Below are 113,562 nucleotides of genomic sequence, written 5' to 3'. Positions count from 1 at the left end.
GCAGGTTAAGTTGGTGCCGCGACGCCACTTTGCAGACATGGCCCAGCAGGTAGCTGATTTCAGTTCGGCGCTGGCTGGCGACGTCCTGGTGCATCGAGGAGTAATTGGCCGCCGTGGCATGAATCACCCGTTCGACTTCCTGTTGCAGGTCCCTGGCGGCTGCCGGCTGACCGCAACGTTCCAGCAAGTCGGTCAATTCGCCGCAGAGGGTGGCGACTTCGCAATGGTGTTCCTGCAAGCCGCCGTTGCGGCAATCGTGCAGCACGGTCAGTGGATTGATCGCACAGTTGAGCGCCAGTTTTCGCCACAGTCGGGTCAGGATGTCAGTACTCCACTCGTGAGGAATACCGGCGGCAGTGAGGTCATCCAGCCAGATCGGCGCCACCGGATGGCCGACATCCCCCAGCCAGGTGTAGCCGTGACCGGCGAACACCACGCGCCAGTCGCCATCGCGAAATGCGCCTTCGGTGCTCGAGGCGCACACGCAACGCGCCTGCGGAACCTGCGCGGCGACGGCGTCCTGACTGCCGAGGCCGTTTTGCAACAGGATCAGCTCGGCATCAGGCGTCAGGCGCGGGGCCAGTTGGGCGACGGCCTGCTCGGCATCGTAGGCTTTGCAGGCCACCAGCAGACGGTGGATCGGTTCGCGGCTGTGCGGTGTTTCACCGGGGATCTCATAAGTATTGGCTTCGCCATGCTCCACCAGCGTCAGCCCGCCCGCCGCCTGATACGCCTTTAAACGCTGCTCATCGCGCACGATCAACCGGACCGGCACTCCGGCTCGCGCCAGGCGGGTGGCCCACAGGGTGCCGAGGCTGCCGGCGCCCAATACATGCCAAGTGGTGGACATCAGCTTTTTGCTCGGTTTGGCGCAGGCATGTGAGGCTCGCAGTATCGGTTGGAAAAGACCCGTTATAATGAGCCCGATTTTAACCGCAAGCCAAGCGCGCGCCATCGCTATCGAGCGCGCCTTTTATTGGAGAGATTACATGCCGTCGTTCGACGTGGTATCCGAACTGGACAAACACGAAGTCACCAACGCGGTCGAGAACGCCGTCAAGGAACTCGATCGCCGTTATGACCTGAAAGGCAAGGGCACCTTTGAATTCAAGGAAAAGGACCTGACCGTCAACCTGACCGCCGAGGCTGATTTCCAGCTTGAAGCGATGATCGAGATCCTCAAGCTGGCCCTGGTCAAACGCAAAATCGACGTGCAGTGCCTTGAAGTCAAAGATGCCTACGCGTCGGGCAAGCTGATGAAGCAGGAAGCGGTCCTCAAGGAAGGCATCGACAAAGAGCTGGCGAAGAAAATCGTCGCTCACGTCAAGGACGCCAAGCTCAAGGTCCAGGCTGCCATTCAGGGCGAGCAAGTGCGCATTACCGGCAAGAAGCGTGATGATTTGCAGGAAGCCATTGCGGCTCTGCGCGCCAAGACCTTCGACATGCCGCTGCAGTTCAACAACTTCCGCGACTAAGCTTCGAAACGGGAACCTCTTGGCGTTTTCGGCGTCCGAGGGCCAAGCAACGGCAGAAACGATTGATCCCCAACAGGTTCGATCTTTTCTGCCGCTTATTTTTTCGTGTGCCGGATGGCCGGAAATCAGGAGCAAGTAGATGGATTTGAATACCGAAGTGGACAACCTGGTCAAGGCCTCCCAAGCCTGGGTTCCAATGATCATGGAGTACGGCAGCCGCGTATTGCTGGCGGTCGTGACGCTGGCCATCGGTTGGTGGCTGATCAACAAGGTGACGCAGAAGTTGGGCAAACTGCTGTCATTGCGTAATGCCGATCAGGCTTTGCAGGGTTTTATCAGCAGTCTGGCAAACATCGTTCTGAAGATTTTGCTGGTGGTCAGCGTGGCCTCGATGATCGGCATCGAAACCAGTTCGTTCGTTGCTGCTATTGCGGCGGGCAGTTTGGCTATCGGTCTTGCCTTGCAGGGCAGCCTGGCGAATTTTGCTGGCGGGATTCTGATTCTACTGTTTCGTCCGTTCCGCATCGGCGACTGGATTGAAGCCCAAGGCGTCGCTGGTACCGTTGACAATATCCAGATCTTCCACACTGTGCTGCGTACCGGCGATAACAAAACCATCATCGTCCCTAACGGCAACCTGTCGAACGGCATTATCACCAACACTAACCGTCAGCCAACCCGCAAAGTAGTGTTTGATGTGGGTGTGGACTACGAAGCGGACTTGCAAAAGGCCCGTGAAGTATTGCTGGAGCTGGCCAATGACGAACGTATTCTGACTGAGCCGGCTCCGCAGGCCGTCATTTCTACGCTGGGTGACAGTTCGATCACTGTTTCGCTGCGTGTTTGGGTGAAGACCGCTGATTACTGGGATGTGATGTTCATGTTTAATGAACAGTCCCGGGATCGTTTGAAAACGGCCGGTATCGATATTCCGTTTCCACAGCGGGTTATTCGTGTTGTTCAGGAAGCTGCAGTGCAGTAACAACGTTTTTTACTTGGCTGTTCGGTCAAGTTAAACGCAAAAACCCAAGAGTCGATAAGACGCTTGGGTTTTTTGTGGTCGCCACTAAAGAAATGTTAGCTGCCTACTGTTATTCATGTGAACGTTATTAGCCTGCTTACGAATTTAACACCGGGCAGGCATAAAAAAACCGCCCACCTGGAAGGTGAGCGGTTTTTGATTAGAGCAAAGCTCTACATTACTACCGGTGTGACACCCCGATTACAGGATGCTCAGCGGGTACTCGATGATCAGGCGGGTGTCAACTTTGTCGCTATCGTATGCGGAGTTTGCACGATAGACCGCGTTACGTACGCGGAAAGACAGGTCCTTGGCTGGACCGCTTTGCAGAACATATTTGGTCTCGAAGTCCCATTCGTGTTCTTTGGACTCAGTGTCACCGGTGGTGATGTTGTCGCCACGGATGTAACGAGTCATGAAGCTCAAGCCAGGAACGCCGTAGCTCTTCATGTTCAGGTCATAGCGAGCCTGCCAGGAGCGTTCGTCTTGACCGTTGAAGTCGGAGTATTGAACGGAGTTGGCGAGGAAGATGGTACCGCCGCCGTCAACGCCATAAACGTAGCCGGAATCACCAGTGGAACGTTGGTGCGCCACGGTGAACTTGTGGGCGCCGAGGCTATAGGCAGCGGAGAGAGACCAGATGCGGTTGTCAATATCACCGCTCAGCTCTTGACCCTGGCTTTTGGAGCGATAGCCGTTGAAGTCGAAGTTCAGGGACTGATCTTCGTTGATCGGCAGGGTGTAGTTGGCGTTGATGTATTGCTTCTTGAAGTAGTCATCTACATCGGAAGCAGCCACGCCGGCTACAAAATTGTCGGTGAACTGGTAGGTCGCACCGGCAATGTTGGCACTGGTCAGGCCTGGGTTGTGCGGTCCGTTGATGCTGTCACGGCCCATGCCAGTCTGCGAGCTCAAGGCGCTGAAACGACCTGCGGTCAGCTCCAGCCCTTTGATCTCTTTACTGGTGAGGAGGGTGCCGGTAGCAACTTCTGGCAGCAGACGGCTGTCGTCTGTGGAGAAGACAGGGCTGGCAACGTATTGGTTACCATATTTCAGGACCGTGTCGGACAGACGGAACTTGACTGCACCGCCAGCCTTGGATTGGGTGTCTTCCGGGCGGCCTTCGCTATCACGACCGAACATGCCATTACCGGTGCGGCCACGGCCACTGTCCAGTTTGACCATGGCATTGACCAAGGCATCCACACCGAAACCTACGGTGCCCTGAGTGAAGCCCGACTCGTACGTAGTACGCACGCCGAGGCCAGTCTCTTCGCGATAACTTTGCGTAGTGCTAGGGTTGTTTTTGAAATCACGGTTCATGTACAGAATACGGCTATGAACATTCAGACTCTGATCTTCAAAAAAGCCCTTGGATTCCTCTTGAGAGGACGCCATTGCTAACTGCGAAGTACTGGCCGAAACAGCCAGTGCGATCATGCTCCACTTCATCACGCGCATCGTGATTTGCTCCTTTGGTTTTAGAAGAGTACTGCCGTCCCACCTGTTTTTTTATCTGGGCGGCTCTTTCTTTATTGTGTCGGCGCAAACTTATATCACGCCGATCATGTTGGCGATACTTGCGCATCTAACCTTGCAGCTTCTTTACGACCCTGTCGCAAACAGCTTGGTAGATGTCGCAAATTTAGAGCCTCGACGCAATAGGACTGGCAACTTTAGTGTTGTTTTCCAAGGCGTGTGCGTCGGTAAAAAGAGTCCCTGGTGAAACGTTTGAATCTCCATCGGGCAACCCTGCCGCTGTTTTTATTTGCCTTGAGGCTTCCACTTCCAGCGGAGGCTTTCAAGGCGATGTGGGTGTGAATGCAACAAGCGTGCACAAACTGCAATTGTGCAGCTGTTTTTTTTCTGAAGCCTGCCTGCTGCCGTAAAAACCTCATAAAACCGGGGGCTTCAAGCGCGTTTTTTGTGCGCTTGACGCCATGCGTTGCATGGTGTTGTCACCCGAAGGTGGACAGCGTGACAACAAAAAATGTTACCGGTTCACCCCTCCAGTGAGTACTTGGCGGATGCTGACGAACTCAGCGTAGACGCACTGTGCGGTTTTGGTGCAAAAAATCTTGATCGCTGTGCTGAAATCACACAGTGCGGTAACGGACTCGCCCGGAACTATTCATTGGTAATCAGTCATTTCGGCGTTTTCGGTGTGATCTTCGGTTCTGTGATGGTGCGTCGTGAGCAAAAATGGCACATATCGGGGCATTCGTACGGCGTGAAGGCAGTGGCTTTCACGGGTATGCTGCCGTCCTGTCGCTTGGTTCGCCGCCGCTAGGGAGGCGCGCTAAGCTGAAAAATGATGAATGCGGGAGTGCGCGCGGTGTTCGCTTTAGATCCACGACTTCAACAAGACACGCTACCGATGGGCGATTTTCCGCTGTGCCGGTTGCTGTTATCCAATGATTCGAACTACCCCTGGTTCATCCTGGTGCCACGCCGTGACGATATCAGCGAGATATTTCAGTTGGGTGTCGCAGATCAACAGTTGTTGTGGCAGGAAACGACCGCGCTGGCGCAGTTGCTCAAGGACTCGTTCGGTGCCGACAAGATGAATGTCGGGGCCCTGGGCAATGTCGTCAGTCAGTTGCACATGCATGTCATCGTGCGCAAGCGTGAGGATGCCGCCTGGCCAGCCCCGGTCTGGGGCAAACATCCTGCCGTGCCTTACAGCGCAGCGCAGATCGCATCGATTCGCGAGCGGCTGCGTTTGGTGTTAACCGAAGACTTCACGTTTCTGGAGGGTTGAATCATGAGTCTGGAAGATCGCGTCACTGATCTGGAGAGCCAATTGGCGTTTCAGGATGACACCATCCAGTCATTGAGCGATGTGCTGGCGACGCAGCAGCGCGCTGTTGAGCGCCTGCAATTGCAAATGGCCGCATTGCTCAAGCGCCAGGAAGAAATGGCCGGCCAGTTCGAAACCTTCGAAGAAGAAGCGCCACCGCCTCACTATTGAAACCGCAGGCAATAAAAAACCGCGAACAGCTCAGCTGTTCGCGGTTTTTTTAAGCCTTGAATCAGCGACGCGGCAATGCGGCGATGACGTCTTCGGCTTGCAGCCCTTTGTCACGATTCATGACAGAGAACTCCACGCGCTGGCCTTCGACCAGAACACGGTGACCTTCGCCACGAATGGCCCGGAAATGCACGAAAATATCATCGCCCGAATCACGGGAAATAAAGCCGAAGCCTTTGGAGGTGTTGAACCACTTGACGGTGCCGGTATCGCGGTTGCTCATATCGTAGCTTGGCGAAGCGGCGGCCGGTGAAGATTTGTAGAAGCTGATAGCCAGGTGCAGGAGCACGGCGATCAGTGCAGCCACCAGGCTGAACAGGACGGCAGGTTGACCGGCGATGACAGGCATCGGCGCGAGCAACGTCAGGGTTTGCAGGACGACAGCCAGGACCAGCAGGGCGCTGACCAGGTTTTGCAGTTGATGACGTGGGCCTTTGTTCCAGTAAGGGATAACGGGAGCAAGGGTGAGGTTGAGCAGGCCGAAAAAGGCCAGGTACAGCGCGTCGGGTTGTTGCAGGTAAGGTAGTGCTTCGGATCGCAGGCTAGGGATGAAGGACAACAGCAAAGCTGCTGCGCCCATTAGCAGGTGGACGATTTTCAACATTTTGATTAACTCACGTTAAGACGGATCACAAGGAAGAGCTGATGGAGCACGGTTCGCTTCAGAACAATAAGAGGCGTTGGACACGTACCCGATATCAGCCTATGCGCAACCCCCGGAAAATAGGCGGTCGCGACACCCTGTCTATTTAACAGCAAAGCCTGCAGCTACTCAAATCAGGCAGTCCGGCGGTGCTTCGCGGGGCGATTTGTCGCAGGTCATTGTGCAATCCCGGGCTGCGAGGGGGTGGCAGGCTTGCTAGAGTGGTCCTGCACCTGTTGGATGAACTCATCACCTTTAGGGGATAAACATGGCAATCGATATCGGTATCAGTGAAGAGGACCGCAAGTCCATCGTCGATGGGCTTTCGCGTCTGCTGTCGGACACTTATGTGCTGTATTTGAAAACCCATAACTTTCATTGGAATGTCACCGGTCCCATGTTTCGGACCCTGCACCTGATGTTCGAGGAGCAATACAACGAGTTGGCCCTGGCCGTCGATTCGATTGCCGAACGCATTCGCGCCCTCGGGTTTCCTGCGCCAGGCGCCTATTCGATTTATGCGCGGCTGTCCTCTATTAAGGAAGAAGCCGGCGTGCCGAACGCCGAAGACATGATCAAACAGCTTGTCGAGGGTCAGGAAGCGGTCACCCGTACGGCGCGCGGGATCTTTCCGCTGCTGGAAAAAGTCAGCGACGAGCCGACGGCAGACCTGTTGACCCAGCGCATGCAAGTCCATGAAAAAACCGCGTGGATGCTGCGGTCTCTGCTGGATCAGTAATACCGCCAGTACGCGAATAATGCCCCTCGGGTGTTATTCGCGGTCTTTGTCTTCCTCAAATCGCTTTTGCCCTCGTTAAAAATCGTCTGGTTGCGTAGGAAAATGGCCGGCCTAGGACGGTCTCCATGATCGCCATTCAGTTGTTGGCTTATCCTACGTCGATGGTCATAAAGTCATCTGGATATACCTTTGCGCCTGCGCTTTTATAAGGCCACGGAGAGTGCTCTTACAGAAGCCAGGGATGACAAAGGAGTGTCAGCGATATGGATTATGGAGACAGGCGGAGCGAGGGGAGGGGTGGTCCGGTCAAGGACATCAGGATCGATCCTTTTGTCAGCGAATTTGATATGGGGCTGGCCCAGCCTCTATCCCGGTCGGTGCGGTTGAATGGCTTCGCCACCTGCTTGCGGCTTGAGCAGGTGTACTGGGATATTCTGGGCGATATGGCCAAGGTCAATTGCTGTACGGTCAGTGCGCTGCTGTCCCATGTGGACCGCGAAGTGCACTTGCGTCATGGCGGAGTCAAGAACTTTACCGGGCTGGTGCGGGTTGTCTGCGTCGTGCACAGCCTGAAAGAAGGCGGCTGCGTCGCGATGCCCTAGCCACAGCGGTGGATCGGGCAGAGTGTCGGCCTGTGCAGTCTTACGGCTGCACAGGCCGCATTTAATGGATATAATCCCGCTCTTTGCCGAAAAACCCAGCGTTTACGGTAGCAATCTGATCGCCGAGACAACCCCCATGCCGATGTACGACTATCAATGTGCTTCCTGTGGTCATCAGTTGGAAGCCATTCAAAAGATCAGCGCAGCACCGCTGGTCGACTGCCCTGCCTGCCAGGCGCCAGAGCTTAAGAAGATGCTGTCCATGCCGGGCTTTCGCCTGAGCGGCACCGGCTGGTACGAAACCGATTTCAAGACCGGTTCCAAGAAGAATCTGGCCGGCGGCGACAAAGCTGACTAAGGTCTGGAACCTGAGTTGAACGACACGCGCGAGCCCTTGCAACCTCTGCAGGGGCTCCAAACGAATTTCGATTACGAGAAGTGAAACCACTACCATGATGCGCAGCCATTATTGCGGCCAACTGAACGAAGCCCTGGAAGGCCAGGAAATTACCCTTTGCGGATGGGTTCACCGTCGCCGTGACCACGGTGGGGTGATTTTCCTCGATATCCGTGATCGTGATGGTCTGGCCCAGGTGGTGTTCGACCCGGACCGCGCCGAGAGCTTCGCCGCCGCGGATCGCGTGCGCAGCGAATACGTCGTGAAGATCACCGGCAAGGTTCGCCTGCGTCCGGCGGGTGCCACCAACGCCAACATGGCGTCGGGCATGATCGAAGTCCTGGGCTACGAGCTGGAAGTGCTGAACGAGTCGGAAACCCCGCCGTTCCCGTTGAACGAGTACTCCGACGTCGGCGAAGAAACCCGCCTGCGTTATCGCTTCCTTGATCTGCGTCGCCCGGAAATGGCCGAGAAGCTGCGTCTGCGTTCGCGCATGACCACCAGCATCCGCCGCTACCTGGACGAGAATGGCTTCCTCGACGTCGAGACGCCGATCCTGACCCGTGCTACTCCGGAAGGCGCACGTGATTATCTGGTACCGAGCCGTACTCACGCCGGTTCGTTCTTCGCCTTGCCGCAATCGCCGCAGCTGTTCAAGCAATTGCTGATGGTGGCCGGCTTCGACCGTTACTACCAGATCGCCAAGTGCTTCCGCGACGAAGACCTGCGTGCCGACCGCCAGCCTGAATTCACCCAGATCGACATCGAAACCAGCTTCCTCGATGAAAAAGACATCATGGGCCTCACCGAAGGCATGATCCGCAACCTGTTCAAGGAAGTGCTGGACCTGGAATTCGGCGAATTCCCGCACATGACCTTCGAAGAAGCCATGCGTCGTTACGGTTCCGACAAGCCGGACCTGCGTAACCCGCTGGAACTGGTGGACGTGGCCGACCAGCTTAAAGAAGTCGACTTCAAAGTTTTCAGTGGCCCTGCCAACGATCCGAAATGCCGTGTTGCCGCCTTGCGCGTACCAGGCGCTGCGAGCATGCCGCGCAAGCAGATCGACGACTACACCAAGTTCGTCGGCATCTACGGTGCCAAGGGCCTGGCGTACATCAAGGTCAACGAGCGCGCCAAAGGCGTTGAAGGCCTGCAGTCGCCGATCGTCAAGAACATCCCTGAAGCCAACCTCAACGTGATCCTCGATCGTGTTGGCGCGGTCGATGGCGACATCGTGTTCTTCGGTGCCGACAAAGCCAAGATCGTCAGCGAAGCGCTGGGTGCATTGCGGATCAAGGTCGGCAACGACCTGGACCTGCTGACCTGTAAGTGGGCGCCAATGTGGGTCGTCGACTTCCCGATGTTCGAAGAGAACGATGACGGCAGCTTCAGCGCCTTGCACCACCCGTTCACCGCGCCGAAGTGCACACCGGAAGAACTGGAAGCCAACCCGGCGACCGCTTTGTCCCGTGCCTACGACATGGTCCTGAACGGCACCGAGCTGGGTGGCGGTTCGATCCGTATCCACCGCAAGGAAATGCAGCAGACCGTATTCCGCCTGTTGGGTATCAATGAAGCAGAACAGGAAGAGAAATTCGGCTTCCTGCTCGACGCCCTGAAATACGGCGCACCGCCGCACGGTGGTCTGGCCTTCGGTCTGGACCGTCTGGTGATGCTGATGACCGGCGCCCAGTCGATCCGTGAAGTGATCGCCTTCCCGAAAACCCAGAGCGCGGCTGACGTCATGACTCAGGCTCCGGGTGTGGTAGATGCCAAGGCATTGCGCGAGCTGCACATTCGTCTGCGCGAAACGCCAAAAGCTGAGTAAGGCTGTCCGGAAGGGCGCATCTTCGGATGCGCCTTTTCTTTATATGGACAGGTCGAGATTTTGTTTGCTGGCTGGCGCATCTGCGCAGCGGGCAATGTTTCAAAGAGAATTCGGAGCGAGATATGGCGGGTCATTCCAAGTGGGCGAACATCAAGCACCGCAAAGAACGTCAGGATGCCAAGAAGGGCAAGATTTTCACCAAGTGGATTCGTGAGCTGACCGTTGCTGCCCGTCAGGGTGGCGGTGATCCGGGCTCCAACCCGCGCCTGCGTCTGGCGCTGGACAAGGCCCTTGGCGCGAACATGAGTCGCGACATCATTGATCGCGCGGTGGCCCGCGGTGCTGGTGCTGCCGACACCGATGACATGGTCGAACTGACTTACGAAGGCTACGGCCCAGGTGGCGTGGCCGTGATGGTCGAGTGCATGACCGACAACCGTAACCGCACCGCAGCCGCTGTTCGCCATGCGTTCAGCAAGTGTGGCGGTAACCTCGGTACCGACGGTTCGGTGGCGTATCTGTTCGAGCGCAAGGGGCAGATTTCCTTCGCTCCGGGCATTGATGAAGACGCACTGATGGAGGCGGCCATGGAAGCCGACGCCGATGACGTGGTCACCCATGAAGACGGCTCGATTGACGTGTTCACCTCGTTCGCCGGCTTCTACTCCGTGCGTAACGCGCTGGAAGCGGCGGGTTTCAAAGGCGATGATGCGGAAATCGTGATGCTGCCGACCACCAGTGCCGAACTGGACCTGGAAGGCGCCGAGAAGGTGCTCAAGCTGATCGACATGCTTGAGGACCTGGATGACGTACAGAACGTTTATTCCAATGCGGATATTCCAGAGTCGGTGGCCGCACAGCTGGGTTAAGGGCTCACGAAAATCTGTAGGAGCCGGCTTGCTGGCGATGAGGCCCTCAAATCTTACGCTGCCTTAAGGCCGCCATCGCCAGCAAGCCGGCTCCTACAGGTCGGGTCGCTTTCGCGTAATGTGTCATCAGCAGGCCTCACCCTTTTAAGCTGCAGGCGTTATGACTTTAATTCTTGGTATCGACCCCGGTTCGCGAATCACCGGATATGGCGTAGTACGTGATACCGGGCGCGGCTGCGTGTATGTGGCATCGGGTTGCATTCGCACCGGGTCCGGCGAATTGCATGAGCGTCTGCAAATCGTCTATCGCGGTGTGCGTGAAGTCATCCAGACCTACGGCCCTGTAACCATGGGCATTGAAAAAGTCTTCATGGCGCGCAATGCCGACTCTGCCCTCAAGCTCGGTCAGGCCCGGGGCGCTGCGATTGTAGCGGGTGCCGAAGAGAGCCTGGAGATCGCCGAGTACACCGCGACTCAGGTCAAGCAAGCGGTGACCGGCACCGGCGCCGCCAATAAAGAGCAGGTGCAGATGATGGTCATGCACATGCTGAAATTGACCAGCAAGCCGCAAATCGATGCGTCAGACGCCCTGGCCATTGCGATTTGTCACGCGCATACCCGTTCCAGCTTGTTGCCCCATGGCCTGGGAACCGCACGCAGTCGTGGCGGGCGCCTGCGTCTCTGATAGCATCAGCAGTCATTTTTAGGGAACAAGGGTTTTGCGCCTGTGTTGTCGGCGCAAAACCCTTGTTCTGTCAGTCGCCAGTCGTTGATCTGGCCAACGCTCAAGGATCTGAAACGTGATTGGACGCTTGCGCGGCACACTGGCTGAGAAACAGCCGCCGCACCTGATTCTGGATGTAAACGGTCTGGGGTATGAGCTGGAAGTGCCCATGACCACGCTGTATCGCTTGCCGTCGGTCGGTGAACCGCTGACCTTGCACACCCATTTGGTCGTACGCGAAGACGCGCAGTTACTCTATGGCTTCTTCGGCAAGCGTGAGCGAGACTTTTTTCGCGAGTTGATCCGTCTCAATGGTGTAGGGCCGAAATTGGCCCTGGCCTTGATGTCGAGCCTGGAAGTGGATGAGCTGGTACGTTGCGTGCAATCCCAGGACACGTCGGCGCTGACCAAGGTGCCGGGCGTGGGTAAAAAGACGGCCGAGCGTTTGCTGGTGGAACTCAAGGACCGCTTCAAGGCGTGGGAAACCGTGCCGGCGATGTTCGCCCTGGTGCCGAACCAGCCGGGTGGGCCGGATGCAGCGCCGGTCGCCACCGCCGAAAATGACGCGGTCAGCGCGCTGATTTCCCTGGGCTACAAGCCGCAGGAAGCCAGCAAGGCGATTTCCGCGATCAAGGAGAAAGGTTTGAGCAGTGAAGACATGATTCGTCGTGCCCTGAAGGGAATGATCTAAGTGATTGAAGCTGATCGTTTGATTGCCGCCACGCCTGGCCCTCGCGACCGCGAGGAAGTCCAGGACCGGGCGATTCGTCCTGTCAGCCTGGCCGAATACATTGGTCAGCCGACCGTTCGCGAGCAAATGGAACTGTTCATCCAGGCGGCTCGCGGGCGTAACGAGTCCCTGGACCACACGCTGATTTTCGGCCCGCCGGGTCTGGGCAAGACCACCCTGGCCAACATCATTGCCCAGGAAATGGGCGTGTCGATCAAAAGCACCTCGGGCCCGGTGCTTGAGCGTCCGGGCGATCTGGCTGCTCTGTTGACCAACCTTGAACCTCATGACGTGCTGTTCATCGACGAGATCCATCGGCTGTCGCCGATCGTCGAAGAAGTCCTGTACCCGGCCATGGAAGATTTCCAGCTCGACATCATGATCGGTGAAGGCCCGGCCGCGCGCTCGATCAAGCTGGACCTGCCGCCGTTCACCCTGGTGGGCGCAACGACGCGCGCCGGCATGCTGACCAACCCATTGCGCGACCGGTTCGGCATCGTCCAGCGCCTGGAGTTCTACAACACCGCCGACCTGGCAACGATTGTCAGCCGTTCGGCGAACATTCTCGGCTTGCCGCTGGATCCGGAAGGCGCCTTTGAGATTGCCCGTCGTGCCCGCGGCACCCCGCGGATCGCCAATCGCTTGCTGCGCCGGGTTCGGGATTTCGCCGAAGTTCGTGCCAAGGGCCACATCACCAAACCGATCGCCGACCTGGCCTTGAACCTGCTGGATGTCGACGAACGTGGCTTTGATCACCAGGACCGGCGTCTGCTGTTGACCATGATCGAGAAGTTCGACGGTGGGCCGGTCGGCGTGGACAGTCTGGCGGCGGCGATCAGCGAAGAACGTCACACTATTGAAGACGTGCTGGAGCCGTACCTGATCCAGCAGGGCTACATCATGCGCACGCCGCGGGGGCGGGTGGTCACTCGGCATGCGTATCTGCACTTTGGTTTAAACATTCCGTCACGATTGGGCGAGATGCCCGTGGTAGACGAGTTCCTTGATGCCGTAGACGATTAATCACCTTTGCGGGCTGATTTATTCGGAGTTTGTGCGGTCTGAGGACCGTACTTTCACCAGAAAGCCGCGAATCAATGAAAAACAGTTGCCTGTCCGGATTGGCAACCTGAGGAGTAAGCACTAGAGTATGCGCGCGCAAAACGGGCTTGAGCCTTTCGCACTTCGTTGTCGCGTTTATTACGAGGACACCGATGCGGGCGGCATCGTGTATTACGTCAATTACCTCAAGTTTATGGAACGGGCTCGAACCGAGCGGCTCCGGAATCTGGGTTTTGCCCAGTCGGCGCTGGCAGGAGAGGACCTGTTGTTTGTCGTGCATTCCAGCGAAGCGCGTTATCACGCGCCGGCGCGACTGGACGACGAGCTTCTGGTAAGTGCTGAAGTAATCGAATTGAACCGTGTCAGCCTGCGCTTTAAACAGCAGGTCAGGCGAGCCACGGATAATGTGCTGCTCTGCGAAGGGCAGTTTCTGGTGGCCTGTGTGCGCACTGAAAGTTTAAAACCCCGGGCCATTCCCGAAGCTCTACGAGCGGCCTTCGCCGACGTGAGCGGCGCGGGTACACACTCAAAGCAGGAGATAAAGCGTGGAAGCTAACGTCGTCGACCATTCCTCCATGTGGAGCCTGGTCAGCAATGCCAGTATCGTGGTGCAACTGGTAATGCTGATCCTGGTAGCCGCATCGGTGACCTCATGGATCATGATCTTTCAGCGCAGCAACCTGCTGCGTGCCGGTCGACGTGCCCTGGAGAGCTTTGAAGAGCGCTTCTGGTCCGGCATCGACCTGTCCAAACTCTACCGTCAGGCCGGCAGCAATCCTGATCCGGATTCGGGCGTCGAGCAGATCTTCCGTGCCGGTTTCAAGGAATTCTCCCGTCTGCGTCAGCAGCCAGGTGTTGACCCGGAAGCCGTGATGGAAGGCGTGGCCCGTGCCATGCGCGTCGCGATTTCCCGCGAAGAAGAAAAGCTCGAACAGAGCCTGCCGTTCCTCGCCACCGTCGGTTCCGTCAGCCCGTACATCGGTCTGTTCGGTACCGTCTGGGGGATCATGAACTCCTTCCGTGGCCTGGCCACTGCCCAGCAAGCGACCCTGGCCACTGTGGCTCCGGGTATCGCCGAGGCACTGATCGCCACCGCGATCGGCCTGTTCGCGGCCATCCCGGCCGTTATCGCTTACAACCGTTTTGCTGCTCGCAGTGAAACCCTGCTGGGCCGTTACTACACCTTCGCCGATGAATTCCAGGCGATCCTGCACCGCAAAGTGCACACCAGCGAAGAATAAGCAGGTAATTTCCAATGGCTTTAATCGCTCGAGCTCGCAAAAAGCGCAAGCCGGTTGCCGAGATGAACGTGGTGCCTTACATCGACGTGATGCTGGTGCTGCTGGTCATCTTCATGGTGACCGCTCCGATGCTCAATCAGGGCGTGAAAGTTGATCTGCCCAAGGTTTCCAGTGAAGCCTTGCCGCAGGACAACAACACCCAGGTCCTGACCATTTCGATCAAGTCTGACAAGACCTACTACTGGAACCTTGGCAGCGAAGTCGACACTGAAAAGCAACAGGACAAGGCCATGACCTTGCCGCAGATGACTGACGCGGTGACCAAGATCATCCGCGCCGGGACTGAAGGCGGCAAGCGTACCCAGGTGTTCATTCGCGGCGACAAGACCGTCGATTACGGTTCCGTGATGGGCGCCATGGGCGGGTTGCAGAAAGCCGGGGTCGGTAATGTTGGCTTGATTACCGAGGCACCCTGATGCAGCAAATGCGAGAGCCGTCCGCCTCGGAAAGCTACTTCTGGCCTAGTGTCCTGGCGATTGTCTTGCACGTGCTGGTGTTCGGCATGCTGTTCGTCAGTTTCGCCTTCACACCGGAGCTGCCGCCAGCCAAGCCGATTGTCCAGGCGACCTTGTACCAGCTGAAATCGAAAAGTCAGGCGACCACCCAGACCAATCAGAAGATTGCGGGTGAGGCGAAGAAATCTGCCGCACGTCAGACCGAAGTCGAACAGATGGAACAGAAAAAGATCGAACAGGAAGCGATCAAGGCCGCGGAACAAAAGAAGGAAGATGCGGCTCAAAAAGCCGAAGAATCCAAGAAGGCCGACGAGACTAAAAAAGCGGATGAGGCAAAAAAGGCTGATGAAGCCAAGAAAGCCGATGAAGCGAAGAAGACCGCCGAAGCCAAAAAGGTCGAAGAGAAACAATTGGCTGATATAGCCAAGAAGAAATCTGAAGAAGAAGCCAAGAAAGCGGCTGAAGAAGAGGCCAAGAAAGCGGCTGCTGAAGAAGCCAGGAAAAAGATTGTCGAAGACGCGAAGAAGAAAGCCGCGGAAGACGCCAAGAAGAAATCCGAAGCTGAAGAGGCGAAGAAGAAAGTCGCCGAAGACGCGAAGAAGAAAGCTGCTGCCGATGCTGCGAAGAAGAAATCGCAGGAAGCGGCGCGTAAATCGGTCGATGAGAAAAAGGCTCAGGCCCTGGCAGATTTGCTTTCCGACACGACAGAGCGTCAGCAGGCCTTGGCGGATGAACAGGGTGATGAAGTCGCGGGTAACTTCGACGATCTGATTCGCTCGCGTGCTTCTGAAGGTTGGGCGCAGCCACCGTCGGCCCGAAAGGGTATGAAGGTGATCCTGCAAATCAACATGCTGCCTGATGGAACCATCTCCGGCGTATCGGTTGCCAAGTCCAGCGGTGATGTACCGTTCGACAGTTCAGCGGTAGCGGCGGTAAAAAATATTGGTCGATTGACCGAAATGCAGGGTCTGAAGCCAGCTGATTTCGCACCCTATCGTTCATTCAAGATGACATTCACACCTGAGGATCTAGCCTTGTGAGAAACCTTCTTCGAGGACTGCTTGTAGTCATGTTCTGCTTTGCAGGACTGGCCACCGCAGATGAAAAAAATATCCTGGTCAGCAGTGGTAGCTCCCAGGCAACTCCAATTGCCGTAGTGCCATTCGGTTTCCAGGGCGGCACCGTGCTGCCGGATGACATGGCCGAGATCATCGGCAACGACCTGCGCAACTCGGGTTACTACGCGCCGATTCCAAAGCAGAACATGATCAGCCAGCCGAGCCAGGCCAGCGAAATCATTTTCCGTGACTGGAAGGCGATCAACGCTCAGTACATTATGGTCGGCAGCATCGTGCCATCGGGCGGTCGCCTGCAGGTTCAATATGCTTTGTTCAACGTCGCTACCGAGCAGCAAGTGCTGACCGGCAGCGTGTCGGGCAGCGTCGATCAACTGCGCGACATGTCGCACTACATCGCCGACCAGTCGTTCGAAAAACTCACTGGTATCAAAGGTGCGTTCTCGACACGTCTGCTGTACGTGACGGCCGAACGCTTCTCCGAGAAGAACACGCGCTACACGCTGCAACGTTCGGACTATGACGGTGCCCGCGCCGTGACCCTGCTGCAATCGCGCGAGCCGATCCTGTCGCCGCGTTTCGCACCGGATGGCAAGCGCATCGCTTACGTCTCGTTCGAGCAGAAGCGTCCGCGTATTTTCATGCAGAACATCGACACCGGTCGCCGTGAGCAGATCACCAACTTCGAAGGCCTGAATGGCGCGCCAGCCTGGTCACCGGATGGTCAGCGTCTGGCGTTCGTGTTGTCGAAAGATGGCAACCCGGACATCTACGTGATGAACCTGGGTTCGCGTCAGATCACGCGCGTCACCAACGGTCCCGGCATCAACACCGAACCGTTCTGGGGTAAGGATGGTTCGACCATCTACTTCACCTCCGACCGTGGCGGCAAGCCACAGATCTACAAAACCAGCGTCGGTGGCGGCGGTGCGGAACGTGTGACCTTTATTGGTAACTACAACGCCAACCCTAAACTTTCGGCTGATGAAAAGACCCTGGTGATGATTCACCGCCAGGATGGCTTCACTAATTTCAAGGTGGCGGCCCAGGATTTGCAGCGCGGTAGTGTAAAGATCCTCACTGATAGCACTCTGGACGAGTCGCCTACTGTTGCGCCCAACGGCACCATGGTAATCTACGCCACCCGCCAGCAGGGCCGGGGAGTCTTGATGCTCGTGTCCATTAATGGACGCGTAAGGCTCCCGCTTCCTACCGCACAAGGCGAAGTCAGAGAACCTTCCTGGTCCCCTTACCTGAACTGACGCGGCGCTACACGTTTTACTTAACACACTGGGGTTCATTAGGAGTTTCACGATGGAAATGCTGAAGTTTGGTAAATTTGCTGCGCTGGCTCTGGCCATGGCTGTAGCTGTAGGTTGCTCGTCCAAAGGCGGCGACAACGCCGGTGAAGGCGCTGTTGATCCAAACGCTGGTTACGGCGCTAACACTGGTGCCGTTGATGGCTCCCTGAGCGAAGAAGCTGCTCTGCGCGCAATCACCACCTTCTACTTCGAATACGACAGCTCGGACCTGAAGCCAGAAGCCATGCGCGCTCTGGACGTTCACGCCAAAGACCTGAAAGCAAACGGCGCTCGCGTTGTTCTGGAAGGCAACACCGACGAACGTGGTACTCGTGAGTACAACATGGCACTGGGCGAGCGTCGTGCGAAAGCCGTTCAGCGCTACCTGGTACTGCAAGGTGTTTCCCCAGCTCAGCTGGAACTGGTTTCCTACGGCGAAGAGCGTCCAGTTGCTACCGGCAACGACGAGCAGTCCTGGGCTCAAAACCGTCGCGTCGAACTGCGTAAGTAATTCGTCATGCGAACGTGCCGTCGTGCTGTAACTGTTTTGGCTCTCAGCCTCGCACCGCTTGCGGTGTGGGCTGCGGTTCCTGTGGTCGATAACGATTCCGGCTATAACAATAGCGGGAGTAGTAATCCGCCTGCGGGTTACGGTACGAACGGCGCCTATGCCGGGGGAGGGGTTTCGGCCCCTGTCTCGGCACAGGGCGAGCTGTTCAACCAATTGCAATCCATGCAGGAGCAGATCTCACGCCAACAGGGTGTGATTGAAGTTCTGCAAAATGATGTAGCGCGCATGAAGCAAGAGAGCCTGGAGCGATATCAGGATCTTGATCGGCGCATAGGAACCGGCGTTGCACCAGCCGCGACTCCTGATAATTCTTCCACCGGTGGCAGTTTGAATGCCCCCGGTGCAGCAGCAGGCGCAGGAGCGGCAGCCGTTCAAGCACCTGCCGCAGGTAGCGAACCAGCTGATCCGGCGAAGGAAAAACTGTATTACGATGCAGCCTTCGACTTGATCAAAGCCAAGGATTTCGACAAGGCCAGCCGGGCTTTTGCCGCTTTCCTGCGCAAGTACCCGAACAGCCAGTACGCGGGCAATGCCCAGTACTGGTTGGGCGAAGTGAATCTGGCCAAAGGCGATCTGCAAGGTGCAGGTCAGGCGTTTGCCAAGGTTTCGCAGCTGTACCCCAAGCACCCTAAAGTGCCTGATTCGCTGTACAAGCTGGCTGATGTAGAACGCCGCCTCGGTCACCCCGACAAGGTCAAAGGCATTCTGCAGCAGGTCGTGTCCCAATACCCGGGTACCTCCGCTGCTCAGCTGGCTCAGCGTGATCTGCAGAAAATGTAAGGTTGCTTGACCTGTTTCGAAGAAACCCGCGCCTGTCGCGGGTTTTTTCGTTAGAATTCACGCCCTTTTTATGAAACACGCTTTTTGGGATCTGCGCGTTGGCGGGGTTCCTTGAAGTGCCTGACGGAGGCGGACAGCCTGTTTAGCTGTTATGCCCGTGGCGACTATGCAAGACACATTGAGAATCACCGAAGTTTTCTACTCGTTGCAGGGTGAAACGCGGACTGCCGGGCTGCCCACTGTTTTTGTGCGCCTGACCGGTTGCCCATTGCGTTGCCAATACTGCGACAGCGCCTACGCATTCACCGGCGGCACCGTTCGCCCGCTCGACGATATCCTCGAGCAAGTGGCCGGTTTCCGTCCGCGTTACGTGTGTGTCACCGGTGGCGAGCCGCTGGCGCAACCCAACGCCATCCCATTGCTCAAGCAGTTGTGTGACGCCGGTTACGAAGTGTCGCTGGAAACCAGCGGCGCGCTCGACATCTCGGCGGTCGATCCGCGGGTCAGTCGCGTCGTCGACCTGAAAACCCCGGGTTCGAAAGAAGCCCATCGCAACCGCTACGAGAACATTGAACTGCTCACGCCGAACGATCAGGTGAAGTTTGTCATCTGCTCGCGGGAAGACTACGACTGGGCCGTGTCCAAGCTGATTCAGTACGGCCTCGACCAACGTGCCGGCGAAGTGCTGTTCTCGCCAAGCCACCATGACCTGAATGCGCGGGACCTGGCTGACTGGGTGGTGGCGGACAACCTGCCAGTGCGCCTGCAATTGCAGCTGCATAAATATCTTTGGAATGACGAGCCGGGGCGCTGAGATGACTGAACAACTGAACACTGCTGAAAAACGTGCGGTCATCCTGCTGTCCGGCGGCCTCGATTCCGCGACGGTCGTGGCCATGGCCCGCGCTGAAGGCTACAGCTGCTACACCATGAGCTTCGATTACGGCCAGCGCTCTCACGCCGAGTTGCATGCCGCCGAACGTGTCGCCCGTGACCTGGGTGTGGTGGAACACAAGGTGATTGGCCTGAATCTGAACGGTATCGGCGGTTCTGCACTGACCGACAGCAGCATCGACGTTCCGGAAGAAGCGGGTGAAGGTATTCCGGTGACTTACGTGCCGGCGCGCAACACGGTGTTTCTGTCCCTGGCGCTGGGTTGGGCTGAAGTACTCGGCGCGCGTGACATCTTTATCGGGGTGAATGCGGTGGATTATTCCGGTTACCCGGACTGCCGTCCCGAGTTCATCGAGTCCTTCGAGCGCACGGCGAATCTGGCGACGAAGGCCGGTGTAGAGGGCAATGGCTTCCGTATTCAGGCGCCACTGCAGAACCTGAGCAAGGCGCAGATCGTCCAGGCCGGCGTGAAGCTTGGGGTCGATTATGGACTGACCGTTTCCTGCTATCAGGCTGACGATCAGGGCCGTGCGTGCGGCAAATGCGACAGTTGCCGACTGCGTGCAGAAGGCTTTGCCGCGGCCGGAGTGAGCGACCCAACACCTTATTTTTGATTTATTTCAAATTAGGTGTTGAATAGTCCTTAAAAATCAGTATTATACGCGCCACCACACAGCGGGTCGTTAGCTCAGTTGGTAGAGCAGTTGGCTTTTAACCAATTGGTCGTAGGTTCGAATCCCACACGACCCACCATTTTTGTAGCAGTTTTAAAAGTCTGGAAGGCCCACGCAAGTGAGGATTTCCGGATTTTTTTTTGCCCGCGATTTGAGTTCGGCTCAACGCGAGGCTGCACCACGTGACGCAGGTCAGAATCATCTTTTGCATCCCTCGGATATTCTGTAGCCTTGCGCATCTTCACCGCTGTCCGTGCCTGATGATACTCACTCTCCCGGCGGTACCCTGAAGGGTCCGGAGCCGGGTGTATACTCGACTTTCGCGCGAAAGCGCCTGCAGGTCTTGCGAACATGACGCAGATTTCCGAACGCCTTCTGGTTCAAGCCCACCTCGATGCCAAGCAGCCCAAGCCGCTCACCGTCGAGGAGGAAGCTTTTTACCGTGCCGCCATCGCTGCCGAGCTCAAGGCTCAGGACGCGGTGCTGGTTGCTCACTTCTATTGCGATCCGGTCATTCAGGCCCTGGCCGAAGAAACCGGTGGTTGCGTCTCCGACTCGCTGGAGATGGCCCGCTTCGGCAGTGCTCACCCGGCCAAGACCGTGCTGGTCGCCGGTGTGAAATTCATGGGCGAAACCGCCAAAATCCTCAATCCTGAAAAACGCATTCTGATGCCGACCCTGGAAGCGACCTGTTCGCTGGACCTGGGTTGCCCGGTGGATGAGTTCTCGGCGTTCTGCGATCAGCATCCGGAGCGTACGGTGGTGGTGTATGCCAACACCTCGGCGGCGGTCAAAGCCCGTGCGGATTGGGTGGTGACGTCCAGCTGCGCGCTGGAAATCGTCGAAAGCCTGATGGATAACGGCGAGACCATCATCTGGGGCCCGGACAAACACCTGGGCACCTACATCCAGCGCCAGACCGGCGCGGACATGCTGCTGTGGGACGGTGCCTGCATCGTTCACGAGGAGTTCAAGTCCAAGCAGCTCGAAGACATGAAGGCGCTGTACCCGGACGCCGCGATTCTGGTGCACCCGGAGTCGCCGACCTCGGTGATCGAGCTGGCGGATGCCGTCGGTTCCACCAGTCAGTTAATTGCGGCGGCACAGAGCCTGCCGAACAAGACCCTGATCGTCGCCACCGATCGCGGCATCTTCTACAAGATGCAGCAGTTGTGCCCGGACAAGGTCTTCATCGAAGCCCCAACGGCCGGTAACGGCGCAGCCTGCCGCAGCTGCGCACATTGCCCTTGGATGGCCATGAACACCCTTGAGCGCACGCTGAAGTGCTTGAAGGAAGGGACGAACGAGATCTTTGTGGATCCGGCGTTGATTCCGCAAGCGATTCGGCCGTTGAAGCGCATGCTCGATTTCACCCAGGCTGCGCGGATGAAACTGGCTGGCAACGCTTAAGAACTCGCAAAAAACTGTGGGAGCGGGCTTGCTCGCGAAAGCGGTGTGTCAGACAACGTTTATGTCGTCTGACACACCGCTTTCGCGAGCAAGCCCGCTCCCACAGTGATTTTTGTTTGCCGAAAATTATTTGGTTTTCTTCGGGATCCGCACCAGCTGGGTGTTGGAATACATGTCATGCCAGCTGCGCTTCTGCTTATCGAACAGCGGCCAGAGAAACCCCAGTCCCACGCACAACCACGACCCGATCGACACCACAAAGCGCAACAACGCCTGCCACAGGCTGATGGACGACCCATCGGCATTCTGCACGCGGATACCCCACACCTGCATGCCCAGGGTCTGACCGGACCAGGTCCAGAACTTGGCGAAGAAACCAAACAGCACAAACAACAGCACCGTCGACAGCAGAGGATCACCATCCAGCGCACCGGCTTCGGTCAGGGTGCGCATTTTGTCTTCGCCGATGATCGTCATCTGGATCATCTTGTAAACGCCGCTGGTGACGATCAGCAGGGCGGTACACAACAGGAAGTCATAGAACATCGCTGCCAGACGACGACCCAGGGTGGCGGCGGGGAAGTCGCCCTGGGGTTTGAGCAGGTGTTTCGACATGGCAGCCTCTGGACGGAAAAAAGAAGCCATTTTACGGATTTACGCGCACAAAAAAGCCCCTGATGTCAGCATCAGGGGCTTTTTCGTTACAGAAGATTAGGCTTCTGCTTGTACTTCGTCAGCCTGCATGCCTTTCTGGCCTTGCACAGCGACGAAAGTCACTTTCTGGCCTTCTTTCAGGCTCTTGAAGCCGTTGCCCTGAATGGCGCGGAAATGCACGAACAGATCCGGACCGCTTTCTGGAGTGATAAAACCAAAACCTTTCTCGTCGTTAAACCACTTGACGGTACCGCTCTGACGTGTGGACATTTCTTATTCCTTTGACGCAAAAAATTAATGACAGTCTCCTTCTCATGAAAGAGTACTGGGGCTGGTTGCAGGAGAGTAAGAAGACGTCGAACGGGATGTAGCTAACTTGTAGGCTACTGCCCAGGTCACGATTCCAAGCGACCCATGCAAACACAGTGAACAAACTCTACGCCAACTACGTGAGAAAAAACAAGCCCTGTGAGAGGCCCGGTTTTGCTCAGGTTGATGGCAGTAGCGTGTCCACTAGTGCGGGCTTATTCGATAGGGTTGTTCAATTGTTTTCGAACGTTATAAGCAACGTTCATAATCGAAGCTTGCCGATAAGGCATGCACTGTTTTATGGCGGTTGCGTTACACATTAGTGCACTGTTAACGCCACCGCGTTACTTATAGAAACAGTCAATCAACCGCGATAGTAGCGTTGTGGAACAAATGGCATTTTGCTTACAAGCAGAGGCACCTTTTTCCCACGAACAATCGCCCAGACGGGTGTCTCGATAGCGATATAAGCACTGTCGAGGTAACCCATGGCCAATGGAGCGCCCAGGGTCGGACCAAAGCCGCCGCTGCAAACAGCGCCAATGATATCGCCCGCTTCGTTGACGATTTCCGCGCCTTCACGCACCGGTGTGCGTTCCTGAGGCAGCAGGCCAACACGCTTGCGGCTGACACCGGCTTGTTGCTGGCCGAACACGGTTTCTGCGCCAGGGAAGCCGCCGGCCCGTGCGCCATCGGCGCGACGTGGCTTGGAGATGGCCCACAGCAGGCTGGCTTCGATCGGGGTGGTCTCGGTGTTCATGTCGTGGCCGTAGAGGCACAGGCCGGCTTCCAGGCGCAGGGAGTCGCGAGCACCCAGGCCGATGGCCGCCACTTCAGGTTCTGCGAGCAGGGCGCGCGCCAGGGCTTCGGCGTTGGCAGCCGGTACGGAGATTTCGAAACCGTCTTCACCGGTGTAGCCCGAACGGCTGACAAAGCACTCGACACCCAGCAGTTTCACGCGGGTGAACTGCATGAAGGTCATCTTCGCCACTTCAGGTGCCAGGCGCGCAAGTACGGTGACCGCGGCCGGACCTTGCAGGGCCAGTAGCGCGCGTTCTTCGAACAACGGCTCGATGGTGCACTGATCGCCGATGTGCTTTTGCAGATGCGCGAGGTCTTGATCCTTGCAGGCGGCGTTAACCACCAGGAACAGTTCGTCGTTACCCAGGTTGGCGACCATCAGGTCGTCGAGGATGCCACCGGTTTCGTTGGTGAACATCGCGTAGCGCTGCATGCCCACCGGCAGGTCGATGATGTCTACCGGCACCAGTGTTTCCAGGGCCTTGGCGGCATTGGCGCCGGTCAGGCGGATCTGGCCCATGTGCGAGACATCGAACAGCCCGGCCTGATCACGGGTGTGCTGGTGTTCCTTCATCACGCCCAGCGGGTATTGCACCGGCATGTCGTAGCCGGCGAACGGCACCATGCGGGCGCCGAGTTCGATGTGCAGTGCGTGCAGCGGGGTTTTCAGCAATTGTTCGGTGGACATATTCAGCTCCTGAAAAAGTGTGCGGATGCGCGTAAGCATCAGCACTCGATAATGTTGACCGCCAAACCGCCACGGGCGGTTTCCTTGTATTTGCTTTTCATGTCGGCGCCGGTCTGGCGCATGGTGCGGATGACCTTGTCGAGGGAGACAAAGTGCTGACCGTCGCCGCGCAGGGCCATGCGCACCGCATTGATGGCCTTGACCGAACCCATGGCGTTGCGCTCGATGCAAGGCACTTGCACCAGCCCGCCAATCGGGTCGCAGGTCAGGCCGAGGTTGTGTTCCATGCCGATTTCGGCGGCGTTTTCCACTTGCTGCACGGTGCCGCCAAGGACTTCGCACAAGGCACCGGCCGCCATGGAACAGGCCACGCCGACTTCACCTTGGCAGCCGACTTCGGCGCCCGAGATCGAGGCGTTTTCCTTGTAGAGAATGCCGATCGCGGCGGCGGTCAGCAGAAAACGTACGACGCCGTCTTCGTTGGCGCCGGGGATGAAGCGCATGTAGTAATGCAGCACCGCCGGGACGATGCCTGCCGCTCCGTTAGTGGGCGCAGTGACCACGCGTCCGCCGTTGGCGTTTTCTTCATTGACCGCCAAGGCGTAGAGGTTGACCCAGTCCAGCACCGACAGCGGGTCGCGCAATGACGATTCCGGGTTCTTGCACAGTTGCCGATGCAACGCAGCGGCCCGACGTTTGACCTTCAGACCACCCGGCAGGACGCCTTCATTGCGGCACCCGGCGGCGACGCAGTCCTGCATCACTTGCCAGATATTCAGCAGGCCGGCGCGGGTTTCCGCTTCCGGGCGCCAGGCGCTTTCGTTGGTCAGCATCACCTGACTGATGGACAAGCCGTAAGTGGCGCAATGACCCAGCAGGTCCTTGGCACTTTTGAACGGGAAGGTCAGCGGCGTGGCATCTTCGACAATGCGGTCCGCGCCGGCGGCGTCTTCATCGACCACGAATCCGCCACCAACCGAGTAGTACTCGCGGCTGCGGATCTGCAGACCGGCGGCGTCGAACGCGCGAAAGATCATGCCGTTGGGGTGATAGGGCAATGGTTTGCGGATCATCGCCAAGTGTTCTTTCTCGTTGAACGCAATGCTGTGTTCGCCGAGCAGGTTCAAGCGACCATTACCGCGAATGTCTTGCAGACGGGCGGCGACGGTTTCGGTGTTCACGGTGTCCGGGTGTTCGCCTTCCAGGCCGAGCAACACGGCTTTGTCGCTGCCGTGGCCTTTGCCGGTGGCGCCGAGTGAGCCGTAGAGCTCGACTTTGACGCAGGTGGTTGTCGCCAGCAGCCCTTCACGGCGCAGGCCTTCGGCGAAACGTGCGGCTGCACGCATCGGGCCGACGGTGTGGGAGCTGGAGGGGCCGATGCCAATCTTGAACAGGTCGAACACGCTTAACGACATGGTTGTTCTCCGGTTTCTTGTTATAGGAATTGGCGGAAATTTGAGGCGTTACACGGACCCCTGTGGGAGCGGGCTTGCTCGCGAAAGCGGAGTGTCAGGCAACATTGATGGTGACTGCTCCACCGCTTTCGCGAGCAAGCCCGCTCCCACAGGAGTGATGCGGTGTTCTTGAAAGGGCGAGCTAACCCGCCCCCTCATTGGTTTAAGCGTAGCTTTCGATCGACGGGCAAGCGCAAACCAGGTTGCGATCACCAAACACGTTGTCGACACGACCGACCGGTGGCCAGTACTTGCCTTCGATCAGCGACGCTACCGGGTAAACCGCTTGCTCACGGCTATACGGATGCGTCCACTCGCCAACGATTTCCGCGGCGGTGTGCGGGGCGTTTTTCAACGGGTTGTCTTCCTTGTCCAGCGTGCCGTTTTCCACCGCGCGGATTTCTTCGCGGATGCGGATCATGGCGTCGCAGAAGCGGTCCAGTTCTTCCTTGGACTCACTTTCGGTCGGCTCGATCATCAGTGTGCCGGCCACCGGGAACGACATGGTTGGCGCGTGGAAACCAAAGTCGATCAGGCGCTTGGCGACGTCATCGACGCTGATACCGCTGCTGTCTTTCAACGGACGCAGGTCGAGGATGCATTCGTGCGCTACCAGGCCGTTGCTGCCGGTGTAGAGCACTGGGTAATGTTCTTCGAGGCGACGGGAAATGTAGTTGGCATTGAGGATCGCCAGTTGCGAAGCGCGCTTGAGACCCGCGCCGCCCATCATCCGAATGTACATCCAGGTGATCGGCAAGATGCTCGCGCTGCCGAACGGTGCCGCGCAGACCGCGCCTTCCTTGCGTTCCATCTGCGCGTGGCCCGGCAGGAACGGCGTCAGGTGCGATTTCACGCCAATCGGGCCAACGCCCGGGCCGCCACCGCCGTGTGGGATGCAGAAGGTTTTGTGCAGGTTCAGGTGGGACACGTCGCCGCCGAACTTGCCCGGGGCGCAGAGGCCGACCATCGCATTCATGTTGGCGCCATCGATGTACACCTGGCCGCCGTGGTCATGAATGATGCCGCAGATTTCGCGGATACCTTCTTCGAACACGCCGTGGGTCGACGGGTAAGTGATCATCAATGCCGCGAGATGCTCGCGGTGCTCGATGGCCTTGGCGCGCAGGTCTTCGATGTCGACGTTGCCGCGGGCATCGCAAGCGGTCACAACCACGCGCATGCCGGCCATGTTGGCGGTGGCCGGGTTGGTGCCGTGGGCGGACGACGGGATCAGGCAGATGTCGCGACGGTCTTCGCCACGGCTCTGGTGATAGGCACGAATCGCCAGCAGACCGGCGTATTCACCCTGGGAACCGGCGTTCGGTTGCAGGGAAATCGCGTCGTAACCGGTGGCGGCGCAGAGCATCGCTTCCAGTTCATCGGTCAGCTGCTGATAACCGGCGCTTTGCTCGGCTGGGGCGAACGGGTGCAGGGCACCGAATTCAGCCCAGGTCACCGGGATCATTTCGCTGGCGGCGTTGAGTTTCATGGTGCACGAACCCAGCGGGATCATGGTGCGATCCAGCGCCAGGTCCTTGTCCGCCAGTTTGCGCAGGTAACGCATCAGCTCGGTTTCCGAGTGATAGCGGTTGAACACCGGGTGACTGAGGATTGGCGACTGGCGAACCAGTGCCGCTGGAATGGTCGCTTGAACCGAAGCAGCGAGGGCGGCGAAGTCCGGCAGGGTTTTGCCGTCGGCCAGCAGTGCCCACAGGGTTTCCACGTCAGCTTGCGAAGTGGTTTCGTCGAGGGACAGGCCCAGACGTTCAGCATCGACGACGCGCAGGTTGATCTGTTGTGCGCGAGCCTTGTCGTGCAGGTCGGCAGTTTGCGCGCCGGTCTTGATCGTCAGGGTGTCGAAGAAGCTTGCTTGCTCGACGTTCAGACCGATTGCTTTCAGGCCTTGGGCCAGAATCGCGGTCAGGTGATGCACGCGGTTGGCAATCTGCGTCAGGCCTTTCGGGCCGTGGTACACGGCGTACATGCTGGCGATGTTGGCCAGCAATACTTGCGCGGTGCAGATGTTGCTGGTGGCCTTCTCACGACGGATGTGTTGCTCGCGAGTCTGCATCGCCAGGCGCAGGGCCGGCTTGCCGAAACGGTCCACGGAGACACCGACCAGACGGCCCGGCATGTCGCGCTTGAACGCGTCTTTTGTCGAAAAGTAAGCGGCGTGCGGGCCACCGAAGCCCAGCGGCACGCCGAAGCGTTGTGCGCTGCCGATGGCCACGTCGGCGCCGAATTCGCCCGGCGGGGTCAGCACGGTCAGGGCCAGCAGGTCGGCGGCCACCGCGACCAGCGCGTTGGCGGCGTGGAAGCGTTCGGTCAGTTCGCGGTAATCAAAGACGTCACCGTTGCTCGCCGGGTACTGCAGCAGGGCGCCGAAGAACGGCGTCACGTCAGTCAGTTCGAGCTCGTCGCCGACGACAACGTCGATGCCCAGCGGCTCGGCACGGGTGCGCAGCACGTCGAGGGTTTGAGGGTGGCAATGCACGGAAGCGAAGAAGGCGTGGCTGCCTTTGTTCTTGCTCAGGCGTTTGCAGAAGGTCATCGCTTCGGCAGCGGCGGTGGCTTCGTCGAGCAGCGACGCGTTGGCAATCGGCAGGCCGGTGAGGTCGCTGATCAGGGTCTGGAAGTTCAGCAGCGCTTCGAGACGGCCCTGGGAGATTTCTGGCTGGTACGGGGTGTAGGCGGTGTACCAGGCCGGGTTTTCCAGCAGGTTGCGCAGGATCGGCGACGGCGTGTGGGTGCCGTAGTAGCCCTGGCCGATGTAAGTCTTGAACAGCTGGTTTTTGCCGGCGATGGATTTGATCAACGCCAGGGCATCAGCTTCGCTCAGGCCGTCTTCGAGGCCGAGGACGCTGGTGCCTTTGATGCTGTCGGGAATGACGCTGGCGCTCAGGGCTTCCAGCGAGTCAAAACCGAGGCTGTTGAGCATGGCTTGCTCGTCGCCGGAACGCGGGCCGATGTGGCGGGCGATGAATTCGTTGGCGGTGGTCAGATTAACTTGAGTCATGTCAGTGCTCCTCAGGCTTCAGCGTTGGCTTTGATCAGGCGGTCGTAGGCGTCCTGATCCAGCAGTTTGGCGACAGCCGAGGCGTCGGTTGGCTGGAAGCGGAAGAACCAGCCTTCGCCCATCGGGTCTTCGTTGACCAGTTCAGGGCTGCTGTCGAGTGCCGGGTTCACTTCCAGTACTTCACCGTCGAGTGGCATGTACACGCCGCTGGCGGCTTTTACCGATTCCACGGTGGCGGCTTCGGCGCCTTTGTCATAGGACTGCAGCTCAGGCAGTTGTACGAAAACCACGTCGCCCAAGGCGTTCTGTGCGAAAGCGGTGATGCCGACAGTGACGCTGCCGTCGGCTTCGGTGCGCAGCCATTCGTGATCTTCAGTAAAACGCAATTCGCTCATGGAAACTCCTAAGGGGGGCCAGACTCGTCTGGTGGACGCGATGGAATGCTTGGGCTAAAGCCCTGCTTTATGGCGGGTTACTAAGCAAAATCGCGGCCAATGTTTTTTTATTCTTATAAATCAGATAGTTAGGTGATATTGCGGAAGACGAGGAGTTGATGGCTGTAGCGAATTCGCTACAGCGGGAGGCGAAGAAAAAAGCCTAGGTGGATCAAAGCCTTGCGCAGCGGTGATCCGGGGAGGGTGTATTGATATCGTTCCACTGTAGCGCTTTCAGTACAGATGGAGGTCGTTTTTAAACAGGTTTTCTGGCAGGTCACGAAACCTGTGGGAGCGGGCCTGCTCGCGAAGGCGGCCTGACAGTCGACATTGATGGTGACTGAAACTCCGCATTCGCGAGCAAGCCCGCTCCCACATTTTGACCGAGTAGGCCTCACGGCTTATTGGGAATGCCGTACTTGCGCAGCCGGTGGGCGATAGCGGTATGAGAGGTTTGCAGCCGGCTCGCCAGTTGCCGGGTCGACGGATAGCTGACGTAGAGTTTTTCCAGCAGAGTCTTTTCAAACTCTTCCATCGCCTGCTCGAGGCTGTCGACGTCGCTGTCACTCTGGCGTGCCACGGAGGTGCCGGCGATGTCGAGGTCGCCGATGTCCACCAGGCTGCTTTCGCAAATCGCTGCGGCGCGGAAGATCACGTTCTGCAATTGCCGCACGTTGCCCGGCCAGCGATTACCCAACAGCGCGGGGTAAGTGCCGGGGGCCAATCGGCACACCGGGCGCTGGATCTGCGCGCAGGCCTGCTGCATGAAATAGCGGGCCAACAGCAGGATGTCCTGGCCGCGTTCGCGCAGGGGCGGGACTTCGACATTCAGGACATTGAGGCGATAGAACAAGTCTTCACGGAACGACCCTTCGCTGACCATTTTTTCCAGGTTGCGGTGAGTCGCGCTGAGGATCCGTACGTTGACCTTTACTTCGCGATCACCACCGACACGACGGAAGCTGCCGTCGTTGAGAAAACGCAGCAACTTCGCCTGCAAGTACGGCGACATCTCGCCGATCTCGTCAAGAAACACCGTGCCCTGGTTCGCCAGTTCCATCAGCCCCGGTTTGCCGCCCCGTTGCGCACCGGTGAAGGCGCCGGGGGCGTAGCCGAACAGTTCGCTTTCGGCGAGGTTCTCCGGCAATGCCGCGCAGTTCAGCGCGAGGAACGGTGAACTGTGCCGGGCGCTGATGGCGTGGCAGGCACGAGCCACCAGTTCCTTACCGGTGCCGGTTTCGCCCTGGATCAACAACGGTGCATCCAGTGCCGCCACACGCTGGGCGCGCGCCTTGAGTGTACGAATCGCCGGGGACTCGCCGAGCAGCGCGTCGAACCCTTCGGCATGGTCATGGTGCAGCGCCGAGAGGCGTTCGCCGATGCGGTTCGGTTGATACAGGGTCAGCAGGGCGCCAGCATCGGTGATCGGCGTGGCGTCCAGCAGCAGGGTCTGGCCGTTGACGGTGATCTCGCGCAGCGGCAGGCGGAAGCCATTTTCGAGCAATACACCGAGCAGCGCCGGGTCGGCAAACAGGTCGGCAACGCTTTCACCGGCCGGTTCACGACCGTACAAAGCGATCAAAGCCGGGTTGGCCAGCAACACTTTGCCGTCGCTGTCCAGGGCCAGCACCGGGTCGGTCATGGCGGCGAGCAGCGCATCGAGCTGCAAGTGCCGACGTTGGCCAGGCAGGATGTCGACCACCGTCATCGCTTGCACGCCACGCACGCTGAGCAACGCATCGCGCAGTTCTTCGAGCACGTCAGGGCTCAGGGTCGGGGCGTCGATGTAAACGTTGGGCGGGACCATTTCCACCGCATCCAGATTGAGATTGCGCCCACCGAGCAGGGCCAGGACTTCCTGGGTAATGCCGACGCGGTCGATGAAGCTGACGTGGATACGCATGGGGCGGTTTTCAATCTGACGTGCGGAGGGTGGCAAGTATGCCTTGGGGCGGGCGAATGGTGAAATCCTGCGCAGGACTTCAGGACGACACAAATCCAATGTGGGAGCGGGCTTGCTCGCGAAAGCGGAGTGTCAGTCGCTATCAATGTCGACTGTCAGGCCGCTTTCGCGAGCAAGCCCGCTCCCACAGGTACAGCGTTCATTCAGGGGAATGGGTTACTCGAAGTTCTCGAGGTTTACCGGGTCGCCGGATTTCATATCCAACTGCTTCCGGATGTCTTCAAACATTAAATCGTAATGCTTGTGAATCGAGCCGATCTGGCTATGTGTCTTCGGGATTCCGTATTTCTCGGCGATTTTTGTCACGTTGTTGGCGAAGTTGTAAGCCTCCGCCTTGGGCAGAAAGAAGGGCTCTGACATGTCCTTGCCCTGAATGCTGCCATGCATGGTGAACTGGATGCCTTGTTCCCCTTTGTCGTTCTTGCTGACCTCATAGTCGAGGTGAACGTTGTAGTTGACGTCATCCGGGGTCAGCGCGTGGCGCTCGATGTGCAAGTGACCGGGCTCGAACGTTGCCATTGACGTTTCTCCTTACAAGTAAGTTATGCCAGGTGTCGCCGTACTGATACGCGTGCCGGCCGTGCCCTGGACGATCGCTTCGATGTCCGAGAGTGAACCGATCACCGCGGTTTTTCCAGTATGGCGGGCAAACTCGCAGGCGGCCTGGACCTTCGGTCCCATGGAGCCGGCGGCAAAGCCGAGTTTTTCCATGTCGTCGGGGTGGGCCTGGGCGATGGCTTTCTGGGTTGGTTTGCCGTAATCGATGAACGCTGCGCTGACGTCGGTGGCGATCACCAGCAGATCGCTTTCCAGCTGTTCGGCCAGCAGCGCCGAGCACAAGTCCTTGTCGATCACTGCTTCCACACCTTGCAGCTTGCCGTGGGCGCCATACATCGTCGGAATGCCACCGCCGCCCGCACAAATCACGATGCTGCCTTTTTCCAGCAGCCACTTGATCGGGCGGATTTCGAAGATACGTTTCGGTCTCGGGCTGGCCACCACACGACGGTATTTGTCGCCGTCCGGGGCAATCGCCCAACCTTTTTCGGCGGCGAGTTTTTCCGCTTCGGCCTTGGCGTAGACCGGGCCGATGGGTTTGGTCGGGTTTTGGAAGGCCGGGTCGTTGGCGTCGACTTCGACCTGGGTCAGCAGAGTGGCGAAGGGCACTTCGAAGTCCAGCAGGTTGCCCAGTTCCTGTTCGATGATGTAGCCGATCATGCCTTCGGTTTCGGCACCGAGCACGTCCAGCGGATAAGGCGAAACCGAGGTGTAGGCCGCGGCTTGCAGCGACAGCAGGCCAACCTGTGGACCATTGCCGTGGGCGATCACCAGTTCATTGCCGGCATAAATCTTGGCGATCTGTTCGGTGGCGATCCGGATGTTGGCGCGTTGATTGTCCGCGGTCATGGGTTCACCCCGGCGGAGCAGGGCGTTACCGCCCAGAGCAACGACGATACGCATAATGCATGTCCTTCTAAAAGAGCAGTAAGCGGGCAACTCGGTCTGTCGATGGAACCCTGACCCTGTGGGAGCGAGCCTGCTCGCGATGGGATCGGCGCGGTCTGTCAGATGCACCGCGGCGCTGCCATCGCTGGCAGGCCAGCTCCCACATTGACCCTGTTCCGTCAGTGAGAGCCGAGTGGGCCGTTAGATATCCGCCAACGCCGACACCAGGATCGCCTTGATGGTGTGCATGCGGTTTTCCGCTTGCTCGAAGGCGATGTTGGCCGGCGATTCGAAGACTTCTTCAGTCACCTCGACGCCGTTGGCCAGGTGCGGATAGCGCGCGGCAATGTCTTTGCCGACCTTGGTTTCGCTGTTGTGGAACGCCGGCAGGCAGTGCATGAACTTCACGCGCGGATTGCCGGAGGCCTTCATCATGGCGGCGTTGACCTGGTACGGCAGCAGTTGCTCGATGCGCTCGTCCCACGCCTCCACCGGCTCACCCATCGACACCCAGATGTCGGTGTGGATGAAGTCGACGCCCTTGACCGCTTCTTTCGGGTCTTCGGTGATGGTGATACGTGCGCCGCTTTCTTCAGCGAATGCCTTGCACTGGTCGATGAAATCCTGATGCGGCCACAAGGCCTTTGGTGCGGCGATGCGCACGTCCATGCCGAGTTTGGCGCCGATCATCAGCAGCGAGTTGCCCATGTTGTAGCGCGCGTCACCGAGGTAGGCGTAGCTGATGTCATGCAATGGCTTGTCGCTGTGCTCACGCATGGTCAGGGTGTCGGCGATCATTTGCGTCGGGTGGAATTCAGCGGTCAGGCCGTTGAACACCGGCACACCGGCGAACTTGGCCAGCTCCTCGACGATTTCCTGTTCGAAGCCGCGGTACTCGATGGCGTCAAACATCCGCCCCAGTACGCGGGCGGTGTCTTTCATGCTTTCCTTGTGGCCGATCTGCGACGACACCGGGTCGATGTAAGTGACGTGGGCGCCCTGGTCATGGGCTGCGACTTCGAAGGCGCAACGGGTGCGGGTCGAGGTTTTTTCGAAGATCAGCGCGATGTTCTTGCCTTTCAGGTGCGGACGCTCGGTGCCGGTGTACTTGGCGCGCTTGAGGTCGCGGGACAGGTCCAGCAAGTAATTGAGCTCGCGAGTCGTGTGGTGCATCAGCGAGAGTAGGCTGCGGTTGCGCATGTTGAAAGCCATGATGGGATCTCCTTGGGTTTCGGTTATCCGCCTGCTTCACGCTTTATAAGCGCGAAGCAGGGCACAGGAATTAATAGTCGATAGGGTCGCGAATGATCGGGCAGGTCATGCAGTGGCCGCCGCCACGACCGCGTCCGAGTTCGCCGGCGCTGATGGTGATGACTTCGATACCGGCCTTGCGCAGCAGGGTGTTGGTGTAAGTGTTGCGGTCATAACCGATCACCACGCCAGGCTCCACGGCCACCACGTTGTTGCCGTCGTCCCATTGCTCGCGTTCGGCGGCAAAGCTGTTGCCGCCGGTTTCCACCACGCGCAACGCTTTGAGGTTGAGGGCCTTGGCCACGGTGTCGAGGAAGTTGGTTTCTTCGCGGCGAATGTCGATGCCGCCCGGTTTGCCTTCATCAGGGCGCAGGGTGAAGGCGACGATCTGGTTCACCACTTCCGGGAAGATCGTCACCAGGTCGCGGTCGCAGAAGCTGAACACGGTGTCCAGGTGCATCGCCGCGCGGGACTTCGGCAAGCCGGCGACGATGACTTTCTCCACGGCTTTGTTCTTGAACAGGTTAACCGCCAGTTGGCCGATGGCCTGGCGGGACGAGCGCTCGCCCATGCCGATCAACACCACACCGTTGCCGATCGGCATCACATCGCCGCCTTCAAGGGTGGAACTGCCGTGTTCCTGGTCCGGGTCGCCGTACCAGATTTCGAAGTCGGCGTTGGTGAACTGTGGGTGGAATTTATAAATGGCGGTGGCCAGCAGGGTTTCCTGGCGACGCGCCGGCCAGTACATCGGGTTCAGCGTCACGCCACCGTAGATCCAGCAGGTGGTGTCGCGGGTGAACTGGGTGTTGGGCAGCGGCGGCAGAATGAAGCTGGAATGGCCGAGGAAGTCGCGGAACATCTGGATGGTCTTGCCGCCGAAACTGTCCGGCAAGTCGTCAGCGGAAACACCGCCGATCAGGAACTCGGCGATCTTGCGCGGCTCCAGGCTGCGCAACCACGAACCCACTTCGTTGATCAGGCCGAGGCCGACCGAGTTGGCGGTGACTTTGCGTTCCAGGATCCAGTCGAGGGCTTCGGGGATGGCGACAATGTCGGTCAGCAGGTTGTGCATTTCCAGCACATCGATATTGCGTTCGCGCATTTTGGTGACGAAGTCGAAATGGTCACGCTTGGCCTGGGCGACCCACAACACATCATCGAAAAGCAGTTCGTCGCAGTTGTTCGGGGTCAGCCGCTGATGGGCCAGGCCTGGGGAGCAAACCATGACTTTGCGCAGTTTGCCGGCTTCGGAATGTACGCCGTACTTAACTTTTTCCGTGGTCATTACAGTGATCCTCCAGATGACAGAACAAGTCGTGTGTTACAGGGTCAGGAAGCCGTCATACAGTCCGTAAGCCGCCACCAGGGCGCCCGCGACGACTGCGGCGAAAATCAGCTTCTCGACGTTGGTGAAAACCGGTTTGTTGACTTCAAGCTTGGCCTTGGCGAACAGGATCGCGCCGGGGGCATAGAGCAGGGCGGAGAGCAGCAGGTATTTGACGCCGCCGGCATAGATCAGCCAGACCGCGTAGATCAACGCGACGGCGCCGATGAACAGGTCTTTGCTGCGTTCGGACGCGGCGTTTTCATAGCTCTCGCCGCGCACCGCCAGCAGCAGCGCGTAAGCCGCCGACCACAGGTACGGCACCAGAATCATCGAGGTGGCGAGGTAGATCAGCGACAGGTAAGTGCTGGCCGAAAACAGGGTGATGATCAGAAACAACTGCACCATCGCGTTGGTCAGCCACAAGGCGTTGACCGGCACATGGTTGGCGTTTTCCTTGCGCAGGAACGCCGGCATGGTGTGGTCCTTGGCGGCGGCGAACATGATCTCCGCACACAGCAGCACCCACGACAGCAACGCACCGAGCAGGGAAATGATCAGGCCGACGCTGATCAGCGCCGCGCCCCACGGACCGACGATATGTTCCAGCACGGCGGCCATCGACGGGTTCTGCAGTTTGGCCAGTTCCGGTTGGGTCATGATGCCCAGCGACAGCACGTTCACCAGCACCAGGAATAGCAGCACAGTGATGAAACCGATCACGGTGGCCTTACCGACATCGCTGCGTTTTTCCGCGCGGGCCGAGAAGATGCTCGCGCCTTCGATACCGATGAACACCCAGACGGTGACCAGCATCATGTTGCGTACCTGGTTCATCACGCTGCCCAGGTCCGGGTTTTTCACGCCCCAGATGTCGGCGGTGAAGATGTCCAGCTTAAAGGCGAAAATCGCGATCAGCACAAACAGCAGCAGCGGCACGATCTTGGCGACGGTGGTCACGAGGTTGATGAACGCCGCTTCCTTGATCCCCCGCAGCACGAGGAAATGCACACCCCAGAGCAGCACCGACGCACCGATCACGGCAGCGACGGTGTTGCCCTCGCCGAAAATCGGGAAGAAATAGCCAAGGGTGCTGAACAGCAGAACGAAATAACCGACGTTGCCCAGCCAGGCACTGATCCAGTAACCCCAGGCGGACGAGAAACCCATGTAGTCGCCGAACCCGGCCTTGGCGTAGGCGTAGACACCGCCGTCCAGATCAGGTTTTCGGTTGGCGAGAGTCTGGAAGACAAACGCGAGGGTCAGCATGCCGACCGCGGTGATGGCCCAGCCGATCAGCACGGCGCCGACGTCGGCACTGGCGGCCATGTTCTGGGGCAAGGAAAAAATCCCGCCACCAATCATGGAGCCGACAACCAGCGCGACAAGTGCGCCGAGTTTCAGTTTTCCGGGGGATTCAGACATTGCATGACTCCAGTGCAGGAGAAGAGAGAAAACAGTTTGGTTTCGTTTGCTGTTCAATCATCTGACTTAGATCAATGCATGGTCACATTCCATTGTTAATGAATGACTTGCAGTTCTTTGGCTGGCATAAAGCTATTGCCGGAAAAGCCTTTTCCAGAGGCCTCGGCAATAAGAAAATTATTAACGCGTGCCCATTGAAGTCTAGACGCTAGTTTGTTTTTTGGTTTTAGCAAGTATCGCTCCCTGATTTCGGAGCATTATTGATTTATCAGGATTGACCGACAAATCCGCTATTTCTTTCGATCGCAATAGAGTGAAAGGTTATAAATAAATAGGGGGTTGGCATTAATTGATAAACGTTATTACGCTGTATCTATTTAGTTAAAACCAACTATGTGACGGTCTCGCGGTGTTAGTCGCGGCGGAAAATGGAGACGCAGGAATGTCGCAACCGACGCAAAAGCTTCGCCTGAGTGCGCTGATCGCCCTGGTGGTGGGATCGATGATCGGCGGCGGGATTTTTTCCTTGCCGCAAAACATGGCGGCGCGTGCCGATGCCGGGGCGATATTGATCGGTTGGGCGATCACCGCGGTGGGCATGCTGACCCTGGCCTTCGTCTTCCAGACCCTGGCCAATCGCAAACCTGAACTGGACTCCGGTGTGTACGCCTACGCCAAGGCCGGTTTTGGCGACTACATGGGTTTCTCGTCCGCCTGGGGTTACTGGATCAGTGCCTGGCTGGGCAACGTCGGTTATTTCGTGTTGCTGTTCAGCACCCTCGGTTATTTCTTTCCGGTGTTCGGCCAGGGCAACACGCCGATCGCCATCGGCTGCGCCTCGGTGTTGCTGTGGGCCGTGCATTTTCTGGTGCTGCGCGGGATCAAGGAGGCGACCTTCATCAACCAGCTGACCACCGTGGCCAAGATCGTGCCGCTGATCATGTTCATCGTGATCGCCGCTGTGGCCTTCAAGGCGGATATTTTCACCCGGGATATCTGGGGCCACAGCAACCCGAATTTCGGCGGCGTGATGGACCAGGTGCGCAACATGATGCTGGTCACCGTGTTCGTGTTCATCGGCATTGAAGGCGCCAGTGTGTATTCGGCGAGAGCGGAGAAACGCTCGGACGTCGGCCGGGCGACGGTCATCGGTTTTATTGGCGTGTTGGCGTTGCTGGTGCTGGTGAACGTGTTGTCCCTGGGGATCATGAGCCAGCCTGAATTGGCCAACCTGCAAAACCCGTCGCTTGCGGCGGTGCTGGAACACATCGTCGGCCCTTGGGGCGCGCTGCTGATCAGCATCGGCCTGGCGATTTCGCTGCTCGGTGCGTTGTTGTCCTGGGCGTTGCTCTGTGCCGAAATCCTCTTCGCCACGGCCAAGGACAAAACCATGCCGGCCTTCCTGACCAAGGAAAACGCCAACCATGTGCCGGTCAATGCGCTGTGGCTGACCAACGTGATGATCCAGATTTTCCTGCTGATCACGCTGTTTTCCGCCGGGACTTACACCAGCCTGATCTACCTCGCGTCGTCGATGATTCTGGTGCCGTACCTGTGGTCGGCGGCGTATGCGGTGCTGTTAAGCGGGCGCGGCGAAACCTACGAACACGCGTCGGCCGAGCGCACAAAAGACCTGATGATCGGCGGCATCGCCCTCGGTTACGCGGTGTGGTTGTTGTACGCGGGCGGGGTGAAGTATTTGCTGCTGTCGGCGCTGTTGTACGCGCCAGGGGTGATCTTGTTTGCCAAGGCCAAGCATGAACAGGGTGAACCGCTTTTTACTCATATCGAGAAGGGGATTTTTACCTGTGTCATCAGCGGAGCAGGGCTGGCGGCGTACGGGTTGTACAGCGGGTTGTTGTCGTTGTGAGATTGCTGCTGGCGTATCACCCGCCTTACGACTGGTCGGCGATGCTGGGATTTTTGACGGCGCGGGCGGTGGCGGGAATGGAAACGGTGGTCGATGGCGTTTACTCGCGCAGCATAGGCTTGAACGGAGTTCACGGTTGGTTTTCGATCAGGCCGGTGGCGGGCGATGCGCTGGAAGTGACGCTGGATTTTCCTGATCCGGTGGCCGTCCCGCAGATCGTCGCGCGGCTGCGGCGGATGTTTGATCTGGATGCGGACTTGCCGGCAATCCATCGGCAATTGGTCGCTGATCCGTTGATGGCGCGGCTGATTGCCCAGCGTCCGGGGCTGCGTGTGGCGGGTGCCTGGGATGGATTGGAGTTGGCGATTCGTGCGGTGCTCGGGCAGCAGATTACCGTGGGCGCGGCGATCAAATTGGCGGGGAAGCTGGTAGCGCAGTATGGGCAGCCCTTGCCGTCGTCGATGCCGGGATTGACGCATGTGTTTCCGGACGCAGCGGTGTTGGCGGTAGTGGATCTGGCGACGTTAGGGATGCCGAAAAGTCGCGGTCGGACCTTGTCCGGTGTGGCTCAGGCGTTGCTGGATGATCCCTTGATATTTGAGCCGGGACGGGAGGGTGGTGTGGCGCGGTTGCTGGCGTTGCACGGGATTGGCGACTGGACGGCGCAGTACATTGCGTTGCGGCAGTTGCGGGAGATGGATGCGTTTCCGAGTGGGGATGTGGGGTTGATCAATGCGCTGGCGGCGGTGGAAGGTGGGGTGGTGACGGCGCGGGATTTGTTGAGGCGGGCTGAAGCTTGGCGACCTTGGCGAGGGTATGCGGCGCAGGTGCTTTGGACATCGCTGAGCCGGATGGATTGAACTGATCCAGGAGGTGTGCTGGATGTTCTGGCCCCTTCGCGAGCAAGCCCGCTCCCACAGTGGATCTGCGCCGATCACAAAACCTGTGGGAGCGGGCTTGCTCGCGAAGGCTATCTAAAATTCACCACCATTGCGCGCGGTGGGAACCCAATTCAGCAGCCGGAAGCGCCCACTGCAACGGCGTCCCGGTGATTTTCAGCGGCACATGAAGCCGATGCGCCGGCCCCCAAGGCGTCTGCTCAACCAACAATCCTTGATCGTTTTCATCTTCTGCCCGAAGCGCTTCTTCCGTCCCGGCACCTTGTTCAATCAACAATTTCGCCGTGCGCGCCAACGACATCCTGGCCGACCCGCCACGGCCCAATAAGGTGATCGCCGCGGCTGCCATCAAATACCCGGTCGCGTGATCAAGCGCCTGAACCGGCAAGGGTGTCGGCTTGTCCGTTTTCTTCCATCGCATCCCCGCGTCGGCAATTCCGCTGCTCATCTGCACCAGGCTGTCGAAGCCGCGGCGGTTCTGCCAAGGGCCGCTCCAGCCATAGGCGTTGAGGCACACATCGATCAGGCCCGGTGCCCGTTTTTCACGCTCGGCGGCGCCATAACCCAGCTTTTCCAGTGCGTCGGCGCGGTAACCGTGGAGGATGATATCGGCGTCCTTGAGCAGACTTTCGAACACGGCCCGATCATCAAGGTTGTGCAGGTCCAGCCGTGCGCAGCGTTTGCCCAAGGTGACTTCAGGCACCACGCCCGGTTCGTTCCAGGTCGGTGGGTCGATGCGCAACACATCGGCGCCGAGGCCGGCGAGAAAGCGACTGGCGACAGGGCCGGCGAGTACGCGCGTGAGGTCCAGCACCTTGATCCCGGCCAGCGGTTGCGCCACAGAGCCCTGCCACGATTTCGGCTGTCGAGAAGACGCGGCGCTGAACTGAATCAACGGTTCGGCGTTCACCGCCAAGCCTTGGGGATGCGCCTGCCATTGTGCCCAGCTGCGCATCTCGGCGGCGCAACCACCGGCATCGACCACGGCCTGTTCCAGATCGGTTTTCGCCCATTGCGCCACCTTGCTCGCCATCGCGGCACGGTCGGCACAGGCGCCGAGCACGCTTTCGGCGGCGGCGCGGTGATGCGGCGCGTTGGTGTGCAGGCGGATCCAGCCGTCCTGGGTGGCGTAGTCACCGGCAACAGGGTCCCACATCGGCGGAACGCTCCAACCCACGGGGCGGATCGAGGTGGCGAACCAGAAAGACGCCAGGCGCTGGTCGATTTCAAGGCTGGGTAGCCGGCCGGTGTGTTGCTGCAGTAATTCGCTGACTGCCTGACCGGCAGCCGCGATGCTGGCGCAGGCCAGGTCAGTGACGGCAAACGCCGAGGGCAGGGCGCCACTCGACGTGAAAGGAATCGGTGTGTGCGGCAAGCCGAGTGCGGCTTGAATGGACGTGAGTAAACCAGTCATCGAAGGCCCTCCGGAGCGAGAGCCCGAGCATAGATCAAAACTACGTCCGCCCGGATGAAAATCCCCATGTGGGAGCGGGCTTGCTCGCGAAGGGGTCATTAGCTTCAACATCAATGTTGACTGATACACCGCTTTCGCGAGCAAGCCCGCTCCCACAAGGGAACTGTGGTGTTCCAGTTACACCCGGAACTGATCCATCAATTTCATCTGGTGGGTGGTCAGGGAGTTGAGTTGGCTGCTGATCTGCGCCGATTCGGTGGCCTGGCCGGTCAGGGTTTCGGTGACGGTACGGATCGCCGAGACGTTGCGGTTGACCTCTTCGGCCACCGCGCTTTGCTGTTCGGCGGCGCTGGCGATTTGCAGGTTCATGTCGCTGATCACCGTCACCGCGTCGCTGATTTTGCTTAACGCCTGCACCGCTTGCTGAATCTGCCCGGCATTGCTGTGAGCCTGGGTCTGACTCGAATGCATGGTGGCGACCACGCCGCGCGTGCCGGTCTGGATGCGCTCGATGACGATGCGGATCTCTTCCACCGAATCCTGGGTACGTTTGGCCAGGTTGCGCACTTCATCGGCGACCACCGCAAAACCGCGACCGCTCTCGCCGGCACGGGCGGCTTCGATGGCCGCGTTGAGGGCCAGCAGATTGGTCTGTTCGGCGATGCTGCGGATCACTTCCAGCACCGAACCGATCTGCTCGCTGTTGACCGCCAAGGCTTCGACTTCGGTCACGGCCTTGCTGACTTCGTCCGCCAGTTGATTGATGTCGCGGGTGCTGCGTTCGATGATCGACATGCCGTCGCGCGCCGATTGATCGGCACCTTTGGCCGCGTTGGCCGCGTTCGACGCGCTGTTGGCGACGTCGTGGGCGGTGGCGCTCATTTCGTTGGACGCGGTGGCGACCTGGTCGATTTCGCGGAACTGCACCTGCATGCCTTCGCTGGTCTGACGGGCGATTTCGGAAGACTGGTCGGCGGTGCCACGGGCGTCGGTGATGCTCTGTTTGATCTGCGCGATGGTCGGTTGCAACTTGTCGAGGAAACGGTTGAACCAGCTGACCAGTTCGCCCAGTTCATCTTTCTTGCTGTAGTGCAGGCGCTGCGTCAGGTCGCCGTCGCCGCTGGCAATCGCCTTGAGCATCTCGGCGACGCTGTTGATCGGCCGGGTCACGCCGGACGCGGTGAGCCAGATCAGCAACAGACCGACCAGGCCGGCAGCGATGGCCACCAACACCGCTTTGATGGTGCCGCTTTGCTGGGCGTCATCGAGTACCGCTTGCAGCTTCACCGAGTCGGCCAGCAGCACTTGTTTCGGCAGGTCGATCACCACGCCCCAGGCCTTGGAGTCGCTGATCGGGCTGACCGGGTATACCGCGCGAATCAGGTCGCCTTGTTCGAGAATCTTCGGCGAGCCGCCGCTGAGCAGTTGCAGGATGTCCTTGCCGTCTGCGCCCAGGGTGGCATCGATGCTTTTGCCGACCTTGCTTGCGTCGACACTGTAACCGGCCAAAACACCGCTGCCGGAGACAATCAGCATGTGCCCGGCGCTGTTGAACAGGTCACGCTGGGAATCGACCGCGGCGGCTTGCAGGGCGTCGAGGGCAATGTCCACGCCGACCACACCGATGGATTTGCCGTCCACCAGCAGCGGTACGGAAATGGTGGTCATCAGCATTTCCTTGCCGCCGACGGTGTCGGCATACGGGTCCAGCAGGCAGGTGCGCTTGCTGTCGCGAGGGCAGGTGTACCAGCTGTTGTACGGCGTGCCGCTGAGGCTCAAGGTGGTTTTGGTCATGTCGTCTTCGACCATGATCGTGTTGATCCCGGCCCCACCGGCACGGCTCCAGTAACTGGCGAAACGCCCGGCTTCGTTAGACTGGCGCGCCGCATCGTTGGCGAACTCGCTGTCCTTGCCGTCCAGCCCGTTGGGCTCGAACGCCAGCCAGATCCCCAGCACTTTGCTGTTGCGCTCGAACGCGGTTTTCAGGCTCTGGTTCAACTCTTCACGCAAGGCACCGGCCTCAAGCGAGCGCTTGGCGGCCAGGGTGCGCATGTCCTTGATCTGATCGGCCAGGGCGGTCACCACCAGCAGGCTTTCACCGAACGTCTTCTGCACCCGCACCGCTTGCTCGGCAGCCTTGGCCTGGAGCAGGTCCTGCACGCTGGCGGTAAGCATCTTGCTGCTCGAGGCGCTGACCAGTTCATCGTTCTGATTGGTCTGGTAGATGTTCATGCCGACGATCAACGCGACCACGCCGAGCAGGCACAAGCCGGACAGCAGGACGATTTTCAGGCGGATGGAGAGAGAGTCGAACATAGGGCGAACTCGCAAATGGAGGAAGTATTGGCTGTGGGTCGAGGTCGACCCGGTTCGCCAAGTCCATTCAGCGCCATTTAATGCTCATCGGCGAGGGGTGAGGTTGCATGATGGTGGCACCGACGAACGGTCATGGTTGAACGTTTGCGCAGGAAAACCCCCTGAAAAGGCCAGAAATTCAGGGGATTTTCGGTAGCGATTCCGGTCGCGACCACAGCCACAGATTGCCCAGGCTCATGCCCGCAATCGCCAGGTAGATCGGCCAGCCGTGATCAAGCATGACCAGCATCAACGTGGCGCACAGCAGCATGCTGACGGTGGCGCTGACCTTGGCCCGGCGGGCGATGATTTTGCCGTTGCGCCAGTTGCGAAGGATCGAACCGAACAGCCGATGGTTTTCCAGCCAGGCACTCAGGCGCGGCGAACTTTTGGTCGCGGCCCAGGCAGCGAGGAGGATGAACTCGGTGGTCGGCAAGCCGGGGATGACGATGGCGATCAGGCCGATGCCCAGGCTGACATAGGCCAGCAGGCCGAAGAAGACTCGGGTGAGTCTGGAGGAGGCGAGGTGAGGCATGGGGCTTATGGTGACCCGTGTTGCGCGTGACTGGAGGGTGTATACAGACCATTGTGGGAGCGGGCTTGCTCGCGAAGGCGGCGTGTCAGGTAACATTTTTGTCGACTGACACACCGCGTTCGCGAGCAAGCCCGCTCCCACAGGGACGGCGTTGCGTCAGGCGAGTTCGGGGGTGTAAGCCTGTTCCAGCAATACGGTAAAGCGGTTGAATGCAGCGACCGCGGCTTGCTCGATTTCAGCTTCTTCCTGAGCACTGAACGCCAACGAGTCGAGGGTTTTGACGAAGCTTTTCCAGCCTTCAGCACGACCGCCGGCCGGTTCGCCGAGATGACGGGCGCCGAACGTTTCGCTCAGGCCCAGACCCACCGCGCGCTTGATCAGGAACGCTGCGCCGAGCTTCGAGCCTTCCGAAACAAACAACCAGCCCAAGGCTTCGGCTTTGGTTGGATGCTTCACCGCGCCAGCCACCGGTTCCGGTACTTCAGTGTCCAGATCAGCCAGATCCGCCTTGGCCGCTTCAGCCCGGCAACGCGCCGGCAGGTCCGGGACGATGGCCGTCAATTCGGCATCGTTGTACAGCGACACCAGTTCCGACTGGAACAGATACTGCGCCACCACAAAACGGGCGAAGTTGGCTCGCGTCTCAAACGGCGCGTGGGCTTTGACCAACGCATCGAGCTTGGTGTGAGGCTCGTTAGTGACCTGGTTCAAGCGTTGCGAGCGCAGAGCAGGGCGTAGAGTAGTGTCCTGAGTGGTCATGAGAAATCCTTGGGAAAAAGAGGCGCTTGGTAACGAGACGAATGGGCAGGCGCCGGACAGTAAAAAATCCTCACGTCGTGTCTGTTTTAACGTCGCGACGTGAGGTGAGTCGGGTCAGATATCCCAGACCAGATTGACCGCGAAGTTGCGACCCGGCTGGGTCAGGCGATCAAGGTTGGCCGGGCTCAGCACGGCCGCTTCGCCGACGCTGTCGTAACCGCGCACGTCATCCCACAGCCAGTATTTTTTGTCGGTCAGGTTGTAGACGCCCGCGCTGACGGTCACATCGTCGGTGACTTTGTAGAAGCCGCTCAGGTCGAGGATGCCGAAGCCCGGCGACTTGAATTGGCTGCTCACGCCATCCGGCGACTTGAAGTTGCTGTCGTCGACGCGATCCTTGCGCTTGACCAGCGTCCAGCTGAGCAAACCACCATAGTTGTCCTGGTCGTAACCGAGGCCGAACACGCCGGTCAGCGGGTTGACGCTGTTGATCGGTTCGCCGGTGTCGTTGTTGCGACCGTAGGCGTAAGCCACCGAGCCTTGGGTGTAGAGACCTTGTGGTGCGCCGAACGTGTCGAGGTTCAGACGGCCCTTGATCTCAGCGCCCTTGATGGTCGCGTGCTTGATGTTGTTGCTCTGGAAGGTCAGCTCGCTGTAACCCGGGGTGACGGCGTCTTCGTTGATGAAGTCGCGGTACTTGTTATAGAACACCGCCACATCGAACGAGCCGGACTCGAAGTTGCCACGCAGGCCGGTTTCGTAGCTTTTGCTTTTTTCCGGTTCCAGGTCCGGGTTCGGCGCCACGCTGTAGCCGGTGGTGGTGTTTTCGAAGCGCCCGTACAACGCCTTGGCGGTGGGCGTGCGGAAACCTTCAGCGTATTGGCCATACCAGGTGTACTGATCGGTCAGGGCGTAGGTCAGGCCGAACTTGGGTGAAACTTTGTGCCAGGTCTTGTTCTCATCGCTGACGGTGCCGCGACCGTCGGCGGCCACGGTGTTGAGGAATTCCTGGGTGATGTGCGGCTTGAGCTGGGTGTAGTCGTAGCGCAGGCCCGGCAGGAAGGTCCACTTGTTCCAGCTGATCTCATCCTGGGCGAACAGGCTGTAGGTGTTGATGGTGGGGTCCGGGAAGTCGCTGGATTTTCTCAGCACGTCGGCCGCGCTGGTCGCGCCGATGGCCGCACAGCCGCGACCGACCGCCAGGCACTTACCGTCGCCGCTGCGCGAGCCGGTGACTTTCTGTTGCTTGAGGGTGGTGCCGTAGGTCAGCAAGTGCTCGGTGTCGGCGATGCTGAAGGCTTTATCCAGCTGGGCATCGAAGACCCACTGCTTCTCTTGGTAAATCGTGTCGCGGGTGCGCAGCACTCTACGGGTGATCGGGAAATAGAATTCTTCGGTGCTCTGATCGGTTTTCGCGGTCTGGTGGTTCAGGCTCCACTTGACGTTGTCGGCCAGCAGGCTGTCGAGGGCGAAGCTATGTTCCAGGCCGAAACGCTCACGGGTGATGGTGTCGTTGCCGGTGCGCCACTGGTACATGCCACCGGGCAGCACGCTGTTCGGAATGGTCGGCTGGCCGTTGAAGTACGGGCCGCCGTAAGCGCTCTTCTGATCGGTGTCGCGATCGTCCTTGTACTTCTCGTAGGTCAGGCCGAGGCGTGAATCTTCATTGTAGTTCCAGCCGATCTTGGCCAATACGTTGGTGGCGCGCACGTCTTCCGGGTTGGCCGCGGTACGGTCCAGGCCGGTGCCGTTGTTGCTGCCGTAGGAATCGGTTTCGTGGCCGTCGCGCTGACTGTAATGCAGCAAGCCATCGAACTGATCGGCACGCCCGGCGACGGTGGCGGATTTCAGCCAGCTCTCGTCAGCGGAGCTGTAACCGGTCTTCAGGCGGGCGCCGACGTCCTGGCCGGGCTTGATGATGTCGTCCGGGTCGAGGGTGAAATAGCTGACGGCGCCGCCGATGGCGTTGCTGCCGTAGAGCACCGAGGCCGGGCCGCGCAGAATTTCGACGCGCTTGATGATTTCCGGATCGACGTAGTTACGCTGGGTTTTGGCATACGGGCCATTGAAGAAACCGTTCGGAATCTCGACGCCGTCGATCTGGGTCAGGATCCGGTCGCCGTCGATGCCGCGTATGTTGTAGCCACTGATCCCGCCGCGAGTCCCGGCACCGCCCACCGAGACACCCGGTTCGTAGCGCACCAGATCCTTGATGGTATTGACGTTGCTGCTGTCCAGCTCTTCACGGGTGTGAACGGTGACGGTGCTCGGCACGCTGGCGATGCTTTGTTCCTGGCGAGTGGCGCTGATGGTCACCTGGTCCAGGTTGAGCGCGCCGCTATTGCTGCGCTTCTCCAGCACGATGTTGTTACTGCCCAGTTTGCGATAGCTCAGGTTGGTCCCCACCAACAGGCGATCGAGGGCTTTTTCCGACGGCAACGAACCGCGCACACCCGGCGAGGCCACACCGTCCGCCAGTTCGGCGGGCAAGCCGACTTGCCAGCCTGTCACTGCCGTAAAGGCATTGAGTGCCGAGACCAGCGACTGCTGCGGGATGGCAAACGTGTAATCGCCCATGTTGCGGGTCGGCTGCTCAGGGGCAGCGTCAGCCATCAACGGCGCGCTGCCGGCCATCAGGATGGCGGCCGTCAGCAGCGACAGCACGCGGGAAGGTGAAGGGGATTGGCGGGTAAGGCGAGAGGACATCGATAGCGCTCCGTGTCGCACGAATCTTTATAGGTGCTGATTGGCATTCGAAGATGCGAATCAATTGCATTGGCTATAACGAGACGTACGGGGTTCGGCTATCGAGTAAAAATAATTCTCATTTAGTTCAAAATCACCAGCGCCGGGAATTCCTGGAGCCGCGCCGAGGTGATGTGGGCCAGCGAACGGACCACGTCCAGCGGCTGGTCGAGACGGTAATTGCCGGTCACCGTGACGTCGGCCAACTGCTCGTTGTTGTTGATGATCCAGCCCGGGTAATAGCGACGCAGCTCCGCCAGCACCTGGCTCAGCGGGCAGTTCTCGAACACCAGTCGGCCCTGGACCCACGCCAGGTCCGTGGCGGCATCGAGCTTGGCCGGGCGGTCAAAACCGTTGGGGCCGATGCGTACGCTTTCTCCGGCGGACAATCGAATTCGCGCGTCGTCGCGAGTAGCCCGCAGATCGACATCGCCCCGCTGCACCCGAACCTGCGCCACGCCGTCCAGATAGCGCACGGCAAACGCGGTATCGCGCACGCTGGCCGTGACCGGGCCGGCATCGATTTCCAGTGGCTGGCCGCGATTGGCGGGCACCTCGAAAAACGCCTCGCCCTGATACAACCGAGCGATGCGTTGCTGACCGTTGATGGTGCTGGAAAACGCCGAGTTGGTATTGAGCAAGACTTTGGAGCCGTCCTCCAGTTGAAGACGCTGGCGTTCACCGACCACCGTCAAGTGATCGGCCTGGAGGCGCATCGGCAGGTTGCTGAAACTGAACAAACCGAGGATCAGCACGGCAGCCGTGGCCAGCGGTTTCCAGTGCGGACGCAGGCGCGAGAGCACGGTTACTTTCGCCGGCCGGTCGGCCAGGCTTTGTGCGCATTGCACCACTTGCGGGCCATCCCAGATCGCCTGGGCCTTGGCGAACGCTTCGGCATGCAACGGATCGGCGACCAGCCACGTGTGAAACTGGCGACTCTGTTCTTCGCTCGGACTGCCCAGCACGATCAGCCAGTCCAGAGCCTGGTCCATCGCGCTTGCGGCGTCCCGCGCCGGGGAGGGCGGAGGGGAACGGTGGGTGTCCGTCACGGTGTTTCCTCGGCAGTGTCTGTGCACGGCTGTTTTATGAGTGAAGCTTGAAAGTGGGCAAGGGTAGCAAAGCCCGAAGGTCAGCGCAGGCGATCCCGGCAAGTAGAGAGTAAACCTGCAGACTCAGTCCCTGTTTAACCGTTCAGCGACGCCAATACAGATCGCCATGATCAGCTTCAGTTCTTTCTGCACGGTGCTTAAAGAGACGTTGAGCTTTTCGGCGATCTCCACATAACTGTGCCCGTGCAGCCGGCTGAGAATGAAAATCTGCTGCTGCCGATGGCTGAGTTCACTGAGGCTCACGTTCAAACGCTCCAGCAATTGTTCGGCATGGGCAGCATCCTCGGCGCTACTCACTGGTGAGGCAACCGCCTGCACTACGTCCAGTGGCACGTCGTCGAGCATGGTGCGCGACTGAATACGCCGCGCACGCAAATGGTCCAGCGCCAGGTTGCGGGCGGTCTGGAAAACGAAGGGTTCAAGGTGATCGATGGCCCGCTCACTGAGCGCCCGGGTCACTCTCAGGTAGGTCTCCTGCAAGAGGTCTTCGGCGGTGCTGTGATTGTTGACCATCCGCTCCAGCGTGCGCAGCAGAGAAACTCGCTGGGCGATGAAGACGTGATTGAAGCGAGATTGACTCACGGGAGGACCTGATCCATTTCGAGCGAATGATAATGCTTATCATCCGCTCGAGTGGTCAAGTGCTGATTTGTGAAGGTTACGCACGACCCAGCAGATAGGTCGCGTAATCGGGAATGCGGTGCGCGTGCGCCTGCTCCATCATCGGGCTGCTGAGCAGGTAGTCGGCGCTGCATTCGTTGCACGCCACCGGAATGTTCCAGACCGCCGCGACCCGCAGCAACGCCTTGATATCCGGGTCGTGGGGTTGCGGTTCGAACGGGTCCCAGAAGAACACCAGCATGTCGACCCGTTGCTCGGCGATGCGCGCACCGAGTTGCTGATCGCCGCCCAAGGGGCCACTGATCATGCTTTCCACCGGCAGGTCCAGGCGTTGTTGCAATAACAAACCCGTGGTGCCGGTGGCGACCAGTTCATGTTGCGCGAGCTTGTCTTTCTGCCGTTCGGCCCAGTCCAGCAAAAACACCTTGCAGTGGTCATGGGCGACCAGGGCGATACGCTTGCGCGCCGCCATGGTCTTTTGCGTGAAGCTGATACCGATCATCGGTGTTGCTCCCTGGTTACTCTGCGTTGCACAGCGCCAGGCAGTTATCGAGCATGCGGTTGGAGAAGCCCCACTCGTTGTCGTACCACGCCAAAACCTTGAGCAGCTTGCCGCTGGACTTGGTGTGGTTGGCATCGAAGATCGACGACAGCGGATTGTGGTTGAAGTCGCTGGAGACCAGCGGCAGGGTGTTGTAGCCGAGAATTTTCGAGTGCTGGCTGGCTTCTTTGAGCAGGGCGTTGACTTCATCGGCCGACGCTTCACGCTTGAGCTGCACGGTCAGGTCCACCAGCGACACGTTGATCACTGGAACACGTACCGCCATGCCGGTCAGTTTGCCCGCCAGTTCCGGCAGCACCAGGCCGACCGCTTCAGCGGCGCCGGTCTTGCTCGGGATCATGTTCTGGGTGGCCGAACGGGCGCGGTACGGATCGGTGTGGTAGACGTCGGTCAGGTTTTGGTCGTTGGTGTAGGCGTGGATCGTGGTCATCAGACCGCTTTCGATACCGAGTTCGCGGTGCAGCACCTGAGCCACCGGAGCCAGGCAGTTGGTGGTGCACGACGCGTTGGAAATAATCTGGTGCGATTGGCGCAGAATGTCGTGGTTAACCCCGTACACCACGGTGGCGTCCGCGCCTTTGGCTGGTGCGGAGATGATCACTTTGCGCGCGCCGGCCGTAATATGCGCGGCGGCTTTGGCACGGTCGGTGAACAGACCGGTGCATTCGAACACGACATCAATTTTTTCTGCGGCCCACGGCAGCTCGGCCGGGTTGCGAATGGCGCTGACCGCAATGCGGTCGCCGTTGACGGTCAGGCTTTCCTGATCGTGCTGGACATCGGCGTCGAACGTGCCGTGAACAGTGTCGTACTTGAGCAGATGAGCGTTCATCGCGCTGTCGCCCAAGTCATTGATGGCAACGATCTGCAGGTCCTGGCGGTAGCCTTGGGTATACAGTGCGCGGAGGACGTTACGGCCAATTCGGCCAAAACCATTGATTGCGATTCGAAGAGTCATTTAACAGGGCCGCCGTCGTTTTGTTGTTGGAATTACAAGATTATTCGCATAAAAATAGAAAACAAGCCTTTTTAATGGCAATATTTTGTTCAATCTACAACGAGTGACCTGAATCAACTGGTCCGACCGATCAAGAAAACCGTCTGTCATCCCATCGACACCGGCTCTTGCTCAGCATAGACAATCAGGTCGCCACATCCGTTAGCCTGGAGTTCTACACATGCATCCCCGCGTAATTGAGGTCACCGAACGGCTTATCGCCCGCAGCCGTGCAACCCGTGAGGCTTACCTTGCGCTCATTCGCGGTGCAGCCAGCGACGGTCCGATGCGCGGCAAGCTGCAATGCGCCAACTTCGCCCACGGTGTGGCCGGTTGCGGCACTGAAGACAAAAACAGTCTGCGGATGATGAATTCCGCCAACATTGCGATTGTTTCGTCATATAACGACATGCTCTCGGCGCACCAGCCGTACGAAGTCTTTCCTGAACAGATCAAAAAGGCCCTGCGCGAGATCGGCTCGGTCGGCCAGTTCGCCGGCGGCACCCCGGCCATGTGCGATGGCGTGACCCAGGGCGAGCCGGGCATGGAGCTGAGCCTGCCGAGCCGCGAAGTGATTGCGCTGTCCACCGCCGTGGCCCTTTCCCACAACATGTTCGATGGCGCGCTGATGCTCGGCATCTGCGATAAAATCGTGCCGGGCCTGATGATGGGCGCGTTGCGCTTCGGTCATCTGCCGATGATCTTCGTGCCGGGCGGGCCGATGGTCTCGGGCATTTCCAACAAGCAGAAAGCCGATGTGCGCCAGCGCTATGCCGAAGGCAAGGCCAGCCGCGAAGAGCTGCTGGAATCGGAGATGAATTCCTACCACAGCCCCGGCACCTGTACTTTTTACGGCACCGCCAACACCAACCAGTTGCTGATGGAAGTCATGGGTCTGCACTTGCCGGGCTCTTCTTTCGTCAACCCGAACACGCCATTGCGCGATGCCCTGACCCGCGAAGCGGCGCATCAAGTCACGCGCCTGACCAAGCAAAATGGCAACTTCATGCCCATCGGTGAAATCGTCGATGAGCGTTCGCTGGTCAACTCCATCGTGGCGCTGAACGCGACGGGTGGCTCGACCAACCACACGCTGCACATGCCAGCCATCGCGATGGCTGCCGGTATTCAATTGACCTGGCAAGACATGGCTGACCTCTCTGAAGTCGTGCCGACCCTGAGCCACGTCTATCCGAACGGCAAAGCCGACATCAACCACTTCCAGGCGGCGGGCGGCATGTCGTTCCTGATCCGCGAACTGCTGGAAGCCGGCTTGTTGCACGAAAACGTCAACACTGTGCTCGGCCATGGCCTGAGCCGCTACACCCAGGAACCCTTCCTCGATAACGGCGAACTGGTCTGGCGCGAAGGCGTGACCGACAGCCTCGACGAAACCATCCTGCGCCCGGTTTCGCGTGCGTTTTCGCCAGAGGGCGGTTTGCGGGTAATGGAAGGCAACCTCGGTCGCGGTGTGATGAAAGTCTCCGCCGTCGCTCTGGAGAACCAGATCGTCGAAGCCCCAGCGATGGTGTTCCAGGATCAGCAGGACCTGGCCGACGCGTTCAAGGCCGGTTTGCTGGAGAAGGATTTTGTCGCCGTGATGCGCTTCCAGGGCCCGCGCTCCAATGGCATGCCGGAACTGCACAAGATGACGCCGTTCCTCGGCGTGCTGCAGGATCGCGGCTTCAAAGTGGCGCTGGTGACTGACGGGCGCATGTCTGGTGCGTCGGGGAAAATCCCGGCGGCGATTCATGTCAGTCCCGAAGCTTATGTCGGCGGTGCTCTTGCGCGGGTGCAAGAGGGCGATATCATCCGCGTCGATGGCGTCAAAGGCACCCTGGAGCTTAAGGTGGACGCTGAAGAATTCGCAGCGCGAACGCCGGCCAAGGGCCTGTTGGGCAATAACATTGGCACCGGTCGCGAGCTGTTTGGTTTCATGCGCATGGCCTTCAGCTCCGCAGAGCAGGGCGCCAGCGCCTTTACTTCTGCCCTGGAGACGCTTAATTGAAACTGGCTTTGGTCGGTGACATCGGTGGGACCAACGCACGTTTCGCGTTGTGGAAAAACCAGCAACTGGAAGCGATCCAGGTGCTGGCGACGGCCGACCACGCCAGCCCGGAAGAGGCAATTGCCCTCTACCTGAGCGGGCTTGGCCTGGCATTGGGTTCGATCGGTTCGGTGTGCCTGTCGGTGGCCGGCCCGGTGAGCGGTGACGAATTCAAGTTCACCAACAATCACTGGCGACTCAGTCGCAAAGGTTTCTGCAAGACCTTGCAGGTCGATCAACTGTTGCTGGTCAATGATTTCTCTGCGATGGCGCTGGGCATGACCCGTTTGCAGCCGGACGAGTTTCGGGTGGTCTGTGAAGGCACGCCGGAACCGTTGCGCCCGGCCGTGGTGATCGGTCCGGGCACGGGCCTGGGGGTCGGCACCTTGCTGGATCTGGGCGAAGGCCGTTTCGCCGCATTGCCAGGGGAGGGCGGTCACGTCGATTTACCCCTGAGCAGCCCGCGTGAAACGCAACTGTGGCAGCACATCTTCAATGAGATCGGGCATGTCAGCGCTGAAACCGCGTTGAGCGGCAGCGGTTTGCCTCGGGTCTACCGGGCGATTTGTGCGGTGGACGGTCATGAACCGGTGCTCGATACCCCGGAGTCGATTACGGCTGCCGGTCTGGCGGGTGATCCGATTGCGCTGGAAGTGTTGGAGCAGTTCTGCTGTTGGCTCGGCCGTGTGGCCGGCAATAACGTGCTGACCACGGGTGGACGCGGTGGCGTGTACATCGTTGGCGGGGTGATTCCACGGTTTGCCGATTTCTTCGTTGAAAGCGGTTTTGCCCGGTGCTTCGCTGACAAGGGCTGCATGAGCGATTACTTCAAAGGCATCCCGGTGTGGCTGGTGACGGCACCGTATTCCGGGTTGATGGGTGCGGGGGTAGCGCTGGAGCAATCCATCCCGGTTTAATGATCGTTCCCACGCTCTGCGTGGGAATGCAGCCCGTGACGCTCCGCGTCACTGGACGCGGAGCGTCCCTTGAGGCATTCCCACGCAGAGCGTGGGAACGATCAGGCATAATCCGCCCCAATTCAAACAACAAGGACGCCGCCCCGTGAGCTCAGTCAGGTCGATTTTGTTGGTCGATGACGATCAAGAGATACGCGAGTTGCTGGACACCTACCTGACCCGCGCCGGTTTCCAGGTCCGTACCACGCCCGATGGCGCCGGCTTTCGCCAAGCGATGAACGAAGCACCGAGCGATCTGGTGATCCTCGACGTGATGCTGCCGGACGAAGACGGTTTCAGCCTCTGCCGCTGGATCCGCCAGCACCCGCGTCAGGCGCAGGTGCCAATCATCATGCTCACCGCCAGCTCCGACGAGGCCGACCGCGTCATCGGCCTGGAGTTGGGCGCCGACGACTACCTCGGCAAACCCTTCAGCCCCCGTGAATTGCAGGCACGCATCAAGGCCTTGTTGCGCCGCGCGCAGTTCGGTCAGGAACGTTCCGGCGGTGAAGTGCTGGCATTCGACGACTGGCGCCTGGACATGGTCAGTCACCGGTTGTTCCACATCGACGGCGAGGAAGTGATTCTCTCCGGCGCCGATTTTGCCCTGCTGAAACTGTTCCTCGATCACCCTCAGGAAATCCTCGATCGCGACACCATCGGCAACGCCACCCGAGGCCGCGACTTGATGCCGCTGGATCGCATCGTCGACATGGCGGTCAGCCGTTTGCGTCAGCGTCTGCGCGATACCGAAAAACCGCCGCGGCTGATCCGTACCGTGCGCGGCAGCGGCTACCAACTGGCAGCCAATGTGGTTGCCAGCAATGGCCACTGAGTTTCTCCGCAAACTCGCCGCCCGCGTGCCGGTGCCGCGTTCGCTGCTTGGGCGCATGTTGCTGCTGACCCTGCTCGCCGTGCTGTTCGCGCAGACACTGTCGAGCGTGATCTGGGTCTCGCAACTGCGGGCCACTCAGCTCGAAGGCCTGGTGACCAGCGCCCGCAGCCTCGCCCATTCGATGACGGCCAGCGTCAGTTACTTTCGCTCGCTGCCGGTCGCGTTTCGTCCCTTGGTGCTCGACCAGTTGCGCAGCATGGGCGGCACCCGTTTCGTGGTGACGCTCAACGACAAGCCCTTGGGCATGGACGTGCTGCCGATCACCCCGCGCAAGGAAGCCGTGCTCAAGGCGGTGGACCAGGTGTTGCGCGAGTCACTCGGCCAAGACACGGATATATCGGTGACTTTCGTCAGCCCCGAAGACCTGCGGATCTTCAACAGCGGGCTGAAACTCGATGAATTGCCGCGCTCCTGGGCGCATTACGCGCTCACCCTGGAGCCGGTGAACCCGCCCGTGCTGGTCACGCAAATCCAGATGGCGCCGGGCGAGTGGCTGTACATCGCCTCGCTCTTGCCCGAGCCTTACACCAGTCTTGAAGAGCAGGGCCTGCCGGCGCAGCAGGTCTGGTTCATCGTCCTCACCAGCGGCTTCTTGCTGTTGTTCATTGGCTTGCTGGTGCATTGGCAGAGTCGTCCACTCAAACGCCTGGCGCGGGCGGCGCGGGACATGTCCCTCGGTGCCGAAGTCGAGCCGGTGGCCGAAGGCGGCGGCAGTGAAGTGGTCGAAGTGGGCCGCGCTTTCAATGCGATGCGCGAACGCATCAGCCGTTACCTGACCGAACGCAGTCAGTTGTTCAGCGCGATTTCCCATGACTTGCGCACGCCGATCACGCGCTTGCGGTTGCGGGTCGAATTGCTCGAAGACGAAACGCTGCAAGCCAAGTTCGGCCGTGATCTGGATGAGCTGGAGCTGCTGGTCAAAGGTGCGCTGCAGTGCGTGAAAGACACCGACATCCACGAAAACATCGAACCGGTGGACCTCAATCATGTGCTCGATTGTCTGGTGGAGCCGTATCTGGCGCCCAACGGCAATGGTCGCGTTACCCAGCAGGGCCGAGCGCTGGCGGCGTATCCGGGCAAACCGCTGGCGCTCAAGCGCTGCATCGGCAACCTGATCGACAATGCGTTGAAGTATGGGCAGAACGCGCATTTGCACATCGATGACGACGAGAGCGCTTTCATCCTGCACGTCGATGACGAAGGGCCGGGCGTGCCGGAGCAACGGATGGAGCAGGTGTTCGAACCGCACTTCCGCCTGGCCGGGCAGCAGCAGGGTTATGGCTTGGGGCTGGGGATTGCGCGCAACATTGCCCACAGCCATGGCGGGGAGGTCAGCCTGCAAAACCTGCGTGAAGGCGGGTTGCGGGTGACGTTGCAGTTGCCGCGCAGTGTTGATTAGTCAGACCGCGTTATCGTTCTTCGCGAGCAAGCCCGCTCCCACATTGGATTTGCGCCGTACACAAAGCCAATGTGGGAGCGGGCTTGCTCGCGAAGGCGTCAGACCTTTCAACACATACTTCAGAGCGAATGTCACAAGCTGGTGACATAACTCGCCCCCTTCGTTACAAGCCCGCCCCCGCCCGTTGTTTAGACTGCCCGCAGTCAAAACAACAAAAAAGGCACCCCATGGACACTTTCCAACCTGCGTTCAGCAGTTGGCTCAACGCACCTGCCCATCAGCAATGGCTCGCTGCCGAAGGTTTGCGCCTGCTCGCATTTGCCAAGGCTTCAAAGCTTGCCGAAGGTTTCGGCAACCTCGATGAAAAGGGCCGTCTTCCGGCCAACGTCCATGCCGAAACCATGAACACCGCGCGCATGACCCACAGCTTCGCCATGGCGCACATCCAGGGCTTGCCGGGTTTTGCCGAGTTGGTCGATCACGGCATCCAGGCACTCAGCGGCCCGTTGCGTGATGCCGAACACGGGGGCTGGTTTGCCGTCGCCCATCATCGCGATGGCAACACCGGCAAGGCGGCTTACCTGCATGCCTTCGTGGCACTGGCCGCCAGTTCCGCAGTGGTCGCGCAATGCCCCGGCGCCCAAGCGTTGCTCGATGACGCGATCAATATCATCGACACGCATTTCTGGAGCGAGGAGGAGGGCGCGATGCGCGAATCCTTTGATCGCGACTGGAGCGGTGAAGAAGCCTACCGCGGCGCCAACAGCAACATGCACGCCACCGAAGCCTTTCTCGCGTTGGCCGATGTCACCGACGACCACCGCTGGCTGTGCCGTGCTCAACGCATCGTTGAACGAGTGATCCATGGTCGCGCCGCCGCCAACGACTACCTGGTGGTCGAGCATTTCGATCGCCACTGGCAGCCGCTGCGCGAGTACAACCACGACAACCCGGCCGACGGTTTCCGCCCCTACGGCACCACGCCGGGACACGGTTTCGAATGGGCGCGGCTGTTGCTGCACCTCGAAGCCGCGAGGGTTCAGGCCGGCATGCTCACGCCGGGTTGGCTGGCCACCGATGCGCAAAAGCTCTTCGATCATAACTGCCGTCATGGCTGGAATATTGATGGTGCGCCGGGGATTGTCTACACCCTCGACTGGGGCAATCACGCGGTGGTTCGCCATCGTTTGCACTGGACCCATTGCGAAGCCAGCGCTGCCGCCAGCGCGCTGCTTAAACGCACGGGCGACGAACAATACGAAGCCTGGTACCGGCTGTTCTGGGAATTCTGTGACAGTCATTTCATCGACCGTTGCGATGGCAGTTGGCACCATGAACTCGATCCGCAAAATCGCCCGAGCGCCGATATCTGGGCCGGTAAACCCGATCTGTATCACGCCTGGCAAGCCGTGCTGATTCCGCGCCTGCCATTGGCGCCGAGCATGGCCACTGCCTTGGGGCAGTTGTCCCAGAGCGTTCCTGTGTAACCATGTGGTGACATTCAAGCGTCCCTTCGTTACCTGCGAGGGGATGACTCCTGTTTAAAATCCTATGCAGCGCAAGCACCAGACTTGCATGCATAACAACAAGAAAGGTAATTCTAGATGAATGCGATTTCTCGCCTCGCTACTGTCATTTCTCTTGCCTCATTGCTCCCTATCTCTGCATTCCCTGTCAGTGCGCTTGCCGCCGATTCCAAAGGTTCGGTAGAAGTCGTTCACTGGTGGACCTCCGGTGGTGAAAAAGCGGCCGTCGATGTCCTCAAGGCCCAAGTCGAAAAAGACGGCTTCACCTGGAAGGACGGCGCAGTCGCCGGTGGTGGCGGTGCGACCGCCATGACCGTACTCAAGAGCCGCGCCGTTGCCGGTAACCCGCCGGGTGTAGCGCAGATCAAAGGTCCGGACATCCAGGAATGGGCGTCTACCGGTCTGCTCGACACCGACGTCTTGAAAGACGCCGCCAAGACAGAGAAGTGGGACAGCCTGCTCGACAAGAAAGTCTCCGATACCGTGAAGTACGAGGGTGACTACGTGGCCGTGCCGGTGAACATTCACCGCGTCAACTGGCTGTGGATCAACCCGGAAGTCTTCAAGAAAGCCGGCATCGAAAAAGCGCCAACCACCCTTGAAGAGTTCTACGCGGCCGGTGACAAGCTGAAAGCGGCGGGCTTCATTGCCCTGGCCCACGGCGGCCAGCCTTGGCAGGACAGCACCGTGTTCGAAGCGGTGGTCCTTTCGGTCATGGGCGTCGACGGCTACAAGAAAGCCCTGGTAGACCTCGACAACGCAGCACTGACCGGTCCTGAAATGGTCAAGGCACTGACCGAGCTGAAGAAAGTCGCGACCTACATGGACGCCGACGGCAAAGGCCAGGACTGGAACCTGGAAGCGGCCAAGGTCATCAACGGCAAGGCCGGCATGCAGATCATGGGTGACTGGGCCAAGAGCGAATGGACCGCGGCCAAGAAAGTCGCCGGCAAGGACTACGAGTGCGTAGCGTTCCCGGGCACCGACAAGGCCTTCACCTACAACATCGACTCCCTGGCCGTGTTCAAGCAGAAAGACAAGGGCACTGCTGCCGCGCAGCAGGATATTGCCAAGGTCGTGCTGGGTGAGAACTTCCAGAAAGTCTTCAGCATCAACAAAGGTTCGATCCCGGTTCGAATCGACATGCTGAACGACATGGGCAAGTACGGTTTCGACTCCTGCGCCCAGACCGCTGCCAAGGACTTCCTGGCGGACGCCAAGTCCGGCGGCCTGCAGCCGAGCATGGCGCACAACATGGCGACCACGCTGGCGGTACAAGGCGCGTTCTTTGATGTGGTGACCAACTTCATCAACGACCCGAAAGCCGATCCGGCGACTGCCGCCAAGCAATTGGGCACGGCCGTCAAAGCTGCCAAGTAATGCTTGGCCCTGTAGGAGCCGGCTTGCTGGCGATAGCGGACTGTCAGTCAGCGGATCTGCCAACTGACACACCGCTATCGCCAGCAAGCCGGCTCCTACAAAGGGCCTGCATGTAATCCTTTTTCTACGTACGGGATTTCCCCATGAGTTCTGTTGCTGTGTTCAGCAAGGCCTCGCCGTTCGATGCACTGCAGCGCTGGCTCCCGAAACTGGTGCTGGCGCCCAGCATGTTCATCGTCCTGGTGGGCTTCTATGGCTATATCCTGTGGACGTTCATCCTGTCGTTCACCACCTCGACCTTCCTGCCGACTTACAAATGGGCAGGTTTGGCGCAATACCAACGGCTGTTCGACAACGACCGTTGGTGGGTTGCGAGCAAGAACCTGGCCGTGTTCGGCGGCATGTTCATTGGCATCACCCTGGTGATCGGTGTGCTGCTGGCGGTGTTTCTTGATCAGCGCATTCGTCGCGAAGGTTTCATTCGCACCATTTACCTGTACCCGATGGCGCTCTCGATGATCGTCACCGGTACGGCCTGGAAATGGCTGCTCAACCCGGGCATGGGCCTGGACAAATTGTTGCGGGACTGGGGCTGGGAAGGCTTTCGCCTGGACTGGCTGATCGACCCGGATCGCGTCGTGTATTGCCTGGTGATCGCTGCGGTCTGGCAAGCCTCGGGCTTCATCATGGCGATGTTCCTCGCCGGCCTGCGTGGGGTTGATCAATCGATCATCCGTGCCGCCCAGATCGATGGCGCGAGCATGCCGCGCATTTACCTGAAAGTGGTGTTGCCGAGCCTGCGCCCGGTGTTCTTCAGCGCCGTGATGATCCTCGCTCACATCGCGATCAAGAGTTTCGACCTGGTGGCGGCAATGACTGCCGGTGGTCCGGGTTACTCCTCCGACCTGCCTGCGATGTTCATGTATTCCTTCACCTTCAGCCGCGGCCAGATGGGCATGGGTTCGGCCAGTGCGATTCTGATGCTCGGTGCGATTCTCGCAATCATCGTGCCTTACCTGTACTCCGAGCTGAGGACCAAGCGCCATGACTAGTTTCTCTGCCAAACCTTCCATCAGCCTGAGTCGCATCGCGATCTACGGCGTGCTGATCCTGGCCGTATTGCTTTACCTGATACCGCTGGTGGTCATGTTGTTGACCAGTTTCAAGACCCCGGAAGACATCAACTCCGGCAACCTGCTGAGCTGGCCAACCGTGGTCAGCGGCATCGGCTGGGTCAAGGCCTGGGGCACGGTGGACGGGTACTTCTGGAACTCGATCAAGATCACCGTCCCGGCGGTACTGATCTCCACCGCCATCGGTGCGCTGAACGGCTATGTGCTGTCGATGTGGCGCTTCCGTGGCTCGCAGTTGTTCTTCGGTTTGCTGCTGTTCGGTTGCTTCCTGCCATTCCAGACCGTCCTGCTGCCGGCCTCGTTCACCCTCGGCAAGATGGGCCTGGCCAGTACCACAACAGGCCTGGTGTTCGTGCACGTGGTCTACGGCCTGGCGTTCACCACGCTGTTCTTCCGTAACTACTACGTCAGCGTTCCCGATGCGCTGGTGAAGGCGGCGCGGCTCGATGGCGCGGGTTTCTTCACCATCTTCCGCTTGATCATCCTGCCGATGTCCACCCCGATCATCATGGTCTGCCTGATCTGGCAGTTCACCCAGATCTGGAACGACTTCCTGTTCGGCGTGGTGTTCTCCAGCGGTGATTCGCAACCCATTACGGTGGCGTTGAACAACTTGGTCAACACCAGTACCGGGGCCAAGGAATACAACGTTGATATGGCGGCGGCGATGATCGCCGGGCTGCCGACCCTGCTGGTCTATGTGGTCGCAGGCAAGTATTTCGTGCGCGGGCTGACGGCCGGCGCAGTCAAGGGGTAATCATGGCTACGCTCGAACTTCGCAATGTAAACAAGACTTATGGCCCCGGCCTGCCGGACACCCTCAAGAACATCGAACTGTCGATCAAGGACGGTGAGTTCCTGATCCTGGTCGGACCTTCGGGTTGCGGCAAATCGACCCTGATGAACTGCATCGCCGGCCTGGAAACCATCACCGGCGGCGCGATCATGATCGGTGACCAGGACGTCAGCGGCATGAGCCCGAAAGACCGCGACATCGCCATGGTGTTCCAGTCCTACGCGCTGTACCCGACCATGAGCGTGCGCGAGAACATCGCCTTCGGCTTGAAGATCCGCAAAATGCCCGCCGCCGATATCGAAGCGGAAGTGGCGCGGGTGGCCAAGCTGCTGCAGATCGAACACCTGCTCAACCGCAAACCCGGCCAGCTCTCCGGTGGTCAGCAACAGCGCGTGGCCATGGGCCGTGCCCTGGCACGTCGGCCGAAGATTTACCTGTTCGACGAACCGCTGTCCAACCTCGACGCCAAGCTGCGCGTCGAGATGCGCACCGAAATGAAACTGATGCACCAGCGCCTGAAAACCACCACGGTCTACGTGACCCACGACCAGATCGAAGCGATGACCCTGGGCGACAAAGTGGCGGTGATGAAGGACGGGATCATTCAGCAATTCGGTACGCCGAAAGACATCTACAACAACCCGGCCAACCTGTTCGTGGCGAGCTTCATCGGTTCGCCGCCGATGAACTTTATCCCCCTGCGTTTGCAGCGCAAGGAAGGTCGCCTGGTGGCACTGCTCGACAGTGGCCAGGCGCGTTGCGAACTGCCAATGGGCATGCAGGACGCCGGCCTTGAAGACCGCGAAGTGATCCTAGGCCTGCGTCCGGAACAGATCGTGCTGGCGGGCAGCGAGCCCAACGGTTTGCCTACCATTCGCGCCGAAGTCCAGGTCACCGAGCCGACCGGTCCCGACACCCTGGTGTTCGTCAATCTCAATGAAACCAAAGTCTGCTGCCGCCTGGCGCCGGACGTCGCGCCGAACGTGGGCGAGACCCTGACGCTGCAATTCGATCCATCGAAAGTGCTGTTGTTCGACGCCAAGACCGGTGAACGCCTGGGGGTGGCCGGTCAGCCAAAAGCCGAGAGCCACAGCGCGAACGTCGCCCAATTCAAAGGCCGCTGAAGATCAAATGTGGGAGCGGGCTTGCTCGCGAAGGCGGTGTGTCATTCAGCGGATATATCGACTGATACACCGTTTTCGCGAGCAAGCCCGCTCCCACCAGGGGGATATGCGGTGAGCGGCCTGTCGCTCTCCGCACCTGATGTAACCGCGTTAAATAAAAACAGTTAATAACAATAAAACGAGGATGTAGGGATGAAGAAGAAAAACAACGCTCAGCTTATCTGCCAGTTGTCAGCCGTTGCGGCCATGATGCTGGCCGGTAGTGTGCACGCGGCTGACGCGTTCAGCGCCGATTCCGAATGGATGACCGGTGATTGGGGTGGCGAGCGGACCAAGCTGATCGAGCAAGGTATCGACATCAAGATGGACTACGTCGGTGAAGTGGGTGGAAACCTTCACGGCGGCTACAACAACGACAAGACCGCGCGTTACGCCGACCAGTTTGGTCTGGGCGTGGCACTCGACCTGCAAAAATTGTGGGGCTGGGATAACACCCAGGCCAAGATCCAGCTCACCAACCGTAACGGCGAAAACATTTCCAATGACCGTGTTGGCGATCCGCGTGCCGGCACCTTGAGTTCCTCCCAGGAAGTCTACGGTCGTGGCCACATGGTCCGTCTGACCCAGTTGTGGATCAAGCACCAGTTCCTCGACGGCAAGCTGGACGTCAAGGCCGGTTACTTCGGTGAAGGCGAAGACTTCAACACCTTCCCGTGCGAGTTCCAGAACCTGGCATTCTGCGGTTCCCAAGCGGGTAACTGGGCGACCAACATCTGGTACAACTGGCCGGTCATGCAGGCTGCGGTCCGCGTGAAGTACAACATCTCGCCTGAGTGGTATGCGCAGATCGGCGCGTACAACCAGAACCCGTCGCAACTGGAGCACGGTAACGGCTTCAAGCTCAGCGGCAGTGGTACCAAGGGCACCGTGTTGCCGGTCGAACTGGTCTGGCTGCCGAACCCTGGCAACCTGCCGGGCGAATACCGTGTCGGTTACTACAAAAGCACGGCCAAGGCCGACGACGTTCGTGAAGACGATAACGGCGATGATGCGGCCACCAGCGGCAATGCCTATCGCAGCCACAGCAGCAAATCCGGCTACTGGTTCGTGGCGCAACAACAACTCACCAGCCACAACGGTGACAAATCTCGCGGCCTGAACATTGCTGCCAACGCCACTTTCCACGACAAGGACACCAACTTCGTCGACAACTACCAGTCGCTGATGCTGGTGTACAAGGGCCCGTTCGATGCACGTCCGAAGGATGACTTCGGTATCGGTGCCGCGCGTATCCATGTCAACGATGACGTGAAGAAAAACTCAGAGTTGGTCAACGCCTCCAACAATGTCACTGATTATCAGGACCCGCTGTTCGCGCCGCTGCGTAACACTGAGTACAACTACGAAATCAACTACGGCTTCCACGTTACCAACTGGCTGACCGTGCGTCCCAACCTGCAATACATCACTCACCCTGGCGGTGTGGATGAAGTCGACAACGCACTGGTGGCCGGCCTGAAAATTCAGTCGGTGTTCTAACGCTGTTGCGATAAGCTCCTCTCTATGTGCGCATTTTTGCGGACAGCCCAGGCTGTCCGCTTTTTTTTGGGGCGGCGCACCCCGGGTGATTTTCAGGACCGTGGCACATGCATGAGCATCCGCTACAACGCTTCTTCAAATCCTTGCGCGAACGTCCGGTGTTTGCGTGGGAGCGCTATCAGAAGCGCGATGTGCTGGTGATCGACCATCCGCTGTGTCAGGCGGTGTTCAGTCGCCAGGGCGCGCAGTTACTGCACTTCCAGCCAAAGGGCCAGAAGCCCTGGCTCTGGTGCGCGGCGAAGTGGCCGCAGGTCGGTGCGATTCGTGGCGGCGTGCCGGTGTGCTGGCCGTGGTATGGCCGTCACCCGAGCGAAAACGCCTGGCCTTCCCATGGCTGGGCGCGGTTGATCGACTGGAAGCTGCTCCATAGCAGCCATGATGACGATGGCGTGCGCCTGCATTGGCAACTTCAGTTGTGCGACTGGCAAGTGGACCTGCACGCACATCTTGGCGAACGAATGGATCTGCGCCTGAGCACCGAGCATCAAGACAGCCTGCCGTGCCAATTGAGTCAGGCTTTGCATGCCTATTGGCGTATTGGTGACGTGGGTGAGATAGCGCTGTCTGGGCTCGATGGCGCGCAGGGATACGACCAGTTGAACCGTCAGGTTTGCCAGCAGGAAGGGGAGTTGAGAGTCGAAGGCGGGTGCCAGCGGGTGTTTCAGCATGACGGTGAATTGCAGCTCAAGGACCACGCCTGGCAGCGGGAATTGTGCATCGACACCGGTGACCATGCCGACACGGTGGTCTGGCACCCGGGCTCGCGGCCGTTGCTGGGGGTGAGCTGGAACGAGATTTCAGAATTTGTCTGTGTCGAGGCGGCGAGTGGCGGGACCGATAGCTTGAGCCTGGCACCGGGGCAGAAGGCGCATTTGAGTTTGCAGGCGCGTGTGATCGTTCCCACGCTCTGCGTGGGAATGCCTCAAGGGACGCTCCGCGTCCAGTGACGCGGAGCGTCACGGGCTGCATTCCCACGCGGAGCGTTGGAACGATCGGTGTGCGCTCAGTTGAACTCATCCCCAACCGGATACCGGCTCGCATTCAAGCTCTCTTTGATCTTGCGCAAATGCGGCTGGAAATCCACGCCCCGGCGCAAGGTCATGCCCGTGGCCAGCACATCCAGCACGGTCAGCTGAATGATCCGCGACGTCATCGGCATATAGATGTCGGTGTCTTCCGGCAGTGGAATGTTCAGGCTCAAGGTACTGGCCTTGGCCAGCGGCGAGTTCTCCGCAGTCAAACCGAGCACCGAAGCACCGTTCTCCCGGGCGATGCGCGCCACTTCCACCAGTTCGCGGGTGCGACCGGTGTAGGAAATGATCACGAACAGCTCGCCGGTATGCGCCACCGACGCAATCATGCGCTGCATCAGCACGTCGGCATGGGCGGTGACGGCCAGGTTGAAACGGAAGAACTTGTGCTGCGCATCCAGCGCCACCGGAGCTGAGGCACCGAGGCCGAAGAAGTGGATCTGCCGGGCCTGGATCAACAAGTCGACGGCGCGGCTGATCAGGCTCGGGTCCAGGGCCTGCAAGGCACTGTCCAGTGACGCGATGGCGCTGCCGAAAATCTTCTTGGTGTACGCCTCGGGATTGTCGTCGGCCTCGACCGCGCGGCTGACATACGCCGCGCCGCTGGCAAGGCTCTGGGCCAATTGAAGCTTGAGTTCCGGGTAGCCGCTGACGCCGAACGAACGGCAGAAACGGTTGACCGTCGGCTCGCTGACCTTCGAGGCCTGGGCGAGGGCGGCGATGCTGAACCGGGTGGCCTGCTGTGGGTTTTGCAGGATCACTTCGGCGACTTTGCGTTCAGCCTTGTTCAGGTCTTCAAGGCGATTCTGGATCTGTTCCAGTAAATTTCGCACGCGGTCCATTTCATGTTCCTTAGGTCAGCAGCGCAAATAAGCGTTCGGCTATGCAAATTGGGCCTTTGATACGGCCCGTAACGGTGGCCTATCCTACTGATGGCTCCGACCGACCACCACTCGGAATCTGTATTTTGCGAAAATGTTGTGGTTATTACTACATTTTCCCTTGAGTGATGCCTTGAAAAAAGGTATTTGTAGCTTAACTTGATAAAAGAACAAACATCATGCCTTCGATTACGGTTGAACCGTGCACCTTTGCCTTGTTCGGCGCCCTCGGCGATCTGGCCTTGCGCAAACTGTTTCCTGCCCTTTATCAACTCGACGGCGCGGGCCTCTTGCACGAGGATACGCGCATTATCGCGCTGGCCCGTGAGCCGGGCAGCGAGCAGGAACACCTGGCGTTCATCGCCTCCGAACTGCGCCGTTACGTGGGTGCCGAGCTGGACGAAGCTGTGGTCGAACGCTTCCTGGCCCGTTTGAGCTACCTGCATGTCGACTTCCTCAAGGCTGACGATTACGTCGCCCTGGCCGAGATGGCCGGCAGCGCCCAGCGTGTAATTGCCTATTTCGCCACGCCGGCCGCCGTTTACGGCGCAATCTGCGAGAACCTGTCGAAGGTCGGCCTGACCGAAAACACCCGCGTCGTGCTGGAAAAACCCATCGGTTCGGACCTGGAATCCTCGCGCAAGGTCAACGACGCCGTGGCGCAGTTCTTCCCGGAGAACCGCACCTATCGCATCGACCACTATTTGGGCAAAGAGACCGTCCAGAACCTGATCGCCCTGCGTTTCGCCAACAGCCTGTTCGAAACCCAGTGGAACCAGAATTACATTTCCCACGTGGAAATCACCGTGGCCGAGAAGGTCGGCATCGAAGGCCGCTGGGGTTACTTCGACAAGGCCGGTCAGCTGCGGGACATGATCCAGAATCACCTGCTGCAACTGCTCTGCCTGATCGCCATGGACCCGCCGGCCGACCTGTCCGCCGACAGCATCCGTGATGAGAAAGTCAAAGTGCTCAAGGCGCTGGCGCCGATCAGCCCGGAAGGCCTGACCACGCAAGTGGTGCGCGGCCAATACATCGCCGGTTACAGCGAAGGCAAACCGGTGCCGGGTTATCTGGAAGAGCCTAATTCCAACACCCAGAGCGACACCGAAACCTTCGTCGCCCTGCGTGCCGACATCCGCAACTGGCGCTGGGCCGGCGTGCCGTTCTACCTGCGTACCGGCAAGCGCATGCCGCAGAAGCTGTCGCAGATCGTCATCCACTTCAAGGAACCGTCCCACTACATCTTTGCACCCGAGCAGCGCCTGCAAATCAGCAACAAGCTGATTATCCGCCTGCAACCGGACGAAGGCATTTCCTTGCGCGTGATGACCAAGGAACAAGGCCTGGACAAGGGCATGCAGCTGCGCAGCGGTCCGCTGCAGCTGAATTTTTCCGACACGTATCGCAGCGCACGGATTCCCGATGCCTACGAGCGGTTGTTGCTGGAAGTGATGCGCGGCAATCAGAACCTGTTTGTCCGTAAAGATGAAATCGAAGCCGCGTGGAAGTGGTGTGACCAGTTGATCGCCGGGTGGAAAAAATCCGGTGATGCGCCCAAGCCGTACGCGGCCGGGTCCTGGGGACCGATGAGCTCCATTGCTCTGATCACGCGGGATGGGAGGTCGTGGTATGGCGATATCTAATCTGCAACTGCCTCAGGGCGTCAGCGCCCATGAGTTCAAGAGCCCGGTGCTGTTGGCCGACGGTCTGGCACTGAATGTGGCCAAGCAACTGAGTGACGCCATCGACGCTCGCGGCAGCGCGACGCTGGTGGTCTCCGGTGGCCGTAGCCCGGTGGCGTTTTTCCAGAACCTGGCGAAGCAGAAACTGGACTGGTCCAAAGTGGTTGTCACCCTGGCCGACGAGCGCTGGGTGCCGGTCGAGCATGCCGACAGCAACGCCGGTCTGCTCAAGCGTTACCTGCTGCAAGGCCCGGCGGCCAAGGCTCAGTTTTTGAGCCTGTACAGCGCCACCGCGAACCTGGAGCTGGCAGCCGAGCAGGCCGACCGTTTGCTCGCCGAGTTGCCGCCGATTGACGTGCTGATCCTTGGCATGGGCGATGACGGTCACACCGCTTCGCTGTTCCCGAACAGCCCGAACCTGGCGGACGCCTTGAAAGCCGACGGTACCCGTCGTTGCTATCCGATGCTGGCGCCAACCGTGCCGCATCAGCGCCTGACCATGAGTCGCGCGCTGCTGGCCTCGGCCAAGACCACCGTTCTATCGATTTCCGGTCAGTCCAAGCTGACCACCCTGAGTGCCGCATTGGCCGGTGACGATGTCGCCGCCATGCCGATTCGCGCGTTTCTGCAACCTACGTTAGAGATTTACTGGTGCCCATGAGCCAAGGATCAGCCGCTATGACAATGACATCCCCGACCGTTTCCATGGCGGACAAAGTTGCCCTGATCGACAGCCTCTGCGCCAAGGCGCGGATCCTGCCGGTTATCACCATCGCTCGCGAACAGGACGTCTTGCCACTGGCCGACGCCCTGGCCGCCGGTGGCCTGACAGCCCTGGAAGTGACGCTGCGTTCGCAGTTCGGTCTCAAAGCCATCCAGATTCTGCGTGAGCAGCGTCCGGAGCTGGTGACCGGTGCCGGTACGGTGCTGGATCGCACCATGCTCGCCGCTGCCGAAGCCGCCGGCTCGCAGTTCATCGTCACGCCGGGCATTACCCGTGACCTGCTCGAAGCCAGCGTCGCCAGCCCGATCCCGCTGTTGCCAGGCATCAGCAACGCGTCCAGCATCATGGAAGGCTATGGCCTGGGTTATCGCCGCTTCAAGCTGTTCCCGGCGGAAGTCAGCGGTGGCGTCGCCGCCATCAAGGCCCTCGGCGGCCCGTTCGGTGAAGTGAAATTCTGCCCGACTGGCGGCGTCAGCCCGGCCAACATCAAGAGCTACATGGCGTTGAAAAACGTGATGTGCGTGGGCGGTAGCTGGATGCTTGATCCGGAGTGGATCAAGAACGGCGACTGGGCCCGCATTCAGGAATGCACCGCCGAGGCACTGGCGCTGCTGGACTGATTGGCTTTACCAAACACTTCGTTGTGTGTTCTACGGCTTTACGGTGCGCTTGGTCGGTGCACCGTTTTTTTTTGCCCGCAAAAAAATCTGGGGGCTAGCCTGCTGGCTCCCACACGAGACATCACGCGATACATAGTTACCGCACCTCGCCGCTCGACCAACGTTAACCTGCGTTCATCTTATGGAAGAGAGAACGTCATGGACGACAACACCTCAGTTGCACCCGTAACCCCGGTTTACCTGCTGTCCCCCGAGCAAATCGCCGGCCCGTATTTCCGCAATCCGAAATTGATCCGGCGCAACATCAGCGAAAGCGCCGATGGCATACCCCTGGTGCTGCGCCTGGCGATTGTCGATGCCATGACCGGCCAGCCTGTAACCGGGGCCTTGGTCGACATTTGGCATTGCAATTCGCGCGGTGCGTACTCGGGCTGGAGCAAGATCAACCCGGACAAGGAAGTCGATGTCGGTGACATCGGCTCGGTCCCGCGCACCGACGACGACACTTATCTGCGTGGCGGGCAATTCACCGACAAAAAGGGCGTGGTGCGGTTTACCACTATTTATCCGGGGTTCTATGCCGGTCGTGCCATGCACATTCATGTCGCCGTGCGCATCACGTCCGGCAACAACTTTCTCGACGAGCGACACGTCGCCTGGGTCGGTCAGCTGTACTTTCCCGAACCCGCTTCGCGCTCGGTGCTCAATGCCCGGGAGTACAGCGGCCGATCCGCTCCAGCGCTGACCAACGAGGAGGACTTCTACTACAAGCACCAAGGGGGCGAAGCTTCGACCTTGAATGTTCACACCCTCGGTCGAGACTCGAACGAGGACGGCTTTTTCGGCCACACGACTATCGGCATCGACACGTTCGCTGCGTCGACACAAATCAAACCGGAGGACTTCGACAAGTACACGGTCTGACGTCAGCGCAACTCGGTCAGTGCCCGGGCCAGCAAATCCATGTCGGCAGCGGTGGTCGTGAGCCCCGGCGTAATGCGAATGCAGGGCCCGCTCGCCGCGCCGCTGCGGACCACGGTGAACAGGTTGTAGTCCCTGAGCAGTCGCTCGACCATCGCCTGTTGATCGGCATGCCGGGTAAAGCGCATCGAAGTAATGCCGCAATACAGTCGCGGGTCATCGGGAGTCATGACATCGATCCCCGGTAGCTCGCGAACTGCGTTGACCCATCGGTTGCGCAGGTAGTTGAGTCGTGTGCTCTTGGCAGCGACGCCGCCCATGGCGAGGTGTTCCTCGAACACCAGCGGCAGTGTCAGCAGTGCCGGGATATTCGGCGTGCTGTATGGCGTGCGGGCGCGAATATCGGTGACGGGGAAATGCATCTCGCCCATGTCCGGATCGATGTCGGCCAGGCGCTCAGGGGCGACGTAGATAAAGCCCAGCGTGAGGGGCGCGCCGATCCATTTATGCAGGTTGAAACCGGCGAAAGAGATACCCAGCTCATCGAGATTGAACTCGATCTGGCCGAGGGCATGCGCGCCATCGAGGATCACGTCGATGCCGTGTTCCTTGGCGGCGGCCGCGATAGCCTGCACCGGCATGACCAGTCCGGTGCGATGGGTGACGTGGGTCAGGGCCATTAGTTTGAGCTTTGGATAACGCACGAATGCGTCGCGATAGGTGGCCAGCAAGCTGTCGAAACTCGCGGGGTGCGCGTGGTCGATTTCGATCACTTCCACGCCGCGATGCCGGGCTAGCCAACGCATTGCGCCTTTGACCGTGTCGTACTCCAGATCGCAAATCAGCACCTGATCGCCCGGCTGCAGGCGATTGTAATTGCGGATCAGCGATTGCAGACCGTCCGAGGCGTTGCGGGTGAGGGCCACGGTGTCGGCGCAAACATCGATCAGGCTGGCGAGTTGTGCCCGAATCTCGAGACTTTCGACCTGTTCGAAACGCTGGCGCACATGCACCGAATTGCTGCGATTGATCAGCTCGATGTTGCGCTGATACTCCTCGACCACGGTGCGCGACATGCGCCCGAAGTAACCGTTTTCCAGGTTGATGGGCCCGGGTTCGACCGCGTAGCGGTCGGCAAAGGTTTTCCAGAAGTGTTCATCACGGGCGCGACGGGTGTTATCGGGCATGAGCTACTCGGTTCTTGTTGGCAATTTCAGTGGCGCGGGGCAGGTTTGCCGTGTTTGGCGCGCAGCGGTTCGAGCAGGTCAGACAGACCGTTATGGTCGATCTCCTGCATCAGGGCCAGCAAACCGCCCAGTTCGCCATGCGGGAAACCTTCCCGGGCGAACCAGTTCAGGTATTGCCCGGGCAAGTCGGCAATGATTCGCCCCTTGTATTTGCCAAAGGGCATTTCCCGGGTGATCAACAGTTCGAGCTTTTCAGGGTTCATCTATCGGTCGTCTTGATTCATCAGGCTGGAAAAATACAGGCATTCTGCATGCAGGCCAATTGACAGTTCATGCAAAAAAAGCGGATACAGATTTCGTCGATAAAGACAAGTCATTGAAATATAAAGAGTAAATTAACAATTCGAAGCTGGCATGCAGGGTGCAGTAGCTATTGCATCTTTCATCAACCCGCAAGGAATTGAAAAATGACCGACATGAATAAAGAAGCGATCTCTGTACTCAACGACCTGATTGAAACCAGCAAAGACGGTCAGGAAGGGTTCAAGACTTGCGCTGAAGACATCAAACACCCTGAACTCAAAACCCTGTTCTTGCAACGCTCCACTGACTGCGCAACCGCAGCTGCCGAACTCCAGAGTGCTGTGCGTTCGATGGGTGGCGATCCGGAAACTTCCACCAGCGTCAGCGGTGACCTGCACCGTCGCTGGGTCGACGTGAAAGCGATGTTCACCGGCAAGGATGAAGAAGCCGTGCTGAACGAAGCCGAACGCGGTGAAGACCATGCGCTGAAGGCTTACAAAGAAGCCATCGAGAAAATCAACAAGCACAACCTCGTGGGCATTCGTGACCTGGTTGAACGTCAATACCACGGCGTGCAACGCAATCACGATCAGGTAAAAGCCCTGCGTAACCAGGCTCGCGCTCGCTCTTAAGCGTTCGTAGCCTGTCAAAAACGCCAGCCAGTCTGGCGTTTTTTTGTGCCTGGCGTTTAATCCTGAATCATCCCTTGTAGCAGCTGTCGAGTGAAACGAGGCTGCGATCTTTTGATTTGCTTTCAAGAAACAACATCAAAAGATCGCAGCCTCGTTTCACTCGACAGCTGCTACATAAACTGTGCGTTGTTGATGGATTCTCACCGAACCCGACTATCGTTAAATCGTCCTTTCATGAGTGCTTTTCGTGCCTATCACTTTGCAGGCGTTATTCGCGCCGGACCGCCGCGCCCTCCAGTTCGCGATCAAGACCTTGATCGGCGGCGGCCTGGCACTGTGGCTGGCATTGCGCTGGGGCCTGGAGCAACCGGCCTGGGCGCTGATGACCGCGTTCATCGTCGCTCAGCCATTGTCCGGAATGGTGGTGCAGAAGGGGCTGGCGCGGCTGCTCGGCACGCTGGTCGGTACGATCATGTCGGTGGTGTTCATGGGGTTGTTCGCCCAGACGCCCTGGCTGTTTCTACTGGCATTGGCGCTGTGGCTCGGGCTGTGTACGGCGAGTTCGACGTTGTTGCGCAGTGCCTGGTCCTATTCATTTGTGCTGGCCGGTTACACGGTGGCGATCATCGCGTTGCCGGCCATTACCCATCCGCTGACGGTGTTCGACCAAGCCGTGGCGCGTTGCACGGAAATCTGTCTGGGCATCCTGTGCGCCACGGCGGCCAGCGCTTTGATTTGGCCGATGCGGGTCGAGCGGCAATTGGCGGATCAGGCTCAAGCCGCCTGGAACAGCGGGATGAACGCGGCGCGTGCCACCTTGGCCGGCGATGCCCAGGCGCGTAAAGGCCTGCTGGAAATCCTCGGGCGCATTGTCGCCGTCGATGCTCAGCGAGAACATGCCTGGTTTGAAGGTGGCCTCGGTCGGCAGCGGGCCCGAGCTATCAGCGGTTTGAGTCAGAAGCTCTTGATGCTGCTGCGCATCGCCCGTTCGGTGCGCCGTCAGTGGAAGCAATTGGAACCAAAGGAAGCCGAACAACTGCAGCCCTGGATGACCGAGGTTCAGGCCGCGCTCAGCGGTGCCGACACCGCGACTCTGCAAGCGTTGCGGCCCAGGTTGCTCGACGCCTGCCATGATCCGCATATCAGCTCCGCGCAGAGTTATTGCCTGGCCCGATTCACTTTGCTGCTCGATACCGCGATGGCGGCGACTGCGGCGTTGAAAGCGGTGGAGGAGGGCCGCGAAACGGTCGACCCGCCACGCACCCTGACGCCGCACCGCGACTTGTCATTGGCGCTGGTGTTCGGTGCGCGCAGTGCCTTGGCGTTTCTGGTGGTGTCGTGCTTCTGGCTGGCGACGGCCTGGCCCGCTGCGTCGGGCGCGTTGGTGCTGACGTGCGTGGTGTGCAGTCTGTTTGCCAGTCGCGAGAACGGCGCGCAGATCGGCATGAGTTTCATGCGGGGGATTTTTCTGGCTATCCCGGCAGCGTTTTTCGTCGGGCAGATTCTGCTGCCGCAATGGAGCGGTTTTGCGTTGCTCTGCATGGGCATGGGCGTGCCGTTGTTTCTCGGTGCGCTGGGCATGGCCAAGCCACAGATTGGCGCCACGGCCACTTCGTTCTGCCTGCACTTCATCGTGCTGGTTGCGCCGCTGAACGCGATGAAATTCGACGTCGCCACGTTCTTCAACAGCGCTCAGGCGATGGTGGTCGGTGTCGGCGCGGCGGTGCTGGCGTTTCATTTGCTGATCCTGCGTAACCCGGCGTGGCATGGCCGCCGTTTGCTGGCGGCAACGCTCGACGATCTGGTACGGCTGACCCGACGCAACCTGCGCGGTGCCGAAAGCTGGTTTGGCGGGCGCATGGCCGACCGCTTGCTGCAACTGGCGCGACACTATCCAGAATTGCCGGAACCGGCGCGCAGTCGCTGGGATGACGGCTTGCTTGGTCTGGATATCGGCGATGAATTGCTACATCTGCGTTTGAGTCTGGCGGTGGCACAGGTGCCAGTCAGTGCGCCTCAACGGCGGTATCTCGAACAGTTGGAAAAAGTCCTCGAGCAAGGTCCCGCAGGCCACTGCGCCGATGCGCTGGAACAGCCCAGCGAAGACTTTTTGAAAACCTTGTATGCATTGCCGCCCAGCGATGCCGTGAAACTGGCCCAAGGCGCCGTGCTGCAATTGCAAAGCAGCTGGCGCGCCTGGTGCCGTCAACAGGAGCAAAGCCATGGGCTTGCGTGAATGGTCGGTGGGCGGCGTGCTGCTTAGTCCGTTTCTGATTTATGTGCTGCTGGCGCTGCTGGTCACCGGCGCCTTGCGCCTGCTGTTGCGCCTGACGCCGATCGGCCGCTGGATCTGGCACGAAGCATTGTTTGATTGCGCCTTGTACGTCTGTGTGCTGACCCTGATCACTGTCGTCCTGGGACCTTTATAAGGAGTAGAAAATGCGTACCCCCGTACGTGTCGCGGTAACCCTGTGCCTGGTGGCGGTGGCGATTTTTGCCGGCTTCCATTTGTGGCAGTACTACATGCTCACGCCCTGGACGCGGGACGCGCGGATCCGCGCTGACGTGGTGGTGATCGCCCCGGACGTCTCGGGCTGGGTGCGTGAGCTCAAGGCGTTCGATAACCAGCCGGTCAAGGCCGGTGATCTGTTGCTGAGCATCGATCGTGACCGTTTCGAAGCGGCGCTGGAGAAGGCCCAGGCGGTGGTGCAGACCCGCCAGCAACAACTCAATCTGCGCGAACGCGAAGCCAGTCGCCGCGCCAGTCTCGGGCCGCAAGCGATCAGTGCCGAGCTGCGCGAGAACGCGCAAATCAACGCCGGTATTGCCCGGGGTGAACTGCGTGAAGCCCAGGCGGAAGCCAAGGTCGCCGAACTCAATCTGGCGCGCAGTCAGGTCCATGCGCCTCGCAGCGGACACATCACCAACCTGCGTCTGGCCCAAGGCAATTACGTGAATGCCGGGCAACCGGTGATGGCGTTGATCGATGATTCGACCTTCTATGTGCAGGCGTATTTCGAGGAAACCAAGCTGCCGCGGATTCGGGTGGGTGATCCGGTGAAAGTCTGGTTGATGAGCGCGGGAGAAGCGCTGGACGGGCATGTGGAAAGCATCAGCCGCGGGATTACCGATCGCAATACCACGCCGGATGGGCAATTGCTGGCGGAGGTTGAGCCGACGTTTAACTGGGTGCGGCTGGCGCAACGGATACCGGTGCGGATCAAGATTGATCAGTTGCCGGAGGGGATGAACTTGAGTTCAGGGATGACGGCGAGTGTGCAGGTGCAGGAGCGGGTGCAACAGTAATACCGAGGTGAAGCCATTCGCGAGCAAGCCCGCTCCCACATTTGATCGTGTCCAACATGGGAATGCGGGTAAATGTGGGAGCGGGCTTGCTCGCGAATGGTGCAGACAACACCTTAGCCGATGCTGATCGCCGGCAGGGTAGGCAATGTCACCGTCTGCTGCTTGCGCGGCGCAAGAATCTCGGCCTCGCCATCCACCACCAATTCATCGCGCTGGTTGAACACTCGAGTGGCAATCCGCACACGAAACTTCGGCAGTTTCTCCAGGATCTCCAGACGCACGGTCAGGGTGTCGCCAATCTTCACCGGCTTCTGAAAGCTCATCTGCTGACCGATATAAATAGTGCCAGGCCCAGGCAACTCGCAGGCCACGGCCGCGCTGATCAGCGCACCGCTGAACATGCCGTGAGCGATGCGCTCCTTGAACATGGTGCCAGCGGCGAATTCGGCGTCCAGGTGCACCGGGTTGTGATCACCGGACATCGCGGCGAACAACTGAATGTCGCGCTCTTCGACCGTCTTGCTGTAACTGGCGGTCTGGCCGACTTCGAGGGCTTCGTAAGGGGTGTTGGTAACCTGGGTCATCTGTTTCAATTCCTGTGACGAATAAAAAAATCCACAAAAAAAACTATTCTGATCTGGGTGGCCGGCGGTGGCTCAGCGCCTGGGCGATCCAGTTCAACACGTCATCGATCACTTCATCGCGGTTGCTTTCGTTGAACAGTTCATGCCGTGCCTGCGGGTAAATAGTCAGTTGCAGGTTCTGGCTGCCGGCCGCGCGCAGCGCATTGGCCAGATCATTCAGACGTTTGCCTTCGCTCACCGGATCACATTCACCGCCAATCACCAGCAGCGGCAGGCCCGGATCAATCTGAGCGAGATTGGACGCTTTGCTGATTTGCTGCAAGCCGCCGAGCAAATCGATCCACAGCTGATTGGTACACCTGAAGCCGCAGAGCGGGTCGTTGGCGTACAGATCAACCTCCGCCGGGTCCCGGCTAAGCCAGTCGAACGGTGTGCGCGCCGGTTTGAATTTTTTGTTGAACGAGCCGAACGACAACCACTCGATCAATGCACTTCGGCCTTTGCCGCCCTGGCGCAGGCGTTCGAGCCGGGCAATCTGTCGCGCCGCGCGATATAGCGCGATGGGCTGGAAGTTCGAACCGCTGAGCACCGCGCCGTGCAGGCTGGCGCTGTGATGCAGCAGATAGGCCTGGGCGATGTAGCTGCCCATGCTGTGGCCGAGCAGCACGATCGGCACGCCGGGATGTTGCTGGCCGATGTGCTGGTTGAGGCTGGCCAGGTCGCCGACCACTTTGCACCAGCCATCGTCGTCGGCGAAATGGCCGAGTGTCCCGTTTTCGGCAGTTTTGCCATGTCCACGCAAGTCTGGCGCGTAGACGCCGTAACCCTGCTCGCAGAATTTCTGTGCCAGACGGGCGTAGCGACCACTGTGTTCGGCCATGCCATGGGCCAGCAGGATCACGGCTTTTAAAGGCGGATCTGGCAGCCACTGGTTGACGTAGAGGCGGCTGCGGTCACTCGCGGTCAGCCAGAAAGTGTCGTGGATCATGGCGATTCCTTTGCATGGGGCTGCCGGGTGGGAAAACAGCTTCGATGCATTGTATAGCGCATCCTGCGCTTGCCGTCTGATCAGGCCACGCCGCTGCAGCAAGATTCACACGGTCAATGACGCCCGTTGGCATATTTGCCTGATTCGCCATAGCTGCTAGTGTCCGTGAAGCCCCGCTCTTCGCTCTTTGTTTTTAAGAAGGACAGAAAAGCGGCCCGGATAGGCTCAGGTAAAGAGGACAAGAACAATGCAACCTGATTTCTGGAATGACAAACGCCCGGCCGGCGTGCCCCTGGATATTGACCTTGGGGCCTACAAGTCGGTGCTTGAGGTGTTCGAGCGTTCCTGCAAGAAATTCGCTGATCGCCCGGCGTTCAGCAACATGGGCGTGACCCTGACCTACGCCGAACTTGAACGCTACAGCCTGGCCTTCGCCGGTTACCTGCAAGCCCACACCGACCTGGTGCCGGGGGATCGCATTGCGGTGCAGATGCCCAACATTTTGCATTACCCGATTGCCGTGTTCGGTGCCTTGCGCGCCGGGCTGATCGTGGTCAACACCAACCCGCTGTACACCGCACGGGAGATGCGTCATCAATTCAAGGACTCCGGTGCCCGGGCGCTGGTGTACCTGAACGTGTTCGGGCAGAAGGTCCAGGAAGTGCTGCCCGACACCGACATCCAGTACCTGATCGAAGCGAAGATGGGTGACCTGATGCCCAGCGCCAAGGGCTGGCTGGTCAATACCATGGTCAGCAAGGTCAAGAAGATGGTCCCGGCCTATTCCTTGCCGCAGGCGATTTCTTTCAAGAGCGCGCTGCGTCTGGGCCGGGGCCTGGGCATCAAGCCGCTGAACGTCAGTCTCGATGACATCGCCGTGTTGCAATACACCGGCGGCACCACCGGCCTGGCCAAGGGCGCGATGCTGACCCACGGCAACCTGGTGGCGAACATGCAGCAGGCGCGGGCGTGCCTCGGGCAGTTCGGCAGCGACGGTCAGCCACTGCTGCGCGAAGGTCAGGAAGTGATGATCGCGCCGCTGCCGCTGTACCACATCTATGCCTTCACGGCGAATTGCATGTGCATGATGGTGACCGGCAACCACAACGTGCTGATCACCAATCCTCGCGACATCGGCGGCTTCATCAAGGAGCTGAAGAAATGGCGGTTCTCGGCGTTGCTGGGACTGAACACGCTGTTCGTTGCGCTGATGGATCATCCGGATTTCAAGACCCTGGATTTCTCCAGCCTCAAACTCACCAATTCCGGCGGCACCGCGCTGGTCAAGGCGACCGCCGAGCGCTGGGAGCAGCTCACCGGGTGCCGCATCACCGAAGGCTACGGCTTGACCGAAACCTCACCAGTGGCCTGCACCAACCCGTACGGCGACAAATCGCGGATCGGCACGGTCGGCCTGCCGGTGCCGGGCACCACGCTGAAAGTCATCAACGATGAAGGCGTCGAGCAGCCCTTGGGCGAACGCGGCGAACTGTGCATCAAGGGCCCGCAGATCATGAAGGGCTACTGGCAGAAACCCGAAGCCACTGCCGAGGTGCTGGATGCCGAGGGCTGGTTCAAGTCCGGCGACATCGCGGTGATCGACCCGGACGGTTTCGTGCGCATCGTTGATCGCAAGAAAGACATGATCATCGTCTCGGGTTTCAACGTGTACCCGAACGAGATCGAAGACATCGTGATGGCTCACCCGAAAGTCGCCAACTGCGCAGTGATCGGCGTGCCGGACGAGCGCTCGGGGGAGGCGGTGAAGTTGTTTGTGGTGGCCCGCGAATCGGGGGTCAGCCTTGAAGAGCTGAAGGCGTACTGCAAGGAAAACTTCACGGCGTACAAAGTGCCCAAGCACATTGTGTTGCGTGAGTCGTTGCCGATGACGCCGGTGGGCAAGATCTTGCGGCGGGAGTTGCGGGATATTGCATAGTCGTTGAATGGTCGCGCTTCGCACGGTTCGCGGGCAAGCCACGCTCCCACAGGGTCATCGCTGATCCTGTGGGAGCGGGCTTGCCCGCGATGCTTTTGAAAGATTAAAAGCCCCGGTTTCAGGGGCTTTTCAGGGTTGTATAGAATCTTTGCTCTAAAATGACTGCTAGCAATTCTTGAGTCACAATTGTGACCATAGAGGCCGCTTTTGGCTCTAGTCGACCCTTGGCAAAGCTGCTACTCTCGGCGCGCTTTGTGACTTCTCGGGCTTATAAAAGCGCTAGATTCACCGACAAACACACACCAATAATAATCGCATCAAATGCGGTGCTGAATTCGCGTTGCTGAGGAGTGGGCTTCCATGAACGAAGACTTTTGGAAGGATAAGTACCCTGCCGGGATTGCTGCCGAGATCAATCCAGACGAGTATCCGAATATTCAGGCAGTGTTGAAACAATCCTGCCAACGCTTCGCCGACAAACCGGCATTCAGCAACCTGGGCAAGACAATCACCTACGGTGAACTGTACGAATTGTCCGGCGCCTTTGCCGCTTACCTGCAACAGCATACCGACTTGCAGCCGGGCGATCGAATCGCCGTGCAACTGCCCAACGTGTTGCAGTACCCGGTGGCCGTATTCGGCGCCATCCGCGCCGGGCTGATCGTGGTCAACACCAACCCGCTGTACACCGCGCGGGAAATGGAACACCAATTCAACGACTCCGGGGCCAAAGCCCTGGTCTGCCTGGCCAACATGGCGCATCTGGCCGAGACCGTGGTGCCGAAAACCGGCGTCAAGCACGTGATCGTCACGGAAGTGGCCGACCTGCTGCCACCGCTCAAGCGCCTGCTGGTCAACAGCGTCATCAAGTACGTGAAGAAGATGGTCCCGGCGTATCACTTGCCCAAGGCCATCAAGTTCAACGACGTGCTGAGCAAGGGCCACGGCCAGCCAGTGGCGGAAGCCAACCCGGCCAGCAGCGACGTTGCCGTGCTGCAATACACCGGCGGCACCACCGGTGTGGCCAAGGGCGCGATGCTGACCCATCGCAACCTCGTCGCAAACATGCTGCAGTGCAAGGCGCTGATGGGTTCCAACCTTAATGAAGGTTGCGAGATCCTGATCACGCCGCTGCCGCTGTACCACATCTATGCCTTCACCTTTCATTGCATGGCGATGATGCTGATCGGCAACCACAACATCCTGATCAGCAACCCGCGCGACTTGACGGCGATGGTCAAGGAACTGTCGAAGTGGAAGTTCAGCGGCTTCGTCGGTCTCAATACCTTGTTCGTAGCGCTGTGCAACAACGAAGGCTTCCGCAAGCTGGACTTCTCTGCACTGAAAGTCACTCTGTCCGGCGGCATGGCCTTGCAACTGGCCGCGGCCGAGCGCTGGAAAGCGGTCACCGGTTGCGCCATCTGCGAAGGTTACGGCATGACCGAAACCAGTCCGGTGGCCACCGTGAACCCGATCCAGCACATTCAGATCGGCACCATCGGTATTCCGGTTCCGTCCACCGTGTGCAAAGTCATTGACGATGCCGGCGTTGAGCAGCCGTTAGGCGAAATCGGCGAACTGTGTGTGAAAGGTCCGCAAGTGATGAAGGGCTACTGGCAACGCCAGGACGCCACCGATGAAATGCTCGACAGCGAAGGCTGGTTGAAGACCGGTGACATCGCGGTGATCCAGCCGGATGGCTACATGCGCATTGTCGATCGCAAGAAAGACATGATCCTGGTCTCCGGTTTCAACGTTTACCCGAACGAACTCGAAGATGTGCTGGCGACCCTGCCGGGCGTGCTGCAATGCGCGGCCATCGGCGTGCCGGACGAGAAGTCGGGCGAGGCGATCAAGATCTTCATCGTGGTCAAGCCGGGCGTGACGTTGACCAAGGAGCAGGTGATGGAGCACATGCGTGCGAACGTGACCGGCTACAAGGTCCCACGCTCCGTGGAGTTCCGCGATGCGCTGCCGACCACCAACGTCGGCAAGATCCTGCGCCGCGAATTGCGCGACGAAGAGCTGAAAAAGCTCAACGGCAAGAAAGTCGGCGCGTAACCCACAAAAAGCCCCGCAGATGCGGGGCTTTTTTCTACCTGATCGTTCCCACGCTCTGCGTGGGAATGCCTCAATGGACGCTCTGCGTCCGCTGTTGGGACGCGGAGCGTCCCCGGCTGCATTCCCACGCAGAGCGTGGGAACGATCGGCACCGGGAGTCGGTGTTACAGGCGGAACGGCGCGAAATTGACGTTGGTGCCCGCCGGGCGCATGTCTTGCAGGTACGAATCCTTGTCCGCGCTCAGTTCCAGGCTCAAAGCGGCTTTGCGCTTGCCTTCGTTGCGCACCACCAGGCCTTCAAGCTTTTCGCGCAGGAACACCGTTGGCACTTTCAGGTGCAGCAGTTCGTCGGTATCCGGCGTGTGCATCAGCAGGTGAACCCATTCGTACTGACCGATGGCCAGACGCGCCACCGGGATATCGAACCACCAGATGTTGCGGTTGCGGTTCAATTCGGTGAAATGGCAGTTGTTGACGCCAAGCACAGCACCGCCAAGTTCCTGGTTTCTGCGGGCAATGGCCTGCTTTTTATCGAGTTTCATAACATTCCTACGGGATTGGATCGTCAGCGCCATGGCCTGAATACGTTGCGCATTCTCGTGGGTTGGTCGGCAAACATAAAGCCTGATCTGCTCGGAACGATGAAATGCGTAACTGAAAATAAATGAAACTCCGCGCAAATGCCCCCGGTCAATCTTTGTGTAACGACTTTTTCCGTTGAATTGTTCACAGGAGAAACACCATGAGCAGCACTGGCGATAAAGTAAAAGGCATGGCCAACGAAGCCGTCGGCAACGTCAAGCAAGGTGTCGGCAAGGCCACTGACAACACTAAACTGCAAGCCGAAGGCAAAGTGCAGGAAAAGAAAGGCGAAGCCCAGCAAGCGGTCGGCAAGGCTAAGGACGCGATCAAGAAAGGCGTCGACAAGGCTTGATTCGGCCTTTGATGAGCAACAGGAACGGCCATCCACGGATGGCCGTTTTTGTGTCAGCCTGAACTTGCGCACGGAAATTGTTTCAAAGTCGCCAAGTAGGCTACTTTGATGTAGAAAACGGCCCCTGAGTCGCCTCGACTTCAACCCAATTTTGCGGCGAAAGGAGACGCTAATGTTTTTCCCTCACATGAAAGGTCTGCGCCTGCACCGGGTCATGGTGCGCACGGTCACCGAATTCGTCGACGACGAGATGTCGACCTATGCCTCGGCATTGGCCTATCAAATGCTGTTTTCGCTGTTTCCCTTCATTCTTTTTCTCATCGCGCTGATCGGTTTTCTGCATCTGCCGGACTTCTTCTCCTGGCTGCGCCTGCAATCCGAGCTGGTCCTGCCGCCTCAGGCGCTGGAGCAGGTGAATCCGGTGATCGACCAACTCCAGCAGTCCAAGGGTGGCTTGCTGTCGATTGGTATCGTGATTGCCCTGTGGACTGCGTCCGCCGGTGTGCGGCTGATGATGAGCGCGATGAACGCCGCCTACGACGTGGTCGAAGGCCGGCCCGCGTGGAAGCGTTTTCCGCTGTCGATCATCTACACGGTCGGCATCGCCGGCATGCTGTTGATCGCCGCCGCACTGATGGTGCTCGGGCCGCAATTGATGGGCTGGATTGCCGCGCAAGTCGGCATGGAAGACTTTATCGTGACCCTGTGGACCATCGTGCGCTGGCCAGTGGTGGTGATTCTGCTGATGGTGGCCGTGGCGCTGATTTATTACGTCATGCCCGACGTCAAACAGGAGTTTCGTTTTATCACCCCAGGCTCGGTGCTGGCGGTGGTGGTGTGGATCCTCGCCTCCGTGGGCTTCGGTCTGTACGTCAAGGAGTTCGCCAACTACAACGCCATGTATGGCAGTATCGGCGCGATCATCGTGCTGTTGCTCTACTTCTACATTTCCGCCGCGGTGCTGTTGCTGGGCGCGGAGATGAATGCGGTGATCGAGCACATGTCGACCGAAGGCAAGAACGATGGCGAAAAAGTCCCCGGTGAACTCGCCCACGAAGAACCCAAGCACCACGTTTCGGGATTGGGTCGGGATCACTCGATCAAACCCACCACTGACGAAGTCACCAAATGATCCGTGAAATCCTGAAAATGGGCGACGAGCGCCTGCTGCGCATTGCCCCGCCAGTTCCGGCAGAAATGTTCGACAGCCCGGAACTGTGGCAGTTGATCGACGACATGTTCCAGACCATGGAAAGCGTCGGCGGTGTTGGTCTGGCCGCGCCGCAGATCGGTGTCGATCTGCAACTGGTGATCTTTGGCTTCGAGCACAGCGAACGCTACCCGGACGCTGAAGCGGTGCCGCAGACCATCCTGATCAACCCGCTGATCACGCCGTTGAGCCCGCTGATGGAGGAGGGTTTTGAAGGCTGCCTGTCAGTGCCCGGCCTGCGCGGTGCGGTGGATCGTTATCAGCAGATTCGCTACGAAGGGTTCGATCCCAAGGGCCAGCCGATTGTGCGGATCGCCGAGGGATTCCATGCGCGGGTGGTGCAGCATGAGTGCGATCACCTGATCGGCCGGCTGTACCCGTCGCGGATTACCGACTTCAGCAAATTCGGGTTCACCGAAGTGATGTTTCCGGATCTCGACCCGAACGCCGACGACTAACCCATCTCTACAATCCGCCGCTCCCACAGGAGATCTCCATCAGTCCGACGTCTGATGTTTGGCCAGGCCCATGGCAATCATGGGTTTACTGCGTGCGTAACGGCTCAAGCGTTCGGTCATGGCATAAGGCATTTGTGGATCGAAGGAAAATCCCTGGCGTTCATAAAAACCACGCAAGTCGGGATGGCAGAACAGCCAGACCGGTTGCTCGAGCCCGCTCACCGCTGCGGCCATCAACGCCGCCGCGATCCCTTGCTCCCGACACGCCGGATCGACGAACAACCCCGTCAACCAATGCCCACCCGAGACCGGACGCAAGCACAACGCGCCAATGATCTCATCGCGTCTGGCAACCCACAGTTGAGCGTCGCGGACCGCTTTCATCGACGATTGGTGGGCGCGATAAAACTTGTTCATCAACGGCCATAACGGCTCGGCGAGCAGGGTGTATTGGGTGTCGGGCATGGGTTTGATCTGTCGGTGCGCAAAGCGGGCGATTATAAAAGAACGCGCGGCCGGGGATAGGTGTATACCTGATCTCACATCCCGTATGAGTGGAGTAAGTATCATGGCCAAAGGCATGGATTCAAAAAAAGCAGCAAAGAAGAAGCCGGCGAAAACCGCCGATGAAAAGCGCGCAGACAAGAAGGCCAAGAAGGTGGATGTGTTCGGTCATTGATCCCGCGACAAGGGAGCCCGGCCCTCGGGCTCCTGCTGCATGTCTAACGAAATAACCAAATAATCTGCAAGATTTCCCTGCGCCATTGCACAGAGGGGGACTGGTCCCCGATCTGAGCAACGCCATGCCCCATTACTTCGATGCCACCCACCGAGAAGAAATCGACACCCTGCGCCAACGCCTGACCGCCCGCACTGAGTGGCCGACCTGGCTGTTGTTGATCGGCGTGTATGCCGGTTGGTTCAGCATCGTGCTGGCGAGTGAGCGTTTGGGGCTGTGGTGGAGCACGGTGTTGCTGATCCCGCTGGTGGTGCTCTGGTTGTCGGTGCAGCACGAATTGCTTCACGGGCATCCGACCCGTTGGACATTGCTCAATAAAGTCCTCGGTTACGCCCCGTTCGCCGTCTGGTATCCCTACACCCTGTATCGCGATAGCCATTTGCTGCATCACCGCGACGAAGACCTGACCCTGCCCGGTCGCGATCCGGAAAGCCGTTACCTGACGGCCAAGCAGTGGCAGAGCAGTTCGCTCTTTGAACAAGGCTTGCACTGGCTGAACAAAACCGTACTCGGGCGCTTCATGCTTGGCGCGCCGCTGGCCTTGGTGGCGCTGGCGAAGGAAGAACTGCAGCGGCTGACCAACGGTGAACGACAGGCGTGGTTGATGTGGTTGACCCACGGCGCGCTGACCCTGCTGATGCTGGTGTTCATCGCGCGCTACAGCGTGCTGCCGGTCTGGCATTACTTGTTGCTGATCAGCGTGCCGGCGCTGTCGATTGCGATGATTCGCTCCTACTATGAACACCGTCCACACGCCGCACCCGAGCAACGCACCGTGCTCAACGAAGCGGCCTGGCCGTGGCGCTGGCTGTTCCTGAACCTCAATTTTCACCTGGTGCATCACGACTTGCCGGGCCTGCCCTGGTACGACTTGCCACGCGCCTACCACGCGCGCCGCGAGCAATGGGTGGCGCGCAGTGGTGGGTTTCTGGTGCAGGGTTACGGGCAGTTGTGGCGGGAGAATGGCGTGAAAGCCATTGATAGCCCGAGGCATCCATTTCACTGATCGCGAATGAGGTCCCCTGTGGGAGCGGGCTTGCTCGCGAAGGCTGAGTGTCAGTCGACATCCTGGGTGCCTGACAGGACCCCTTCGCGAGCAAGCCCGCTCCCACAATGAGAATTTCGTTGGATGGAAGATTTTGATGACACTACACATCGCCGAATTACTGATGTACGTCGCCCCCGAGCCGATCCGCGCGGCGAACGAGCGCTGGCTTTCGCGCATCCTCGATCACCTGGGCCATTCCCGTTTGAGGGCCGAAGGCCTGTCGCTGTCCGAACTCTGGCTCTCGCCGGATCTGCTGCTGACCCAAACCTGCGGCTACCCGCTGATGACCGCCTTGCGCGGTAAAGTCCGGGTCATCGGTCGGCCTCGTTATGAACTCCCCGACAGCAACGGCGGCAACCATTGCAGCCTGCTGCTGAGCCGCGCCGATGATCCACGGCGGACATTGCCCGACTTGCGCGGCAGTCGCGGGGTAATCAATGGCGAAGACTCCAACAGCGGCATGAACCTGTTGCGCCACCGACTGGCGCCGCTGCATCGCGACGGGCAGTTTTTTTCCAGTGCCGCCATCAGCGGCAGCCACCGCGAGAGCCTGCGCTGGCTGCGCGAGGGGCTTGCAGACCTGGCGGCCATCGACAGTGTGACCTTCGCTTATCTGGCGCGGCATGCCGACAAAGAGGTCGCCGGCCTGCGCGTCGTGGCCCGAAGTGCGTTCAGTCCGACCTTGCCGTTCATCACGGCCGAGACGCTGACCGATGAACAGGTTGAAGCGCTTCGGCAGGCGATGAACACCTCATTGCAGGAGTTGCCCGATGTGGCGGAAATCCTCGGCCTGCAAGAAGTGCTGCCGGCTACCGAGAGCGACTATCAAGTCATTCTCAATTACCAGCAGGAGGCCGAAGCGTTGGGGTATGGGCGATTGCGGTAGGTAGTGTGAAATGATCGCAGCCTCGTTTCACTCGACAGCTGCTACAGATGGACACCGATCTCCTGTAGCAGCTGTCGAGTGAAACGAGGCTGCGAGCTTTTGATGTCTAATTCACAAATAGAATATAAAAATACGTTTTAAGTATTATTAAAGAATAAGTCTCCTTGCTAGGATCGCGCCACCGGATCACCGGACATTCAGCGACCCCTAACCCTTGGAGCCTCTATGTCCGGCACCGACGTCTCCCATCGTAACTACGTGGACGGATTGTTCCGCGCTCATTACCCCTGGCTGTGCGCACGCTTGCACCGGTATTCGGGGGCCGGTTTCAGTGTCGAAGACATCGCCGCCGAAACCTTCGCGCAATTGCTTGAATCCCCAAGTCTGACACCGATCCGCGAGCCTCGCGCCTTGCTCACCACCATTGCCCACCGGTTGATTTATCAGCTATGGCGCCGTCGTGATCTGGAGCATCAGCACCTCGATCAATTGCAGCACATCGATACGCAGCACGTGAAATCGCCTGAGGAGCTGGTGCAACTGAGCCGGGCATTGCAGGGCCTCGACCAGACGCTTGATCGCTTGCCGGGCAAAGTCCGGGCGACCTTCCTGATGTCCCGCATCGACGGCCTGACCTACCCGCAAATCGCCGCCGAACTGGGCATTTCCCAACGCTCGGTCAGCGTTTACATGACCCGCACCCACGCCTTGTGCGCCCAGCACAGCGCCAATCAACCCCTGACCCAGAGGTCCGCATGAGATCGATCAAAACCCTGCTCGGCAGTTCGCTGCTGGCCCTGAGCCTGGTGGCTACTCACGTTCCGGCAGCCGAAAAAACCGCGCCGATTCACTTCGGTGACATCACTTGGGAGAGCGGGAGCCTGATCACCGAAATCCTGCGGCTGATCGTCGAGAAAGGTTACGGCTACCCGACCGACACGTTGCCGGGCAGCACCGTCAGCCTCGAAGCGGCGTTGGCCAAGAACGACATTCAGGTGATCGGCGAGGAGTGGGCCGGGCGCAGTCCGGCGTGGGTCAAGGCGTCCGCCGAGGGCAAGGTGTTCGGTTTGGGCGACACCGTGAAGGGTGCCACCGAAGGTTGGTGGGTGCCGGAATACGTGATCAAGGGCGACCCGGAACGCGGCATCAAACCGCTGGCTCCGGAGCTGAAATCCGTCGCCGACCTGGCCCGTTACAAGGACGTGTTCCGCGACCCGGAAGACCCGAGCCGCGGACGTTTCCTCAACAGCCCGACCGGCTGGACCTCGGAGATCGTCAACAGTCAGAAACTCAAGGCCTATGACCTGACCGCCAGCTACGTCAACTTCCGCACCGGTTCCGGCGCGGCGCTGGATGCGGAGGTCGCTTCGTCGATCCGCCGCGGCAAACCGGTGCTGTTCTACTACTGGTCGCCGACGCCGCTGTTGGGCCGTTTCAAACTGGTGAAACTCGACGAGCCACCGTTCGACGCTGAAGCCTGGAAGACCTTGGCCGATGCTAAAAATCCAAATCCCAAAGGCACGCGTTCGATGCCGGCGAGCCTGGCGATTGGCGTCTCGGCGCCGTTCAAGGCGCAGTACCCGGACCTGGTGGCGTTCTTTGAAAAGGTCGATTTACCGATCGATCTGCTGAACCAGACGCTGGGGCAGATGAGCGAGAAACGCCAGCAACCGCGACAAGTGGCCGAGGCGTTTTTGCGCGATCAGCCGGCTATTTGGAAAGCCTGGGTGCCCGGGGAGGTGGCGACCAAGGTGAGTGCGAGTTTGTAGTTTTTCCGGATGATTTTGCGGTGTATGGACTACCGCATTCGCGAGCAAGCCCGCTCCCACAGTGGATTCGGGTGTACACAAGTACTGTTCCACAGGAGGTCCCCTGTGAGAGCGGGCTAGCTCGCGAATGGTCTTAAGTCCTACACCAACTCCGCAGCCAACGCCGCTTTCACGGCAGGCCGTGCATCAATCCGCGCCTGAAACCGCTCCAACCCCGGCCACTGACCCAGATCAATCGCGAACAAAGACGTCCAGCGCAACACCGTAAACAAATACGCATCAACCACGCTGAAATCACCCATCAAATAATCCTGCCGCTCCAGCGTCTGGTTCAGCACCGCCAACCGCTTGAACAGCTTCTCTTTGATCTGCACCTTCACCTCATCCGCAAACTGCGAATTGAACAGCCAACCCAACCCTCCATGAATCTCCGTCGAGACGAAATTCAACCACTCCTGCAGCCGTACCCGTTCGAACGTCCCGTTCGCCGGTGCAAGGTTCGACTCGGGTCGCAGATCCGCCAGGTATTGCAGAAGTGCCGGTCCTTCGGTCAGCACCTCGCCGTTATCCAATTGCAAGGCAGCGACATAACCTTTTGGGTTGATCGCGAGGAAGTCAGCGCCGGTCTCGGTTTTCTTGGTCCTGTTATCGACACGTACCAACTCGAAGGGCAAATCCAGTTCGCGCAGCACAATGTGCGGCGCCAGCGAGCAGGCATTCGGGGCGTAATACAACTTCATCGGCAAGGCTCTGGTGAGGGATTTGCGCCAGTGTCATAGTGCGCGGCACCCCCGGTAAAATTAATCTTTCAGAGCGCTGCCATAAGGAAAGCTACTGCCATGATGAATCTGATGCACTGGCGAATGGTGGTGGCGGTGGCGGACACCGGCAACATTACCCGAGCCGCCGAACGGGTCGGCATGACCCAGTCCGGTGCCAGCCAGGCATTGGCGTTGATCGAGGACACCCTTGGCGTTCAGCTGTTCAGCCGGGAGAATCGCCAGACCCTGCCGACGGCCATCGGCCTGCCGGTGATCGAGCAGGCGCGCATGATGCTCGGCGCCCTGGAAAACATTCGCAGTACCGTCGATGCCGCCAGAGACATCCAGCGCGGGACTATCCGCCTCGCCAGTTTTCCCATGGTGCTGGCGACTTTTCTCCCGCCGCTGTTGCGTCGGTTCAATCGCTTGTATCCCGGCATCCAGGTGGTGGCGCTGGAGGTTAGCGACGATGAAGTGGAAGCCCTGCTTGCAGCCGGGCTGGTCGATGTCGGCGTAGTGTTGAATCCGCCGCCCGAGCGCAATGCCGGACGATTGGGGCGCGATGCGTGGATGGCGGTACTGCCCGGCGGGCATCCGCTGGCCCGCCGTTCGAACGAGGAGGGCGTGACCCTTGCGGAGTTGGCCGGACAGCCTTTTGTACTGGCGACGGGCGGTTGCTCGACCAATGCCCGCAGCCTCGCCGCCGAGGCCGGTTTGCAGTTGAGCGATGTGCGAGTCGAGGTCCGTGAATGGAGCAGCGCGTTCACGCTGGTGCGCGAAAACATTGGTGTCACCCTGGTGCCGGAAATGACCTTGCCGGGTAATCGCCAAGGCTTGCGCGTGGTGCCCGTATATCCGCGAATCCATCGCGAGTTCGCCCTGGTGGCCGCCCCCGACAAAAAAACCTCGCCAGTGGTGCAGGCATTGCTGGACATGCTCGCTGAACCGATTTTGTCCTCAATACTGGCCGACTAGTGGCCTTGCGTCCCTGTAGTGGCTGGCTAAGCTGACTTGTAGCTGATCATGTCGCTCGCCATATGAAGAGGGCGCAGCAAGAGTGCCCACCCCGAGGCACCGACACGGAGCAACAAGGAGCTGGCCGGTAAAGGGAGTTATTTATGAAAACGTTAGGGCTGGCCCGGTCCCGGGCTATCAAGAGAAGGATGTCTTGATAAGAGCGTTGCTACATGGACCCTCCGATTGAACATCATTGATCACCTGACAATTCCTCCCCTGGAGGAACGCGTGTGCCTGTTCCATAGAACGATGTGGTGGATCCGTTGAAAGACCAAAGAACTTTCATCAATCAAAAAAACGCGCTGAAGGTGATACGACCATGTTTAACCTACATCACAAGGCTGACCTGCTGGAAATCCAACGATTCAGTTGTGCGCTGACCGAGGCCAACGCCAAGTTGGCGGCGGTGAGTCGATCAATGGCGATGATCGAGTTCACCCCGGAAGGCATCGTGCTCGATGCTAACGACAACTTTTGCAGTGTCATGGGTTACAGCGCCGACGAAGTGCGCGGCAAACATCACCGGATCTTTTGCGAAGAAACGTACTACCGCAGCGACGCTTACGCGAAGTTGTGGCGGGACCTGGCCCGTGGCGAACCGGTCAGCGGCACTTTTTTACGGCTGAACAAGAAAGGCAAAGAGATCTGGCTTGAAGCCAGTTACATGCCGGTGTTCGGTCCCGACCGCCAGGTTAAAAGTGTGATCAAAGTCGCCACTGACATCTCCGCCAGGGTGTACAAGGAACACGAAGAAGAAAGCATGCTTTCCGCGATCGGCCGTTCCATGGCGGTGATCGAATTCACCCCGGAAGGTAAAGTCATCGCAGCCAATGAAAACTTCCTCAAGACGATGCATTACTCGCTCAACGAAGTGGTGGGTCAGCACCACAGCCTGTTTTGCCACCGCGCCGAAGCCGAGTCGCAGCCTTACAAAGCGTTCTGGGCTTCACTCAATCGCGGCGAATATCACTCCCATCGTTTCGAACGCAAAGACAAACACGGCCATACCGTATTCCTCGAAGCCTCCTACAACCCATTGTTCGACGCCAAGGGCCGGCTGTACAAAGTGGTGAAGTTTGCCAGCGACATCACCCAGCAAGTGACCACTTTGCAAACCGCTGCGGAATCGGCTCACAGCACTTCAGTGCAAAACGATGCCTGCGCGCAGAAAGGTTCTCAGGTGGTGCAGCAAACCGTGCAGATTATTCAGGACATTTCCCGGGATCTGAACGAAGCTGCGCTCAGTATCGATGCGGTCAGCAAACAGTCCGACATCATCGGCACCATCGTGCAGACCATCCGCGGCATTGCCGACCAGACCAACTTGCTGGCGCTCAACGCGGCCATTGAAGCCGCGCGAGCGGGGGAGCACGGGCGAGGATTTGCCGTCGTGGCCGATGAAGTGCGCAGTCTTGCGGCACGCACGAGCCAGGCGACGCTGGAGATTGTCGACGTGGTGCGCAAGAACCATGATCTGTCGTTGAGCGCGGTGTCGAGCATGCAGTCGAGCTTGAGCCGAACCGGACTTGGCGTGGAACTGGCGAATGAGGCGGGGGAGGTGATTCTGGAGATTCAGCAGGGCTCGCGGCATGTGGTGGATGCGATCAGCCAGTTCAGCGAGACGTTGCAGCTGAACTGACCGCGACGCGTTCTATGTAGCAGCTGGCGAAGCCTGCGTCCGGCTGCGCAGCAGTCGTAAATCCTACTTGCACGGACTACCTGACACACCGCAGGTTCTGATTTTACGACTGCTTCGCAGCCGGACGCAGGCTGCGCCAGCTGCTACATAAAGCACGTTGTTGCAGGGCTATCAAAGCGAAGCGAGGAACTTGTCGACCACCTGGCTGCTGCCTTTCTCACTGCTGCCGTTTTCTTTCTCGGCCTGCGCGAGTTTGATTTTGTCCTCCATGCGCTCGGCGATCTCTTTAGCGATCGTCTGTTGTTTTTCCGGCGGCATTTGCTCGACTTCTTCTTTCGTCAAACCCATCTCTTCCAGAATGGAATCCTGGATGCGCTGTTCCGGCGTTTTGCTCATGTATTCCTTGAAGGCGTTCGAGGCCGGGCTGTCACTGGACCTGAATTGGCCATCGGCGGGCGGTCGGGATGAGTCGGCGGTTTGCAATGCTACACGGGTTTTAGCGAACGCTTCATCAACGTTGTCGCTGATCTTGCTCGCCTCACTGACTTGTTGCGTGGCCTGCTGGGTCGCGGATGTCTGGACCTGTGCCTGAACATTGGTTTGCAGGGCTTGCATCACCGAGCTCTGAAGGCCGCTTCCCTCAGCGGTTTCGGCGAGCGGATCCTTGCCCCACCGCTTGGGCAAGGGAAGGTTTTGCATGTGTTGTTTTGCACTGACCAACATGATGAGTAGACCTTGTAGTGGTTGTGGTGCAGTGCTTTCAGCAAATAGTATGCCTATATAAAAAAGACTATATATATCAGTTTGTTATGGTGTTTTGGCCAGGCGGACGGTGAACGTTTTGCGGTTAATCTTTGCCGCCGGGCGGCAAGTAAGGCATAGCTTCAAGGCAAGCCGTTGCAGCCGTGCTTAAGGAAGCCCGAGCGTTGTGCCAGCCGTTGAAAATACTCGTCGATGGCCGGGTAGTCGGGCCGCTCCATCGGCGTCATCAGCCAGCGGTTGACTGACAGCCCGATGACAATATCGGCCAGGGTGAAGCGGGGTCCGGCGACGTAAGCTTTAGTGGTCGCGAGCTGATGCTCGAGGATGCCCATCTTCTGGTTCCAGGTGCGTACACCGGCAGCGATGTGATGCGGGTCCTGGAACTCCGGATCCTTGCGCACCAGTGCCGTGAATGCGTAACTCCATGAGGCATTGAGTTCGGTGGCTTGCCAATCCATCCACTGTTCCACCCGAGCACGCGCGGCCGGATCGTGGGGTAACAGATCGGTGTTTTGGTGTTTGCCGGCCAGATAACGGCAGATCGTGTTGGACTCCCACAGCACGCCGGCCTCATCGATGATCACCGGCACCAGCGCGTTAGGATTGAGCCGAAGAAACTCCGGCGTGTGGGTGGACGCATAACCGCCGCCCCAGTCCTCACGTTCGTAGGCAACGGCCAGTTCCTCACAGGTCCACAGGACCTTTCTGACGTTGATGGATGACGCTTTACCCAGAATTTTCAGTGCATGTTCCATTGAGCTACTCCGTTAGCGATTCGACGCTTCAGGAATCTGACAGACCTTGCGGGGTTTTCAAACCGGATCCGGCAGTGCCGAGGCCGGCAACCCAAAGGTGCGATCAAACAGCCAGTTGAACGCGAAGGTGTAGCACGGGATGAAAAGGATCAGCGCCAAGTCCAGCAGGAAGGCTTGCACCAGGCTGATGTTCATCCACCAGGCGATCAGCGGGATGAGAAACACTATCAAGGTTAGTTGAAATCCTACGGCATGGGCGATGCGCCGTTTAACGGTGCGCTTGCGCGATGGCTGGCGGCTTTCCCAGCGCTCGAACAGCGAGGTGTAGATGAAATTCCAGGTCACCGCGATCGTGGTAATGATGACCGCCAATGGCCCGGTGCTGCCCGGTGATGTGCCGGATAACAGCGCCAGGCCCAGCGCCGAGAACGTCATGCCGATGACTTCGTACAACGACACGTAGACCAGTTTGCGTTTAACGCCTTGCATGTAAATTTGCCTCTTTCTCGCGAACTTGAAGCCAGGAGCACTGGCGAAGGCGACGAAAGATAGCTTCAATAGGCCTGACAGAAAAAGTCAGTAGCTTTCAGTTTTATTGATAGGACGACGGATGAATTTCAACAGCGACAGCATTGAGTTGTTTCTGGCCGTGATTGAGCGCGGCTCGTTTTCCGCGGCGGCGCGTGCGCTGGGTAAAGTGCCGTCGGCGGTCAGCATGGGCATTGCCAACCTGGAGGCCGAACTTGGTTATCCGTTGTTCGATCGCAGCCATCGAGAACCGGTGCCGACGGCGATGGCCAGTGCTTTGGTGCCGCACGCGCGGTTGATCGCCGAGCAGCTCAAACAGCTGCAAGTGCATGCGATCGAGCTGTCGCTGGGGCTTGAAAGCAAATTGTCGATTGGCGTTGTGGCGGACCTCGACAAACGCCGTTTGCTGGCGGCGATCAAGGTCATCGCCGAGCGTCATCCGCTGCTGGAGATTGAAATACTCAGCGCGCCGCAGGACGATGTGCTGGCAATGCTCCACAGCGGTCGTGTCAGCGTTTGCCTGGCTTTCGCCGGGTTGAGCATGAACGTGCTGGAGCGTTTCCAGTTTGTCGGCAACGAGCGGATGATCGCCACGCTGGCGGCGGACAATCCGTTGTTTCAGGGCAAGGATTTGTTTCTGGAGGATCTGGTTCACGTACGGCAAATCATCGTTGCCAGCCGCGACCTGCCTATCAGCGAAACCCGGCCCTTGGTGGCCGAATCCTGTTGGCGCACCGACACCTTGGCCATGGCGCTGGAAATGGTTGAAGCCGGGTTGGGCTGGGGCAACTTTCCGTTATCGGTGGTGCAGCCGTTACTCGATGCCGGAAGGCTCAAACGTCTGAGTTTCAGCAACATCGAGAACGGTCTGGTGCTGCCGGTGCACGCGGTGTGGCTCAAGAGCCAGCCGTTGCAGAAAGCGGCGTTGGCGTTCGTCGAGTTGATGGGGCGCTGAGCACGCGGTGAACTGATCGTTCCCACGCTCTGCGTGGGAATGCAGCCCGGGACGCTCCGCGTCCCTGCCGAAGCGGACGCAGAGCGTCCATTGAGGCATGCCCACGCGGAGCGTGGGAACGATCAAAGGCCAAGTTACGTACTCTCGCGTACCTTCAACTCAAACCCCATGTCCTGCACCGGTTTGGCCACCGCATTCCCCGCCAGCAACGTCAACATCAACTCCGCCGAGCGCCGGCCGATCGCCTCGCGCGGGGTGCTGATGCTGCTCAGGCGCGGCACCATGTGCGCCGAGGCGGGCAGGTCGTTGAAACCGAGGATCGCTACACGTTCGGGGATGTTGATCCCGCACCGCATGGCTTCAAGCAGTGCGCCCTGGGCCAGGTCGTCGTTGCCGAAGAAGATCGCATCCACGTCGGGGTGGCTGGCCATCAGTTGCAGAAACAGCTCGCCGCCCAGACCGACGGACGACGCCCGTGGCGTCAGCACTTCCAGAGCCGGGTCATACAAACCGGCCTTTTGCAGGGCTTTGCGGAACCCTTCGCCGCGCAGCAAGGTGCGTTGATCCAGTTGCGCGCCGATGTAGGCCAGGCGCTTACGGCCACGGGACAGCAAGTGTTGCGCCGCCGTCTCCCCTGCAGCGAGTTGCGAAAAACCCACGCAGTTGAGCCCGGCCGCGCTGTCCAGTTCCATCATGTACACGCACGGAATATTGCTCGCCTCGATCATTCGGCGCGAACTTTCAGTGCGGTCGAAACCGGTGAGCAGCAAGCCACGGGGCTGATAAGCCATGTAATTGCGCAGCAGGTTTTCTTCTTCATCACGGGAGTAATGGAAGTTGCCGATGAGCACTTCGAAGCCCTTGGGGCGCAAAACCTGATGAATGGCTTCCAGCGTATCGATGAACAGCAAGTTGGACAGCGAGGGCACCAAGACCACCACTGAATGGCTCTGGGCCGAGGCTAACGCGCGGGCGGCAGGGTTGACCACGTAGTTCAGTTCAAGGGCCGCTTTCTGCACTTTTTCCACCAGTTCGGTGGCCACGGTGCTGACGCCGCGCAGGGCGCGGGAGGCGGTGATCGGGCTGACACCGGCCAGGCGTGCCACTTCGTTCAGGGTAGGGCGGCCAGTGGTGCGCGTATTTTTATCGTTTTTAGGAGAGATCATCGGACGGCTTGCCAAACAAAATTCGAGGCACTAAGGTAGCGCTGTCTCGATGCGGCTGCAAATGCGTGAGCGGGGTTTGCCTGATCCCCGCTTTTTGGCATTGGGAACGAACATGCTGCAACCCACAAAAATGACAAGAAGGCGTCGGCAACTTCTGCTTTTGTCCAAGTGTCATAACTGGCAAAGGTAGCGCTGTCTGCGCGCTGAGGTGTTACATGAATCATCCCATCACCGCCCTGGTCATCATGGGCGTTGCCGGTTGCGGCAAGACTTGCGTCAGCGAGGCCTTGTGCCAAATCAGCGGCGCGACCGCCATTGAAGGCGACACTTTCCACCCTGCCGCCAATATCGAAAAGATGAGCGCGGGGATCCCCCTGAACGACGACGACCGTGCCGGCTGGCTCGACAGCCTGTGCGATGAACTGCGCCGCGTTGACGCCCAGGGCCAGCGCCCGGTGCTGACGTGCTCGGCGCTCAAACACATTTATCGCGAACGTCTGCGCAGCGCCTTGCCGGGCCTGGGCTTCGTGTTCCTTGAGCTGACCCCTGAAGTCGCCGCCGATCGTGTCTCCCATCGGCCGGGCCACTTCATGCCTTCGACCTTGATCGACAGCCAGTTCGCCACGCTTGAATCGCCCGTGGGTGAGCCCTTGACCCTGGCTCTGGACGCTTCGAACCACAGCGTCGAGCAACTGGCGCAACAGGCCCATGCCTGGTGGCTGGAGCATGGCCTGAAACGCGCGTCATGATTTTTGCCGGAAGAGACAGCGCTGTCCTTATGGCTTTCGAATTACCCGCTTTAATAACAACAACAACCAGGAGACACCCCTAATGTTTGGCATGTCCCACGAGACGTTCCTGCTGCTCGATGCAGTGGTCACGGTGATCGGGCTTATCGTCCTGATCACCAAGTTCAAGTTCCACCCCTTCATTGCCCTGATCATCGCCGCAGCCTTTCTCGGGCTGACCTCCGGCATGCCGATCGGCACCATCATCAAGGCGTTCCAGGACGGCTTCGGTGGGGTGCTCGGTTTCGTCGGGATCATCCTCGCGCTGGGCACCATGCTCGGCAAAATGATGGCCGAGTCGGGCGGGGCGGATCAGATTGCCCAGACGCTGATTCGTGCGTTCGGCAAGGACAAGGTGCAGTGGGCGATGATGTTCGCCGCGTTCCTGGTCGGCATTCCGCTGTTCTTCGAAATCGGTTTCGTACTGCTGATCCCGCTAGTGTTCATCGTCGCCCGGCGTACCGGCGTGTCGATCATCAAGATCGGTATCCCGTTGCTGGCCGGTCTGTCCGCCGTGCACGGCCTGGTTCCGCCGCACCCGGGTCCGTTGCTGGCCATTGGCGTGTTCGGTGCCGACATCGGTAAAACCATTCTCTACGGCCTGATCGTTGCGCTGCCGACAGCGATCATTGCCGGTCCGATCTACGGCACGTTCATCGCCAAATACATCCCCGGTCATCCTAACCAGGAACTGGTGGATCAACTGGCACGTGAAAACGAATCTGCCGATCTCCCGAGTTTCTCCATCACGTTGATCACCGTGCTGTCGCCGGTTTTCCTGATGTTGCTCAAGACCTTTGCCGATGTGGTGCTGCCGGACGGTAACTTCTTCCGCACCTTCATGGACCTGATCGGCCACCCTATCTCGGCCCTCCTGCTGGCGTTGCTGCTGTCGCTGTATACCTTCGGCTACAAGCAAGGCATTAGCTCCAACCAGATGCTCAAATGGCTGGACGCGAGCCTCGCGCCGACCGCCGCGATCATTTTGATCATCGGTGCCGGTGGTGGCTTCAAACAGATGCTGGTGACCAGCGGCGTTGGCAATGTCATCGGCAACATGGCGGTGGCCGCGCAGATCTCTCCCATTCTGCTGGCGTGGCTGGTGGCGGCGGTGATTCGTATCGCGACCGGTTCGGCGACCGTGGCGACCATTACTGGCGCGGGCATCGTGGTGCCGGTGGTGGGGATGATTCCGGGTGTGAACCGTGAGCTGCTGGTGCTGGCGACCGGTGCCGGTTCGTTGATCCTGTCCCACGTCAACGACGCGGGTTTCTGGCTGGTGAAGCAGTACTTCAACATGACCGTGGCGGAAACCTTCAAGACCTGGACCGCGATGGAGACCATCCTGTCCATCGTTGCGCTGGGCTTTATCCTGCTGCTGTCGATGTTCGTTTAAGCACACCGCACTGATCGTTCCCACGCTCTGCGTGGGAATGCATCCCGTGACGCTCCGCGTCACAGTGGACGCGGAGCGTCCATTGCGGCATTCCCACGCAGAGCGTGGGAACGATCAGGTACAAAAAAACCGCATCGCTGCGGTTTTTTTTGCGGCTACCTAATGGCTCAGGTGTTGGTTTTGCTGACCAACCCATCCGCGCGAAACATCCCGCGAATCCCGCGCACCGCCTGACGAATCCGGTCCTGGTTTTCGATCAGCGCAAAGCGCACGTGATCATCCCCATACTCACCAAACCCGACACCCGGCGAGACACAGACCTTGGCCTCGGCGAGCAGTTTCTTGGCGAATTCCAGCGAGCCCAGATGTGCATACGCTTCGGGGATCTTGGCCCAGACGTACATCGACGCTTTCGGATTTTCAACCATCCAGCCCAGTTCATGCAGGCCTTTGACCAGCACGTTGCGACGCTGCCGGTATTGCTCGGCGATGTCTTTGACGCATTGCTGATCGCCTTCCAGCGCCGCAATGGCTGCGACCTGCAGCGGGGTGAATGTGCCGTAGTCGTGGTAACTCTTGATCCGCGCCAGGGCGTTGACCAGTTCGGCGTTGCCGACCATGAAACCGATGCGCCAGCCCGCCATGTTGTAGCTCTTGGACAGGGTGAAAAACTCTACCGCGATGTCCTTGGCGCCCGGCACCTGCATGATCGACGGGGCTTTCCAGCCGTCGTAGACGATGTCGGCGTAGGCCAGATCGTGTACTACCAAAACGTCGTACTGCTTGGCGAGGGCGATCACCCGTTCGAAGAAATCCAGTTCCACGCACTGCGCGGTGGGGTTCGACGGGAAGCCGAGGATCATCATTTTCGGTTTCGGGATCGAGCCGCGAATGGCGCTTTCCAGTTCAGCGAAGAAGTCCACGCCAGGAATCAGTGGCACCGAACGCACTTGGGCGCCGGCAATCACGGCACCGTAGATGTGAATCGGGTAGCTCGGGTTCGGCACCAGCACGGTGTCGCCCTGGTCGAGGGTGGCCAGCATCAAATGCGCCAGGCCTTCCTTGGAACCGATGGTGACAATGGCTTCGGTTTCCGGGTCGATATCGACTTCGTAACGATCCTTGTACCAGTTGGAAATGGCCCGGCGCAGACGCGGAATACCCTTGGACGTCGAGTAGCCGTGGGTGTCTTCGCGCTGGGCGACGGTCACCAGTTTTTCGACGATGTGCGGCGGAGTAGGGCCGTCAGGGTTGCCCATGCTGAAGTCGATGATGTCTTCGCCACGACGACGGGCGGCCATCTTCAGCTCGGCAGTGATGTTGAATACGTAAGGGGGGAGTCGATCTATGCGCGCAAAGCGGCGCGGCGAACCTGGGTTAGCCATTTGTTGCCTCGGTAACGTGAGCGCCCGGAACCGTCCGAGCGACGCTGGCCACTGCGGTGGCCTGTTGCGGAAGATAAGGGCTGGTGTGGCACACTGTCCAGCGACTATGTAAACAAATTTGTCCGAAGGAACCCGGTTGATGGAATTTACCAGCGGCTTTCTGCTGAGCCTTTCGCTGTGCCTGGATATCGGCGTGGCCAATATCGCGATGATCACGTTGGCCATGCAGCGCGGCTATTTTCAGGGCTTTGCCTTGGGGTTGGGGACGTGTGTCGGCGACCTGATTTACGCAGTGCTGGCGCTGGCGGGCATGACCGTTTTGCTGCAATACGAAACCGTGCGCTGGGTGCTGTGGATCGGTGGTTCGGTGTTGTTGATTTATTTCGCGGCGAAGATGATCTATTCGGCGATCCACCATGAGGCGGTGCTGGCGCAGTCCGCCGAGGTGGGGCAGAACTCTCATCGGAAGGAGTTTTTCCGCGGGATCTTCCTGGCCATGTCGTCTCCCAGCGCCATTCTCTGGTTCGCGGCGGTGGGCGGCACGCTGATCGCGCGTTCCGGCGGTGGCGGGGCGCTCAGCTCGGCGTTGTTCCTCGGCGGTTTTCTCTGCGCCGGCCTATTGTGGTCCGCCGGCCTGTGCTTCGCGGCCAGCCATGGCGGCAAGTTGCTGGGCGACAAGCTGCTGCGTTACTCCTACATGGCATCGGCGGCGATCTTCTGCTATTTCGCGGTCTACGTGATCCTATCGGGTTATAACGAGTTCGTTGGCGCCGGCGCCGTCGAGCAGTTGCACGCCCTGTAATTGGGCGAATCGGGTTTGGCTTCTATACTCCCAGCCGAACCCACTTTTTTGTTCCAGGAGTTGAGTCATGGATGAGCAAACAGGCGTGAAACCGGCTGACCCGCGCTTCGAACACGGGCACTTCCTGCTCATTGCGGGGCTCGGTGGTCGATTTACCCAACAGACCACGCAAGGCATTCCCGACCTTTGGGAGAAATTCGTTCCCGAGATTGGCAAAATCCCCGGTCAAAAAAGCGAAGTGACCTACGGCATCTGCTGCAATCCCGATGGCAAAGGTGGTTTCGAATACATTGCCGGTGTTGAGATCAGCAAACTCGACGACCTGCCCGAGAAGTACCGCTGGGTGGAAGTTCAGCCCCAGCATTACGCAGTGTTCGAGCACAAAGGCACGCTGGACCAGTTGCCCGCGACCTTTCAATACATCTGGAAAACCTGGCTGCCGCAGTCTGGTAAAGAAGCGGCGGATGCTCCGGAATTCGAACGCTACAGCGAAGACTTCAACCCGAAGCTCAACACCGGCGTGCTGGAAATCTGGCTGCCGCTCAAGGCTTGATTTCAGCAAGAGGCGGACTCGTCGTCCGCCTCTTGAACGTCACTTGCCTTGCTTCATCCGTCGCGCCCGTAACACGTCAATCGACAACGTCACAAAGCCGAACGTGCTGATGCCCAACAGCAAGAGAAGGCCAATCTGAACGCTGCTCATGGTGTGTTCCCCCTATTGATGGCCAGAGACAGGCAACACCAATAATCCGGACAGACCTGCAATGAAAGCGTCTATACGAAGGCTTTACGGCGCCTGGGGTGATCGATATGAACACCTTATTAATTTATGATCCTCAGCCTTTCCCACGCTGATTCCGAGTCGCCATGAACACCGTCATCCGCCACGTCGCTCCTGCCGACCTGGACCGCTGCTACGCCATCGAAACCGTTGCCTACGAAGGCGACGAAGCCGCCACCCGCGAGAAAATCGCCACCCGCATCGCCACCTGGCCCGAGGGTTTCATCGTCGCCGAAGTGGACGGCGTCGTAGCCGGTTTCATCAATGCCGGTGCGGCGTTTGAAGTGGAAATGTCAGACGAAGCGTTCAAGGAGCTGATCGGCCACGACCCGGCCGGACCGCACGTGGTGATCATGTCGGTGGTGGTGCACCCGGATTATCAGGGGCAGGGGTTGGCAAAACGGTTGATGGGCGAGTTCATCGAGCGGATGCGGGCGATGGGCAAGACCACGATCCACCTGATGTGCAAGGAACGGCACATTCCGCTGTATGCCGGTTTTGGGTTTGCCTACATCAAGCCTTCGGCCTCGGACCATGGCGGCATGGCGTGGCATGAGATGGTGCTAGAGCTATGACCTAGCTCTACCCAGCACCGAAGGTCCAATGTGGGAGCGGGCTTGCTCGCGAAAGCGGTGTGTCAGTCACGAATGATGTCGCCTGATACTCCGCCTTCGCGAGCAAGCCCGCTCCCACATTGGTTAGGTGTCGTGTCAGTAGAGGGTATCTCGGACTCGTGCCGGCGCTTCCCGGTCATACGTTTCGGCATCGAACTGCCCGTCATTCAAGCGCTTGTGAAACGCCCCCGCCGTCGGCAGCGCCGAGCGATCCAGATGTTTCTCGGGGTTCCACACATCCGAACGCACAATCGCTTTGGAACAATGGAAGTACGCCGCTTCCACCGTCACCAGCATCACCGTGCGCGCCGGTTTGCCGTTCACTGCAAAACTCTCCAGCAACGTCGGTTCCGCGCTGATCTTAGCCGTGCCGTTGACCCGCAACGTCTCGCCGATCCCGGGAATGATGAACAGCAGCGACACCCGCGAATCGAGCACCACATTGCGCAACGTGTCGATGCGGTTGTTGCCCGGCCGATCCGGGATCGCCAGGGTTTGCGGGTCGATGATCCGCACAAACCCCGGCGTATCACCCCGGGGCGAACCGTCCATGCCATCAGGGCCGACCGAGCTGATGATCACCAGCGGCGAGGCGCGGACCATCGCCTGATAGTCCTCGTTCAGAAAGGCAATCTGCTTCTTCACGGCGCGATCGTGGGGTTGGCCGTAGATCGCTTCCAGTGCTTCGATGCTGTCGAGCATAACCACCTCAGAAAATCAGACTCATGCGCCGTTCATAACCGATACGACCCTTGTACGCCTCGCCGCTGTCGACCCAGCCGAATTTTGCATAGAGCGCGATGGCGGCCTCGTTGTCAGCATCCACCGACAATTCCAGTGCTTTGATCTCCGGAAACGCCTGGCGAGCCACGTCGGGCAGGGCTTGCAGGCAGGCCTTGCCATAACCTTTGCCTTGAGCGCGTTGATCGACCTGCAACGCATGCAAGGTCGCGCTGTGCTCGTCGGCCCACGCCGGCAGCACGGGCGGGCGTTTCAGCAGCAGGAAAGCCACCGGAACCTCCTCGACCAGCAGCGCAAATCCCTTGACGCCGGGGCCGGGCTTGGACAGCAAGGTGTGCAACGCACCGTGGATGTCGCCGGAAAACTTGATCTGATCTTTATGAACTTCGATGGCCTCGACCTGCTGGCACTGGCGCGCATTCAGGCTTTCGTAAGGCACGAGTCGGGTTGTCACTGGAGTGTCCTTTTTCCAACGTAAATGTGTTTCGGATTCTAGCGAGTTTGCGTTGATGGATTATTTTTATTTCGACTGTCGATCTGGCTGTTCGCCAGACGACTAAGGGTGTCTTCACAACAAAAACCACGGAGAACCACCATGAACGCAACCCACGAAATCCAGGCCCTGATCGACACCTATCGTGAGGCGGTCATTGCCAAGAACGTCGAGAAACTCATGCCGTTGTATGCCGACGACATCGTCTCCTACGACGCGGTCAAGGCCCTGCAATTCCGCGGCAAGGCGGCTTACCGCGCGCATTGGGAGGAGTGCATGGAAATGTGCCAGGGCGCGCACACATTCGACTTCGACCACATGAACATCGTCGCCGACGAGCACATCGCCTTCGCCCACTGGCTGGCCCATTGCGGCGGCACCAACGAACAAGGTGAAACCCAGGCCTGCTGGATGCGCGTCACCGCCTGCTATCGGCGCGATGCCGGGGAATGGCGCATCGTCCACGAACACTGGTCGGCCCCGTTCGACATGACGAGTGGCACGGCGTTGTTCAATCTGGAACCCTGATCGTCGGGTTGTTTATCGGGAAGCAGCGCCAAAACGCCAATCAGCAGCCATAGTTGATCAGTTCGATCCGGGAGAGCCCACATGAAGTATCTATGCCTGGTCTACAGCAACGAACAGGAGTTGCACTCGCAGCCCGACAGTCCCCATGACGCCGAGTGCATGGCCTACGCCGAATCGATCGAGGGCAGCGGCCGGATGATCGCGGCCGAGGCGCTGGAGTCGGTGCAGACCGCGACCACCGTGCGCATGCGCAATGGCAAGATGTCGATCACCGATGGCCCGTTCGCCGAAACCAAGGAGCAACTGGCCGGCTTCTACCTGATCGATGCCAAGGACCTCAATGAAGCGATCCAGGTCGCCGGCAACATCCCGGCGGCCCGGGTCGGCAGTGTCGAGGTACGTCCCGTTCGCCAATTGAATCCCTGAATAACAATCACAAGACAGGAGACCCTCATGAGTCCACAGCCCTATAAGCATCAGCCTGCCGAATTCGAGTTGTCCATCAGTCGGCTTATCGACGCGCCGCGCCGCAAGATTTTCCGCGCCTGGACCGAGCCGGCCTTGCTTGCTCAGTGGTGGGGGCCGCACGGTATGACCACGCCGGAATGCGAAATGGACCTGTGGGTCGGCGGCCAGTTTCGCACCCTGATGCGCGCACCGGACGGGACGGAGTACCCGACCATGGGGGTGTTTCTGGAGATCGTTGCGCCCGAACGCCTGGTGTTCACCGACGCGTTCATTCCCGGCTGGATTCCTTCGGGCAAACCGTTCATGTCGGCCGAAGTGACGCTCGAAGACAAGGACGGCAAAACCCTCTACACCGCCCGGGCGATGCACTGGTCCGCAGAGGACCGTCAGGCGCACGAGGCCATGGGGTTTCACGACGGCTGGGGACAAAGCCTCGATCGCTTGGTAACACTGGTGACTGAAGGCATGCCGGACTGATGACTGACGCTTCGGTCACGGCTCGGGTCGAGCAGGTCTACCGCGAAGACTCGCGGCGGATTCTGGCGACGCTGATCCGCTTGCTCGGCGATTTTGACCTCGCCGAAGAAGCCTTGCACGAGGCGTTTTTCGTCGCGGTCGAACGTTGGCAGCGTGACGGCGTGCCGGACAATCCGCGCACCTGGCTGGTGTCTACCGGGCGCTTCAAGGCCATTGATGTGTTGCGACGGCGCGCACGTTTTGCCGCTTCCCGGCCCCTGTTGATCGCTCAACTGGAGGCGCTGGAGCAGGCCGACTGGAGTGATGAAGACGTGGAAGATGATCGCTTGCGCCTGATCTTCACCTGTTGTCACCCGGCCCTCGCACCGGACGCCCAGGTGCCGTTGACCTTGCGCGAAGTGTGCGACCTGACCACAGAGGAAATTGCCCGGGCGTTTCTCTCGGCACCGGCGACCATCGCCCAGCGCATCGTGCGCGCCAAAGCGAAAATCCGTGACGCAAAAATCCCTTATCAAGTGCCGACGCTGGCGGAACTGCCCGAGCGTCTGGACAGTGTGCTGAGGGTGATTTACCTGGTGTTCAACGAAGGTTACTCGGCGTCAGTCGGCGCCGAGCTAACCCGTGAAGACCTGACACGCGAGGCGATTCGGCTCGGGCGGCTGTTGATGGAATTGCTGCCGGAATCGGAAGTGATGGGGCTGCTGGCGTTGATGCTGCTGCATGAATCACGACGCCCGGCGCGGACGTCGGCGAGCGGTGAGTTGATTGTGCTGGATGAGCAGGATCGCTCGATGTGGGATGCCGAAATGATTGCCGAGGGTTGCGCGCTGGTGGAAGCGGCGCTGACCACGGGACGCTTCGGGCCGTATTGCCTGCAAGCGGCGATTGCGGCGGTGCACGCCGAAGCGCCCACGGCGGGGGAGACTGACTGGCAACAGATTGTGGGTTTGTATGACGTGCTGTTGGCGGCGGTGCCTTCGCCGGTCATCGAGTTGAACCGTGCGGCGGCGATCTCCAGGCGGGATGGACCGTTAGCGGGGTTGGTGCTGGTGGAAGGGATTCTGGATCGGGGGGATTTGCTGGATTACCACTTGGCGCATTCGGCGCGGGCGGATTTTTGTCGGCAGTTGGGGCGGGTCGAGGAGGCACGGGCGGCGTATGAGCGGGCGCTGGAATTGACGCAGCAATTGCCGGAGCGGCGGTTTATTGAGACGCGGATCAAGGCGTTGAAGTGATGTGATTTCTCGGGCCTCTTCGCGAGCAAGCCCGCTCCCACAGGGATAGCGCAGAACCTGTGGGAGCGGGCTTGCTCGCGAATGGCCGCACCACTATTCCAGCATCTTGCTAAGCAACCAACTCCCCGCCGGCCCTGGCGGATGCAGCCGCGACCACAAGGCATCGACGAACACCGGTTTCGGCCAGCCGCGCACGTCCAGTTCCTGCAATGTCCCCGGGCCAAACCGCTCCACCAGCCAACGCGGCAACGGCGCCCAGCCGAACCCGCCCTGGGCCATTTCCAGAAGCATCAGATAACTCGGCGCCGACCAGACGCGGCCCTTCGCACGGCTTTCATACGGATTGACGATCGTCGCCAAGCGCAATTCCCGGTGCTGTTGCAACACGTCTTGATCGACGAGTTTCAGCGCCGCCAACGGATGCTCGCGGGACACGAACAGGGCGATTTCCGTCCGTTCCTCCACGGTCGAACTGACCAGATCCGGCGGGTAACTGTCCTGCTTTTCGGCGAAGGCGACATGCGCCCGACCGCTTTGCACCAGCGCCACCAGGTCATCGCATTCAGCAATCAGGCATTCGAGTTCGAGGTCTGGATAACGCTGCTCGAATGCACTCAGCGCCGCTTCGAAACGGTCGGACTGATAGGTGTCGGAAATCGCCACCGTCAGCTTTGGCTCAACCCCTTGGGACAGTTGGCTGGCAGTCATTTCCAGGCGGCTGGTGGCGGCCAGAATCTCCTCGGCCCGTTGCAGCATCACATGCCCGGCCGGGGTCAGGCTCGGCTTGCGGCTGCTGCGGTCGAACAAGGTCAGGTTCAAATCGATTTCAAGGCTGGCCACCGCGGCACTGATGGTCGACTGACTGCGCCCCAATTTGCGCGCCGCCGCAGAAAACGAACCCTGCGTCGCCGCCTGGACAAACGCCTGCAACACTTCCTGAGAAGCCATGAACTATCGCCTTGATCGATGGTTATTGGTTATGAAGTATCGGTGCGAGGCCGGATCATGGCAACCACAGTCACTCAGGGAGTCCTGATCATGAGCGCCAACAAATCCATCACTGAACGTATTTTCCAGGCCATCGGTTTCGAGGTGTTGGCCATTCTGATCTGCACGCCGCTGCTGGCGTGGATCATGGACAAGCCGATGCTCGAAATGGGCGCTGTCACCGTTGTGATCGCGGCGCTTGCTCTGGGCTGGAACGTGGTCTTTAACGGCCTGTTCGACCGTTTGCTCAAACGCTATGGCATCGTCCATAACGCTTGGGTACGGGTTGTCCATGCGTTGCTGTTCGAAGGCGGGCTGGTTGCGATGGGCGTGCCGTTGATTGCCTGGTGGCTGGGCGTCAGCCTGTGGCAGGCGTTCCTGCTGGATATCGGCGTGCTGCTGTTTTTCCTGCCGTACACCTACGTTTATCACTGGGCGTATGACGTGGTGCGCGAGCGAGTGGTGATGCGCCAGGCTTTCTCGGGATAAACGCAAAAGATCGCAGCCTCGTTTCACTCGACAGCTGCTACATGGACGCATTCCAATGTAGGAGCTGTCGAGTGAAACGAGGCTGCGATCTCTTGATCTTGATGGTTTATTACAAAAACATCCCGCCCGAAGCCTCGACACGCTGGCCATTGATCCACTGACTGCCCGGGGCCAGCAGCAGTGCAATCGCAGCTCCAATGTCATCCGGCTGACCCACCCGACCCAACGCGGTATTACTGGCGACGTAGCTGTTCACGTCGCTGTTATCGCGCACGGTGCCGCCGCCGAAATCGGTTTCGATGGCGCCCGGTGCCAGGGTGTTCACGGAAATGCCGCGAGCACCGAGTTCCTTGGCCTGGTAGCGGGTCAGCACTTCCATCGCGCCTTTCATCGCCGCGTAAGCGCCGTAGCCCGGCAAGCTGAAGCGGGTCAGACCGCTAGACACGTTAAGAATGCGCCCACCGTCCGCCATCAGCGGCAGTAGGTTCTGGGTGAGGAAGAACGGCCCCTTCAAGTGGATATTCATCAGCAAGTCGAACTGGGCAACGGTGGTGTCGACGAAGTTAGCGGTCAGGCCGATGCCGGCGTTATTAAGCAGGAAGTCGAAGTGCTGGCGATCAAAACGGCTGCGCAACACGTCGGCGACCTCGGTGGCGAACGCTTCGAAACGATCGCTTTGGCTCACATCGAGTTGCAGCATCACCGCCCGAGCGCCAAGGCTTTCGATTTCGGCGACCAGTGCCTGGGCTTCATCGGCCTTGCTGTTGTAGGTGCCGATAATGTCGACGCCTTGGGCGGCCAGGTGCAGGGCTGCGTTTTTGCCGAGGCCGCGGCTGGCGCCAGTGATCAGTGCGATTTTACGGTTCATGGGACTTCCTCAAGGGCGGTGGGTAACGGTGTGAAGGAAGTTTATTTATCCGGCCCAGGGTGATAAACAGGCTGAAACTGGAATCACTGGTCGGTTTAACCGAACAATAGAGGTGGGCCCATGAACAAACTGGAACTGTTGCGCTCCTTCGTTCGTGTCAGCGAGATGTCGAGCTTTACCTTGGCGGGCGAAAGTCTGGGCGTGCCCAAGTCGACCGTCTCGGAGCACGTTCAAGCGTTGGAAGCCTTGTTGGGCACGCGTCTGTTGCAACGCACCACGCGCCGGGTTCAGGCGACGCAGGACGGCCTGGTGCTGTACGAGCGCAGCCGGGACTTGTTGTCGCACATGGATGAAATCGAAGGGCTGTTTCGTCAGGATGCGGCCTCGCTTACCGGGCGGATTCGCTTCGACATGCCGAACTTTCTGGGCCGGCAAATGGTGCTGCCGCGCTTGCCGGAATTCATGGCGCTGCACCCCAACCTGGAACTGGAAATCAGCACCACGGATCGCCGGGTTGATTTGCAGCGGGAAGGCTTTGATTGCGTGGTGCGGGTCGGTGCGCAGCCGGATCAATCAGTCGTCGCGCGTCACGTGTGTCATTTTGCGATGGTCAATTGCGCCAGTCCCGCCTACTTGCAGCGCTATGGAATGCCGGAAAGCCTTGAGGATCTGTCACAGCATCGAATGGTCCATTACGTCGGCGTACTGGGTTCGCGTTCAGAGGGTTTTTTGTACGAGGTGGACGGCGCAGAGCATCGATTGCCGATGGCGGGCAGCGTCACGGTCAACAGTACCGACGCTTATGAAGCGGCGTGCCTGGGGGGCTTCGGCCTGATTCAGGCGCCGGTCAAGGGCATGCAATCGCATTTGGATAACGGTGATCTGGTGGCGGTGTTGCCGCAGTTCAGCGCACCGTCGATGGAAGTCTCGTTGCTCTACGCCCGGCAACGGCATTTGCCGCTGCGGGTGAGAGCGTTTATGGATTGGCTGGCCAATGTCATCCAGTCCACAATCTGAAGAAGTACTCGGTCAAATGTGGGAGCGAGCCTGCTCGCGATGGGGCCTCCACACTCAACATCATCGTTGACTGACAGACCGCTATCGCGAGCAGGCTCACTCCCACAGGGTTATGCGTTAGACATGGAAATAGCCTACACAGGAGTCAAACGGCAGGCGTTTGAGTTCGATCTTGTTCAGGTCCAGCACTTCACGCAGGGCTTTGGTTTCGCCCGGGAAGTTGCGGTAAGCCACTTCGTCCAGGACCACGATTGCGCCTTTGGGCATGTACGGCAGGAAAGTTTCCAGCGCGACTTTGGTCGATTCGTACAGGTCGGTGTCGAGGATCAGCATGGCCACGACCAGGTCCGGACGGGTCTTGACCCACTCAGGCACGGTCTTGACGATGTCGCCTTTGACCAGCTCGCAACGCGGGATGCGGTTGACCGGGCGCAGCAGGTCGTTGGCGTCGATCATGTCCTGGATCAGCGACTGGTCGGTGTCGGAGAACATGGTCTCGTTGACGTCGGCCGGGTCTTCTTTCTTGTCGATGCTCTGGAAGCCTTCGAAGGTGTCGAAGCCCACGATCGAACGGTTGATCGCGTACGGCTCGAGAATCATCGACAAGTGCATGTACAGCATCAGCGAGTTGCCCTTGTACACGCCGCACTCGATGATCGCGCCCGGTACTTCAGCGACTTTCTTGAACAGTTCCATACGCGACAGCGCAGCGGTAACGCCGATGCGGTTGGCGAAGACGAACGGCGCGTCGGCCACGTACTCGGCATCGACCCGTTTCAGAACGTTGGCACGGGTTTCGTTGTACTGGGCCTCGGCAGGCGTGATGCGACGCTTGGTCATTGCTGGATTCCTTGGAAATTCGAGAAGTCGTGGGCGTGGAAATAGTCTTTGAAACCGGCGCCGACATCAGGGCAGGCGCTGTCGACGTTGATCGCGCCACGCTTGTGCTTGAGGTCGTCGAGGTGCATCAGGCGGAAGTCCACGCTGAAGCGGGTTTGATCGGTGTGGTTGGCGACCGTGCCGTGCAGGTGCGAGCCGGAGAAGATCAGCATCTCGCCAGTGTTGCCGGCAATGCGCACTTCAGACGCGGTGTTGATCGCTTCCATCGGCACCGGGTGCACGCGGACTTCCTCTTTGAGGTTGTCCTTGGCCTTGTGCCGCTGGTTGCTGATCCAGTCGTTGAGGCTCCATTCGCTGGAGGTGTTCTTCACCGGCACGTCGAAGTAACCGGCGTTGATCATCATGGTCTGGTCGGGGCGGATGGTGTGCACCGGCATCCAGGTGTTGATCTGGCAATCGACGCTGCCGTACCAGGTGTCGCGATGCGGTTTGTAGGCATAGCTGACACCGGCGTGCAGGTAGTCATAGTTCGGCACCACGCGAATGCGCGGCACGTCGAAGATGTACTCGCGCGGATCGACGCCGATCTCGTCGATAAACGACAGGATCAGGTCCTTGGCGCGCTGGCTGTTGGTGAACTGGCCCTTGAGGCGCGTCACCAGGACCACGAATTCTTCCACCGGCATCAGCGTGTGCAGCGCCTGGTGATGGGTCTCGCCGTCGAAGGCGGCGGTGATGCTTTCCTGGGCGAATGCACACAGCTCTTTGGCAGCGCGCAGCTGAGTGTTCAGGAAGATGTCGCCGGCGTAGATGGCTTCTTTGAAGTCAGCTTTCTGTTGAAGCTGATTGATGTACAGATTCACGATTCCACTCCTGAATGCATCGAGTCTCTTAAGAGTCGGCCACACGTTAGCAAACTGAAGTGCAATCCGGCGGGTGGTGGATCAATAAAAAGGCAAACGCCTGAATTTGCGACGAAATGCGTTGTCCCGCGCAAAAAAAATCCCTGTAGCAGCTGGCGAAGCCTGCGTTCGGCTGCGAAGCAGTCGTAAATCCGGTACACGCGGTTTGTCTGATGTACCGCGCGTGATGGTTTTACGACTGCTGCGCAGCCGAACGCAGGCTTCGCCAGCTGCTACAGGGTTATGTGTTGCGGTTAGAAGATTTGGGTAAACAGCCAGTACAGGCTGCCCGACAACAGAATCGCTGCCGGCAAGGTCAGCACCCAGGCCATCAGCAGGTTGCGGATGGTCCTCATCTGCAAGCCGCCGCCGTTGGCGACCATGCTCCCGGCCACGCCCGACGACAGCACATGAGTGGTCGACACCGGCAAGCCGAACATGTCGGCCGCGCCGATGGTCAGCATGGCCACAGTTTCTGCCGAGGCGCCTTGGGCGTAGGTCAGGTGGGTCTTGCCGATCTTCTCGCCGACCGTCACCACGATGCGCTTCCAGCCGACCATGGTGCCCAGCCCGAGCGCAATCGCCACGGCGATCTTCACCCACAGCGGAATGAAGCGCGTCGAGTTGTCGATCTGTTGCTTGAACAGTTGCAGCTTGCCGCTGGTGTCGGCGTCGAAGTTGCCGACCTTGTTCTTGTCCATCAGGCGAATGGTTTCGCTGGTCAGGTACATGTCGTTACGCACGTTGCCCACCGCCTCGGCGGGCACTTTGGACAGCGAGCCGTAACCCTTGACCTGCGCGCCGATGCTGCCAGTGAGGGCGGCGAGGGCCGGGACCAGTTGCGGCGTGGCTTCCTTGCTGCGCACGTATTCGGAGAGCACCGGACGCGGATCGGCCGGGGCCGGCATCGGCGCGCTCTTCACCAGCGCTTGCTGGGTGACTTCGGCGACGGCGGCAAACTGCAGCGCCTGGTCGGCCGGCATGGTGCGGTTCAGCGCATAGGCCATCGGCAGCGTGCCGACCAGAATCAGCATGATCAAGCCCATGCCTTTCTGGCCGTCGTTGGAACCGTGGGCGAACGAGACGCCGGTGCAGGTCACAATCAACATGCCGCGAATCCACCACGGCGGTGGCGTGTTGCCGACCGGGGCTTTGTACAGCGCGCGATTCTTGACGAACGCCCGCAGGGCCAGCAGCAACAGCGCGGCAAAACCGAAGCCGACCAGCGGCGACAACAGCAACGCGTAACCGATCTTGGTCGCCTGCGCCCAGTCCACGCCGCTGGTGCCGTCATGGCCGTGCATCAGGGCATTGGCCACGCCGACGCCGATGATCGAACCGATCAAGGTGTGCGACGAAGAGGCCGGCAAGCCCAGCCACCACGTGCCGAGGTTCCACAGGATCGCAGCGATCAACAGGGCGAAGATCATCGCGAAACCGGCGGAGGACCCGACTTGCAGAATCAGCTCAACGGGCAGCAGGGCGATGATGCCGAACGCCACCGCGCCACTCGACAGCAGCACCCCAAGGAAGTTAAAGAAACCGGACCAGGCCACGGCGAAATTCGGTGGCATCGAGTTGGTGTAAATGACCGTGGCCACCGCGTTGGCGGTGTCGTGGAAACCGTTGACGAATTCAAAGCCCAGGGCGATCAGCAGCGCCACGCCCAGCAGCAGAAACGGTGTCCAGGTGGTGACCACCGTGCCGAGTTCATTCATGTCGTGCATCAGGCTGTAAGCGGTGAACAACAGCCCGCTGGCCAGCACGCCAAAAAACACCACGAGGGTGAACAGGCTGGGTTTTTTGTCGAGTTGCGGTTTGGCGCTACTGGCGGGAGCCTGGGCTTCGGCGGTGTAGGAAGGCGTAGCCATGACTGACAATCCTGAGGAGGGATGAGGTATCGGTCATGATCGTTGCAGAATGTTACAGAGAGACTGCCCTGAGTCAGGGTTTGGTTTTTTTGCTTATCCCTAATCAGAATCCACCACGGTCCCTGCCATGATCGTTCCCACGCTCCGCGTGGGAATGCCGCCCCGGACGCTCTGCGTCCAGCGTTGACGCGGAGCGTCAATGGATGCATTCCCACGCGGAGCGTGGGAACGATCAGCGTGGGAGGCTCAATAATCCTGTCGCTTGCGAAACGCCCAACGCCCCGCAATCACGGTAAACGTCGCGACCAGCGCCACCAGAATCCAGAACCCCTCCGGATCCCCCGAAAGCGGCACCCCACCCACGTTCATGCCAAAGAAACCGGCAATGATGTTGATCGGCAGCGCCAGCACCGTCACCACGGTCAGGGTGAACAGCGTGCGGTTGCTCTGCTCATTGAGGTTGGCGGCGATCTCTTCCTGCAACAGCTTGATCCGCTCGCCGAGCGCCGTGAGGTCGTTGATGATCAGTGCGAACTCCTCAGTGGACTTGCGCAACTCCTTGACGTCCTCCTTCTGCAACCATTGCGGTGGCCGGTTGAGCAATCGCAATAACGACCCCGGCTCCAGCGCCAACAACCGTTGCAGACGCACCAGCACCCGGCGATTGGCACCGAGTTCAGCACGGTTGGTCGACAACCGCGAAGAGAGCAACTCATCTTCGATCTGATCGACGCTCAGGCTGGTCTTGCGCACGATCTGGGTCAGCACTTCGCCCTGATCGCGCAACAGATGCACCAGCAATTCCAGCGGTGAACGAAAGCACTCGCCGGCCTTCACCGAGGATCGCAGCTTGTCCACCGAGTGCAGCGGTTGCAGGCGCGCGCTGATGATCAGCCGACTGCGGGCACAGACCCACAGCGTCGATACATCGGATGAAACCATGCTGCTGAGGTTGAACACCACGTCGTTGACCACCGCCAGCAACGCCGAATCGACATGCTCGATGCGCGTGGATCGAGAGCCTTCGTGCAAGGCTTCGAAAAACTCGTCCGGCAGTTCCAGATGGCTTTTCATCCAGCGCTCGCACGCGGCATGCGCGAGGTTAAGGTGCAACCAAAGAAATTCCTCACCCTCGTCCGGCTGTTGCAGGCATTGCAACGCCTTGGCCGAATCGATCTCCCGACCACGCTCGCCGGGGCGAAAACTGAAACCGTAGAGCAGACCGAACAGGTCCGGGTCGCGATGGCTTTGGTCGATGCTGTGGTTCATGAGGGCTCGCAAGGGGGCGCTATCGCGCTATGTAGCAGCTGGCGAAGCCTGCGTTCGGCTGCGCAGCAGTCGTGAAATCAGGCGATGCGTTGCGTCAGGAAGACCGCGTGCTCAGGTTTGACGACTGCTGCGCAGCCGAACGCAGGCTTCGCCAGCTGCTACAAGGTCGCGTTACGGCGGGTTTTACAGGTTCACTTGAGCCGCATCATCGCAACTGTGGATGACGGTTTTGTGACGAAAAAATAACCGCAAACGATTGCACTACCGGTGGTCGGATTTGATTCAAGAACCGCTCTGGCACGCCGATCTCGCTTACGTTACCTTGCGCGGCTTCGGCCATGAGCCAAGTTTCAGACAGGGATGTCCGGACACCTTTCACGCTGTGTTTGCCGCGTGTCTCACCCCTGTCATGAGTATCACTCGATGCTGCAAAAATCCCTGAGAGCACAAATCCTCGCCTTGTTGAGCGGCAGCCTGTTGGCGATGCTGTTGATCGCCCTGGCCTGCTTTCACTTTCTGTCCGGCGGCGTTCAGAGCTACGCGAATCTGATCGAAGGCCCGTTGCACACCTCGCAGTTGATCGACGAAGCCAACCTGCAATTCAAAGTGCAGGTGCAGGAATGGAAAAACGTCCTGCTGCGTGGCAAACAACCGGCTGACCGGGACAAATACTGGAAGCAGTTCGAAGACCGTCAGCGCGATGTGCAGAGCATTCTCGGTGAACTGGCCGGGCAGAAGGGCATCGAGCCGCAACTCAAGACCCGCATCGAACGCCTGCGTGACGAACACCGTCTGTTGGGCGCCGCCTATCAGAAGGGCCGTGATGCGTACGTGGCGGCCGGTGCCGACCCAACGGCGGGCGACGCGGCCGTCAAAGGCGTGGACCGTGCAACCAGCGATCAGATGAGCGAACTGGTCAGCGAATTGCGCAAGCAGGGTGCCGAGCAATCGAAGCTGATCAGCGCCGACGCTGATCGCACCGTGTTGCTGGGGATCATTGTGATGCTTGCCTCGGGCCTGTTGATCGGGCTGTTGAGCCTGTGGCTGGTC

At 59.3% G+C, this 113,562-nt stretch carries 112 protein-coding genes, 1 tRNA gene and 2 pseudogenes (2 of these 115 running past the window's edge); 69 read left to right on the top strand and 46 right to left on the bottom strand.

Annotated elements, in window-relative coordinates; all coding sequences use genetic code 11:
• On the bottom strand, positions 1-850 hold the 5' portion of the coding sequence (locus ACA072_RS22495) for a putative 2-dehydropantoate 2-reductase (protein ID WP_497620665.1). 68 nt of this gene lie to the left of the window's left edge; the window shows 850 of its 918 coding nt (coding positions 1-850); its start codon is at positions 848-850; its stop codon lies beyond the left edge, outside the window.
• A 139-nt stretch (positions 851-989) separates the two neighbouring features.
• Here ACA072_RS22495 and ACA072_RS22490 point away from each other — a divergent pair, with 139 nt between their 5' ends.
• The gene (locus tag ACA072_RS22490) at positions 990-1,475 is read left to right on the top strand and encodes a YajQ family cyclic di-GMP-binding protein (RefSeq protein WP_007906601.1); all 486 of its coding nucleotides are present in this window, start codon (positions 990-992) and stop codon (positions 1,473-1,475) included.
• Between the two features lie 139 nt (positions 1,476-1,614).
• On the top strand, positions 1,615-2,457 hold the full coding sequence (locus ACA072_RS22485) for a mechanosensitive ion channel family protein (protein WP_497620663.1): 843 nt from the start codon (positions 1,615-1,617) through the stop codon (positions 2,455-2,457).
• Positions 2,458-2,697: 240 nt separating this feature from the next.
• Here ACA072_RS22485 and ACA072_RS22480 read toward each other — a convergent pair whose 3' ends face one another.
• Entirely contained in the window at positions 2,698-3,957 is a 1,260-nt protein-coding gene (locus ACA072_RS22480; RefSeq protein ID WP_497620661.1) for an OprD family porin, read from the bottom strand.
• 874 nt (positions 3,958-4,831) lie between these two features.
• Between ACA072_RS22480 and ACA072_RS22475 the strand changes: the two genes are divergently transcribed.
• Positions 4,832-5,257: an HIT domain-containing protein gene (locus ACA072_RS22475; protein WP_497625031.1), complete on the top strand. Its 426-nt coding sequence runs from the start codon at positions 4,832-4,834 to the stop codon at positions 5,255-5,257.
• A 3-nt stretch (positions 5,258-5,260) separates the two neighbouring features.
• Complete coding sequence (locus ACA072_RS22470) at positions 5,261-5,467, top strand: SlyX family protein (protein ID WP_010457497.1); 207 nt, start codon at positions 5,261-5,263, stop codon at positions 5,465-5,467.
• 61 nt (positions 5,468-5,528) lie between these two features.
• On the opposite strand, the gene ACA072_RS22465 is transcribed toward ACA072_RS22470, so the two are convergent.
• Positions 5,529-6,131, bottom strand: coding sequence for a cold-shock protein (locus ACA072_RS22465; protein WP_497313241.1), 603 nt, complete (start codon positions 6,129-6,131; stop codon positions 5,529-5,531).
• 307 nt (positions 6,132-6,438) lie between these two features.
• Between ACA072_RS22465 and ACA072_RS22460 the strand changes: the two genes are divergently transcribed.
• The 19 genes from ACA072_RS22460 (at position 6,439) to nadA (ending at position 21,586) form a co-directional block, all read left to right on the top strand.
• Positions 6,439-6,909 carry a Dps family protein gene (locus ACA072_RS22460; protein WP_497620660.1) on the top strand — a complete coding sequence of 157 codons (471 nt, stop codon included), beginning with the start codon at positions 6,439-6,441 and terminating at the stop codon, positions 6,907-6,909.
• A gap of 263 nt (positions 6,910-7,172) precedes the next feature.
• Positions 7,173-7,511: a ribbon-helix-helix domain-containing protein gene (locus ACA072_RS22455; protein WP_497620658.1), complete on the top strand. Its 339-nt coding sequence runs from the start codon at positions 7,173-7,175 to the stop codon at positions 7,509-7,511.
• Between the two features lie 136 nt (positions 7,512-7,647).
• The gene (locus ACA072_RS22450; protein ID WP_010457489.1) at positions 7,648-7,869 is read left to right on the top strand and encodes an FmdB family zinc ribbon protein; all 222 of its coding nucleotides are present in this window, start codon (positions 7,648-7,650) and stop codon (positions 7,867-7,869) included.
• Between the two features lie 94 nt (positions 7,870-7,963).
• Positions 7,964-9,739, top strand: coding sequence for an aspartate--tRNA ligase (gene aspS, locus ACA072_RS22445; protein ID WP_461955388.1), 1,776 nt, complete (start codon positions 7,964-7,966; stop codon positions 9,737-9,739).
• A gap of 122 nt (positions 9,740-9,861) precedes the next feature.
• On the top strand, positions 9,862-10,608 hold the full coding sequence (locus tag ACA072_RS22440; protein ID WP_497620656.1) for a YebC/PmpR family DNA-binding transcriptional regulator: 747 nt from the start codon (positions 9,862-9,864) through the stop codon (positions 10,606-10,608).
• Positions 10,609-10,768: 160 nt separating this feature from the next.
• Positions 10,769-11,293 (top strand): crossover junction endodeoxyribonuclease RuvC, encoded by a 525-nt coding sequence (ruvC, locus tag ACA072_RS22435; protein WP_008147379.1) that lies wholly within the window; start codon positions 10,769-10,771, stop codon positions 11,291-11,293.
• A gap of 115 nt (positions 11,294-11,408) precedes the next feature.
• Positions 11,409-12,023 (top strand): Holliday junction branch migration protein RuvA, encoded by a 615-nt coding sequence (ruvA, locus tag ACA072_RS22430; RefSeq protein WP_064679388.1) that lies wholly within the window; start codon positions 11,409-11,411, stop codon positions 12,021-12,023.
• A complete protein-coding gene (gene ruvB, locus ACA072_RS22425) occupies positions 12,024-13,085 on the top strand; it encodes a Holliday junction branch migration DNA helicase RuvB (protein ID WP_008147374.1) in 1,062 nt (353 codons plus the stop codon).
• 127 nt (positions 13,086-13,212) lie between these two features.
• Positions 13,213-13,680: a tol-pal system-associated acyl-CoA thioesterase gene (gene ybgC, locus ACA072_RS22420; RefSeq protein WP_497620653.1), complete on the top strand. Its 468-nt coding sequence runs from the start codon at positions 13,213-13,215 to the stop codon at positions 13,678-13,680.
• Positions 13,670-14,365 (top strand): protein TolQ, encoded by a 696-nt coding sequence (gene tolQ, locus ACA072_RS22415; RefSeq protein ID WP_008147369.1) that lies wholly within the window; start codon positions 13,670-13,672, stop codon positions 14,363-14,365. The genes ybgC and tolQ overlap by 11 nt, the downstream gene beginning before the upstream one ends.
• A gap of 23 nt (positions 14,366-14,388) precedes the next feature.
• Positions 14,389-14,841, top strand: coding sequence for a protein TolR (tolR, locus tag ACA072_RS22410; RefSeq protein WP_162556275.1), 453 nt, complete (start codon positions 14,389-14,391; stop codon positions 14,839-14,841).
• A complete protein-coding gene (tolA, locus tag ACA072_RS22405) occupies positions 14,841-15,920 on the top strand; it encodes a cell envelope integrity protein TolA (RefSeq protein WP_497620651.1) in 1,080 nt (359 codons plus the stop codon). Before tolR ends, tolA begins: the two co-directional genes overlap by 1 nt.
• A gap of 29 nt (positions 15,921-15,949) precedes the next feature.
• The gene (tolB, locus tag ACA072_RS22400; protein WP_497620649.1) at positions 15,950-17,218 is read left to right on the top strand and encodes a Tol-Pal system beta propeller repeat protein TolB; all 1,269 of its coding nucleotides are present in this window, start codon (positions 15,950-15,952) and stop codon (positions 17,216-17,218) included.
• 52 nt (positions 17,219-17,270) lie between these two features.
• Entirely contained in the window at positions 17,271-17,768 is a 498-nt protein-coding gene (gene pal, locus ACA072_RS22395) for a peptidoglycan-associated lipoprotein Pal (protein WP_003178634.1), read from the top strand.
• Positions 17,769-17,774: 6 nt separating this feature from the next.
• A complete protein-coding gene (gene ybgF / locus ACA072_RS22390; protein WP_497620647.1) occupies positions 17,775-18,608 on the top strand; it encodes a tol-pal system protein YbgF in 834 nt (277 codons plus the stop codon).
• A gap of 166 nt (positions 18,609-18,774) precedes the next feature.
• Complete coding sequence (queE, locus tag ACA072_RS22385) at positions 18,775-19,422, top strand: 7-carboxy-7-deazaguanine synthase QueE (RefSeq protein WP_497620646.1); 648 nt, start codon at positions 18,775-18,777, stop codon at positions 19,420-19,422.
• A 1-nt stretch (position 19,423) separates the two neighbouring features.
• Positions 19,424-20,116, top strand: coding sequence for a 7-cyano-7-deazaguanine synthase QueC (gene queC / locus ACA072_RS22380; protein ID WP_497620645.1), 693 nt, complete (start codon positions 19,424-19,426; stop codon positions 20,114-20,116).
• Between the two features lie 63 nt (positions 20,117-20,179).
• A tRNA-Lys gene (locus tag ACA072_RS22375) sits at positions 20,180-20,255 on the top strand.
• Positions 20,256-20,527: 272 nt separating this feature from the next.
• On the top strand, positions 20,528-21,586 hold the full coding sequence (gene nadA, locus ACA072_RS22370) for a quinolinate synthase NadA (RefSeq protein ID WP_077748706.1): 1,059 nt from the start codon (positions 20,528-20,530) through the stop codon (positions 21,584-21,586).
• A gap of 126 nt (positions 21,587-21,712) precedes the next feature.
• Here nadA and ACA072_RS22365 read toward each other — a convergent pair whose 3' ends face one another.
• The 12 genes from ACA072_RS22365 to arcD (ACA072_RS22310) all read right to left on the bottom strand — a co-directional run bounded on the left by ACA072_RS22365 (position 21,713) and on the right by arcD (ACA072_RS22310) (position 36,354).
• The gene (locus tag ACA072_RS22365) at positions 21,713-22,201 is read right to left on the bottom strand and encodes an RDD family protein (protein ID WP_497620644.1); all 489 of its coding nucleotides are present in this window, start codon (positions 22,199-22,201) and stop codon (positions 21,713-21,715) included.
• 96 nt (positions 22,202-22,297) lie between these two features.
• Positions 22,298-22,510, bottom strand: coding sequence for a cold-shock protein (locus tag ACA072_RS22360; RefSeq protein WP_003227496.1), 213 nt, complete (start codon positions 22,508-22,510; stop codon positions 22,298-22,300).
• Between the two features lie 403 nt (positions 22,511-22,913).
• Complete coding sequence (gcvT, locus tag ACA072_RS22355; protein ID WP_497620643.1) at positions 22,914-24,038, bottom strand: glycine cleavage system aminomethyltransferase GcvT; 1,125 nt, start codon at positions 24,036-24,038, stop codon at positions 22,914-22,916.
• A gap of 38 nt (positions 24,039-24,076) precedes the next feature.
• Complete coding sequence (locus ACA072_RS22350) at positions 24,077-25,453, bottom strand: L-serine ammonia-lyase (RefSeq protein ID WP_497620641.1); 1,377 nt, start codon at positions 25,451-25,453, stop codon at positions 24,077-24,079.
• Positions 25,454-25,655: 202 nt separating this feature from the next.
• A complete protein-coding gene (gene gcvP / locus ACA072_RS22345) occupies positions 25,656-28,508 on the bottom strand; it encodes an aminomethyl-transferring glycine dehydrogenase (RefSeq protein ID WP_497620640.1) in 2,853 nt (950 codons plus the stop codon).
• An 11-nt stretch (positions 28,509-28,519) separates the two neighbouring features.
• Positions 28,520-28,903: a glycine cleavage system protein GcvH gene (gcvH, locus tag ACA072_RS22340; protein ID WP_461976171.1), complete on the bottom strand. Its 384-nt coding sequence runs from the start codon at positions 28,901-28,903 to the stop codon at positions 28,520-28,522.
• A 433-nt stretch (positions 28,904-29,336) separates the two neighbouring features.
• Positions 29,337-30,845 (bottom strand): transcriptional regulator GcsR, encoded by a 1,509-nt coding sequence (gene gcsR, locus ACA072_RS22335; protein ID WP_497330300.1) that lies wholly within the window; start codon positions 30,843-30,845, stop codon positions 29,337-29,339.
• A gap of 216 nt (positions 30,846-31,061) precedes the next feature.
• Positions 31,062-31,424 carry a DUF5064 family protein gene (locus ACA072_RS22330; RefSeq protein WP_497620637.1) on the bottom strand — a complete coding sequence of 121 codons (363 nt, stop codon included), beginning with the start codon at positions 31,422-31,424 and terminating at the stop codon, positions 31,062-31,064.
• Between the two features lie 12 nt (positions 31,425-31,436).
• Positions 31,437-32,366, bottom strand: coding sequence for a carbamate kinase (gene arcC / locus ACA072_RS22325; RefSeq protein ID WP_497620635.1), 930 nt, complete (start codon positions 32,364-32,366; stop codon positions 31,437-31,439).
• A 186-nt stretch (positions 32,367-32,552) separates the two neighbouring features.
• Positions 32,553-33,563, bottom strand: a complete 1,011-nt coding sequence (locus ACA072_RS22320) for an ornithine carbamoyltransferase (RefSeq protein WP_497620633.1) — start codon at positions 33,561-33,563, stop codon at positions 32,553-32,555.
• 70 nt (positions 33,564-33,633) lie between these two features.
• Positions 33,634-34,890 (bottom strand): arginine deiminase, encoded by a 1,257-nt coding sequence (gene arcA, locus ACA072_RS22315; protein WP_497620631.1) that lies wholly within the window; start codon positions 34,888-34,890, stop codon positions 33,634-33,636.
• A 36-nt stretch (positions 34,891-34,926) separates the two neighbouring features.
• The gene (arcD, locus tag ACA072_RS22310) at positions 34,927-36,354 is read right to left on the bottom strand and encodes an arginine-ornithine antiporter (RefSeq protein ID WP_497620629.1); all 1,428 of its coding nucleotides are present in this window, start codon (positions 36,352-36,354) and stop codon (positions 34,927-34,929) included.
• A 442-nt stretch (positions 36,355-36,796) separates the two neighbouring features.
• Here arcD (ACA072_RS22310) and arcD (ACA072_RS22305) point away from each other — a divergent pair, with 442 nt between their 5' ends.
• Positions 36,797-38,224 carry an arginine-ornithine antiporter gene (arcD, locus tag ACA072_RS22305; RefSeq protein WP_497620627.1) on the top strand — a complete coding sequence of 476 codons (1,428 nt, stop codon included), beginning with the start codon at positions 36,797-36,799 and terminating at the stop codon, positions 38,222-38,224.
• Positions 38,221-39,084 carry a DNA-3-methyladenine glycosylase family protein gene (locus ACA072_RS22300; RefSeq protein WP_497620626.1) on the top strand — a complete coding sequence of 288 codons (864 nt, stop codon included), beginning with the start codon at positions 38,221-38,223 and terminating at the stop codon, positions 39,082-39,084. Before arcD (ACA072_RS22305) ends, ACA072_RS22300 begins: the two co-directional genes overlap by 4 nt.
• A gap of 121 nt (positions 39,085-39,205) precedes the next feature.
• On the opposite strand, the gene ACA072_RS22295 is transcribed toward ACA072_RS22300, so the two are convergent.
• From ACA072_RS22295 to gap, 10 genes and pseudogenes are all read right to left on the bottom strand, one after another.
• A complete protein-coding gene (locus tag ACA072_RS22295) occupies positions 39,206-40,537 on the bottom strand; it encodes a CoA transferase (RefSeq protein ID WP_497620625.1) in 1,332 nt (443 codons plus the stop codon).
• Positions 40,538-40,714: 177 nt separating this feature from the next.
• Positions 40,715-41,470: a methyl-accepting chemotaxis protein gene (locus ACA072_RS22290; protein WP_411738967.1), complete on the bottom strand. Its 756-nt coding sequence runs from the start codon at positions 41,468-41,470 to the stop codon at positions 40,715-40,717.
• Positions 41,471-41,572: 102 nt separating this feature from the next.
• Positions 41,573-42,589: pseudogene (locus tag ACA072_RS22285) on the bottom strand (methyl-accepting chemotaxis protein); the annotation flags it as partial.
• A 442-nt stretch (positions 42,590-43,031) separates the two neighbouring features.
• Positions 43,032-43,427 (bottom strand): YbaN family protein, encoded by a 396-nt coding sequence (locus ACA072_RS22280; RefSeq protein WP_497620623.1) that lies wholly within the window; start codon positions 43,425-43,427, stop codon positions 43,032-43,034.
• Positions 43,428-43,583: 156 nt separating this feature from the next.
• Complete coding sequence (locus ACA072_RS22275) at positions 43,584-44,186, bottom strand: biliverdin-producing heme oxygenase (RefSeq protein WP_497620622.1); 603 nt, start codon at positions 44,184-44,186, stop codon at positions 43,584-43,586.
• Between the two features lie 114 nt (positions 44,187-44,300).
• Entirely contained in the window at positions 44,301-46,892 is a 2,592-nt protein-coding gene (locus ACA072_RS22270) for a TonB-dependent receptor (RefSeq protein WP_497620621.1), read from the bottom strand.
• 122 nt (positions 46,893-47,014) lie between these two features.
• Entirely contained in the window at positions 47,015-47,980 is a 966-nt protein-coding gene (locus tag ACA072_RS22265) for a FecR family protein (RefSeq protein WP_497620620.1), read from the bottom strand.
• Between the two features lie 123 nt (positions 47,981-48,103).
• Positions 48,104-48,622 (bottom strand): RNA polymerase sigma factor, encoded by a 519-nt coding sequence (locus ACA072_RS22260; protein WP_497620619.1) that lies wholly within the window; start codon positions 48,620-48,622, stop codon positions 48,104-48,106.
• A 76-nt stretch (positions 48,623-48,698) separates the two neighbouring features.
• Entirely contained in the window at positions 48,699-49,163 is a 465-nt protein-coding gene (locus tag ACA072_RS22255) for a methylglyoxal synthase (RefSeq protein WP_200666866.1), read from the bottom strand.
• Positions 49,164-49,179: 16 nt separating this feature from the next.
• Positions 49,180-50,181, bottom strand: coding sequence for a type I glyceraldehyde-3-phosphate dehydrogenase (gene gap, locus ACA072_RS22250; protein ID WP_010457403.1), 1,002 nt, complete (start codon positions 50,179-50,181; stop codon positions 49,180-49,182).
• Positions 50,182-50,401: 220 nt separating this feature from the next.
• Here gap and edd point away from each other — a divergent pair, with 220 nt between their 5' ends.
• The 11 genes from edd to ACA072_RS22195 all read left to right on the top strand — a co-directional run bounded on the left by edd (position 50,402) and on the right by ACA072_RS22195 (position 64,022).
• Positions 50,402-52,228 (top strand): phosphogluconate dehydratase, encoded by a 1,827-nt coding sequence (gene edd / locus ACA072_RS22245; protein WP_497620616.1) that lies wholly within the window; start codon positions 50,402-50,404, stop codon positions 52,226-52,228.
• On the top strand, positions 52,225-53,184 hold the full coding sequence (locus ACA072_RS22240) for a glucokinase (RefSeq protein ID WP_497620614.1): 960 nt from the start codon (positions 52,225-52,227) through the stop codon (positions 53,182-53,184). Before edd ends, ACA072_RS22240 begins: the two co-directional genes overlap by 4 nt.
• A gap of 145 nt (positions 53,185-53,329) precedes the next feature.
• On the top strand, positions 53,330-54,058 hold the full coding sequence (locus tag ACA072_RS22235) for a response regulator (RefSeq protein WP_131059773.1): 729 nt from the start codon (positions 53,330-53,332) through the stop codon (positions 54,056-54,058).
• Positions 54,048-55,517, top strand: a complete 1,470-nt coding sequence (locus ACA072_RS22230) for an ATP-binding protein (protein ID WP_497620612.1) — start codon at positions 54,048-54,050, stop codon at positions 55,515-55,517. The genes ACA072_RS22235 and ACA072_RS22230 overlap by 11 nt, the downstream gene beginning before the upstream one ends.
• A gap of 227 nt (positions 55,518-55,744) precedes the next feature.
• Positions 55,745-57,004, top strand: a complete 1,260-nt coding sequence (locus tag ACA072_RS22225) for a D-mannose isomerase (protein WP_497620611.1) — start codon at positions 55,745-55,747, stop codon at positions 57,002-57,004.
• A gap of 117 nt (positions 57,005-57,121) precedes the next feature.
• Positions 57,122-58,423: an ABC transporter substrate-binding protein gene (locus tag ACA072_RS22220; RefSeq protein ID WP_461976136.1), complete on the top strand. Its 1,302-nt coding sequence runs from the start codon at positions 57,122-57,124 to the stop codon at positions 58,421-58,423.
• Positions 58,424-58,566: 143 nt separating this feature from the next.
• Positions 58,567-59,475 carry a carbohydrate ABC transporter permease gene (locus tag ACA072_RS22215; protein WP_010457390.1) on the top strand — a complete coding sequence of 303 codons (909 nt, stop codon included), beginning with the start codon at positions 58,567-58,569 and terminating at the stop codon, positions 59,473-59,475.
• The gene (locus ACA072_RS22210; RefSeq protein ID WP_403107319.1) at positions 59,468-60,313 is read left to right on the top strand and encodes a carbohydrate ABC transporter permease; all 846 of its coding nucleotides are present in this window, start codon (positions 59,468-59,470) and stop codon (positions 60,311-60,313) included. The genes ACA072_RS22215 and ACA072_RS22210 overlap by 8 nt, the downstream gene beginning before the upstream one ends.
• 2 nt (positions 60,314-60,315) lie before the next feature.
• Positions 60,316-61,476, top strand: a complete 1,161-nt coding sequence (locus ACA072_RS22205) for an ABC transporter ATP-binding protein (RefSeq protein ID WP_497620609.1) — start codon at positions 60,316-60,318, stop codon at positions 61,474-61,476.
• Between the two features lie 192 nt (positions 61,477-61,668).
• Positions 61,669-63,015 carry a carbohydrate porin gene (locus tag ACA072_RS22200; protein ID WP_497620607.1) on the top strand — a complete coding sequence of 449 codons (1,347 nt, stop codon included), beginning with the start codon at positions 61,669-61,671 and terminating at the stop codon, positions 63,013-63,015.
• 107 nt (positions 63,016-63,122) lie between these two features.
• Positions 63,123-64,022: a D-hexose-6-phosphate mutarotase gene (locus tag ACA072_RS22195; protein ID WP_497620605.1), complete on the top strand. Its 900-nt coding sequence runs from the start codon at positions 63,123-63,125 to the stop codon at positions 64,020-64,022.
• 56 nt (positions 64,023-64,078) lie between these two features.
• Here the strand turns inward: ACA072_RS22195 and ACA072_RS22190 are convergent, their stop codons facing one another.
• Complete coding sequence (locus tag ACA072_RS22190; RefSeq protein ID WP_497625030.1) at positions 64,079-64,939, bottom strand: MurR/RpiR family transcriptional regulator; 861 nt, start codon at positions 64,937-64,939, stop codon at positions 64,079-64,081.
• A gap of 227 nt (positions 64,940-65,166) precedes the next feature.
• Here ACA072_RS22190 and zwf point away from each other — a divergent pair, with 227 nt between their 5' ends.
• The 4 genes from zwf to ACA072_RS22170 all read left to right on the top strand — a co-directional run bounded on the left by zwf (position 65,167) and on the right by ACA072_RS22170 (position 68,940).
• Positions 65,167-66,633 carry a glucose-6-phosphate dehydrogenase gene (gene zwf / locus ACA072_RS22185; protein ID WP_497620603.1) on the top strand — a complete coding sequence of 489 codons (1,467 nt, stop codon included), beginning with the start codon at positions 65,167-65,169 and terminating at the stop codon, positions 66,631-66,633.
• Entirely contained in the window at positions 66,620-67,333 is a 714-nt protein-coding gene (gene pgl, locus ACA072_RS22180; protein ID WP_497620601.1) for a 6-phosphogluconolactonase, read from the top strand. The genes zwf and pgl overlap by 14 nt, the downstream gene beginning before the upstream one ends.
• 17 nt (positions 67,334-67,350) lie before the next feature.
• Positions 67,351-68,016, top strand: coding sequence for a bifunctional 4-hydroxy-2-oxoglutarate aldolase/2-dehydro-3-deoxy-phosphogluconate aldolase (locus tag ACA072_RS22175; protein WP_497620599.1), 666 nt, complete (start codon positions 67,351-67,353; stop codon positions 68,014-68,016).
• Positions 68,017-68,214: 198 nt separating this feature from the next.
• The gene (locus tag ACA072_RS22170; protein ID WP_497620597.1) at positions 68,215-68,940 is read left to right on the top strand and encodes an intradiol ring-cleavage dioxygenase; all 726 of its coding nucleotides are present in this window, start codon (positions 68,215-68,217) and stop codon (positions 68,938-68,940) included.
• A gap of 2 nt (positions 68,941-68,942) precedes the next feature.
• Here ACA072_RS22170 and ACA072_RS22165 read toward each other — a convergent pair whose 3' ends face one another.
• Both ACA072_RS22165 and ACA072_RS22160 read right to left on the bottom strand, forming a co-directional pair.
• Positions 68,943-70,124, bottom strand: a complete 1,182-nt coding sequence (locus ACA072_RS22165; protein ID WP_497620595.1) for an aminotransferase class V-fold PLP-dependent enzyme — start codon at positions 70,122-70,124, stop codon at positions 68,943-68,945.
• A 26-nt stretch (positions 70,125-70,150) separates the two neighbouring features.
• Complete coding sequence (locus tag ACA072_RS22160) at positions 70,151-70,387, bottom strand: DUF3820 family protein (protein ID WP_010457368.1); 237 nt, start codon at positions 70,385-70,387, stop codon at positions 70,151-70,153.
• A gap of 204 nt (positions 70,388-70,591) precedes the next feature.
• Here ACA072_RS22160 and ACA072_RS22155 point away from each other — a divergent pair, with 204 nt between their 5' ends.
• From ACA072_RS22155 to ACA072_RS22140, 4 genes are all read left to right on the top strand, one after another.
• Complete coding sequence (locus ACA072_RS22155) at positions 70,592-71,059, top strand: ferritin-like domain-containing protein (protein ID WP_497620593.1); 468 nt, start codon at positions 70,592-70,594, stop codon at positions 71,057-71,059.
• A 247-nt stretch (positions 71,060-71,306) separates the two neighbouring features.
• The gene (locus ACA072_RS22150; protein WP_497620591.1) at positions 71,307-73,295 is read left to right on the top strand and encodes an FUSC family protein; all 1,989 of its coding nucleotides are present in this window, start codon (positions 71,307-71,309) and stop codon (positions 73,293-73,295) included.
• A complete protein-coding gene (locus ACA072_RS22145; protein ID WP_497620589.1) occupies positions 73,282-73,488 on the top strand; it encodes a DUF1656 domain-containing protein in 207 nt (68 codons plus the stop codon). The genes ACA072_RS22150 and ACA072_RS22145 overlap by 14 nt, the downstream gene beginning before the upstream one ends.
• A 10-nt stretch (positions 73,489-73,498) precedes the next feature.
• Positions 73,499-74,365, top strand: a complete 867-nt coding sequence (locus ACA072_RS22140; protein ID WP_497620587.1) for an efflux RND transporter periplasmic adaptor subunit — start codon at positions 73,499-73,501, stop codon at positions 74,363-74,365.
• A gap of 113 nt (positions 74,366-74,478) precedes the next feature.
• On the opposite strand, the gene ACA072_RS22135 is transcribed toward ACA072_RS22140, so the two are convergent.
• Both ACA072_RS22135 and ACA072_RS22130 read right to left on the bottom strand, forming a co-directional pair.
• Complete coding sequence (locus tag ACA072_RS22135; RefSeq protein WP_008151121.1) at positions 74,479-74,949, bottom strand: MaoC family dehydratase; 471 nt, start codon at positions 74,947-74,949, stop codon at positions 74,479-74,481.
• A 43-nt stretch (positions 74,950-74,992) separates the two neighbouring features.
• Positions 74,993-75,937, bottom strand: a complete 945-nt coding sequence (locus ACA072_RS22130; RefSeq protein ID WP_497620585.1) for an alpha/beta hydrolase — start codon at positions 75,935-75,937, stop codon at positions 74,993-74,995.
• A gap of 247 nt (positions 75,938-76,184) precedes the next feature.
• Here ACA072_RS22130 and fadD2 point away from each other — a divergent pair, with 247 nt between their 5' ends.
• On the top strand, positions 76,185-77,873 hold the full coding sequence (gene fadD2 / locus ACA072_RS22125; RefSeq protein ID WP_497620583.1) for a long-chain-fatty-acid--CoA ligase FadD2: 1,689 nt from the start codon (positions 76,185-76,187) through the stop codon (positions 77,871-77,873).
• Between the two features lie 360 nt (positions 77,874-78,233).
• Entirely contained in the window at positions 78,234-79,934 is a 1,701-nt protein-coding gene (gene fadD1 / locus ACA072_RS22120) for a long-chain-fatty-acid--CoA ligase FadD1 (protein WP_497620581.1), read from the top strand.
• Between the two features lie 164 nt (positions 79,935-80,098).
• Here the strand turns inward: fadD1 and ACA072_RS22115 are convergent, their stop codons facing one another.
• Positions 80,099-80,476, bottom strand: a complete 378-nt coding sequence (locus ACA072_RS22115) for a hypothetical protein (protein WP_109634211.1) — start codon at positions 80,474-80,476, stop codon at positions 80,099-80,101.
• A 200-nt stretch (positions 80,477-80,676) separates the two neighbouring features.
• Between ACA072_RS22115 and ACA072_RS22110 the strand changes: the two genes are divergently transcribed.
• The 3 genes from ACA072_RS22110 to def all read left to right on the top strand — a co-directional run bounded on the left by ACA072_RS22110 (position 80,677) and on the right by def (position 82,536).
• On the top strand, positions 80,677-80,868 hold the full coding sequence (locus tag ACA072_RS22110; protein WP_003227408.1) for a CsbD family protein: 192 nt from the start codon (positions 80,677-80,679) through the stop codon (positions 80,866-80,868).
• Positions 80,869-81,040: 172 nt separating this feature from the next.
• On the top strand, positions 81,041-82,000 hold the full coding sequence (locus ACA072_RS22105) for a YihY/virulence factor BrkB family protein (protein WP_497620579.1): 960 nt from the start codon (positions 81,041-81,043) through the stop codon (positions 81,998-82,000).
• Positions 81,997-82,536 carry a peptide deformylase gene (gene def, locus ACA072_RS22100; RefSeq protein WP_497313176.1) on the top strand — a complete coding sequence of 180 codons (540 nt, stop codon included), beginning with the start codon at positions 81,997-81,999 and terminating at the stop codon, positions 82,534-82,536. The genes ACA072_RS22105 and def overlap by 4 nt, the downstream gene beginning before the upstream one ends.
• Before the next feature lie 39 nt (positions 82,537-82,575).
• On the opposite strand, the gene ACA072_RS22095 is transcribed toward def, so the two are convergent.
• Entirely contained in the window at positions 82,576-83,001 is a 426-nt protein-coding gene (locus ACA072_RS22095) for a GNAT family N-acetyltransferase (RefSeq protein ID WP_497620577.1), read from the bottom strand.
• 338 nt (positions 83,002-83,339) lie between these two features.
• On the opposite strand from ACA072_RS22095, the gene ACA072_RS22090 reads away from it, so the two are divergent.
• The 4 genes from ACA072_RS22090 (at position 83,340) to ACA072_RS22075 (ending at position 86,978) form a co-directional block, all read left to right on the top strand.
• Positions 83,340-84,281, top strand: coding sequence for a fatty acid desaturase (locus ACA072_RS22090; RefSeq protein ID WP_497620575.1), 942 nt, complete (start codon positions 83,340-83,342; stop codon positions 84,279-84,281).
• Positions 84,282-84,417: 136 nt separating this feature from the next.
• Positions 84,418-85,209, top strand: a complete 792-nt coding sequence (locus ACA072_RS22085; RefSeq protein WP_497620574.1) for a phosphate/phosphite/phosphonate ABC transporter substrate-binding protein — start codon at positions 84,418-84,420, stop codon at positions 85,207-85,209.
• A 225-nt stretch (positions 85,210-85,434) separates the two neighbouring features.
• The gene (locus ACA072_RS22080) at positions 85,435-85,968 is read left to right on the top strand and encodes a sigma-70 family RNA polymerase sigma factor (RefSeq protein WP_497620573.1); all 534 of its coding nucleotides are present in this window, start codon (positions 85,435-85,437) and stop codon (positions 85,966-85,968) included.
• Entirely contained in the window at positions 85,965-86,978 is a 1,014-nt protein-coding gene (locus ACA072_RS22075) for an ABC transporter substrate-binding protein (protein ID WP_497620572.1), read from the top strand. The genes ACA072_RS22080 and ACA072_RS22075 overlap by 4 nt, the downstream gene beginning before the upstream one ends.
• A gap of 140 nt (positions 86,979-87,118) precedes the next feature.
• Here the strand turns inward: ACA072_RS22075 and gstA are convergent, their stop codons facing one another.
• Positions 87,119-87,718, bottom strand: a complete 600-nt coding sequence (gstA, locus tag ACA072_RS22070) for a glutathione transferase GstA (RefSeq protein ID WP_497620570.1) — start codon at positions 87,716-87,718, stop codon at positions 87,119-87,121.
• A gap of 99 nt (positions 87,719-87,817) precedes the next feature.
• Here gstA and ACA072_RS22065 point away from each other — a divergent pair, with 99 nt between their 5' ends.
• The 3 genes and pseudogenes from ACA072_RS22065 to ACA072_RS22055 all read left to right on the top strand — a co-directional run bounded on the left by ACA072_RS22065 (position 87,818) and on the right by ACA072_RS22055 (position 90,395).
• Positions 87,818-88,714, top strand: coding sequence for a LysR family transcriptional regulator (locus tag ACA072_RS22065; RefSeq protein ID WP_497620569.1), 897 nt, complete (start codon positions 87,818-87,820; stop codon positions 88,712-88,714).
• A gap of 361 nt (positions 88,715-89,075) precedes the next feature.
• Positions 89,076-89,852: pseudogene (locus tag ACA072_RS22060) on the top strand (PAS domain-containing protein); the annotation flags it as partial.
• The gene (locus tag ACA072_RS22055; RefSeq protein ID WP_257605256.1) at positions 89,826-90,395 is read left to right on the top strand and encodes a methyl-accepting chemotaxis protein; all 570 of its coding nucleotides are present in this window, start codon (positions 89,826-89,828) and stop codon (positions 90,393-90,395) included. The pseudogene ACA072_RS22060 and the gene ACA072_RS22055, both read left to right, overlap by 27 nt.
• 171 nt (positions 90,396-90,566) lie before the next feature.
• On the opposite strand, the gene ACA072_RS22050 is transcribed toward ACA072_RS22055, so the two are convergent.
• The 3 genes from ACA072_RS22050 to ACA072_RS22040 all read right to left on the bottom strand — a co-directional run bounded on the left by ACA072_RS22050 (position 90,567) and on the right by ACA072_RS22040 (position 92,401).
• Complete coding sequence (locus tag ACA072_RS22050; RefSeq protein WP_497620568.1) at positions 90,567-91,118, bottom strand: hypothetical protein; 552 nt, start codon at positions 91,116-91,118, stop codon at positions 90,567-90,569.
• Between the two features lie 161 nt (positions 91,119-91,279).
• Positions 91,280-91,912, bottom strand: a complete 633-nt coding sequence (locus ACA072_RS22045) for a glutathione S-transferase family protein (protein ID WP_497448532.1) — start codon at positions 91,910-91,912, stop codon at positions 91,280-91,282.
• A 57-nt stretch (positions 91,913-91,969) separates the two neighbouring features.
• Entirely contained in the window at positions 91,970-92,401 is a 432-nt protein-coding gene (locus tag ACA072_RS22040; protein ID WP_497620566.1) for a PACE efflux transporter, read from the bottom strand.
• A gap of 121 nt (positions 92,402-92,522) precedes the next feature.
• Between ACA072_RS22040 and ACA072_RS22035 the strand changes: the two genes are divergently transcribed.
• A complete protein-coding gene (locus tag ACA072_RS22035) occupies positions 92,523-93,395 on the top strand; it encodes a LysR family transcriptional regulator (RefSeq protein ID WP_497620564.1) in 873 nt (290 codons plus the stop codon).
• Positions 93,396-93,529: 134 nt separating this feature from the next.
• On the opposite strand, the gene gntR is transcribed toward ACA072_RS22035, so the two are convergent.
• Positions 93,530-94,561 carry an HTH-type transcriptional regulator GntR gene (gntR, locus tag ACA072_RS22030; RefSeq protein WP_497620563.1) on the bottom strand — a complete coding sequence of 344 codons (1,032 nt, stop codon included), beginning with the start codon at positions 94,559-94,561 and terminating at the stop codon, positions 93,530-93,532.
• Between the two features lie 215 nt (positions 94,562-94,776).
• Between gntR and ACA072_RS22025 the strand changes: the two genes are divergently transcribed.
• Together ACA072_RS22025 and ACA072_RS22020 are read left to right on the top strand one after the other, a co-directional pair.
• Positions 94,777-95,310 carry a gluconokinase gene (locus ACA072_RS22025; protein ID WP_497620562.1) on the top strand — a complete coding sequence of 178 codons (534 nt, stop codon included), beginning with the start codon at positions 94,777-94,779 and terminating at the stop codon, positions 95,308-95,310.
• Positions 95,311-95,392: 82 nt separating this feature from the next.
• Positions 95,393-96,745, top strand: a complete 1,353-nt coding sequence (locus ACA072_RS22020; protein WP_077748681.1) for a GntP family permease — start codon at positions 95,393-95,395, stop codon at positions 96,743-96,745.
• 167 nt (positions 96,746-96,912) lie between these two features.
• Here ACA072_RS22020 and alaC read toward each other — a convergent pair whose 3' ends face one another.
• On the bottom strand, positions 96,913-98,130 hold the full coding sequence (gene alaC / locus ACA072_RS22015; protein WP_497620561.1) for an alanine transaminase: 1,218 nt from the start codon (positions 98,128-98,130) through the stop codon (positions 96,913-96,915).
• A gap of 139 nt (positions 98,131-98,269) precedes the next feature.
• Between alaC and ACA072_RS22010 the strand changes: the two genes are divergently transcribed.
• The 3 genes from ACA072_RS22010 (at position 98,270) to ACA072_RS22000 (ending at position 100,288) form a co-directional block, all read left to right on the top strand.
• Complete coding sequence (locus ACA072_RS22010; RefSeq protein ID WP_497620560.1) at positions 98,270-98,932, top strand: LysE family translocator; 663 nt, start codon at positions 98,270-98,272, stop codon at positions 98,930-98,932.
• Positions 98,933-98,999: 67 nt separating this feature from the next.
• Positions 99,000-99,485 (top strand): GyrI-like domain-containing protein, encoded by a 486-nt coding sequence (locus ACA072_RS22005; RefSeq protein ID WP_497620558.1) that lies wholly within the window; start codon positions 99,000-99,002, stop codon positions 99,483-99,485.
• A gap of 314 nt (positions 99,486-99,799) precedes the next feature.
• Positions 99,800-100,288 (top strand): GNAT family N-acetyltransferase, encoded by a 489-nt coding sequence (locus ACA072_RS22000; protein WP_497620556.1) that lies wholly within the window; start codon positions 99,800-99,802, stop codon positions 100,286-100,288.
• A 135-nt stretch (positions 100,289-100,423) separates the two neighbouring features.
• On the opposite strand, the gene ACA072_RS21995 is transcribed toward ACA072_RS22000, so the two are convergent.
• Positions 100,424-101,029: a pyridoxamine 5'-phosphate oxidase family protein gene (locus tag ACA072_RS21995; protein WP_497620555.1), complete on the bottom strand. Its 606-nt coding sequence runs from the start codon at positions 101,027-101,029 to the stop codon at positions 100,424-100,426.
• Between the two features lie 7 nt (positions 101,030-101,036).
• Entirely contained in the window at positions 101,037-101,522 is a 486-nt protein-coding gene (locus ACA072_RS21990) for a GNAT family N-acetyltransferase (protein WP_497620553.1), read from the bottom strand.
• Between the two features lie 141 nt (positions 101,523-101,663).
• Between ACA072_RS21990 and ACA072_RS21985 the strand changes: the two genes are divergently transcribed.
• The 4 genes from ACA072_RS21985 to ACA072_RS21970 all read left to right on the top strand — a co-directional run bounded on the left by ACA072_RS21985 (position 101,664) and on the right by ACA072_RS21970 (position 104,269).
• Entirely contained in the window at positions 101,664-102,089 is a 426-nt protein-coding gene (locus tag ACA072_RS21985) for a YybH family protein (protein WP_497313149.1), read from the top strand.
• Positions 102,090-102,170: 81 nt separating this feature from the next.
• Positions 102,171-102,515 carry a YciI family protein gene (locus tag ACA072_RS21980; RefSeq protein ID WP_438662675.1) on the top strand — a complete coding sequence of 115 codons (345 nt, stop codon included), beginning with the start codon at positions 102,171-102,173 and terminating at the stop codon, positions 102,513-102,515.
• 27 nt (positions 102,516-102,542) lie between these two features.
• Positions 102,543-103,034, top strand: a complete 492-nt coding sequence (locus ACA072_RS21975; protein ID WP_497620550.1) for an SRPBCC family protein — start codon at positions 102,543-102,545, stop codon at positions 103,032-103,034.
• Positions 103,034-104,269 carry an RNA polymerase sigma factor gene (locus ACA072_RS21970; RefSeq protein WP_497620548.1) on the top strand — a complete coding sequence of 412 codons (1,236 nt, stop codon included), beginning with the start codon at positions 103,034-103,036 and terminating at the stop codon, positions 104,267-104,269. Before ACA072_RS21975 ends, ACA072_RS21970 begins: the two co-directional genes overlap by 1 nt.
• Positions 104,270-104,362: 93 nt before the next feature.
• On the opposite strand, the gene ACA072_RS21965 is transcribed toward ACA072_RS21970, so the two are convergent.
• Positions 104,363-105,217 (bottom strand): LysR family transcriptional regulator, encoded by an 855-nt coding sequence (locus ACA072_RS21965; RefSeq protein ID WP_497620546.1) that lies wholly within the window; start codon positions 105,215-105,217, stop codon positions 104,363-104,365.
• A 90-nt stretch (positions 105,218-105,307) separates the two neighbouring features.
• Between ACA072_RS21965 and ACA072_RS21960 the strand changes: the two genes are divergently transcribed.
• Positions 105,308-105,745, top strand: a complete 438-nt coding sequence (locus ACA072_RS21960) for a multidrug/biocide efflux PACE transporter (protein ID WP_497620544.1) — start codon at positions 105,308-105,310, stop codon at positions 105,743-105,745.
• 109 nt (positions 105,746-105,854) lie between these two features.
• Here ACA072_RS21960 and ACA072_RS21955 read toward each other — a convergent pair whose 3' ends face one another.
• Positions 105,855-106,613: an SDR family NAD(P)-dependent oxidoreductase gene (locus ACA072_RS21955; protein WP_497620542.1), complete on the bottom strand. Its 759-nt coding sequence runs from the start codon at positions 106,611-106,613 to the stop codon at positions 105,855-105,857.
• Between the two features lie 120 nt (positions 106,614-106,733).
• On the opposite strand from ACA072_RS21955, the gene ACA072_RS21950 reads away from it, so the two are divergent.
• The gene (locus ACA072_RS21950) at positions 106,734-107,630 is read left to right on the top strand and encodes a LysR family transcriptional regulator (RefSeq protein WP_497620541.1); all 897 of its coding nucleotides are present in this window, start codon (positions 106,734-106,736) and stop codon (positions 107,628-107,630) included.
• A 117-nt stretch (positions 107,631-107,747) separates the two neighbouring features.
• Here ACA072_RS21950 and ACA072_RS21945 read toward each other — a convergent pair whose 3' ends face one another.
• From ACA072_RS21945 to ACA072_RS21930, 4 genes are all read right to left on the bottom strand, one after another.
• On the bottom strand, positions 107,748-108,470 hold the full coding sequence (locus tag ACA072_RS21945) for a TylF/MycF/NovP-related O-methyltransferase (RefSeq protein WP_046031989.1): 723 nt from the start codon (positions 108,468-108,470) through the stop codon (positions 107,748-107,750).
• Positions 108,467-109,333, bottom strand: coding sequence for a hypothetical protein (locus ACA072_RS21940; protein ID WP_497620539.1), 867 nt, complete (start codon positions 109,331-109,333; stop codon positions 108,467-108,469). Before ACA072_RS21940 ends, ACA072_RS21945 begins: the two co-directional genes overlap by 4 nt.
• A 293-nt stretch (positions 109,334-109,626) precedes the next feature.
• Positions 109,627-111,243 carry an inorganic phosphate transporter gene (locus ACA072_RS21935; protein ID WP_497620537.1) on the bottom strand — a complete coding sequence of 539 codons (1,617 nt, stop codon included), beginning with the start codon at positions 111,241-111,243 and terminating at the stop codon, positions 109,627-109,629.
• Positions 111,244-111,489: 246 nt separating this feature from the next.
• Entirely contained in the window at positions 111,490-112,512 is a 1,023-nt protein-coding gene (locus tag ACA072_RS21930; RefSeq protein WP_497620535.1) for a transporter, read from the bottom strand.
• 423 nt (positions 112,513-112,935) lie between these two features.
• Here ACA072_RS21930 and ACA072_RS21925 point away from each other — a divergent pair, with 423 nt between their 5' ends.
• Positions 112,936-113,562 carry the 5' end (the start) of a methyl-accepting chemotaxis protein gene (locus ACA072_RS21925; protein WP_497620533.1) on the top strand. 996 nt of this gene lie beyond the right edge of the window, so only the first 627 of its 1,623 coding nucleotides appear in the window; the start codon lies at positions 112,936-112,938; its stop codon lies off the right edge, out of view.

It is taken from the genome of Pseudomonas sp. LBUM1656, from assembly GCF_059716065.1.
This window is presented reverse-complemented; position numbering and strand designations above follow the sequence as displayed.

Coding starts and splice junctions, on each gene's coding strand:
- ACA072_RS22470 (WP_010457497.1), top strand. CDS start 5,261: ATGAGTCTGGAAGATCGCGTCACTGATCTGGAGAGCCAATTGGCGTTT.
- edd (WP_497620616.1), top strand. CDS start 50,402: ATGCATCCCCGCGTAATTGAGGTCACCGAACGGCTTATCGCCCGCAGC.
- ACA072_RS22205 (WP_497620609.1), top strand. CDS start 60,316: ATGGCTACGCTCGAACTTCGCAATGTAAACAAGACTTATGGCCCCGGC.
- ACA072_RS22095 (WP_497620577.1), bottom strand. CDS start 83,001: ATGCCCGACACCCAATACACCCTGCTCGCCGAGCCGTTATGGCCGTTG.
- ACA072_RS21960 (WP_497620544.1), top strand. CDS start 105,308: ATGAGCGCCAACAAATCCATCACTGAACGTATTTTCCAGGCCATCGGT.
- ACA072_RS21930 (WP_497620535.1), bottom strand. CDS start 112,512: ATGAACCACAGCATCGACCAAAGCCATCGCGACCCGGACCTGTTCGGT.
- ACA072_RS22110 (WP_003227408.1), top strand. CDS start 80,677: ATGAGCAGCACTGGCGATAAAGTAAAAGGCATGGCCAACGAAGCCGTC.
- ACA072_RS22140 (WP_497620587.1), top strand. CDS start 73,499: ATGCGTACCCCCGTACGTGTCGCGGTAACCCTGTGCCTGGTGGCGGTG.
- ACA072_RS22230 (WP_497620612.1), top strand. CDS start 54,048: ATGGCCACTGAGTTTCTCCGCAAACTCGCCGCCCGCGTGCCGGTGCCG.
- ACA072_RS22270 (WP_497620621.1), bottom strand. CDS start 46,892: ATGTCCTCTCGCCTTACCCGCCAATCCCCTTCACCTTCCCGCGTGCTG.
- ACA072_RS22025 (WP_497620562.1), top strand. CDS start 94,777: ATGAATCATCCCATCACCGCCCTGGTCATCATGGGCGTTGCCGGTTGC.
- arcC (WP_497620635.1), bottom strand. CDS start 32,366: ATGCGTATCGTCGTTGCTCTGGGCGGTAACGCCCTGCTCCGCCGGGGT.
- ACA072_RS22295 (WP_497620625.1), bottom strand. CDS start 40,537: ATGACTGGTTTACTCACGTCCATTCAAGCCGCACTCGGCTTGCCGCAC.
- ACA072_RS21935 (WP_497620537.1), bottom strand. CDS start 111,243: ATGGCTACGCCTTCCTACACCGCCGAAGCCCAGGCTCCCGCCAGTAGC.
- ACA072_RS21995 (WP_497620555.1), bottom strand. CDS start 101,029: ATGCTCGACAGCATCGAAGCACTGGAAGCGATCTACGGCCAACCCCAC.
- zwf (WP_497620603.1), top strand. CDS start 65,167: ATGCCTTCGATTACGGTTGAACCGTGCACCTTTGCCTTGTTCGGCGCC.
- arcA (WP_497620631.1), bottom strand. CDS start 34,890: ATGACCACGGAAAAAGTTAAGTACGGCGTACATTCCGAAGCCGGCAAA.
- ACA072_RS21965 (WP_497620546.1), bottom strand. CDS start 105,217: ATGGCTTCTCAGGAAGTGTTGCAGGCGTTTGTCCAGGCGGCGACGCAG.
- ACA072_RS22220 (WP_461976136.1), top strand. CDS start 57,122: ATGAATGCGATTTCTCGCCTCGCTACTGTCATTTCTCTTGCCTCATTG.
- tolB (WP_497620649.1), top strand. CDS start 15,950: ATGTTCTGCTTTGCAGGACTGGCCACCGCAGATGAAAAAAATATCCTG.
- pal (WP_003178634.1), top strand. CDS start 17,271: ATGGAAATGCTGAAGTTTGGTAAATTTGCTGCGCTGGCTCTGGCCATG.
- ACA072_RS22010 (WP_497620560.1), top strand. CDS start 98,270: ATGGAATTTACCAGCGGCTTTCTGCTGAGCCTTTCGCTGTGCCTGGAT.
- gcvH (WP_461976171.1), bottom strand. CDS start 28,903: ATGAGCGAATTGCGTTTTACTGAAGATCACGAATGGCTGCGCACCGAA.
- ACA072_RS22005 (WP_497620558.1), top strand. CDS start 99,000: ATGGATGAGCAAACAGGCGTGAAACCGGCTGACCCGCGCTTCGAACAC.
- gstA (WP_497620570.1), bottom strand. CDS start 87,718: ATGAAGTTGTATTACGCCCCGAATGCCTGCTCGCTGGCGCCGCACATT.
- ACA072_RS22490 (WP_007906601.1), top strand. CDS start 990: ATGCCGTCGTTCGACGTGGTATCCGAACTGGACAAACACGAAGTCACC.
- ACA072_RS21970 (WP_497620548.1), top strand. CDS start 103,034: ATGACTGACGCTTCGGTCACGGCTCGGGTCGAGCAGGTCTACCGCGAA.
- ybgC (WP_497620653.1), top strand. CDS start 13,213: ATGCGCGCGCAAAACGGGCTTGAGCCTTTCGCACTTCGTTGTCGCGTT.
- ACA072_RS22165 (WP_497620595.1), bottom strand. CDS start 70,124: ATGCCCGATAACACCCGTCGCGCCCGTGATGAACACTTCTGGAAAACC.
- ACA072_RS22045 (WP_497448532.1), bottom strand. CDS start 91,912: ATGGAACATGCACTGAAAATTCTGGGTAAAGCGTCATCCATCAACGTC.
- gntR (WP_497620563.1), bottom strand. CDS start 94,561: ATGATCTCTCCTAAAAACGATAAAAATACGCGCACCACTGGCCGCCCT.
- queC (WP_497620645.1), top strand. CDS start 19,424: ATGACTGAACAACTGAACACTGCTGAAAAACGTGCGGTCATCCTGCTG.
- ACA072_RS22455 (WP_497620658.1), top strand. CDS start 7,173: ATGGATTATGGAGACAGGCGGAGCGAGGGGAGGGGTGGTCCGGTCAAG.
- fadD2 (WP_497620583.1), top strand. CDS start 76,185: ATGCAACCTGATTTCTGGAATGACAAACGCCCGGCCGGCGTGCCCCTG.
- gcvP (WP_497620640.1), bottom strand. CDS start 28,508: ATGACTCAAGTTAATCTGACCACCGCCAACGAATTCATCGCCCGCCAC.
- ACA072_RS21945 (WP_046031989.1), bottom strand. CDS start 108,470: ATGACCAAGCGTCGCATCACGCCTGCCGAGGCCCAGTACAACGAAACC.
- gcsR (WP_497330300.1), bottom strand. CDS start 30,845: ATGCGTATCCACGTCAGCTTCATCGACCGCGTCGGCATTACCCAGGAA.
- ACA072_RS21980 (WP_438662675.1), top strand. CDS start 102,171: ATGAAGTATCTATGCCTGGTCTACAGCAACGAACAGGAGTTGCACTCG.
- ACA072_RS22105 (WP_497620579.1), top strand. CDS start 81,041: ATGTTTTTCCCTCACATGAAAGGTCTGCGCCTGCACCGGGTCATGGTG.
- queE (WP_497620646.1), top strand. CDS start 18,775: ATGCAAGACACATTGAGAATCACCGAAGTTTTCTACTCGTTGCAGGGT.
- ybgF (WP_497620647.1), top strand. CDS start 17,775: ATGCGAACGTGCCGTCGTGCTGTAACTGTTTTGGCTCTCAGCCTCGCA.
- ACA072_RS22035 (WP_497620564.1), top strand. CDS start 92,523: ATGAATTTCAACAGCGACAGCATTGAGTTGTTTCTGGCCGTGATTGAG.
- ACA072_RS22020 (WP_077748681.1), top strand. CDS start 95,393: ATGTTTGGCATGTCCCACGAGACGTTCCTGCTGCTCGATGCAGTGGTC.
- ACA072_RS21985 (WP_497313149.1), top strand. CDS start 101,664: ATGAACGCAACCCACGAAATCCAGGCCCTGATCGACACCTATCGTGAG.
- ACA072_RS22280 (WP_497620623.1), bottom strand. CDS start 43,427: ATGCCTCACCTCGCCTCCTCCAGACTCACCCGAGTCTTCTTCGGCCTG.
- ACA072_RS22155 (WP_497620593.1), top strand. CDS start 70,592: ATGACCGACATGAATAAAGAAGCGATCTCTGTACTCAACGACCTGATT.
- ACA072_RS22130 (WP_497620585.1), bottom strand. CDS start 75,937: ATGATCCACGACACTTTCTGGCTGACCGCGAGTGACCGCAGCCGCCTC.
- ACA072_RS22000 (WP_497620556.1), top strand. CDS start 99,800: ATGAACACCGTCATCCGCCACGTCGCTCCTGCCGACCTGGACCGCTGC.
- ACA072_RS22135 (WP_008151121.1), bottom strand. CDS start 74,949: ATGACCCAGGTTACCAACACCCCTTACGAAGCCCTCGAAGTCGGCCAG.
- ACA072_RS22215 (WP_010457390.1), top strand. CDS start 58,567: ATGAGTTCTGTTGCTGTGTTCAGCAAGGCCTCGCCGTTCGATGCACTG.
- ACA072_RS22090 (WP_497620575.1), top strand. CDS start 83,340: ATGCCCCATTACTTCGATGCCACCCACCGAGAAGAAATCGACACCCTG.
- nadA (WP_077748706.1), top strand. CDS start 20,528: ATGACGCAGATTTCCGAACGCCTTCTGGTTCAAGCCCACCTCGATGCC.
- ACA072_RS22195 (WP_497620605.1), top strand. CDS start 63,123: ATGCATGAGCATCCGCTACAACGCTTCTTCAAATCCTTGCGCGAACGT.
- ACA072_RS22175 (WP_497620599.1), top strand. CDS start 67,351: ATGACAATGACATCCCCGACCGTTTCCATGGCGGACAAAGTTGCCCTG.
- ACA072_RS22350 (WP_497620641.1), bottom strand. CDS start 25,453: ATGTCGTTAAGCGTGTTCGACCTGTTCAAGATTGGCATCGGCCCCTCC.
- ACA072_RS22330 (WP_497620637.1), bottom strand. CDS start 31,424: ATGGCAACGTTCGAGCCCGGTCACTTGCACATCGAGCGCCACGCGCTG.
- ACA072_RS22465 (WP_497313241.1), bottom strand. CDS start 6,131: ATGTTGAAAATCGTCCACCTGCTAATGGGCGCAGCAGCTTTGCTGTTG.
- ACA072_RS22365 (WP_497620644.1), bottom strand. CDS start 22,201: ATGTCGAAACACCTGCTCAAACCCCAGGGCGACTTCCCCGCCGCCACC.
- ruvC (WP_008147379.1), top strand. CDS start 10,769: ATGACTTTAATTCTTGGTATCGACCCCGGTTCGCGAATCACCGGATAT.
- ACA072_RS22485 (WP_497620663.1), top strand. CDS start 1,615: ATGGATTTGAATACCGAAGTGGACAACCTGGTCAAGGCCTCCCAAGCC.
- ACA072_RS21955 (WP_497620542.1), bottom strand. CDS start 106,613: ATGAACCGTAAAATCGCACTGATCACTGGCGCCAGCCGCGGCCTCGGC.
- ACA072_RS22440 (WP_497620656.1), top strand. CDS start 9,862: ATGGCGGGTCATTCCAAGTGGGCGAACATCAAGCACCGCAAAGAACGT.
- ACA072_RS22075 (WP_497620572.1), top strand. CDS start 85,965: ATGAGATCGATCAAAACCCTGCTCGGCAGTTCGCTGCTGGCCCTGAGC.
- gap (WP_010457403.1), bottom strand. CDS start 50,181: ATGACTCTTCGAATCGCAATCAATGGTTTTGGCCGAATTGGCCGTAAC.
- ACA072_RS22040 (WP_497620566.1), bottom strand. CDS start 92,401: ATGCAAGGCGTTAAACGCAAACTGGTCTACGTGTCGTTGTACGAAGTC.
- fadD1 (WP_497620581.1), top strand. CDS start 78,234: ATGAACGAAGACTTTTGGAAGGATAAGTACCCTGCCGGGATTGCTGCC.
- ACA072_RS22115 (WP_109634211.1), bottom strand. CDS start 80,476: ATGAAACTCGATAAAAAGCAGGCCATTGCCCGCAGAAACCAGGAACTT.
- ACA072_RS22145 (WP_497620589.1), top strand. CDS start 73,282: ATGGGCTTGCGTGAATGGTCGGTGGGCGGCGTGCTGCTTAGTCCGTTT.
- def (WP_497313176.1), top strand. CDS start 81,997: ATGATCCGTGAAATCCTGAAAATGGGCGACGAGCGCCTGCTGCGCATT.
- ACA072_RS22080 (WP_497620573.1), top strand. CDS start 85,435: ATGTCCGGCACCGACGTCTCCCATCGTAACTACGTGGACGGATTGTTC.
- ACA072_RS22480 (WP_497620661.1), bottom strand. CDS start 3,957: ATGCGCGTGATGAAGTGGAGCATGATCGCACTGGCTGTTTCGGCCAGT.
- ACA072_RS22065 (WP_497620569.1), top strand. CDS start 87,818: ATGATGAATCTGATGCACTGGCGAATGGTGGTGGCGGTGGCGGACACC.
- ACA072_RS22255 (WP_200666866.1), bottom strand. CDS start 49,163: ATGATCGGTATCAGCTTCACGCAAAAGACCATGGCGGCGCGCAAGCGT.
- arcD (WP_497620627.1), top strand. CDS start 36,797: ATGTCGCAACCGACGCAAAAGCTTCGCCTGAGTGCGCTGATCGCCCTG.
- ACA072_RS22050 (WP_497620568.1), bottom strand. CDS start 91,118: ATGTTGGTCAGTGCAAAACAACACATGCAAAACCTTCCCTTGCCCAAG.
- ACA072_RS22460 (WP_497620660.1), top strand. CDS start 6,439: ATGGCAATCGATATCGGTATCAGTGAAGAGGACCGCAAGTCCATCGTC.
- aspS (WP_461955388.1), top strand. CDS start 7,964: ATGATGCGCAGCCATTATTGCGGCCAACTGAACGAAGCCCTGGAAGGC.
- ACA072_RS22225 (WP_497620611.1), top strand. CDS start 55,745: ATGGACACTTTCCAACCTGCGTTCAGCAGTTGGCTCAACGCACCTGCC.
- ACA072_RS22360 (WP_003227496.1), bottom strand. CDS start 22,510: ATGTCCACACGTCAGAGCGGTACCGTCAAGTGGTTTAACGACGAGAAA.
- ACA072_RS22450 (WP_010457489.1), top strand. CDS start 7,648: ATGCCGATGTACGACTATCAATGTGCTTCCTGTGGTCATCAGTTGGAA.
- ACA072_RS22290 (WP_411738967.1), bottom strand. CDS start 41,470: ATGCAGGTGCAGTTCCGCGAAATCGACCAGGTCGCCACCGCGTCCAAC.
- tolA (WP_497620651.1), top strand. CDS start 14,841: ATGCAGCAAATGCGAGAGCCGTCCGCCTCGGAAAGCTACTTCTGGCCT.
- alaC (WP_497620561.1), bottom strand. CDS start 98,130: ATGGCTAACCCAGGTTCGCCGCGCCGCTTTGCGCGCATAGATCGACTC.
- ACA072_RS21975 (WP_497620550.1), top strand. CDS start 102,543: ATGAGTCCACAGCCCTATAAGCATCAGCCTGCCGAATTCGAGTTGTCC.
- ACA072_RS22275 (WP_497620622.1), bottom strand. CDS start 44,186: ATGACCACTCAGGACACTACTCTACGCCCTGCTCTGCGCTCGCAACGC.
- ACA072_RS22160 (WP_010457368.1), bottom strand. CDS start 70,387: ATGAACCCTGAAAAGCTCGAACTGTTGATCACCCGGGAAATGCCCTTT.
- ACA072_RS22320 (WP_497620633.1), bottom strand. CDS start 33,563: ATGGCTTTCAACATGCGCAACCGCAGCCTACTCTCGCTGATGCACCAC.
- gcvT (WP_497620643.1), bottom strand. CDS start 24,038: ATGTCCACCGAACAATTGCTGAAAACCCCGCTGCACGCACTGCACATC.
- ACA072_RS22085 (WP_497620574.1), top strand. CDS start 84,418: ATGACACTACACATCGCCGAATTACTGATGTACGTCGCCCCCGAGCCG.
- pgl (WP_497620601.1), top strand. CDS start 66,620: ATGGCGATATCTAATCTGCAACTGCCTCAGGGCGTCAGCGCCCATGAG.
- ACA072_RS21950 (WP_497620541.1), top strand. CDS start 106,734: ATGAACAAACTGGAACTGTTGCGCTCCTTCGTTCGTGTCAGCGAGATG.
- ACA072_RS22210 (WP_403107319.1), top strand. CDS start 59,468: ATGACTAGTTTCTCTGCCAAACCTTCCATCAGCCTGAGTCGCATCGCG.
- arcD (WP_497620629.1), bottom strand. CDS start 36,354: ATGTCTGAATCCCCCGGAAAACTGAAACTCGGCGCACTTGTCGCGCTG.
- ACA072_RS22200 (WP_497620607.1), top strand. CDS start 61,669: ATGAAGAAGAAAAACAACGCTCAGCTTATCTGCCAGTTGTCAGCCGTT.
- ACA072_RS22170 (WP_497620597.1), top strand. CDS start 68,215: ATGGACGACAACACCTCAGTTGCACCCGTAACCCCGGTTTACCTGCTG.